The following is a 115343-nucleotide window of genomic DNA, read 5'->3' on the forward strand; positions in this document are numbered from 1 at the left end:
TGCCATGGCCTAAAGGCCATGCTACAGGTTGGTTTTTTTGTGCCTGCGATTTGAGGTTTTACCCCATTAATGAATAGTTCACATTTGTAGGCGGGTGCTTTAGCCCCGTGATTGTGTTTTATGCCATGGCCTAAAGGCCATGCTACAGGTGTTTTTTTGTGTCTGAAATTTAAGGTTTTACCCCATTAATGAATAGCTCACATTTGTAGGCGGGTGCTTTAGCCCCGTGATTGTGTTTAATGCCATGGCCTAAAGACCATGCTACAGGTTGTTTTTTTGTGCCTAACATTTGAGGTTGCCATCGCTAATGATGAATAGCCCACTTTTGTAGGCGGGTGCTTTAGCCCCGTGATTGTTTATTGGTGCCATGGCCTAAAGGCCATGCTACAGGTTGGTTATTTTGTGCCTGCGATTTGAGGTTTTACCCCATTAATGAATAGTTCACATTTGTAGGCGGGTGCTTTAGCCCCGTGATTGTGTTTAATGCCATGGCCTAAAGGCCATGCTACAGGCGGGGTTGTATCTTCGAGGCTGGGCGCTGCTGCGCAGGTATAGAAACGGTGTTATTCGCTACTATTATAATTAAGGTATGTAAACAGCGATTAACCCAATGCAAATCAAGCTATCTTGGAGCAATCGTTTAATTCAAAGTGTTGCTTGAAAAGTAAAAACAGTTCTACTTTTATTGGAACTCACTGCTAATGTTCCATTGTGTGCGGAGGTAATTTGCGATGCGATGAACAAGCCTAAACCTAAGCCTCCAGTTTGCTTATTACTTTCATTTCGCCAAAAGGGCTGAAATAGTTTGTCGATGGTCTCAGGATTTATTGGTGCGCCCCCATTACTTACACTCAGTGAGAATATACCGTTTTCAATAATTGATTTAACTTCAATTATTTGTGTCGGATCGCCATGTACGATGGCATTTATTAACAGGTTGGACAGCAATTGAGAAATTCGTTCAGGATCACATTCAACCGAACCTACCATCTTAATATCGGTTCGAATCGTTCGCTGGGGATGTAAATCAGTCAGTTCAGAAATTGTATGCGCTAGAATATCTTGCAAGTTATTAACCGTCTTTACATTCAATTCTATGCCGTTGCCCATTTTTCCATGGGTTAAATCCATCACATCACTAATTAAACGCTTCATTCTAGTTGCACTATTGTCCATTCGCGCAAGTATTTTTTGAGAGGTATCATCTTTTATTTGCTCAATTAAAAAACTAATACCCATGGTTAGTGCGGATAATGGGGTCCTTAAATCGTGACCTAAAATAGCAATATATTGCTCTCGCAGTTTGGCGGCTGTCTGCTCATCAAATAAATTAGATTCGGCGTTGCTTAGTTTTTGGTTAACTTCAATCTGCCTAGAAATCAATTCAGCGAATGACTTAATTTGATGTTCAATTTCAATTGTTTTTAACTTTGCTGGTAAGGGGTCTAAACCGCATAGTGTGCCGAAAAAATTACCATCTTGACTGTAAATAGGAAAAGAAAAGTAACTTTCAAACCCATACATAATGGGAATTTCACTTTTGCTATAAATCGCATCGTTTTGAGCGTGCTCAATGACTATTGGTTGAGTTGACTTTCTAACCTGACTACAAAAGGTCGTACTTATCTCAAGCTCGTCACCAGGGTTGATATTAAAGTTAACTAGATCATGTACCGCGCATGTAGTCCATTTTTTATCTGTTACTCGCGCAATACAGATGAAGCGCAACCCTGTGGCTTCTGAGAGCATATTCATTATATATGGGACAGCATCGATAGACTGAATGATCTGAATATCTTTTTCAATTGACGAGTTCATTAAATACTCTTTACTTTGTGCTTTTGTGCGCGATAACTTTTCGCGACTAGCATCTTTTATTTAATTTGCCACGAGTGTGTCTTCACATTTTTATATGCAAATTACTTTAGCCTAGACACGCCATAGATTGTATACAAATAAGGCTCAATGTCGAGTTACTTCAGTACTGAGAAAATCTCTGGTTTTACTTATGATTTTGGTTCGGGTTAGCACCTAGCTATAAAAAAGGGCAACGGGTTTATAGATATTGTTTTACTAGCTTTTAGTCTACGTTCTCACTCATTCAAAAACAGAGAGTTCATTAAGTGATTTTTAAATAATATCTATACCCATGATTTTTTCAAAATCATCAAAATTCACGCCAGTAATGTAGTGCTTGAGCTTTGTGGTTATAAGAAGTGCGAAATAGTGTGAAAACAAAGTAATTGTGGTGATGTGCGGTAAGCTGCCTTATAAACGCTCGGTAATGCCCTTGGCCTAGCCGAATATGCTACAGGTAATAAAGGCTGTAGACGGGGCTTTAGCCCCGCGGTGGTGGTTTTTGTGTCTATGGCCTAAAGACCATGCTACAGGGGTGATTGTAGGTGGGTGCTTTAGCCCCGCGATTTTAATTTATTGTACTGTACCTATTTGTTCATAATACTCGGCGACATCTTTCATTTGTTGTTCGGTCAACTCGCTAGCAATGACGTTCATAATGATTGAATGTCTTTTGTTGCTACTGAAGTCTTTAAGTTGTTGTAAAAGATAACCTTTATTTTGACCGGCTAAATTAGGCCAGGTATCGTTAATGGTTTGGCCGGTCATGCCATGGCATGAAATGCAATTGGCGCGGACATTTTCGCCGGCCTGATTAATTGATGAAGCCGCTGCTTTTTCGAAGGGCAAGTCTGAATAATATTCTGCAATGTTGGCCAAGTCTTGCTCCGACATACTATCTAACAGGCCAGTCATTAACATATTCTCTCGGTTACCGTCTTGAAATGCGTTTAATTGAGCTAACAGGTAACCTTGTTTCTGGCCTGCTAAACTTGGCCATTCGTTGGCACTAGCAATGCCGTTTTCACCATGACAAGCAACACAGTTGGCGGTTAAGGTTTCGATATTATCGGCGGCAGAAGTTTGTGCAGTTAATAAACAAAAACTGACTAATAAAAATATATTAAGAGACACGTTTTTTAAGGAGATTTTCATCATTATTTTTTTCTCAAAAAGTGTTTAATTTATTGTGGTTGCTGATGTGCTGTTGGTTAAAATCTGGTTCAGCACCTTAGCTCTATGTTCAACAACTTCCATTAATGGTTCTTGTCGTAATGTTTCGACTTCTTGTTCGGTGTAGGGCACAAAGTCATCTGGAACACTGTCTTTTCCCATGACGGGTATCATCCAGTTCATCAACTCAGCAAGATCTTTGCTATTTAATGCACTGTTAGCCGCACCGGGCACTTTAATTAAGTATTCACGTCCAGCAGTGCTATTTAAAAACACGCCTACTGCACCCTGTAAATTCGGTACGTCCTTGCCGCCAGTGCCATCGCCTACATGGCAGCCCTGGCATAACATTTGGTAGTTAAACAATGCTCTAGCTTCATTAATGGCTTCTTCGGCATTGCAACTAAAGCCAAATAAACAACATAACCACAGCAGACGACTAAGATGTTTTTTCATCTACATTTACTTATCAAACGCGATACCAACCACGATTGCGGTTGAACAGTGATACACAGAACTGCTAGCACCTAAACACCAGTTCACGTCGTTAGATTTGTCTGAACGATATAATGGGCGGTCACCTTCGTCTCGTTGACATAAGCAGGTATTGCACTGAGTTTTGCCACAGCAATCGTTGTAAGAAATAACGTAATTACGGCCATCCACTGGGTTAGTACAAGTACCAATCCAGGTAATAGGTGACATTTCAGTACCCGGAGGGCAAGAATTAGTTGAGCCACCACAACATTCACACAAAAATCCGTCTACTGCACAGTAGCGCCAATAGTCACAACTTCCTGGATCACCGACTTCTTGCGGTAGTCCTTTGGGTTCGGCTGCTCTGGCAACGGGAAGCAATGGAATCGCACTTGCGCCTACTAAAGTAGCGCCAAGCTTTTTAAGCAATCCTCGTCTTCCGTTGGTTTGTGCTAACTCACGAGCCTTTTTTTCAAACATTCGGTCTAAAAATTTCATTTTATTTAACCTCCACGAACTGTTCTTCGGCTTGTTGGCCTTGCATGAAATCTTGGATTGACGCTATTTTTCGCTCTTTAGCTTCAAATAAGCTATCTAAATGCTCTCTGGAATTGATGATCCCCATAGATGCAACATTGCCTAATTCATCGATAACCACCGCATAGGGTAGTTTAGCTACACCGTATGATTTCCCTAACAACTCAGACACTATGTAGGGGTAATTAGAAAGTCCATATTGCTTCACAAAACCGGCGTGATCTTGTGTTTTTCCGTCACTCGCTAGGATTAAATCAATCCAGGCACTTTCAGATTTAGCGGCAGATTTCAGTGCGGGTAATAAGCTCTTACATACAGGACAATCGGGTGAAACGAAGAAGACTAATTGAGATTTGTTAGTCTTCGATTTTCCGCCCACATCTACCAAGGTAGAGGCTAATGTCTGAAGACTTAAATTAGGTGCAGGTTCTCCCACTTTTAAAGTCTGATTCATGGCTAAAGCACCAGCAGGAGCAACTCGCTCAAACAGCACACCTACTTGGCGAGTTAATGCGAATATTACAATCGATTGTAGAATAACAATTATCCACAACACGCTATTTGAAACAGTAATAAAGTCCATTAGTTGGTCCTCAGTATGGAGATTTTTTGTGCGTTAGCGACTAAATTCTCAATGCAAGAATAAGTTAAAATCAGAAATGCCCCTGTCATGAGTACGGCGAACCACAGGGAAGATGCAAAACCGGCAGAGGGCATTGTGCAGGTTAATACCAACGGCACTAATAGCGCATTTCTTATTATCAAAGACCAACTGACTTTTATGTGAGAATTCGGGCCACTGCATCCACAACTGATATCTCGTTTACCTTGAATTAGCTGAATAGTCATGCCAATAAGGTAAGCACTTAACAGTAAGGCAGCAACAATTGAGGCACTAGTGCGGCTCCCATCAAAGATTAGAGCCACTGCAATAACTAATTCTAACGAGCCCAGAGTGTAACGTAATGCAGATGCTAACTTTGTTTGAGTAACACCATAATCGGCAAAGGTCTGTTGGTAATATTCGCCATTATCGGTTTGTAATTTATGTATGGCGGCACGTATAAACAGCCACATAAAGAACAATGCAATAGCATCGGATAAAAAGTTTAACAGGTTCATTAGTAAGCCTTATGAATGACAAGTGGGGTGATGTTGCCAAAGTCACTTATGGTTTTAATAAGCTTACCAGTTCTTGGGTTAATAATGTCTAGATTCATTTCACCGTTAGAGACCACCAACATAGGTTCTTTACCGCGAGTCGCAGCGACGGATACCGCCCAGTTTGGTGCGTCGATTGTGGCAATGCGAGATTGGGTTTTAACGTCAAATACCCATATTTGCTCGCCGCCGTGAGTTTGCGATCCATCAAAACCGTTTGGATTCATTACCACATACATTAAACCTTGTTCATCAGTGTCGACTAGCGCCAATCCGCCAGGTCTCCATCCAGCTGCTTTTTCTTGCTCAGTAACAAGGCTCCATTTTCCTTGGTAAGTTGCTATCTCAGAAGATAAATCGATAGCATGTACATCCCCTTCAAAACTTGGGAAATAGGCAATGTTATCTATATGAGCAGGACGTTCAAAAATCGGTGTTTTATCAGTATCAAAAAATGGTGCTACGCGCTGTTGCGAAGCTTTGATGCCATTTTCATCTAGCACTGTGGTCAGCAAACTGCCATTACTACACAGTGATGTCACACTATATTTACCTGTGGGGAAGGGTAGAACACAACCAGGTGTGCCAACTGTATCAACCACTTCATGGGTGTCTAGATTAACCACTGTGAAAGATGCTGCAGGGCTAAAATTAGCGATATAGAGAAATTTCTCGTCAGCTGACAATGTGACAGCATCTCGTCTTGGCAGAGACTGCAGTCGAGTATGTTCTAAAGTGATTTCTTTGATAGGTGCTAAGGTCACTTTATCGTAGATGGCCAACACATCTATTTTGGGGCCTCGACTACCGCGACTGTGGAATGATTCAACAATATAGAATTCAGGTCGTGTTTTTGCCGCAGCAAAATTACCGAGCAAATTCTTATCCGCAGTACCTTTTATTCGTTTGGATTGTTTCGGCTCGTTTATGTCTAAAATGATGACTTTTCCGCCGAACATACTGGTAAAGCTTGCTTCGTCCACGAACATCCAGCTTTCGGGATATTGAGCGGGTAAAACTTCTACATTACCGGTTTTTTCAATTGGTAAGGGAGGTAAGCTGGGATCTATCTGTGTGCTAATTGCAGCATTTTCTTGGTGTGTATTTGATCCTTGAGCTGGCGCTTCTTGTGTTATTTCTGGACTTGTTGAACAGCCAGCCACAAGTACTGAAATTATGACGCTAGTGAGTAGTTTTGTAGGGGGCTTGATTTTCATAAACATATCGTTTTAATCCTAACCGCAGCAATGTTTGACTATTTACAATTTAACGGATGACCTCATTTTGCGTGAACGCTAATAAGGAACATCCGTTACTATGGTTTGTTACATCTACTTTTGGTGCCGTTTTAGTAGTAGTTGTATTGAATGTTAACACCTACCCATCTTGGTCTTGCGTAGAATTCTTGGATGAAACCGGCGCTTTGGGTGAAGTCAAAACTATACACTCTATATTCTTCGTCTGTGATATTTTTCACAAAAGCAGACACTTTCCAGTTATCATTTAGTTGATAGCCAACACGTGCATTGAATACGGTGTAAGAGTCCTCATTTGATATTTCACTATTGGTGATGTCGAAGAATTGTTCACCTTGATGATTGAAATCCAATTGCGCAGAAATCTCGTCTGTTGCTTGGTACCTAACGATACCATTCACAGTATATTTCGGTGCAAGTACCATTTCGCGATCTTCTACCGTTCCAACGCCGCGCACAACCACACTTTCAATTTCGGTATCGAGTAAACTAGCTCCTAGTTTAATATCCCAGTTGTCGCCTGGCACCCAAGTAACTTCAACATCAAGGCCCTGCAAAGTTGCATCAGAATTATTGATAAATTGACTTAATCCAGCAAATGTTAGAGCTTGATAATTCTTATAATCATAATAGAAAACACTGCTGTTTATTCTCACATCACCACTGGCTAAGGTGGTTTTTATGCCAGCTTCGTAGCTTGTCAGTTCTTCTGAGTCAAACGCTACGTCTTCTTCTGTTACGCCGTCGGTGAAGTCAAGAAATCCACCGTTGAAACCGCCACTTTTAAAACCATTGGCAATATTGAAGAATACCAAAGTATCTTTGCTTACTTTGTAATCAAGTCCAATTTGCCCTGAAATGTTATCATCATCAATGGTTGTCAGGCCTGCTGCAGCTGGGTTTTGATCAGTAAAGTTAAAATAGTAGTCGGTTCCAGGATAGCTTGTGTCACCAACTAAACCGCACACATCACCGGCCGGTATAAGACATGAGTTCACCACGGCATCAGGGTTTGACGTTGCCAGGTTTTGATAGTCCATGCTGCGTTCTTCAGACGTGTAACGTAGGCCAAGGGTCAAGGTTAGTTTATCGGTTAGCGGTTTCTCTATTTGACCGAATAAACCGTAGGACTCTGTGTCTTGATCATAGTCGATATCGTAGCTCACGAACGGCACTAAATCTGGACCAAATGTGCCTTCCGGCGCGCCAGTAATGGCATCGATAAGTGGCCCTGGATAGTTAATATCTAAATCAAGCGCACCTTTAACTTCATTTTCAAAATAGTAAGCACCTACAATCCAGTCAAATGATTCGGCTGAGCCACTTAATCTTAACTCTTGACTGAACTGTTCATTTTTAGATCCAAATTGCGGAAGTAGCCCACTATATGGGCCAACATCAGTATCTTCTTGATGGAGTTTTTCTACGTTCTCAACAGCTGTGATTGACGTAAATGTATAGTTAGCGTTTTCCCAATTTAGTTTTAAAGATAGGCCATCTGAATCTATATCCAACAGTCCTTGTCGATTGTATTCACCGGCGAAATTATCTCCATCTGTGTCAGCGTAACCATAAAAGTCGGAGGTAGCATTTCCTGCACCATCATCAGAAGCTAAATGCTGGTATTGAGGAGCATTGGTTTTTGATTTACCACCATGAACATTAAGTAGTGCTGTAAAGTCATCGGTAATATCAAAGTTGACCTGCAAGCGATAAGCGCGGCTGTCAGCTTCATTTGCATCTTCGCCTATTCTATTTTCAACGTATCCATCGTGATTATTTGAAGCTATTGCTAAACGGGCTTGAATGGAATCGGTTAAACTACCGCCTACTGCAGCTTCAGTTTTAATTTGATTGTATTCCGCCAAGGTTAAATCAAAAAGTACTTCAGTATCTTCAGTTGGCGGCGCAGAAATAAAGTGTACTAATCCGCCTGTGGCGTTTCTGCCATATAAGGTCCCTTGTGGTCCTCTTAATACTTCTACTCGTTCTAAGTCGAATAGTTGAAAGGTCAAACCTGGCATCGCTGATTGATATACATCATCACGATATACAGCAATTGGGCCTTCGTTGTTGTCATTAAAATCGTTAAGACCAACTCCGCGTAAGGATATAGAAGGGTTATTACCTTCACCCACAGGTGTACCTATATTCAAGCCAGGTGTTTGCGCAGCGATATCAACGCTGTCGGTCATATTAAGTTCTCGAAGAGCATTACCAGAAAAAGCGGTAACAGAAACACTGACATCTTGTAAATCTTGGGATTTTTTCTTTGCCGTAATTTGAATCGTTTCAAAAACGCTTTCGTCTTGCGCATAAGAAAATGAGGAGGTACCCATGCTTAACGTTGTGGCTATTGCGAGTGCTAGTTTATGCTGTCTCATGTTTCAATACCTTCCTAATTATTAATGTTTTTATATATGAACGGTAAGAACTCATCGCTGGGTGAGTTTCAATAAATTAATGTGTGTGTTTTCATTATTGGATAAAATACGTTATTTATTACTTGAATACTCACGTATAAGTTTAATATTTATACACAATAGCTATGGCGTTGTCAAAATAAAAGCTGATATAGAATGGAGCATAAAATTAACAATTCAGAAAAAATTCGATTAAGAATTGCAAAAAATAATGCATTAACAATCCATGGCCTAAAGGCCATGCTACAGGGTTGGGATTGTAGGCGGGTGCTTTAGCCCCGCGATGATGGTTTTTTGTGTCTATGGCCTAAAGACCATGCTACAGGGGGGATTGTAGGTGGGGGCTTTAGCCCCGCGATGGTGGTTTTTTTGTGTCTATGGCCTAAAGACCATGCTTCAGGGGTGATTGTAGGTGGGTGCTTTAGCCCCGCGATGGTGGTTTTTTGTGTCTATGGCCTAAAGACCATGCTACAGGGGTGATTGTAGGCGGGTGCTTTAGCCCCGCGCAGTTGCGCGACCTTCCATGGGCCTAAAGACCATGTTACGGGAAGAATGGCTCTTGTAGGTGGGTGCTTTAGCCCCGCGCAGTTGCGCGACCTTCCATGGGCCTAAAGACCATGTTACGGGAAGAATGGCTCTTGTAGGCGGGTGTTTTAACCCCGCGCAGTTGCGCGACCTTCCATGGGCCTAAAGGCAATGCTACGGGAAGAATGGCTCTTGTAGGTGGGGGTTTTAACCCCGCGCGGCGACCTTCCATGGCCTAAAGGCCATGCTACGGGAAGAATGGCTCTTGTAGGCGGGTGTTTTAACCCCGCGCAGTTGCGCGACCTTCCATGGCCTAAAGACCATGCTACAGGTGAGGGTTTTTATTTAGTATAAGCACCTCGGCGGTTAACCATGAATTTATGAGTGGAAAATAGACTGTTTTGTAAAGACAATCTTTACACTTCTGGTAAAGAATCAGCCGTCAAATCATGTTAAAATTTGCGCTAGAAATATCCATACATTAAGAAACTAAATTAACTTAAATTCTCAGGACATAACATGCATAAAAAGCAAGTTGTGTTTTTTTACATGTTTGAACGTAAAAAATGGGCTTGAATTAAAGGAATATTAAATGAAAACTTTATTAGCTTTACTCATCACGACACTGACTATTTCTACTAACGTATCAGCCAACGATACTGTGGATAAATTAAAGGGGTTATTAGGTAACACTGCGACTATCAATAACGAGTCTACCCTGTCTGAGTCGTCAGAGCAGACTCAATCACTTGATGTTTCAAGTTTAGTTAGTTTAGTCTCTGATAACCTAGGAGTATCTGAAACACAGTCGGAAGGTGGCTTAGCTTCAATTTTTGATTATGCTAAAAACAACCTTTCAGGAACTGATTACACTCAACTTGCGCAATCTATTCCTGGTTTGGATTCGTTGTTAGAAAACGTTCCCACATTAACTTCGGATTCATCTTCTAACAGTTCATCAGTTTCTGGTTTACTTAACAAAGCTTCTGAATACAGTTCATCTTTGAGTGCAATTAATGAATTAAAACAGCAATTTGAAGCGCTTGGTTTAGATACTGATATGATTGCCAACTTTATTGCGCAAATTAATAGCTACTTTAGTGAAGAAGAAGATACGCTATCTTTGTTGCAGTCTGGTTTAGGCAACATAATGACCGCACTCTAATCATTTTATTTGTGGGTAACGTCTAGCGGGCAACACTTTCGCGTAAGGTCCTAGTGGATATTGTTGTAATCCAAGATGTTACACGCTGTTTATAAGTTTAGGTTTTTACTACTCTCAGGCTATTTGTAACGCGCAATTTGTTTACAGTGCTCACGCAACTTTAAAATGCTAAGGCTATCTAAAAGGCTTTGGCAATATTATGAAATCATTATTATGTCCCTTAGAAATTTACCATCAGCATTTCGTAAACAGCCCAAGTGGTTGCGAATAACCACTTATTTGCTTTGCGCATATCTCACTTATGCTCTTATTTTGGGTGTGCTAACGCCATGGATTCTGCAATCCCAATTGTCGCAATTATTAAGTGACAAATTGCATCGTGTTGTCAGTATTGAAAAAGTGAGAATAAACCCTTTTTTACTGCGTATTCGCGTTTCCAATTTGGTTATTGAAGAAAATAAAAGTCACCAACCTTTTGTTAACGTTTCGCTATTTGAAGTGGATGCTAGCTTTTGGCAAACCTTGCTACATTTCACACCGACTTTGGAACACTTATCTATCATCGAGCCTTATGGGCATATAGCTAGACTCGCCGAAGGTGAACAGGCTCAATTTAACTTTTCTGACATTATTGATAGTCTAAATGAAGCCAATGCTGAAAAAGAACCCGTCGAAAAAGAACAGACTGAAATTCCTCCTCTTCGTGTGAATAGAGTGAATCTTGAAGGCGGACAGATTCGATTTTCTGATGATGTATCCAATACCAATATTATTTTTCCGAATCTGGCTTTTGAGGTAACCGATTTCGACACTCGCGCAGCGACATTTAAACTAACTGAACAACAAAATACCGCAACCGAAGACAATCATTATAACGTTAAGATTGAAACCTCTGAAGGCGGCTCCATTGGGTTCGCTGGTCAAGTTCAATTGGCACCTTTTGAGATCAAAGGCAATATAGCACTGTCGGCGATAGCCCTTGCACCTTTGTGGCCTTTATCAAATGACGTCATTGAAGCAAGGCTGACAAATGGATTATTAGATTTCTACGGGGATTATCATTTATCAGAAGGACAAGAAAGTCTTCGCTTTCAGGCTAATAATACGCAGCTTACTTTATCTGAACTGACAATATCCGATTTAACTCAGCCAAGAATTACAGTGGCCGAAATCAACATACACGACCTTAGTTTGGACACAGACACAGAACAAATTGATGTGGCTGAAGTTATTATTAGTAAACCCTGGATTGACGGAAACCTTGATGAGCAAGGCTTGGATTTACAAGCTATGTTTATGCCATCATCAATCGCAACGACAAAACAAACCTCTTCTTTAGCTGAGCAGCAAGTCAATACTCAAACGAGTCAAATTGACGAATCCAACTGGCGAGTCATTTTGCAATCTTTCGCGCTAAATAATGGGGATATTCAGATCAATGAAAGTCATGTTTCTAAGGGCATGCATTGGCGAGTTTTTGATTTAAATGCCACCACTGGTGTTGTTGATACAAGTTTTCAGCTACCTATCGAGTATAGCCTAGATTTAGGAGTCGGTGGCGAGGTTAGGGGGTATCCTGAACAAGCTTCTGGTTACCTTAGTAGCGATGGGAAAGTCAACGTATCTTCTGAGCAAGTTTCTGGTTCTTTTGAGATTAACCAGTTTGCGTTAAGCCAACTTCAATCCTATTTGCTTCCCTATGTAAACGCGATCTTGCAAGATGGCGCCGTGGGGATCTCAGGGACATTTGAGGCGGGAACTGCGAGTCCAATCACCTTCACAGGCGATGCCAATATCGCCAACCTGACGGTGATTGACGGACTACAACAACAACCCTTACTTAAATGGCAGGATATGAATATCCAAGGTATTCAATATCAGTCACTGGAAAATCAACTTTCAGTACAAGCTGTCATGTTCGATAAACCCTACACCAAGTTCATTATTCACAAAGGCAAACAAACGAATATTGGCGACCTTCTGGTGCAAAATGCTTCAACCGAGGCTGATTCCGCGCTGGTTGCAGATGATGCTTCACCACCAGAGTCAGCGGCGCAAGCAGGGACTGAAGATACTCAATCTGCCTCTAATAACATCGCCATTAGGATTGACGATATTAGTATCAATGATGGCAGTGCTTATTTCGAAGATAATTCTTTAAGAGCCCCTTTTGCTTCAGGTATCGAGGCATTGAACGGAAACATAAAGTCACTTTCCTCCACGCCAGATACCACTGCAAATGTTAACTTAATGGGTAAAATTGATGGTTACGCACCAGTGATTTTAAAAGGGGAAGTTAACCCTCTTATTGAACAGATTTATCTGGATTTAAATTTCTCTGTTGACGGTGCAGAACTGACCTCAGTTAATCCCTATTCAGGTACTTATATGGGGCACTTTATTGATAAAGGATTACTGTCACTAAATGTGGAATATAAGCTCGAAAATAACCAGCTAGTGGGTGACAACAAGATCGTTATCGACCAACTCACCTTGGGGCGCAAAACTAATTCGGAGCAGGCGGTTAATCTGCCCCTATCCTTAGCCATTGCATTATTACAGGACTCTAACGGCGTGATTGATCTGGGAATGGAAGTATCTGGAGACTTAAATAACCCGAGCTTCGGTTTTGGTTCAATCATATTCAAAGCCCTTGGCAATATCATCACTAAAGCGGTGACAGCCCCTTTTTCCTTATTGGCAAATTTAGTCGGTAGTGAAGATGAGCTGAATAAAGTGACCTTTGCCGATGGCTCTGCTGAGCTCAACGAAGCGGCTTCACAAACCCTTCAAACCTTAGCCGCAGCCTTGGCAAAACGTCCGGGGCTGAAAGTCGATATTGAAGGCTCGGTGAACGAAGTGACGGATGCTTATGAGTTGGCTGAGCAAAAGTTACAAGCCAACCTTCTGGAAATTTCCAAAAAAACATCTCTTCCTGAAGGTTTTAGTCCATCTACAGTGCCACTTTCAGGTCCAATTGCAGATGCCTTAAGAACCCTGTTCACTACAGCTACAAATAAAGAGATTGAAGAACAAAGAAAGCTGATAAAGGCGAGATTGCAAGAAGGAGATAGCGAGAAAATCGTTCCAGAGGAGCAATTAGAGCAAGCGTTAATGATTACGATGTACAATCAAGTTCGAAGCACTATCAACGTTCCTCGCCATGAATTAGCTAAACTTGCTGAAGATAGGGCCAAATCGGTAAAAATGTTTTTAAGTGAAAACGGAAGTATTGATCCCAACCGACTGTTTTTACTCAACAGTCGCCAACATTTAGCCAGTGCTGAAAGTGGTGTAACACTTACGCTGAAAGCCAACTAAGCAGTTAATCTCTTGAAATTTATCAAACTTGCTCCTTATCTGCATGGGCAAGCTTGATAGTATCCAGTGTAAAAACAGTATTATTCGCCTAGCGCCTTTAATCGCCAACAAACCCAGTGAGCACAAACTTCTGCACCCGTCTGCCTGTGCTTACTTCTGAGGTATATAAATTACCATCGCTGTCTACAACTACGCTGTGAAGCCAGGTAAATTGGCCAGGATAGCGTCCGGGACGTCCAAAGCTGCCTAACACTTCATAGGTGTCGTGCCACAAAATCCATATGCGTCCATTCATCATATCGGCGACGTACATGTACTTGTTGTCAGGTGAAAAGTCGATATCTGACGCGGTTCCTAAGCCACCAGTATCGCCAGCGATAATAACATCTTGAATGAACTGAACTTTTCCTTCTTCATCAGCTTCGAATACTTGAATACGATTATTTCGTCGGTCACAAACATAAATTTTGCCGTCAGTTGACTGTGTTACACAATGCACAATGTCGCCAAAACTTTTTGCTTTAGTGCTGGTGTTTTCACTGTTGCTGGTGGCTTGTGAAACGTCGAATGCCCCTTGTCTTGTTCCGCCTCCAGGTTCGCCACCATAAGCTCCCCATAATTGATCAAAACTGTTGTCATTCGTGTCAAAAGCAGTAATTCGTTTGTTGATATAACCGTCGGCAATAAATACTTGATCATTGATGCTGTTATGGAAAATATCAGCTGGATTCCCCAAGGCATCTTGGCTCAAATTTCCATCGGTTTTACCACGTTGGCCATACTGACGAATAAATTCCCCTTGCGCGGTAAAATTCAATACAACGTGGTCATCTTTGCCATTTCCACCAAGCCAAACTGTATTATCTTCATCAACGTAAAGGCCGTGAACGGTAGCGGGCCATTGATTAGTTCCGGCTAAACTCGGCGCTAGTTCTGGACCCCCCCAAGCCTGAAGTAATTCTCCATCTGGTGAAAATTGCATAACATGTGGGGCAGCTTCACAACATAAGCCTGTGTTGTTGGTTAAACCTAAATCTAAGCCACTAAGTGAGTTAGGGCGATGTAAAATCCACACGTTATTCTGTTTATCTACGGCTAGACCTGGTACTTGTCCCATTAACCAAGTTGCTGGCATCTTGGGCCAGCTCGCATCGACACTGAATTGCGGAACTTTATGATTTGGGCTAGTTGCTGGGTAGCGTTCAACCGACACCAAACTATTTTCAGTCGTTTTAGTAAGCTTGGATGGTTCAGCTTCAGATACGCCACAAAAAAGAGAAAAAAGGCTTAACCCAAGTGCTTTTAATCCCAGTTTGTTAGATGGTAAATATGATTGAATCATCTCTGCGCCTATTAATTCTATGGTTGATTTAAATGCAAGCAAACTACAGCATATTACTTAGTGACTGCTTAAATAACGGTCAGCTTGCTACCTGACATCATCCTAGGTAAAAACTTATGCTAATAAAATTACTTTACGTCGAAATGCAGATAATAGAAGACCTAATTCTAATCGATACTGGTCAATGGCTGAATTAGATCATCGAGCCTTTTTAAGCTAGGCTCTTTTTGCGGTTCTGAAATCGCCATATTGTAGGAACAGATGCAAATATTCTTAGTTAGCCTTTGACCGAATCTACATTCTCAGGCAATAAAAAAGCGCCCTGAACGGGCGCTGTTTACAGGTAATTAGGAGCTAACCGAGTAACGCATTGAAGAATATACGCGGTAGTTTTAGCCAGCTTGGAGTGTGTTGGAAACGAGTAAGTAGCATAGCGGTTTTATGTTGTTTCTTGTTGCTTACAAACCAAGGTGGTTTGGGCAACAGGGTCATGTCTCCTGATAGCAGATTGCGTGGGAAGGGACGCCAAGGTGCCTGCACAACAACTCGCTCAGAACTATCAAACATATAAGTATTGTGGGCAAAGCCAATTCCACTTTGTACATCTTCTAATGTGTGACCCGGGAATGCACCCCAAGGGCAAGCGGGTGTTAGAAAACCAAGACCACTCCATGTATTAATCGCGATGGTACCGTAGTGCAAATCAGCTAGAATTTGTTCAAAACGTTTTTTACCAATCTGCTTGATCGTTTTTGGATGAATAACAATGTTGGCGCCTAAAGTACCGTAAAGTTTTTGGTTGGCAAACTTAACTGCGGCTATTAAGTAGGCTTCTGGATCTGTATCTGCAAGTTCATGGGTAGATAATGCCGGTGCAAACACTTCAGTCATCCGATACTTATCATCAATAGCGTCTTCATCGACACTCACCAAACAGGCTGGCGCCGAGCCGCGATCGAACTTCAACACGTTACTTGAGTGTTTTTCAAATTCGGCAAGTCGTTCTGCTGCGCCGGGATAATATGGCTTACGTGGGTCGAGATTAGCAACCGTGTTCTTTATACTATTAAGTAATGTTTGTTTTTTGTCCCAGTGTTTGGGCAATATAAGCATTTGGCAAGCAACACAATTAAATCCTGAGTTATGTAATTTTTGGGTGGCAATATTTTCAGCTTGAAATTGTATGTCTGCTGCGCTCCAAGGACCCGGCACTACTATGGTTGGGCAAACTGCACCTAACTCAGAAGTGATAGGTTTGTTGAGTTTAGGGGTTCCTGCTGCTTTATTGCGAATTCCTTCTTCGCCAAACCCCCAAACGATAATATCATGGGATGCTCCTGAACCTGTGATATGAATCTCTTCTACTTGTGGGTGTTCACACAAATATCCCCCTACATCAGCGCCACCTTTAACAATGCGTAAAACGTTTAAATCAATCAGTGGTTTTAGTGCTTTGTTTAAGAATTCCGTCAAATATTCATTCACTGGATTCATCTTTAGAATGACAACTTGATGTTCATTAAACAGCTTATGGAATACATCCAGTGGTGCGATAGAGGCAATATTCCCTGCGCCTAACACTAATGCGACTTTGCCTTCACGTAAACGCTCTGGGGAGTCGTAAGATGTTGCCGTATGACTTGCCAAATTGTCGGCAGTGATACCTTCTTTCATCCAAACTTCGGCCGTCACACCAGATAAAATCAAGTGATCCCAAATGGAGTGGGGAAGTACTTGAACAGCAGTTTGTCTGCTTTGCGTTTTGCGTTTTTTGAGAGAATTGAGAAAGCTCTTTCCTTGCATTTCAGACAGCGTTTGCAACAAACCATTACATGCTGACATAACAGTGTAAGGGCCTGATATCCATTCTTCACCAACCAGTGCTGAGTCTTCAGGGATTCCCTTCATTCGACCTGCTGTTTCGGCCCAATCTTTAGCTATGGGTAACAGGCAATCTTTGATTGCTTGTAATACGGCAATTCGTTTTTCAATGCTCGTTTGTGCCCAGTCGTCTTTTGCAGCAGTTAACTCGTCTAGTGCCAAGTCTAATGCAGAGTTCACTGGAAGCTCGTTCAGTACAGAGGTATTAAGCATCGTTTTTTCCTTGTTTAATAAGGTGTTCGCCAAACTGTTTGCGCAATTCAACTTTTTGGACTTTTCCTGTGGCGCCAATAGGTAAGGTATCTACAAAAATGATTGCATCGGGAATTTGCCATGACTGGATTTTGTCTTTATAAAAAGCGAGAACCTCATCTTCAGTCGCTGTTGAATTGGCTGCTTTTACGGCAATAACAATGGGACGTTCATCCCATTTATCGTGCTTGGCTGCGATAGCCGCTGCGTTCGTGATATCAGGGTGGGCGATAGCAATATTTTCTAACTCAACGGTAGAAATCCATTTTCCTCCAGATTTAATGATATCCTTAGAACGATCGCGGATAACCATATAGCCATCTTCATCTATGGTCGAAACGTCACCGGTATCAAACCAGCCATCTTCGGTAAGTGCATCAGTATCTTTGCCGTAGTAGCGTTTCGCTATCCAGTGACCACGCACCTGCAAATCGCCTTGGGTTTTACCATCATGGGGAAGTATTTCGCCATTTTCGTCTAGTAAGCGCAATTCAACACCGTAAAGTGGTCTGCCTTGGCCGGTACGAAGGGCGGTTTTTTCTGCATCCGATAATGTTGAGTGTCGTTGTAAAAACTGGTTAAGGGTGGCAACGGGGGAGGTTTCCGTCATTCCCCAAGCATGCAGTAGCTCAACGCCATAGTCGGCAAAGATTGGGATCATCGAAGGTGGTAGTGGCGCGCCACCCACTACGGTTCGCGTTAAACTTGGTAATTTAGAGTCTGAAGCTTGCAAAGCTTCAACTAAATTCATCCAGATTGTTGGTACACCTAGCGCGATGGTTGTTTCGGTATCATCAATCAGTTTTAAAATACTTTGACCATCAAGGTTTGGACCTGGCAGCACCAATTTACAACCGTTCGCTGCGGCAATATAAGGAACCCCCCAGGCATTTACATGGAACATTGGCACTACAGGAAGAACGGTATCTTGTGCTGAAAGAGCAATACCATCAGGCTGGTTACCCACTAAGGTATGTAATAGAGTTGATCTATGGGAATACAGCACACCTTTTGGATTACCCGTGGTGCCTGAGGTGTAACATAAGCTAGAAGCCGCTCTTTCATCCACTTCTGGCCAAACTGCATCTGCATCGCCGGTAGCGATGAGTTCATCATAAAATAATAAGCCTTCAATCGCGTGAGTGGCAACTTCGTCTCTGGGGCCCAAGACAACAAAATGTTGAACGTTTTTAAGTGTTGGCAGTATTTTCGCCACTAAAGGCAAAAACGTTGGCTCGAAAAATAACACTTTGTCTTCGGCATCGTTGGCTACAAAACTAAGTTGCTCGGGCGCTAAACGAGGGTTGATTGTATGGCAAACCATACCACCACCAGATACGCCAAAATAACATTCAAGATGGCGACGATTGTTCCAAGCAATTGTCGCGCAGCGATCACCTAAAGCAACGCCAAGCTTGTCTAATGCTGACGCTAATCTACGAGCATTTTTACCGACGTTGCCCCAATTAGTGGTAGTTCGTTCGCCAGTTGTTTCTACGGAAATAATCTCAGTGGCACTGTGATAACGCTCTGCGTGTGCAATGAGACTGCTAATCGTGAGCGGCATCTCCATCATTTGTCCTAACATCGGGACTCTCCTATATATTTGTCTTTTGCACAATATTTGATGTGTCAAATCACGTTGTACGCATTTGAAAAGTTATATTTTGTGGCAAAGACCACGTTAATTTAAAAATTTAATGGATAGCAAAGCCCTTTCAAAAGGGCATTGCTGCGGTCTTCCTGAACTTATGCTGTGCGGATAAGATCCGCACATTTTTCACCAATCATAATGCTGGGGGCATTGGTATTAGCATTGATTATGGTTGGCATAATTGACGCATCAGCGACACGTAATCCGCGAATGCCATGAACACGTAATTTGTGATCCACAACCGCCATATCATCATTCCCCATTTTGCAGGTTCCAACTGGGTGATATATGGTTTGAATATATTTCTTGATATAGGCTTTAAGTTCTTCATCTGTTTGAACATCAGCACCGGGTAAGAATTCGTTACCACGGTATTCGTCCAAGGCTGATTCTGCTATGATTTTTCGCGCAATCCTGATGCCCTTAATCAGCACATCGTAATCACTTTCGTGTTCAAAAATATTAGGATCAACTAGAGGTTTGGTTAAGGGATCTGCCGAGGCTAATTTCACAGTGCCTTTTCCTTTGCTTTGCACTAAAGAAGGTAGAATTGTGAATGCATCAGTTCCATCTGTTGGATTGCCCGCGCCGTCTAAAATAAAGTAGCCTGGAACATAGTGGAATTGTAATTCAGGAGTTTTCGATTTAGGGTCTAGCTTCAAAAAACCACCGGCTTCACCAATGTTTGATGTTAATAAGCCTTTACCTTCTGCAAAAAGTGCGGCTTGTTCTTTATTCCCTGCTTGCGACAAGCTGATTGGCTTAGGGCAATTATAAACGACTGGTAGCATATAGTGATCTTGCAGATTCTCGCCTACTCCAGGAAGATCATGAACCACTTTAATACCGTGTTCTTGAAGGTGTTCTTTAGGACCGATTCCCGACATCATCAATAGATGGGGGGAGTTATAAGAACCGCCAGACAAGATAATCTCTTTGCGCGCTTTAACAATATGTTCTTTGCCATCAACTAGGAACTTAACCGCTGTTGCTCGTCCATCGGTTACAATAATTTTTTGGACCATGGCTTCAGCTTGGGCGGTTAAGCGGCCAGAATTAATTGCAGGGTGAAGATAACTGACAGCAGCTGAGGCTCGGTGACCATTTTTCTGTGTCACCTGAAACATCCCAATACCTTCTTGGTCACCATCATTGAAGTCGTTATTTATGGTGTAACCAGCTTGTTTAGATGCTTCGACCATGGCAAGAGTAATCGGATTAGGAGCGTTTAGATCGGTTACGCTTAATGGACCGTCACCGCCGTGCGCCGCAGATGCACCGCGAGAATTAGTTTCAGCCTTTTTGAAAAATGGCAGTACATCAGCGTAGCTCCACCCAGGGTTAGTTTCTCCCCAGTTGTCATATGTTGAAGAATGTCCCCGTTGATAAATCATTGCATTTATTGACGAGCAACCACCAAACACCTTGCCTCTGGGCATATAGAGTTTTCCACCGTTTAGTGATGATTGAGGTTGCGACTGATAATTCCAATCTAACGGGGTTTTGAATAAGAGTGGGAAGGTCGCTGGAATGTGGATAAAGTCATTCGTATCGGCTGGACCTGCCTCTAGAACTAACACTTTGTTAGCTGGATCTTCTGATAGGCGAGCTGCCACTGCACAACCTGCAGAGCCTGCGCCCAAAACAATATAATCATACTCTTCAGATGATGTGTTTTTGGCATGAGCTGCACCCAAAAAAAGCGGGGCTTGGGCAACAATGCCAAAAGCTGCTGCCATGCGTAAAAATTCTCGTCGAGAGACTTTCCCTGTTTTAAAATCATCAACAAGAGATGCCTCATCTGAAGCGTTAATATTTAACATTTTTTTAGACTTAAGATCTTTATCTGACATAAGTAGTTATCCTAATTATATTTTTTGTTTGCTTTAGAAAGGCAGGATGTATGCCAAAAGTAAAATGATTGTTAATTTATTGATATTAAAAGGTTTGTTTGTGGAGTTAGGATAATTTGGAAGAGAGAAAATCAACTTGAGACAAATTGAAATTAAAAGTGTATCAAGATGACACACTTTTAAGATAATTAGCTGGCAGCTTTCTATACAAGGTCGCTCTAGATACGCCTAACCATTTGGCGGCTTCGCTAATATTACCATTGCATTCATGTAGCGCCGTAGAGATTAATTTTTGCATTTCAATATCTACTTTACCTAAGGATTTATTGTTTTCACCAATCGTCAGTGGGTCAGTCTTTGGCGTAACAAGAGCATGATACTCATCAGGGAGTTCTTGCAATATTATGCTGTCATCTCCTTCATCAATGGTGTCTGCATAAAGCAGTGCATTTCGGAGCTCTCGAATATTACCAGGCCAATCGTAGCATTCTAGTAGCTGTTTCACTTCGTCTGACAATGACGTTTTATTTTGGCAAGTTTTTTGTAATATCACCTCAGCAATGCCAACTTTGTCTTCGCGCATACGCAAGGGCAGTAAATTTATCGCATAACCTTTTATTCGATAATAAAGGTCTTTTCTGAAACCTCCCGATTCGACTAATTTCGCCAGATCAACATTGGTGGCGCATATTAGTTGAAAGCTGACTTCTTTTTCGATATTTGAACCTAATGGATTGACCTTTCTGGTTTCCAATACCCTTAGTAAACGACTTTGCATAGCAACAGGCATATCGCCAATTTCATCTAAGAATAGCGTCCCGTTATGAGCTTCAGCTATACGACCTTTGTAGCCTTTCTTATCAGCACCGGTAAAAGCGCCTCCTTGATAACCAAATAACTCACTCTCAATTAATGTTTCAGGAATCGACGCACAATTGATGGATACAAATTTACCTGAACATTGGCTTGCATCATGTAAATGTTGAGCCGTCACTTCTTTACCTACACCTGATTCACCTAACAAAATGACGGGGAGGCGTTCAATTACTTTTGTTCCACGCTCTATGCTTTTGCTGATCGATTGGTCACCAAAATATGTCTTACTATGTTGCGACTTTGTCTGAGTACTTGGTGGATGTATATAGGCTTTACGTGACGTTTTGGGTGTGGAGAGAGGTTGAATAACTCGGGCAGTGAGAAGTACTCCCGAGATTGCTCTGAGATTAAACGACTTTTTTTGAGATACTCCAATATCTAATACATCTGAAAAAGGAGTATCAAAAATGGAATGAAATGTCTGACCGTTCAATAGCCGATTACTAAATAGAAAGCGCTGAGCTGCTTCATTGCAGCCAACAATAGTGCTATCTGGTGCTACTGCAATGATCAAATTGGTAAGCTCACCAAATTGACCCGACAATACGGTTAGCTCAATCACCAAAGTCTCAGGCATTGAACATAAAAGTTGTCTTTGGATATTTTTAGCACAGGTCTTTAGCATGTAAAAGACCTGCGAATCGTTTAGCGGGTTTTCATTGGTTAAATTGATTGATCCTATGGCGACGCCCTTGGGATTAAGGATTGGCAGCGCTGCGCAATTTAAACCTGCAAGTGACTCTTTATAATGTTCACCGCCAAACACGCGGGTAAACTGTTTGCTTTGAATGGAACAAGACATTGCTGTTGTACCCACACTATGCTCGTTGAGGGCAACGCCGCTTTTAAAGGCGGAAAATAAATTGTCATTGATAATTCTTTTAGAACGCATAACTTGTAGGGTATTACAGTTTGCGTCTGTTAATAATATCGACCAGCCAGCATCGGAAACTGACTCATGTAAATGTTGAAGGTGGCTTTGGGAGCTTTCGATAAGCAGCTTAGAATTGTACTTGAGCTCATCAAAACGGTGTTTTCTGTAGTGTTCGTATTCGAGTTCACCCTTCATATCAAGAGCGTTATTTTTACATCGTAACCAGGATTCTCTAATGGAGCATGGCAAATATTCGCCAATATTTAGTTCTCCCTCATAAAAGCGTTGTTTCAATACTGCTAATTCAGAATTCATAATTTAACATACTTAGTTTATCTAAATTAATTGCGCTACAAAGCTGTAGATGGCGAACGCTTCCAAACTACAGCTTTATAAATGATCCTTGAAATCTAAATGGCGCTCCTTGTCAGCATACTTAAAAAATGCTTATCCCATTAATTACTCAACTTGTTACAAGTAAAACCCTATACACGACTAAGTGTCTATATACGCACTGAGTGGGCAGGCAAATTTTGAGTATATGATTAAAAAAAGGTTCATTCAATACAATTAAAACTAAATGTTAATTTTGTAAAATTTATTAACTTTTGACTCGTGAGTCACTTAAATCAGAAGACTTTAAGTAATCGCAAATTTACGAATGAGTCTTCGTAAAAGCCATTTTCCACAGAAATACTGCGTCCATATTGCACTTGTGCTTGCCAGTCTGGAGCAAGGAAATGCTGAACTGAAATTTGGAAACGGCTACTATTTAGCTCGTCGTTTTGTTTGACGCCAGCAACTTCGGTTTCAGCACCGAAATCATGATAGTAACTAAATGCTAATTTAGTCGCGTCCGACATGTGATAACTTAAGTGAGTTTGCACACCGTATTGGGCGTCTTGTTGTTTGGTTATCCCGCTGCTACCAAAGTCGTCATTGTCTCCGAAGAAAGTATACTCAGCTATAATCTCGAAGGAAAACTTATTATAAATTGGTGAAACATACGCGGCTTGGGTAATTAGTTTATAGCGATTTTCACCAACATTAATTGCGCCTTGCTCTTCGTGGTAACTGCCTAAGGGAAAAGAGACCCAACCGGTTACCCCAAATGCAGCTTGGGATTTAGTATCGTTAAAAAGCCAAATTGTTGCCCCCATTAATGGATCGCCAATGCCCGACGCGGATAATTCAGTTTCGCCAGCATTGAGTTTAATATCGGCGAAAGGAAGTACCACTTGCGGGTCAATTACGAAACCGCCAACTTCCATATAATGAACGAATCTGGCTAGCCCAACATTGGTTGAAAGTGTGGGGCCATCGGCGATCTCATTCCCGTCTACATAGAATGTGTCGAGACTCGTATCCTGATAGTACAGAACACCTAAATTGTAGCCATCTGGGAGTGGACGGTAATCACCAGGATCGGTATTCACTTGCGCGGCAAATAAGTTTGATGCAGATAACGATAAGGCCATAGTGGTGGCTAAATATGATTTTTTAATCTGGAATGTCATTACTTTACTTCCTTAGTATTTGTTTTTCTCATCCCTCACTCAGCAATTAACATTCCATTAACAATAAGTGTATTAAAAACAATGTATTAACATCATTTGTAGTAATCCAAACTTATAAAGCGTCTTAAAAGAAAACGCATTGGTTTGTTATGATTCTCAAATTGATACAAATTAAAACAGCAAAGCAGACTAATCTTCCTGCTTAATAATAAATGTTCATATTTGAAATATTCAGCAATATGTTAAGCACAAACATTTGCCTCTTTTTATTGCCTGCTCATAACTAAATTAAGCGGCTAAATAATGATATAATCGAGAACCACTATGGCCCTTAGTATCAACAGAGTTTTTGTACTCTAGTGACTGCATTGACCGCACTAAGCGATGGGATTCGCGTTCCAGTAAAGAACAGCTATAGCAAAGCAGCTTACTGCTCATCTTTTAATTTTGTCGGAATAATATTTATGAAGCTCGTTACCCAATTGTTTTTCAGCTTAACCTTAATCGTCGGAATCAGTGCTTGTTCCGATTCAACTGAGCCTAAATCAGTTCAAGATAGCGCTAATGAAACTGCCTCACAAAAGCCCTCTAATTCGATTGATAGCCAACGTCTTTCTGACATTGTCAAAGTACTAGCGTCAGAGGAGTTTGAAGGTCGCGCTCCTGGTGGACCGGGTGAGGCAAAAACTGTTGCCTATTTAATTGAGCAATTTCAATCTCTGGGTTTGGAACCCGGCGGCATTGATGGTGGCTGGACGCAGTCGGTACCGCTGGTGCATACACAGTTAGACTCCAGCGCTTCACTGAATATAAAAGTAGCAAACACTGATCAAACATGGCAGCAGGGAAGTGATGTGGCTATTAGCACTGCTCGTGCGGTCGACAAAGCAAGTATTAAAGATGCCCCTTTGGTATTTGTGGGATATGGGGTGAATGCACCTGAACGTAACTGGGATGATTTTGCTGATATTGACCTAACCGGCAAAGTGGCGGTCTTTTTAGTCAATGATCCCGACTTTTCAGCTGCACCAAATGAAGCCGTTGCTGGCCGGTTTGGCAATAAACGCATGACATATTATGGTCGTTGGACATACAAATATGAAGAAGCTGCGAGACGAGGTGCATTAGCTGCGTTAGTTATTCATGAAGACAAGGCTGCGGGTTACGGTTGGAATGTGGCATCGTCTTCCGCCGGTGAACAGTTTACCTTGGCTGAAACCAATGGCCCTTTGCCTCCTTTGCTGCAAGGTTGGCTGCATTACGACGCTGCAACAGCATTGTTTAACGCTGTTGGCTTAGATTTAGACGAACAGCGCAAACTAGCTCGTTCAGATGACTTTCGTGCTTTTGAACTGCCAAAAGCGAGATTATCAGCTGACTTTACGGTCTCAATGGATAATATTGATTCACAAAACGTGTTGGCGCGATTGCCAGGAACCACTCAACAAGATGAAACCTTAATGGTATCTGCTCATTGGGATGCTTATGGTCAAGGAGAGCCGGATGAATTGGGCCGCACTGTTCGTCCAGGAGCTAATGATGATGCACTTGGCACCGCTGGTATAATTGAATTGGCTCGCGTGCTTAAAGCTGGACCGCCTATGGCGCGAAGTGTGGTGTTTGCAGTTTGGACTGCTGAGGAGAGTGGATTATTAGGTTCTGCCGCTTATGCCTCGAACCCCATTTATCCTCTATATTCTACCGTCGCCAACTTTACCTTAGACATTTTACAAACAGCGGGTCCGGCTAGAGATGTTATTTTGGTTGGTGAAGGTCAAAGTGATCTTGAAGATGATCTTGCTCGCGCAGCGGCATTGCAGTCTCGCGTGGTTACGCCGGAAAATTTGCCTGAAAATGGTTTGTTTTTCCGTGCAGACCACTTCTCATTGGCCCGTCAAGGCGTACCTGTTTTGTTGATAATGGGCATAGCCGGTGGAGCTGATTTGATAGATGGAGGACGTGCTGCGGGCGATCAATGGATTGCCGACTATACCGGAAATTGTTATCACCAAACCTGTGATGCTTGGAGTGACGATTGGGATTTACGCGGTGCGGTTGAAGACATCGAATTATTCCACTCGATTATACGAGATCTAGGCGATTCGAATCGCTGGCCACAGTGGAAAGAAAGCTCTGAGTTTCGCAAAATTCGAATGGAAACTGAGAATATGAGAATGAGATCTCAGTAGCTTGCAATTTACAAAAAAAGCCAACTAACTAGTTGGCTTTTTAAGGCAAATATAACGGTTCGGTTTTAAGCAACCACTAATTGCCAAACTCCTTTTATGCCAATTGCCGACGTGAAGATTGAAAACAGTAAAATCGCGGCAAGAATGACATTGGCTATCCAACTGTTAGCATGCTCTTTCATTAAATCCTTGCGATTACCCAAATAGAAAATACAAGCTACGGTAACTGGCAAGATAACGGCATTAAACGCTTGGGAAATAATCATCACAAACACCGGGCGTGCATCAAAAATCGGTACAACTAAGCCAAGCAGTGAAATAACAAATACCATGATACGGAATTTAGCTAGGGTCATATCGCGTTCTGCGCCGGTGTAGTCACACAACAGCCAAGGTAGCATTAATATATTAGGAAATTGTGAGGACACGCCAGCTGCTATCAATCCAAACGCAAATATTGAGGTCGCTAAGGTTCCCGCTAGTGGTTCTAAAATACCTATCATTTGAGATGCTTTGGATAAACCAATACCTTCAACGAATAAGGTGCCCGCGGCTGCAGCCATAATGGATGCACTAATGATGAACATCAGAAATACCGAGAAAATAGCGTCATTACGTTGTTTGTTATAATCAGCCAAGGTCCAGCCCGCTTCCTTTACCAAGGTGGTGCGGATAATAAATAAACCGGAAAAAACAGTGGTGCCAATCATTGAGGCGATGACTAAAAATGGCCCCTTGTCGGTAGCTGATGTCACTTCTGGAATACTGGGTATTAAGCCTTTTAGAATCTCCATTGGAGGCGGCATCATGATAAAGAAGTTTATTAAAAAACACGCCGACATTATGGCGACAATAACCGCGAGGCTACGCTCGAAAAACTCGGTTTTACCATTCCAAAATATGAAATAAACCAAGCTTAGAAAAAATCCGGCAAAGTAAATAGGCGCAATACCTCCATCGATAGCAGATTTTGACCATTCATAACAGATATCAGCCACTATACCCATTACACCCATTACACTGCCACATACACCAAAGGTTAGTGCTACTAAGAAGAAAATGCCGACACCTGGGTGGATGTGCTTCCTAAATGCTTGAAGAGCCGTTTCGCCAGTGATGAGCGTATAACGACCATACAAGTTAATCATGAAAAAAGTACATAAACAGGAGGCTATGATGGTCCACAATAAAGACATGCCATATTCAGCGCCTGCCTTTGCCATTGCGGTAACACTGCCGGTGCCAATGTTGAATCCCAGTAAGAAAATACCGGGTAGAAAAAGAGCCAGTCCTTGGGCAAACTTTTGTTTAAAAGACTTTTTGTTCGGATGATCCATTTGTGGTACCTCTGTCATTATGATGACTCCGGTTGTTGCGCAATGGGCGCTGCTTTATTACCCCGCAACTCTCGCTAGGATTTATGCTTCCCAGATATTCGAGTAACCCGGTATAGTAAAGTCGATTTTAGCTATGATCTCGCTGCCTAATCGCAACTTATTTACTTACTTTCGCAACATAGCTAATTCAACTTTTTTATTTTATTGTTATTTTTTGTCACTTCCTGGATAGCATTCCAGTACAGTCATTCCCGATTCAGATTCGTATTGGAAATCTTCAACGTTTGCTGGACAAAAGAAGCGATCCCACTGATTTAATTGGGTAACTTCATTTCCTGCTCGCAAAACACCACTTCCTTGGGTTACTACCCCTATGAAAAAAGCATCTTGTTTACGCAGGAAATTGCCTTGAACGGCAGCACGTCTGACGGTAAAGCAAGGGGTTTTATCAGGACCGATTAGCTCTTCGAGGGTGTTACCCGCGTTGTCGTCAATCAGTACTTCTGGGATGCAACGAAATTCATCATCTATCTGTTCAGGCGGAACAGGGGAGAAGTTGAACGCATCTAATGCGGTCTCTATGCCGCGGTCCATAAAGCGTGCTTTTTCAGGAATCACATAACCACATCTTTCGAATTCAAATCTGACTGCTAAATCAGATGGTTCCATGATCTCCAACATCAAAATGCCTTCTCCTAACGCATGGGGACGTCCGCCTGGCAGCAAAAATACGTCACCTGGTTTTACAGGTATGCGATCGAAACACTTTTCAATGGAAGCAATATCTTGTTCTTCTATCCATTTTTTGAGCTGTTCACGACTGGGTGATCTTTGAAAGCCGGCGTAAATGTAGGGATCAGTTACATCTTCGCGGATCTCCAAAATAACATATGCTTCGGTTTTCCCACGAGGATAACCTAGTCTTTGTTGTGCGAATTCCCGGGTAGGATGCGCTTGGAAATGCAACCGTGTGGCACTGTCCAGGTATTTTACTAGCGGAATGTCATCTAACGAGCGAGCAGAGTTATTAACAGAACCTAAAAAGTGTTGTTGATCTTGATTCAACAAGTCACGAAACGTCACTGATTTGCCATCTTCAAGCTTGACGGTTGCTAATCCTTCAGAGATCTCTTCGCGGCCAATGTTACGGGCTTCTACCGTTGAACCAATCCAATCTTCTGGAAAACTGGAATCTTGTGGATTCTCTTTGCCTTCGATTAGATCGAGCAATTTTCCACCTTGATAGGTTCGCCAAACACGGTTTGCCGAAAACTTAATGATATTATTCATGATGATTGCTCTTCGAACTGGGCAGAGAGGGCTCTTATTACCCCTCTAACTTCGGCAAGACCTTTCAAACGACCAATACCGGAATAGCCTGGGTTGACGGTTTTACCGATGTCATCCATCATCTGATGACCATGATCGGGACGAATAAATATGTCTTGATCTAGCGAGTTGGCTTGTCGACGTCGGTTTTCTTCATTCAACAATTCTTTCACCACATGAATCATGTCTATGTCACTATCGAGATGGCTAGCTTCGTAAAAAGTGCGCTGTTCATTGGGGTCACGGGTGACACCGCGAAGATGAGAGAAATGAATACGCGGTCCAAATTGCTTAGCCATAGCCGGTAAGTTGTTGTCTGGACGACTGCTATATGTGCCTACGCAAAGGGTAATACCGTTTGACGGGCTAGGTAGTGCATTAAACAGAATATCCAAGTCGTCTGCGGTACAAATAATACGCGGTAGTCCAAGCATGTCTCGAGGTGGATCATCAGGATGAATGGCCAGTTTAACGCCCATAGCTTCTGCGCGAGGAAGAACTTGTGCTAGAAATGCAAACAAACTTTCACGTAAAGTATCACTTGTTACATCTTTGTAATTGCTTAGCATGGCGCGAAAATCGTCCAGTCCATAAGCGTCAGTCATTTTACCAGGTAGACCAGCAATTATATTGTTGGTCAGTTGTTCTTTATCGGCCTCAGACATAGCTTCAAAGACCTGTTTTGCTTCTTCTATTTCAGCTGCACTGTATTCTGCTTCAGCGTTATCACGTTTCAAAATAAAAAGATCGAAGGCGGCAAACTTTTTCTGATCAAAACGCAGCGCATATGCACCGTTGGGAAGTTTGAATTTGAGATCGGTACGCGTCCAATCAATCACCGGCATGAAGTTGTAGCAAATTGTTTTTATTCCGCATTTGGCTAGGTTTTCCATCGATTCGATCCAATTATCGATGTACTTTTGATGGCCAGGTCGTCTCAGTTTTATATCTTCATGGACAGGAATACTTTCTACTACACTCCATCTAAGGGGCATAAGATCATCTTCACAGTTTTCTATTAGAGCCTGATATTGACGAATCGCTTCAATTGACCAAACGTCACCGGTAGGAATAGTATGCAGCGCACTGACAACATCAGTTGCACCTGTTTGTCTTATATCATTTATGGTTACGGGGTCGTTGGGACCGAACCATCTCCAAGATTCACGCATTTTAAGTTTCTCTAATTAAAATAAAAAAGTAAGCTTTTCACCTTCACTTCATCAGCAACGCCATAATGTGTTTACAATCCGTCTTTGCTCATTTGAAGTAAGTGTCTACTATCAACAGATTATTAGAGTAACCTTCCGGTGGCAGCTTTACACATTGAAATTAGTACCCGCTCCCATTGAGGGATATGCGTGATTGTGAAAATGACAAATTAAAGTATCCAATAATACCAAATTGGTCAACCAATATATTCTGTCTATCGTGCCACTCACCCCCTGTTTCGTTTCTTTTTCACACTATTTAGTTACATGAAAATCTATAGCATCTATACATAATCTTTACTCAACGCTATATCATGGGTTGTCTTTAACATGTTGATATATATTGTTATTTTAAGGTTTTTATTGGTTTTTACATGCTTTGGTTATTAGAATGTAAGCATTGGTTAGACCAATACTTTAAATTTTTGTTAAAAAATATATTACCAAAAGGTTGACCTTTACAGGATAAATTGTAAGTATTACGTAAATTATTTGTAAGTCTTGAGCCTTTATCTTGTGAAGTAATAAGTTTGTGTAAATTTTTATCTAAACTATATTCCATAAAGATGATGTTCAATTACTGAAAAATAAGCTTAAAACACACATAAAACTCACAGGAACAATATATGCAACACAGATTATCGAAAATTACTTTAGCGATGCTTTCAGCAACCGCGCTAAATATGTCCGCATCTGCTTTTGCACAAGATGCGCAGCCAAGTGCAGATGACGATTACGAGGTTATTCAAGTAACAGGTATTCGTAGCTCACTAACCAACGCCCTTGCCGAAAAGCGGGAATCGAATAACTTGGTTGAAGTCATTGAAGCGGTTGATATTGGTAAGCTACCAGATCAAAACCTTGCGGAAGTACTAGAGAACGTTACTGGTATTCAGATTACAAGAACAGCTGGTGTTGGTACCGGTGTTCAAATCCGTGGTACTAACTCTAACCGAACGGAAATCAACGGTGTATCTACTGTGGGTTCTGGCGCTGGACGCAGCGGTATTAGTTTTGAAGATGTTTCAGCAGGAATTATATCTGGCGTTGAGGTGACGAAGTCTCCTGAAGCTAAAACAATTGAAGGATCTGTGGGTGGAACTGTAAACCTGAAAACAATACGTCCACTTCAGCTTAATGACACCCTAATCTCCGTTCGTGTACAAGGTGAAAATAGTAGCTTATCTACAGACAGTACTTTTACTCCTAGACTATCAGGTACTTTTGGCGACAATTGGGATACTGATAACGGCGAATTCGGTGTAGTAGTAAGTCTTAACTATGCTGAGCAAGATGTTACTGCTTTCCGTCCTCGTGCTGATAGAGATAACTCTGTAGCTGCAGATAGTGGCGCGGCAAGTGCACAAGATTTTGATTACTTACCAATTCAATTCTTCGTACAAGATTATGACAACTACGAATATGAATCTACTAACATTGCCGCTACTTTTGAATGGGCGCCAAGAGAAGAGTTGAAGTTGTTTTTTGATGCCGTTATTAACGATCAAGAACGCAGACAAGAAAGTTCAAGAATTCAAGCATCAGGTATTAGTGGACTTAAAGACATTGCCGCTCCTAGTGAATTCGAAACGGTTAACTTTGGTTCTTTAGGTGGCCAAGATCTTGGTAGCATCCAAGCAGCTGTACGTGGTGTCATTCCAATTGATGGAGATGGTTCTGACGGTAACTTACGTTTCTCAGGTGATACAAATTCTCGTATAACCAAAAGTGAAATTTACAGACTTGGTGGTGAGTGGACCGGTGATAACTTTAAAGTGAGTGCTGAGCTGTCTTCTTCAAGCTCTGATACTACTACTCCTAGCTTCAATACTACATTGAACTTTATCAACCCTAACTCTCCATTGAATGCTGAAGCTCTTCTAGCCAATCACTTTGCCAATGAAGCAAACGGTAATGAAGACCTATACGATTCAAACGAAAATGGTACGCCATTTATTTACGATTTAACCGGCAACGCACTAACCTTTGGTGTTGCTACAGGTGAAGTAACTGGCCCTAGCTCTGAACAACTACTTGACCCAGCTAACGTGGTATTGCGTGATGTGGCGATTGGCCAAGATGTCGCGGAAAACAGTGAAGATGCTTTCCGTACTGATTTCACTTATTACCTAGACGGTGTTGTGACTTCGGTTGATGTTGGTTTCCGTTACAGTAAAGTAAACAGTCTTCGTGACGAGATTACGACCAGCGTAGGTTTAAGAGAATTCGCAGATAGCCCTACTGGTGATTTGTTCGCAGAACTACTGGTACCTGGGCCGACTAACTTTAATGATGCTGATGGTAGAGAATTATACGTACGTGATTTTCTTCTTATTGACGCAGAAAGAGTTGCTTCAGATCCAGATGGCGTGTTAGCTATTTTAAATGATGCCATTGTTGCTAATAATGCTATTACTGGTTCAACTCGTGGACCTATTAGTTCACCAACTTCAAGCTCAGCTGCTTTCTTTGATATTGAAGAGAAAACGACTGCTTTGTATGCGCAAGGTAACTTCTCTTATGAAATGCTCCGCGGTAACTTTGGTGTGCGTTATTTAAAAACTGACGTGACTTCAAGAGGTAACTCTGTAACTAACGATGTGGTTACTGCTGTTACAACTGAAAGTGATTACGACTTCGTATTACCACGTATTAACGTAGTAGCCGATGTACACGATGATGTTGTTGTTCGTGCAGGTTGGGGAAAAGATATTAGACGTCCTGATTTTGATGACCTTTCAACGTCGTATACATTCTCTACTAGTCCAAACCCAGCAGTACAACTAGGTAACCCTGGTTTGGCTCCTGAAGAAGTGACTTCATTCGATTTGTCTGCTGAATGGTATTTTGCTGAAGCAAGTATGGTTAGTCTTGGTATTTTCCACAAGAAACGTTCTGAATTGCACGTAACTCAACAAGATGACCCATATGAAGATCCTGTAACTGGTTTCCGTGATATCACAGATCCTTGTGAAGGCGGCGGTATCTTTAACCCAATTGCAGACATCAACGTATTTGGTCCAATTGGTACCGGCGTATGTGTTCCTACATCGCAAAAAATTAATGACACTGGTGAAACGACTCAGAAAGGGATTGAATTTGCTGTTCAATATGACCTTGCTGGTTTCGAAGATGACCTAGGTTGGGCTTCTGGTTTCGGTGTGATTTTCAACTATACCATTCAAGAGTTCTCAGGTGGTGAGGCAGAAGATTCAGCAACTAGCCGTGCTAACGCTGTGTTTGCATTAACAACGGGTATTGACGATATCAGTGTTTCTGCAGTTCAGGGCTTACTTGACTTGTCTGAAAACTCTTACAACTTTACGTTGTACTATGAAAAGTATGGTTTGTCGGCTCGTATGCGTTACACATGGCGTGAAGCGTACCGTTCAACTGACTTCGGTAGTACTTCTAGCTTACCTTGGGGATTCCCAGTGGTACAAGAAGACAGAGGACAACTTAACGCTAGCGTAAGTTATGATATCAATGAGCAATTCAACGTTGGTATTGAAGCTGTTAACCTCACAGAGTCTGAAGTTGAGCAAAGTTGTATCAACGAAGGTGGTTTGCTTTGTTACCAAGGTTTAACTGACCGTAGAATCACCATTGGTGGTAGCTACCGCTTCTAAGAGTTGTAAATATACCTAACTAAGATTGCCATTATTGATGGCAATCATTTTCCAAACAGATATTAGGGTTAGGTATTTATATTACTAAATTGAAAGCAAGCCCTATGGCTTGCTTTTTTATTTGCTGCAAATAACACCTTCTATTCTGTATCACTTTGCATTTCTCAATACTTTCTGTTTCGGAATCCTGTCCGTTTAGCAACACCAACTTATGTTAAACCTTGAAAACCTGCGGGGTCAGAGCCATAGATTTAGAACTGCGGGGGCAGAGCCAATGATTTGAACCTGCGGGGTCAGAGCCATTGATTTAAACTTGCGGGATCAAAACCATTGATTTTATTTCAACGGCTCTGACCCCTTTGATTTCTATCTTTTGGACTATTTGGCAGATTTTACCGATGCTATCCAGTTTTCAATATTCGTCTCTAATACCGATAGTGGAATTGAACCGCTACCTAACAAAGTATCGTGGAAATCTTTTATGTTGAATTTATCACCTAACTCATTTTGGGCTCGTTCGCGCAGCTCCAACATTTTTAATTGTCCAATTTTGTAAGCAAGGGCTTGACCAGGCCAAGATATATAGCGATCGATTTCGTTAATAATATCTTCCTCACTTTTAGCCGCATTTGCTTTAAAGTAGTCAATAGCTTGCTGTCGAGTCCAACCTTTGTAATGTATGCCCGTATCTACTACTAAACGCACTGAGCGCCACATATCATAGGTTAATTGACCAAAGCGGGAGTATGGGTCTTTGTACAAGCCCAAATCGTATCCCAAGCGTTCACTGTACAATCCCCAACCTTCTACAAACACGGTAAAGCTTAAGAAACGACGGAAGTAGGGCATATCATCCAATTCCATTTGTAACGCCAATTGCAAATGGTGTCCTGGTACCGCTTCGTGAACACTCAGCACTTCCATTTCATATTTAGGACGGGTTTCTGGTTGATATAAGTTCACATAATAATAACCCGCACGGGAACCATCTGCGGCGGGCGGATTGTAATATGCCGTAGTCGAATCAGGGGCAACCGCATCAGGGATAGCTTTTAAGCCATAGGGTATGCGAGGAAGTTTGCCAAATAATTTGACGATCTCTGGGTCGATACGTTTGCTGATTGCGAGATATGCATCAAATAACTCTTCGGGCGTTTCATAATAAAATTGTGGATCTGTACGTAAAAAGTTAACAAATTCCTCAAACGTGCCGTCAAAGCCGGTTTCTTCCATGACTTTATCCATTTCTGCACGATTGCGTGCTACTTCATCCAAACCAATCTGATGGATTTCATCTGGTGTCAGGTCAGTAGTGGTAAAATAGCGAACCTTCTGCTGATACGATGCTTTACCATCAGGCGTATCCCACAAACCATGGGTAGAGCGTGTTGCAGGGAGATATTGGTTAATAAAAAATTCATTAAATTCAGCATAGGCTGGAATGATATGGTCAGCAATAATCGCTTTCGCTTTTAGCTGTAAGCGCGCCTGTTCAGCAGATGATATATGGTCACTGATATTGATAAAGGGCCGATAAAAAAGACTTTCCTCTGGTGTGTCGACAAGCTGTTTTTGAATTTGCGCAGGGATGCGTAGCATAGTATCGCGGGCAGGCATCATGCCTTGCGACATACCGGTTTCCATCAAGGTTTGATTTTGCTCAAGTAACCTGGGGATTTTTTCCAGTCTTGTTAACCAATTTTCATAGTCTTTGACCGAACTTAGCGACACGAAGTTGGCCATATCGTCCAAGGTTTGCACCCCTTGGTTTTGGTCTATCGGCATAAGATAGGACTTATATTTGTGCTCTTCTATGGACATTTCTAGCTGCCATTTAAACAACTGATAGTTAGTCTGCTGACTGTCCGTTAATTGTTCGGCATCAATACTAGAAAGCTTTGCAAGGACGTCACGATTATGAGCGTCAATTGCATTGATTGCCGACAAACTCATGTCTTGCCAACGACTATTTTGCTGATCATTACCTAATCCAAGGTAACTAGCATAAGCAGGGTAAGTATCTAGAAAGTACTGCCACTCCTCATCGAGTATTTGTTGCAGCTGTTGTTGTGCATCATTAGGCGTTGTTACTGATATGGGTTTTTTAGTTTGTTGTGGAGCGGCACAAGCAGTGAGCAGCATTGCCGCAAATAGCATTTTTATAAACAGTTTTATAGGCATCTTGATTTCCCTTTCGAGTATGTTTTTTAACCATACTCTTTTATAAAGGGTTCGTACAATTTTAGCAAATCTTTGCTTAGTTTGGTAAGCGCAGCAAACACTGTTATTTGCGCGCTATGCAAACCATGTGAAGTTCACTTATTTCAGTATATTTCTGATTTGTTGCGCAACTTCAGGATAGTCAGATGACTCAATAAATCCTAACGAAAATGATTGAGGAGTGCTCAGATATTTGTCTTTTTCATGACGTCCAAAGCCTAATACCGTCATATATGGTCTGCTTACATAGTCATCCGGATATGCATCATCTTGATGATGTAATAAATAGATCATTCTCGATGTTTTTACATCCCCAAAAGCAAACCATTCAGGTGCGGGAAGATCACCAATAAAAGCTTCATTTATGGGGTGTTGTTGGTCATCGACAGAGGCATACCAGAAATCAGTTTCGTCCATCTCTCCACCGGGTACGCCTTCATATTGCACCCAATATTTATAGCCTTCACTGACTTGTGACATAGTGAAATCGCAGCGATCTGGATAGAAGTCCCATTGTCCCTGCCATTTCCCATTACCTGAAGTGAAGGTAATTCTGATGTGTTCATCCGTTTCAATATCAATGCTTGAAGTCGACAGCTCGGTTCCCGCGTTTAACGCATGGAAATAATTTCCGTCTTGTTTGTGTATTGCATTTGGAAAACCACGATACTCGCCTTTCCAACCTGAACCTTTCTCATCGTGGAACCCAATCCAATCCACGCCATCTTTGTCTAACATACTTGATAGTCCACCACCTTGTTTTTCAAGATAAAAAGTGGCGTTATCGATACTAATTATATAAGCGCTAACACCACCGGCAGACTCATCCACACCATGGCTTAGCGTGACTGATTTTTGTTCATGTTTTTCTTCAATAGATGGTTTGCAAGCGGCGAGTAGCAGAAGACCACTGGCAATAAAAACAAATTTTAATTTTGAAAACATCCGATTTACTCGTGTAATAATTCGTTAAAATAGAAGCAATAGCACCGCCTATGCGGTGCTTAGTGCTTTTTTCGATGTGGCGCTTCTTTTCAATAAGAAACCGACAGCGAGTATGGCAAGTGCACAGCATACAAATACCAGGCGTCCCCACATTGGATTCGGAATCAACATCATCGCCAATACCCCAGCTCCCATATACATCACCATTGAACCCAATTTGTGACGTTGTTGACGATCGAATTCATCTTGCTCAAAATCGGCAATGAAAGGGGTCTCTAGATCTTCAAAAAACAGCTCTCTTTCATTGATATGTTGATCTTTTTGTTCTGAATAAAACAAACTGGATATACAGAAGAAACTGGCGGTAATAAGTAAGTGTCCGCCAATAGTGATCATCAAGTTGATATCAATCGATTCACGGCGAGTAAATTCTTGTTCCATTCCTATCAAATCGGCCAAAACTTGCGGCGTGAAGATATTTGCTGCAAACCAAGAAACAAACAAGCCCACTATTACAGTTGCCCAAGGCGCCCATTGCGGTGTCTTTTTAATGAACAAACCAAAAATCAGTGGAATAAGCAAAGGAACTTGAATCATAGTCGACACGTTCATCATCAAGTCAAACAGACTGAGCTCTTTCAATGACTTGAAGAATAGCGCCACTGCGATAACCAAAATCCCACTTATAAAACTGACAATTTGACTGATGGTAAGCAGGTGTTTATCACTGACATCTTTGTTTCTTTTAGTCAAAAGAGGTTGGTAAATACTGCGGACGAAAATGCCTGAATTCTTATTTAGGGCTGAATCCATTGAGGACATAGTGGCTGCAAACAAACCGGCTAACAATAAGCCGACGGTTCCCACCGGCATAGCGTTGCGGGTAAATACCAAATACACCGCATCAGCAGCTTTGTTGCCTAGCTCCGGGTAAGCTGCCGCCGCGTCAGGGTATAAGGTGGCTGAGGCCCAAGGTGGTATAAACCAAATAATACTTCCTACACCCATTAGTACCATGGCTAACAACGCGGCTTTACTTGCATTTGCTGAGTCTTTTGCGTTTAAGAAGCGAAATGAATCATGCATGTTCATGATAGTGATCATTTGTTTAGCTAGGAAAAATACAAATGTGGCCACTAAAATTAAGCCATAATTCATATCTGGTCCCATCACAAAGTCCACTGGGAAGTTATCTATCATCGCCGTCGGTCCACCCACTTTGACAAGTGCGATAATGGCGCAGGCTATGGAAATGACGGCAACCACTAAGGTTTGTACAAAGTCAGAGGCGACTACGCCCCAAGCACCAGACAATACCGAAACAAATAATACAGTTAGGCCGGTGGCGATGATGGTGGTGCTCACATCAGCGTCAAAAACAACACTGGTGAACACTCCTAGGGCATTAAGCCATACTCCGGCGTTGATAAAACTGAAAATAATCAGCGCCCATGAGAAAAACTGTTCATTTTGATGACCAAAACGACGCTTAATTCCTTCGGTAGGAGTATCTACGCGCATTTGACGAAAGCGCGCTGCAAAAAACGCCCAGCCGCAAAAATAGGCAAAGGTATTGGCAAAAAATACTAAACTAATCGAGAAACCATCAGTAAAGGCTTTGCCTGCTCCGCCGGTGAATGTCCAAGCGGAGAACTGCGCCATAAACGCAGTTGAACCAACCATCCACCAAAGCATGCGTCCGCCACCACGGAAGTAATCGCTGGTTGAGTTTGCAGCCATTTTTTTGAACGCAAAACCAATCCCGATAACTAACATAAAATATCCGGCAATAACTATATATTCATATAACATGAGTAGGCCTTTTATTGCAGATGACTAACGTCAACCCAATTGTCGTTTTTACGGATTATGTCGATCAGTTGCTGATATTGGCTGCCTTCTTTAAACGTTTGATAAGGAGCAACGTTTTCGCCTTTAATATCGTTTAGTAGTTCTCTGATAAGGTAGCGCCAATTCTTTTCGGTATCGCCTTCTGCTTCAGGAACGTTATTAGCAATGTCCTCTGGTAATGCAAGCTCTTGCCATCCTTTGGTTTTGTCATGCACATACAATGGCCCACTAGCATAGTGTCCTTTAATGTAGATCGCGCCTTCACTACCATAAATCACCACATGGTCTTCATGGAAGCGAGGGTGTAATCCACCGTGTTTAAATAACACTGAAACTGGATTTTTAGCCATTTCACTTTCAATTTGAGCTAAAACCGTATAGGTCCATTCGACGTTCGATTCGCCCCATTTAAGAGCAGGATCATTTAGATCACTAGGAATGAAATCGCGACGTTTTTTAAAGTTATGCACACCTTCAACGATTGGCGCTTTGCCTAGATCGTCCCGCACCTCTCCCATAATCGATAGGATTTTTTCACCAACGATGGAAGTGACAATAGACAATTTGTGAGTAAAGTTATTATTTAGTCGGCCACCGCCATGTTCTTTTCTGTGTGACCAGCCAAACGGAATATCGCGTTCTAAATTGAAGTGAGAAATACACTCAACTTCTAATGGTTCACCGATAGCGCCGGCTTCAACTAAACGCTTGGCGTGAATCACATCAGGCATGTAGCGAAAGCTTGCGGCAAATGCAGTTTTGACATTTTTTGCAACCGCCAACTCATAAAGTTGTTTTGAGGTTTCACCACTTTCAGTTAACGGCTTATCACAGAAAACGTGACAACCACTTTCAATCGCCGCGGTAATTGCTTCAACATGAGCACCACCTGGTGTTGCAATTGAAACGACATCTGGCTGACAATCTTGCAATGCTTTTTGCCAATCTGTGCCGGCATAGGGGATATTCATGTCTTTAGCTACTTGCTCTACAACACTTTGAGTTCTGCCTACGATGCCGATGACTTCGGCACCCATATCTCGAAATGCTTCAGCATGTCCTTGGCCCGCAAATCCGGTGCCGAATATTAATACACTTATCTTTTTGCTCATGTTGTTTCTCCAACTTAACAAAGCTTAAATTCAAAAAAGTAGAACTGGATTACCAATTCCAAACGGTTCCATCTTCTAGTCGACTGACAGGCAGATAAGAACGTTTATAGGGATATTTACTTGCTTCTGTTTCATCAAACTCAATCCCTAGACCAGGGGCGTCACTGACGTATGCCATGCCTTGCTCTACTTTAATTTGATGTTTGAAAATTTGTTTGGACTGCTCGTTACCAAAACCAACAAATTCTTGAATGCCAAAGTTAGGAGCCCATATATTTAAATGCATATGCGCAGCAAAACAAATTGGTGACAAATCAGGAGCGCCATGTGGAGCAGTTTTAACGTTATATATACTGGCAAAATCTGCCATACGTCTTAATGCTGTAATTCCGCCAGCGTGAGTTGCGGCCGCTCTAAGGTAATCAATCAGTTGGTTTTGAATCAAATCCTTACAATCCCAAATAGTATTGTAAGTTTCACCAATCGCGAGTGGGGTAGTGGTGTGCTGTCGAATTACTTTATAACTGTCTTGATTCTCAGCAATAGAAGCGTCTTCTAAGAACATTAGGTTATAGGGTTCAAGTAATTTACCCAGTTTTGCTGATTCTATTGGGGTTAAGCGGCTATGCACGTCGTGTAATAGTTGGATGTCATTGCCAAATCGTTCTCTGGCCTTCTGAAACAACTCAACGATCATGTTAAAATATTTTTGCGTCGACCAGGTCTCTTCTGGCGGTAACGGACGATTACCTTGTAATTCGAAGTAATCTTTTTTGTCTCCAAGTACGCCGTAAGTGACATTCAAACCGGGCACAGCAGACTGCAATCGAATTGCTTTAAAACCTTGATTGATAAGGTCTTCCGTTTTATTCAAAGTGTCTTCGATGTCTTCACCACTAGCATGGGCATAAAGCGTTACTGCTTGTCTGCTCTTACCGCCTAGTAACTGATAAACCGGCAAGCCTGCAGCCTTCCCTTTGATGTCCCATAAGGCCATATCAATAGCGGCTATAGCGGCCATATTAACTGCGCCTTTACGCCAGTAAACGCCTTTATACAAATATTGCCATATGTCTTCGATATCATGGGCATTGCGACCGATAAGGCAAGGGGCTACATGTTCTTCCAAATAGCTGACAACCGCCATTTCGCGACCGTTGAGTGTAGCATCACCTACACCGTATATGCCTGCATCAGTAGTGATCTTCACCGTGACAAAATTTCTGCCAGGGTTACAAACAAATACTTTGATTTCTTTAATTTTCAACTGATATTCTCTCTTTGCAGATAAAGTTACTAAACCGGTTTAGTTGAATAATTTAGCATAGTATTGCAGTATGTCAACTTTCCCATAATAAAATTAACAATAGCGATACATAGATGGCAAAAGTGAAATTAATTGATGTAGCTCGTTTTGCAGGAGTATCAAAAAGCACAGCTTCACAATACCTAAATGGGCGATTTGACTACATGTCGAAAGAAACCCAAGAACGAATTCGCGCAGCAATTGCTGAATTGGATTATGTTCCCAATCCCATCGCGAGAAACCTTAAGGCGACCAAGACTAAAACAATTGGAGTGGTGGTCAGAGATATAACGGGCTTTTATACCAGTCGGGTTATCCGAGGGGTAGATGATTACTGTAAAGCGAACGGCTACAACGCACTAATTTATAACACTGATTTTGACCCTGAGATTGAAGCAAAGTCTATTGAGGCGCTCTATCAACTGCGTGTTGATGGAATTATTATTGCGTCATCAGGTAACAATAATCAGCTCGTTACGGATTACATTGGTAAAGGTATGCCGATAGTGCACTTTCAAATTGAAAATGATGGAAGTGAACAAAACATCGTTTTATCTGACTACAAAAAAGCGGCGTTTGATGCCACTGAATACTTAATACAGCTTGGCCACAAGAAAATTTGTTTTGTCACCCAAGACTTTAAAAATGTTATCTCCAGAACGGAACGCTATCAAGGATATGCAGACGCACTTACTAAGCATGGTATTCCAGTAGAAGATAGTTTAGTGCAATTCTGGCAACGTGAATCAGGTTTTCAAGTAGAGCCAACGGAAATCATTAAATCTGCGGCTCCAACTGCATTTTTCACGCAACATTTACCTATCACTATCGAATTGTTAAGAGACTTAAATCAAGCCAATATATCTGTCCCGGACGATGTTTCATTGCTTGGTTTTGATGAAATCCCAATGGCCGAATTCTTTAAAGTACCAATTACAGTGGTTAAGCAAGAACCCTACACCATAGGTATGGAAGCAACTCAATTACTGCTTAATAACATTGCTAACGAGAGTAATCTTTCCCACAAAATTCTAATTCCGTGTTCTTTAGAGTTAAGAGAGTCTTGTAAAGCAATCTGATTTCGCGGATTGCTTTCTACGTTTATGCGTATAAAGATGAATAAATGGTTATTTTTGATAAACCGATTTACCTGTTGGTTTACTGCTGCAAATTAGATCTCAACATCGCTAATCCAGCCAAAATTGAGTTAACCAATTGGCAACCCCTAGATTCGCTTAATTTCGCCATGGAAAGAGAGTTTATAAATGTGCTCTGCAGTGGTTTTTTTGATTGTTTAGTCATAACACTTAGCCCTCAGAAAAAGGCTACACATATGCCGAATTTACAGTACAGTATATTTCTGGATTTTATACTGAAGAACTTTGTGGGCTTTTTCTTATATGGCTAATGATAAAACGAACAACTCCGATAGCGCTGCATATTTTAATGGCCAATACATACCTTTGAGCCAAGTCAGCATTTCTCCTTTAGATCGCGGCTTTCTATTTGGAGATGGGATTTATGAGGTGGTGCCTGTCTATAACGGTAAATCTTTAGGCGGTGAACAACACTGGCAACGTTTGCTTGAAGGACTAGAGGCCGTAGACATTCCACTGGGCTATAGTGTGCAGGAGTTAAAGGATATTGCGCAACCGTTGTTACCGAGTAATCAGCCCTCGCAAATGCTTTATGTGCAAATAACCCGTGGCGTTGAAGCGGTTCGCAAGCATCGATTCCCAGTAGAAGCAAAACCGACAGTACTGATGTTTAGTACCCCATTTACACCCCCTTTCGACAAAACATATCAAGGCTGTGATGCCTATTTTCAAGAGGATTTGCGCTGGCAGCGCTGCTCTATAAAGTCCATTAGCTTGATGGGGAACGTGATGTCCTATCTACAACTGGCGCAAAATGGTGTGCCCAATAGTGAGGCATTGCTAGTTAGAGATACGCATGTAGTTGAGGCTCCGAGCAGCAATTTATTTATTGCTAAAGACGATATTATTTTTACACCGCCGGTGGATAACATATTGGCCGGTGTGACCCGCAAACTGATTATTGAAATTGCTGAAAAACAAGGTATCGAAGTACGCCAAGTTTCTCCCACAGTCACAGAGGTCAAACAAGCCGATGAGGTTTGGGTGAGTAATTCTTATGAAGAGTTAAAGCCGATTACTTATATTGAAGGTGAGAAGGTGGGAAAAGGCAAACCTGGACCCATCTGGCAGCGTTTATTTTCCAGTTATCAACGACTGAAACAGTAAACTACTTTTGTCTGAATTAATCGCAAAAAGATCAACTTAGTTCGCTACAGCTAAATAAGAGATAACTATGCCAACAAGCTTTTTCCAACGGATTTTATTGCCCGGTTTTATTCTACAGTCAGTTTTGATTGGAGGGGGCTATGCGACAGGCCGAGAATTAGTCCAGTTTTTTCTTAGTTCGGGTCCGTTAGGCGGATTTTTAGGGATTTTAGTGGCAACTGCTGCTTTTAGCTTAATTAGTATGCTGAGTTTTGAATTTGCTCGATTAACCCAAAGTTATACATACAGAGGTTTTTTCAAAAAGCTATTGGGTAAAGGTTGGATTGTCTATGAGTTGGCATATTTTGCCCTAGGCATTTTAGTCTTGGCGGTGATTGGTTCTGCTGCGGGGGAAGTGGTTTCTGAACATTTGAATATATCCAGTACCCTTGGCACTGTGTTGTTAATGGTCTCGATTTGCGTATTAGTCGCCTGGGGAACTAAGCTGATTGAAAAGGTATTAGCCGGATGGTCGTTTCTTTTATACCTAGTGTACGGAATATTTGTTTATTTGTACTTGCGTGAATATGGTGGAAATTTAAATGAACAACTATTTTATGGGGAAATTAAAGATGGTTGGTTTATCAGTTCAATCCAATACGTTGGTTACAATATTGCAGCCTTACCACTAATTTTGTTTTGTGTTCGCCATATGGCTGATCGCAAAGATTCATTTCTGGCAGGCGCCTTGGCTGGCCCTTTAGCAATGTTGCCAGCATTATTTTTCTTTGTCGCTATGGTGGCAAATTCTGCACAAATAACAGAAGCAAAGGTGCCATCTGACTTGATGATGCAGCAATTGAACATGCCTTGGCTAAAAGCCATTTTTTACGTAGTGTTATTCGGAACCTTTATCGAAACAGGCACTGCGTTTATCCACGGCATGAATGAACGAATCGCTGAAGTGTATGAGGAAAAACAACGCATAATGCCCAAACTTTTGCGTCCTGCAATTGCTGCTATTGTTTTAGTGTTATCAATTTATTTAGCTTCCTCAGTTGGGCTGGTTAGTTTAATTGGTCGTGGCTACGGCACTCTTACTTGGGTTTTTGTGGTGGTATTTGTGCTGCCGATTCTCAGTATCGGCAGCTACAAAATTTTTCGCCTCTCAGCATAGGCAGATTGATAAATACGTTTAACCTGTTCATATCAATATATGATGGTGTTGCTTTATTCTGCTAACCAAGGTTCGTTTTGCACTCTGAGCATAGCTTCAACTCGGTTTTCCACATTCAGTTTACTTAAAATCGAAGACACGTGATTTTCTATTGTGCGATTTGATCGACAAAGCGTATTCGCTATCTCAAGGTTACTTGCGCCTGTGACTAACAGCTTCAAAACTTGTTGTTCTTTATTGGTGAGTCCAATTGGGTGTTTTCGTGTTTTAGAATAAGGACCGCGGCGAAGTTTTGGAAGAATATCGGCAAACCCTTCTGATGCGGCAATATTTCTCACTTTTTGTTGTAGGGCTTTGGCCTGCATCTTTTCGAATAGTTGCCATGCGTTCACGAATGAAGATTGCCGACGCTGCCCCTGAATTGACAGTAGACAAATCGCAGCGTTGAAAGGCATTCCAAGGGTCTGCCATGCAGAATAAGCCGCTTCGTCGTTACCTGCTAATTGAAGTTGATAAGGTTTTGATATGCTATCTTGCCGAACATTTGGTATTTCATATTGTAAAAGTTTAGACCAAAAAAATAATTCGCCTGACTGCCATTGGTTCAATACACCAGGCGGCAATTCATTTAACCAATCTATATGTTTTTTAGCTTCTTCTATACAAGTTGTGTTGTCCGCGTTTAACCATTGGTATTCAATAAGTCCTAACCTAGCTGGAATGATGTATTGGTTTTCATTGGTTGATTGGGCGTCTTTTAAGGCTTGATTAAGCAACTCATGGCTATTCGCAACTCCCAGACGTAAGTTGACTCGTGCGAGAACAATTAACGCCGGCAGTTTCATTAATAGGGTTTGGTTTTGAATCGATTGCACGCCGGCAGCAATGGTTTGTGCATCTATTAATCTTCCTTGTTCCTGACGCAGTTGGGCTTGTAAACCTACTAAATAATAAGTCCACGAATCTAGATCATGAGCGATATCGTATTGAATGCCTTTTTGAGTCATAGTTTCAGCTAAATCAAGTTTCTTAAATCGAATACAATAGTCTGAAAAGTTTGTGTAAACCCTTGCCACATCCTCGTGGAAACCATGTTGTTCTGAAATAGCTAGACTTTGTCTTAGTTTATCTTCGCCCGTGGCATCGCCATGCATCAATAAAGCCGTCCCAATATTATTTAGCGCATGTGCTTTCACCGTAGGATTTGAAAACTGCTCTGCCAGTTCAAGGGCTTTATTTCCCCAGTGTATGGCGTCGTCCGTTCGGTCGTTGAGCATATCCAATTGTGAGCGTAAAGAGTAGGCCATGGCCAGTTCGCTAGAGGCTGGTATCGACTCAAATGTTTTAATCGCCTGGTTAGCGTATTGCTCGGCTTTTTCTGCATGGCCTTGATACCAATAAAGACGTGACAGCGAACGTAAGTTTTCACCTACTTTATCTTGTCTGTCTAGGGCTCTCCATAGGCTAATGGCGTGGCGTCGTGCGTCGATTACAGTTTGTTGCATGTGGGTTGTTAAGCTTACTTCATATGCCCAGTTTTCATGCAGGCTTGCAGCAAGTTCAGGTTCAGCATATTCAACAAAACTTAGGGCTTTGCTGTAAAACGATGCGGCTTCCTTATGGGCTCCTAGTTCAGCTGCTTTAGTCGCTGCATTAGGTGCGTATTTAAGCACTCTTTCGGCATCTAAAGCCCCCTCAGCATGATGCACCAACCAAGCTAAATTAGTGCCTAAAGACAGTGTTTCTAAACACTCAATTATACGCTTATGAGTTAGTTTGATTTGCGGCGGTGATTGATTTTCCAATATGGCTAACCGAACTAGTTCATGCTTAAACCGAAATATACTTTGCTGATCACATACCAATAATTTTCTTGCAACACAGGCCATTGCGAACGATTCACCGTTTTCATCAAATAATTTGCCAATCAAAACGGCTGGAATACTATATGGAATAAGACTCAAAACCTGCAAAAGTTCTCGTTCATTACGGCCTAATAATTGTACTCTGCTGCTCACCGCCTCTCTAATTGACGCGGGAATTGTGTGATTGTTATAACCGTTATTAGCTAACAATTCTGCAATAAAAAATGGGTTTCCACCGGTGATCTTGTGTAAGGCATCTGGATCATAGCCACTGTCTTTACTTAATTTTGCCACCGCGTCTTGGCTTAATTGTTCGAGATGAACGCGCACTGTATGTGCAGAAGGCACTAATGAAAGTACTGAACTCAAAGGATGATTTTGCGTCACTTCATCGACTCGATAACTTAGACACAGTAAACAGGGCAAAAATGAGATACGTCTTACGATATATTTGATTAGGTCTAAGCTGGCATGGTCGGCCCAATGAACATCTTCTATTACCAAAATAGTTGGTTTTCCCAATTGGCTAATTGCCTGAAAAAAGCTGGAATAAATTAAGTTAGGTACGGCACCATTTTCCAATTGCGTGAGCAAGGTAGGCGATAGCAACTGGGCAAAATCGTATATTGGAGCATATGGGCGAGGCGTAAATAAGGGATCGCAACCTGACCAATAAATGTCTACTGTGCTATCTGCATGGGAACGGACGTGCTCCAACAAGGTGGTTTTACCGATACCGGCTTCACCACTTAGCAGCAATATTTTTCCCGATTGAGCTATTTGAGAGATACTGTTTGATATCTTATCAATAGCGGCTTCTCGCTCTAAAAACATTCTAATTACCTGCTCCGCTGAGCCTCAACTATATATTCTAATTTAAGTTAAATTTCGCCAAATTGCAGGATTTTGCAAAATTTAGGTGGTTGGTTCACAAAAAACAGGTGTCAGTACTCAGTTTTAGCCACGTGCAAGTATTTATACTTTGATAACTAGGATAGTGGCTTAATTTGGCTTTTAAATGCGTAAAAAGGAGCGACCATGAAAACGCTTAATTCAATTTTTATAGGTATTATGGCAACAACCTGGTTAGGAACAGGCATGGCTGTCCCCATAAATGCTAATAGTGGTCTGTCATTTTACCATGACTTCATTATTGCAGGCGGAGGTCAGTTGCCTATTGGATTAGAGATTAATAGCGATGGCCCGATTTATTCTTACTCAGTGAATACCGAGCTACAAGCGGCAGATAGTGTTGAATTTGATGACTTTGATGTGGTGATTGCAGGTGACGCTCCTGACAACCCTTCGAGTTTCACAAGCGTTGGCAGTAGCACACGTAATGCTGGTACCGAAGGTGCTTTCGGCATGAATAATACACAGCTATATCAAATCGTTGAATATGAGTTAGTTCCTGATGGTAATGGTGATGTTTCTGAATATGGAATATGGGGGAATGGGCAGGCCCAGGCAACCATTAGCTCAGAACTTTTTGATACTCAAGCTAACACTGAAGCGTCTTTTCAGAGAACCTATACTCTTTCCAATCAAAATACCACAGCATTGACATTTTCAATTGAAGGCGAATTTGAAATGGGGATGTTTGCAATAGCGGACGGAGAAAGTAGTGTCGCAGAAGCCTTCGCAATGCTAGATATGTTTTTCACCTCTAGTAATGCGTTAGATATCGTTTTTGCCGACACTAGTCCGTATATAAATAATCAAACTGAAAGCGGCGATAATGCGATTATGTCATTAATACGGGAAACGGACATAACAAATACCGGCCATATGAGTTTTACTGGCAGCGCAAGTGCAACGGGCACTGATATTGGAGGCAGCCAGCAGGCATTCGGTGATGGCACATTTTCCTATGCATTGGGTATTACTTTGCAACCCGGAGAAGAAATCAGTATGTCCCACCTTGTTACTTATTCAAATTTAGCGTTAATCGAGCAGCAAATTACACAGGTAAACGAGCCTTCCACACTTTTACTTATATTTTTGACCTCTGCTTATATCCTGTTTGTCCGAAAAAATCCTACATGAAGTCATAATATTTTAATATTTTAATAGTTTTAGCCGGGGTTATTCTGGCTTATTAACTTGAAGTGTTTTTAGTTGCGCTAGGGCAATCATTTTGGCACAAGAAATCTCACTATTTGAGTTTTTAATTAGCGCCATTTAAAGTAGTTTAAACAATAGTTAATTCGAGCGTACCATGCAGAATTAGGATTATGACCGGTGTTTTTAGGTGATTTCAACTGGTTGTACTTGTATCAAAATTACTAAAGTTATATTGTTCGCATCTAGTCGTTAACAACTATTAAGGAACTCGAACTTGAAACTCACGCCGCCCTAGGCTGTCCTCCCTCTATCATCTCGTTGATTCTTGTTGTGCAAATGTCCCACATTGCTCGCGGACTTATTTGTTTTGAAAACTGTTACTTTCCTTACGTTACAAGGGAAGGTCAAATTTTAGGTTATTTACATGCTCGAAAACATGAAAAGAGAGTGGTTCTCTAATATTCGTGGTGATGTGCTTGCTGGTATTGTTGTGGCATTAGCCTTGATACCGGAAGCGATTGCTTTTTCAATTATTGCCGGAGTGGATCCTAAAGTGGGTCTCTACGCTTCGTTTTGTATCGCCGTCATTATTGCATTTGTGGGTGGCCGACCAGGAATGATTTCCGCTGCTACCGGAGCAATGGCACTGCTCATGGTAACCTTGGTAAAGGAGCATGGGTTGGAATACTTGCTGGCCGCCACTTTATTTACCGGTGTGCTGCAAATTATTTTTGGTTTCCTCAAACTTGGCAGTCTAATGCGCTTTGTTTCCCGCTCGGTGGTAACCGGTTTTGTTAATGCATTAGCTATTCTAATTTTCATGGCGCAATTACCTGAATTGACCAATGTAACTTGGCATGTTTATGCTATGACAGCGGCCGGTTTAGGCATTATCTATCTATTACCTTATGTTCCTACTATTGGTAAAGTTGTTCCGTCACCGTTGGTGTGTATCGTCACCCTTACTATTGTTTCGATAGCGTTAGGTTTAGACATTCGAACTGTGGGTGATATGGGCGAACTACCCGATACGTTACCGATATTTCTGTGGCCGGAAGTTCCGCTTAATTTAACTACCCTTGAAATTATTTTACCTTACTCCCTTGGGTTGGCCGTGGTTGGCTTACTTGAGTCTTTGATGACGGCAACAATAGTTGATGATCTAACCGATACAACCAGTGACAAGAATAAAGAATGCAAAGGGCAGGGCATGGCGAATATTGGTGCTGGTTTATTTGGTGGTATGGCTGGTTGCGCCATGATAGGCCAGTCAATTATCAATGTGAAATCAGGTGGCCGCGGCAGGTTGTCTACCTTTATTGCGGGTCTGTTTTTAATCATTATGGTGGTATTTCTTGACGACTGGGTTGGCCAAATTCCAATGGCTGCGCTGGTGGCAGTTATGATCATGGTATCAATAGGAACCTTTTCTTGGTCATCTATCACTGATTTACGAAAACATCCCATGTCTTCAAATATCGTTATGGTGAGCACTGTTATTGTTGTTGTTGCTACCCACAACTTAGCTATTGGGGTATTTATTGGTGTGCTGTTAGCAACCTTGTTCTTCTCCAATAAAATCGGCCGTTTTATGGCTGTCAAGTCCCACTATAACGAAGTTGAAAAAGTGCGAACTTACGAGATAATCGGTCAGGTGTTTTTTGCATCAGCAGAACAATTTGTCAACGAATTTGATTTTAAAGAAGCTGTCGAAACCGTTGTGATTGATCTTAGCCATGCACATTTTTGGGATATCACTGCGGTGTCATCCTTGGATAAAGTGGTAATTAAATTCCGGCGCGAAGGAGCGACTGTTAATCTTGTGGGAATGAATGAAGCAACGGAAACAGTGGTTGATAAATTTGGGGTTCACAATGATCCTAAAGAAGTCGAAAAGCTGTTTGGCGGACATTAAGGAGATAATGATGACGAAAATAGTGACTTGTGTAGATGGTTCTGCAATCACCCCAGCCGTGACAGCGGCTGCTGTCTGGGCATCAAAGAAACTCAACAAACCCATTCTGTTTTTACATGCTTTGGAAAAAGAACAGCAGCATGGCGCTGATGATTATACTGGTGCCATTGGCCTAGGTGCGCGTTCAGCTTTGCTTGAAGAAATGACAAAGTTAGATGAACAACGTGCCAAAGTAGCTCTGCAGTTAGGCCGTGAGTTGCTTGACGATGTAGTTCAACATGCACAAACTTCTGGTGTTGCTGAGGTTGAATCATTACAAAGACATGGTGAAGTTGTAGATTCGATAAACGACATCGAAGACAAAACCAGACTCATTGTTATTGGCCGCAATGGCAAAGGACATGATAATAGCTTTAACGCACTAGGATCGAATATTGAGACCCTACTGCGCAAAGCAGTGCATCCTGTTTTGTTAATTCCAGATACTTTCAACCCACCAACTTCGTTTATGATTGCTTATGATGGCAGAGAAACTGCTGACAAAGCATTGCAACGGGTAATTGATGGTGGGTTATTACACGGGCTTCATTGTCATTTGGTTTCGGTAAAAAATAACGAAAAAAATCTACAGGATAAATTCGAATCTGCTCAGCAACGATTGCAACAAAAAGGCTTTCAAGTGACTGCCTCTTACCTTGAGGGAGATATTTTTGAGTCGCTTATGGAGTACAAAAAATCCCATAATATTGAACTCATTGTTATGGGCGCATTTGGGCACTCTAAGCTTCGGCAGTTTTTTGTTGGCAGTAATACGATGAAAATGCTTGAACGAGCTGATGTACCTATGATCGTGCTGCGTTAATACCTTTATATTGATTGCAAATACAGCCCAACCTTTACGTGCTATTGCTTAAAGTATTGGGCAGTGTTGCACAAGTGGCTTGCAAATGGGCAGGCAGCTTAGCTAGTAAACTTAAAACTAGTCACTATATCTGGGGTGTCTATATTCTTATTTTAATTAACCGCATCATGACTTTTATCTAAAATATTAATGGTCACAAAGCAATTTTCGTTCAAAGATTGATTATCGTATTGAGCATCCACACATTCACCGCCATCACTAGCGGTTTGTCTGCTACCAGAGTATGCAAACACGGCAGTACCATCATCTTGCAATTCAATTAAGCTTTCTAAAAAGTAATCTGAGACAACGGCGATCGCAGTTGGCCGTTGCTCAGTTTGCAAAAAAGCTTCGGTCTCGAAAACGACAAAATAAGGATGTCCTTCTTCGGCGAAACTCATTACTGAGTACTTTCCTTGTGTCGAAAATCCCCAAAACCAACTTATAGCAACATCTCCTTTAATAACCTCAATAAGCACAGGCAGATGGCCCTTTTCTCGTTTGTACAAAATCAAGTCATTCACTGGGAAATGCTCTGCTTGGGTGGAAAGGGAGCATATTTCAAGGTTTTTTTGCGGAACGATTTGGCACTCCAATGACATTAAATCTGCAGCGGCGATTCCGTTGGTGGGAATAAACAAGGATAATAAAATTAGACCGTAAAGTGTCTTCATGGATATCTTTTACTATTAGCGTTCATTTATCAATGCTCATTAATGACCTATTTAATTCCAACAAATAACACTATCTTAGATTACGATTCTCGGCATTCGTCGTACCTATTTCTTTAAATTACAGGTTAACTTTACAATATTCTAGGTTTGCTTAGGCCAAATCATATTTTCTAATCTTTATTTGCCCCTTTTAACTTGATATTAAATTTTCCAACGTATGATATTGAAAAAAATGAATGTAAATATTGATCTGTCATTTCATTTTTTGCACTCATATTTTTCTGTTTGATTGCATTCATTATTTTCACATTAGACTAAAGGCTAATAAAACCGCGGGGGGTAACTATTGGCATGAGGGTTGCTATATCTGATGGATAAATAGGAAACCTGTATTTTATGTTTAACGACATTCCATGTACGGTCAAAAATACTAGAGACAAATAACATGAAACTAAACAATAGAAATAAAATTGCAGTTCTCATAAGTGGGTTGTTGAGCTTTTCTACTCTAAATGCAAGCGCGGCAAGCAGCGGCCTTTTGGGGCTTAATCTTGAAAAAGTCACAGCAATTACAGATGTCTCAGAATTGACAACATCTTTGGGATTGCCAGAGCTTCCAGTGGTTAATAGCATCTTAGCAATGGATAATGAAATTTTAATCCAAGGCGGTGATATTGCGGTACTCAACGATTTAGTTAATTTAGTTGGTGGATTGGTTACCCACGAATTGCCGTTGGTCGGAGGAATTGGTGTACGAGTTTCTGATTTGCAATTGGAGCTGCTTAAAAGTCTACCTGCTCTGATTACAATTACTGAAAATCAACCTCTTTTTACTGCTGGTGCCCTTGATAATTGCCTAGTGTATGGAAGTCATGTTGTTGACCTAGAAAAAAATAAGGTGAGCTGGAACTTATATAATGCCCGTGACATGAATACTAATGTCGACGAAATGAGTTTCACTTGGCCTACAAGTTTGGGCAACATCAAATCGGTTAAATTCAATGGTACAACTGTGTTTTGGAGCTTGTTTGGCCGTCAAAACGGAGAGTTAACCCTAGATTCTTCTTGGTTAAGTCGTTACGCAAAAATGAACGCCTTTGATGATGCAAAAGTTGAATTAACTTTCTCCCGTAATGGTACAGAAAATTATCAACAAAACGACTTTTCAATGGACGTTTCGTTTACCCAAAATTGTAGTCGTGACCTAGTGAAAGGATACGACACTCAAGCCAATGAAGGCGATAGCAACAGCTACTATGTAAACACCATTGGTGCTGATGAGTTACATGACAATGGTATTACCGGTAAAGACATTACCGTTGCGGTTATCGATAGTGGTGTATGGGCGAGTCACAAAGCGCTAAAAAATGACACCTACGATAATCCTAGAATTACAGCTGCTTTTGATGCAATTGAAAATCAGGAATTACAACCAGAAGATATGACGGATGAAAATAGTCATGGAACACATATTTCTGGGATCATTGCCAACAGCGACCATGCAGTCGTTGATGGACAGATGCGCAGTTATTATCAAGGGGTTGCTCCAGACGCAAACCTAGTGGTGATTAAAGCGTTCTATGAAGATGGCCATAGTACTTATTTAGATGCACTTAGAGCGATTCAATATATTGCTGATAATCACGAAGAACTTAATATTCGAGTTGTGAATTTATCCTTTGGTGCGCCGCCACGTTCGAATTACTGGGCGGATCCAATCAATCAAGCGATCATGAAATTATGGGAAGAAGACATTGTAGTGGTAACCTCTGCTGGTAACACTGGACCGGCGGCAATGACTATCGGTGTGCCTGCCAATGTTCCTTATGTTATTAGTGTTGGCGCAATAACTGACAACTACACGCAAGATAATCCTCATGATGATGAGTTACTTTCATTCTCATCTCAAGGTCCAACGCACGAAGCTTTTGTTAAGCCCGATTTGGTTGCGCCAGGTGGACATATATTTAGCTTAGCTAATGAAGATATGTATGTGCCTAATAAATTTCCGCAATATATGGTTGGAAATGATCGCTTTATTATGTCTGGTACGTCACAAGCGTCCGGTGTGGTAAGTGGGATAGTGGCGTTAATGCTGCAAAACGATCCGAGTTTAAGTGCTAACGATGTGAAGTGCCGCTTAATGAGCAGTACTACCATGGCGCAGTTATCAAATGGGCAACTTGCTTACAGCCCCTTCCAACAAGGTTCAGGTAGTGTAAATGCTGTTAAAGCGGTTGAATCGACTGCTATGGGATGCGCTAACAATGGCCTGGACATAGCTGCTGATCTAAGTGGTGAACAACACTATATGGGCGCTGCTCGTAAAGATGAAAATGGCAACTATTACATCGAAGGTTTTGAATTTGAGGTTTGGGAAGAAGCTTTCATTTGGGAAGAAGCCTTCATTTGGGAAGAAGCTTTCATCTGGGAAGAGGCTTTCATTTGGGAAGAAGCTTTCATCTGGGAAGAGGCTTTCATTTGGGAAGAAGCGTTCATCTGGGAAGAAGCTTTCATTTGGGAAGAGGCTTTCATTTGGGAAGAAGCATACGTGAACCAAGAAAACTTTTTGTTGCAAGAATAATCCTATTTACTTAATACCTTCAGCCCCTCAGAGTTTATCTTTGCAGGGGCTGAGTTGTTTTTTATCCATGTAATATTTTGTTTATTCATTTCATTTTTAATCAGTATGCTTAAAGTGGCTTTATATAACCTTGCGTTAGGCTTGAATACTAGGTTAAACGCGCGCTTTTTAGGCTATTTACAGCAATTCATTGGCATACGTATTTCATTAGGTTAATCTAATTTAAAAACGATGAGCAGTGAAGAAGTATGTTGAAAAGAGGAATATTGGGTTATTTGTTTTTTCTGTTATTAAGTAGCAGTGCAGTTGCCGCAGATGCTCCTAATTTCAATTTCTCCTCAGACGATTTAACTAAGCAGCTAGCTCAAAAAAGTGTACGACAGATATACCACGATAGTACTGGCTATATGTGGATAGTTACCCAAGTAGGCGTCAGTCGTTACGATGGGTATCAATTGTTACGTTTCGTTCATGATCCTCGAAATGATACATCTCTTAGTTCGGATAACGCCTTTGCAATTATTGAAGATCACCAAAAGCGTTTGTGGATAGCCACTGACGGTGGTGGGCTTAACTTGTTCAACGCTGCCAAACAAACGTTTACAGCTTGGACAGAAGCCGATAATTCTGCTTCTGCACCCACATCAAATAGACTTCAAACGTTATTCTTAGACTCCCAAAATTTTATTTGGATTGGTTATCGAAATGGTAATTTTAGCCGTTTTAATCCTGATGACATGATTTTTGAGCATTTTAATACCCGAGAGCTTCTACCTGAGCTTGAAAAAGATGCCTCTATTACATCCATTGTTGAAGATGAAGAGTACATTTGGCTTGCCACCAATGGAAATGGTTTAATTAAATTCCACAAGCAAAAGCAAACCGTAGAGCGATTATTTTCGGGGCCAAATTCAACATTTTTTAGTAACTCGTTAAAGCAACTATTTGTTGATGCCCAACAAAGGTTGTGGATAGCCAGCCAAGACGCTGGTGTGATAGTTGCCGATCCTAAAAAATTAAAGTTCTCTAATTGGCAACATCATGAAAATCTAAAACATAGTTTACCTTCCAATCTTGCTTATGCGATTTTTCAGGACCACCGTCAACGTATCTGGATTGGCACCGATGCTGGCGTTGCGCTTTGGGATGGCAAAGATGGTTTTGACACTTTTACAACCGAAGATGGGGTGACCGATAATATCATCTTGTCAATTCAGCAAGATTCTACTGGGTTAATTTGGCTGGGTACCTTTAACGGTATTACCAAAACCATTGAAGTACCCTTTGAGCATATAGCGAAAGGATTAGCGAATAACGTTGTTTTAGGATTTGCTGAAACCCATGCAAGTGATGGTGTATCGTCAATTTGGATAGCCAGTTATAGTGGGTTGACACAGCTAGATGCGAACGGAGAAGTAATTCAAATCATCAATAAAGAAACTCAACCAGCGTTACGGGACGCAAGAGTTACAGCGGTTCTTGGTGAAAATAATATATTGTGGTTCGGGACTCGGGGGTCGGGGTTGGGAAGACTCAATGTCGATAACAATCAAATAGAGTTCTTTTCCCATGATCCCGCAAATCCTGATAGCCTAAGTTTCAATGGTGTCACCAGCGTTTTAGCCGATAATGCGGGCAATATTTGGGTAGGAACCTTTGGTGGTGGCTTAAATTATTTGCCTGCGGGAAGCGATCAATTTGTGCATTATCGGCATGATGAAAATGACCCAGAAAGCATAAATAGTGATCGGGTTTTGGCTATTTATCAATTGCTTGATGGCACTATCGCTGTTGGCACTGTGTCCGGTATCAATTTACTTGATTTGGCTGACAGTAAATTTCAACGTATTGAGCATATTCCTGAGGATATTAATAGTTTGTCCGCTGCGACGGCATGGACCTTTTATCAAGATTCAAAAGCACAATTGTGGGTTGGCACTCAGGGGGGCGGGTTAAATAAATGGCTGCCTGAAGATATGCAAGCAAACAACAATAACTTTACACACTATGACAGTTTTAGTGGTCTTCCAAGCAGTCATATTTATGCAGTTTTAGATGATAACAATGGCAACCTTTGGTTAAGTAGTACTGCAGGGTTAACTCGGTTAAATGTCGAATCAGGTAAAACAAGACATTTTGATAGTTCTCAAGGATTAAAAGAAAGCGAATTTAACTATGGTGCGGGCTTTAAAGATAGTAACGGGTTTATGTATTTTGGTGGTATCACTGGCTTTATTCGTTTTCATCCCGACCAGATAAAAGACAGTTCAGTGGTACCTCCTGTGGTGGTGGTTAGAATCAAAAAATTGAATGAACAAGTTTGGTTTGATGTGCCTTATCAGCAGTTACAGCAGCTAGAATTAGACTACAAAGATTATTTTATTTCATTTGAATTTGCAGCCCTTGACTACAATGCGCCGGGGCTCAACGAGTATCGATATAAATTAGACGGACTTGATTCCGATTGGATTGAACTAGAAAATCGACGCATTGCAACATTCACCAATTTACCGGCTGGAAACTACACACTTAAAGTGCAGGCGAGTAATAACCAAGGATTGTGGAATACAGAAGGTATTGTATTGCCGATAAATGTGCTCCCTCCACCTTGGAAAACAATGTGGGCTTACAGCTTGTATGCGCTCATTGTGATTCTAATTGTGCTAAATACTATGTGGCGCTACCGACTTAAACGTTTGGCCGAGATCCAGCAACTGATTGACCTAGAAGAGAAGGTTGAAGAACGTACCAAAGAGTTACGACATGCCAATGCGCAACTTGAAACCAGTATGCAAGAAACAGAAAAAGCCAGAAAGTTAGCAGAACAAGCCAGTAAAGAGAAAAGTGATTTCTTAGCTATCATGAGTCACGAAATTCGCACTCCAATGAATGGTGTACTGGGCATGACAGAAGTATTGTTAAGCTCTGATCTTAAACCTAAACAACAGCATTTTGCCCAATTGGTGTATCGTTCGGGGCGGTTGCTTCTCGATTTACTCAACAATATTTTAGATTTTTCCAAGCTTGAAGCCGGTAAAGCGACTCTGGAGTCAGTGCCAGTTGATCTTGAGGCTTTGGTTGAAGAGGTGTGTGATTTGTTTAGTGAGTCGGCCTATAACAAAGGCTTGTACGTAAACGCTATTCTATCTCCAGATCCTCTCCCTGAAGTTTACGCCGACCCAGCTAGATTACGACAAATCATTGCAAACTTAACCAGTAACGCGATTAAGTTTACAGAGCAAGGCGAAGTGAATGTCAGTATTAGGCGTGTTCCTTGTTATACCTCCCATGCAGATTCTTCGGAAGCGCCCAATAATTACAGTGGTTTTGAAATAAGCATTCAAGATACTGGTATAGGTATGGCACCTGATCGACAACAGAAAGTCTTTGAAATGTTTACCCAAGCAGATGCCTCTACCACCCGAAAATACGGCGGGACAGGATTAGGCCTAGCGATTTGTCGTCAGCTTACCACGTTAATGGGCGGTAACATTGATGTGCAATCTACACTAGGGCAAGGCAGTACATTCAGCCTCGAAGTTGATTTGCCATTAACCCACAACCAGGTTATCGAGTATACGCCAGAGACTCGTTTTCCCACTGTACATTTGGTGAATCTTAACGGTGGTTTAGGACTGGCAGTTACTAATATGTTGAGCAAATTAGGTGTTAAAACCTTACATGTGCAACGAGTTAACGGACAATTAGCCTCTGCAAAGGATGGTTTATGGATCAGCCTTAGTGAATATGAGGGGGCAATACAAGAAGCGCAAATCCCATTGCAAAAATGGATATGCTTGTTGCCCTCCTCACAGTGGCAAGAAAACGATAAACGCAATATTTTGCCGCTACCTATTCATTTGAGTGAACTACAGGCAAGTTTACATAAAGCCATAGGTCTTAAAAGTGCAGATCGTCAGCACAGCAATAACGACTACCCTAATCATCAGAAGTTTAATGCGAATATCTTGGTAGCAGAAGATAGTTTAACCAATCAAGAGGTAGCGAAAAGCATGTTAGGCATGCTTGGTTGTGAAACATGGTTGGCAGATAATGGCGCAGAAGCGGTTGAACAAATAAATCTACGTCAACCTGATTTAGTGTTGATGGATTGCCAAATGCCTATTATGGATGGCTACAAGGCCACCATGGAGATCAGGAAAAACTGGCCGGAGATTCCAATTATTGCACTAACTGCTGGTATGGGAGATGATTTACGCCAACAATGTTTAGGGGCAGGCATGAATGATGTTATGACTAAGCCCTTTTCATTGCGAGAACTTGAACATACTTTGACGCGCTTTTTAGGCTCTGTAAAACAACCTCAGGTCAATGATTCACCAGACAGTGAGCACGATAGTCTAAATGCCCCTCATAGTGGGAATAGCGTAGCCAGCGATGAAGAGCCAGAATCGGAGTTAATCGATATGGCAACGGTGGATACGTTATTGAAAATTAGTCGAGATACCGGAAATCCAGTATTTGTAAAAGTGTTGGATGCATTTACCCAAGAAGCTGAAAAATTAATCACACAGCTGTTTACACAAGTGAATAGTCCAGACATGGATTTGCATGAGGTTGCAGAAATTGCACATGCCTTAAAATCGATGTCAGGAAACTCTGGCGCTAAGGCATTGTATCAAATATGTCAAACCTTAGAGAGCATGTCAAAACAGCAACAATCGGAAGGAATCGATACTTTAGCACACAGTATACAAGCTACTTTTTTACAAAGTTGCGAGCAGTTGGAGACATTCAGAAATGTCAGTTGAATCAAAAATTAAAATTCTAGTGAGTGACGATGATCTCACCGCGCGAATTTTAATGAAAGAAACACTTAGCAGTGAAACCATTGAAGTGCTTGAAGCCGAAAATGGGAAACGCGCTTTGGAGCAGTTTGAGAAGCACTCTCCTTCACTGATTTTGCTAGATGTTTCTATGCCAGAAATGAATGGATTTGAAGTATGCGAAAGGATCCGCAGTTTAAAAAGCGGCGAGCATGTTCCTATCATTATGGTAACAGGTTCAGATGATTTGGAGTCTATTCACCGCTCATATGCGGTAGGGGCAACTGACTTTATTGCCAAACCCATTAGATGGCCAATTTTGGGTGAAAGAGTTAAGTACATCCTCCGTGCGAGTCAAGCCTTTGCAGATTTAGTTACGCAGCAAAAAGAACTCCATCAACTGGCTTTCTATGACACTTTGACTGGCTTGCCTAATCGCCAATACTTAATGCAAGATTTGCAACGTTTTCTTGCTTTAGCTCAGCGTAAACAACATCAAGCCGCAATGTTATTTATCGATCTTGATCGGTTCAAGCGGATAAACGACACCATGGGGCACAGTAATGGCGACAAATTACTGCGCAAAGTGGCTCATCGCCTTCAGACTAATTTACGGGATAGTGACGTTTTTGCCCGCGTTGGGCAGAGTCTCTCTTTAAATCAACCACAACTTTCCAGTTTTGGTGGGGATGAATTTACTATTTTTTTAAATGGGCTAAACGATGCGAATGAGGCCACCTTAGTTGCTGAAAGAGTTATTCGTAGCTTCAGTAAGCCGTTTCAACTAGAACAGTTTGAAGTGGTAATTACACCCAGTATTGGTATTTCGATGTTCCCTAATGATGGAGAAGACGCCGAGACCTTACTTAAAAATGCAGACACAGCGATGTACTCTGCCAAACAGGCAGGCCGCTGTTGTTATAAGTTTTACCGTGACTCAATGAATGCTAAAGCTGCCGCTCGATTACAACTCGAGCAAGATCTACGTCAAGCACTCAACGCCGGTGAAATCATACCTTTTTACCAACCACAAGTTTGTGCGCAAACGGGACACATACTGGGAGTTGAAGCGCTCGTAAGGTGGTTGCCAGCAAATGGAGGAATGATTCCGCCAGATGAATTTATCGCTATTGCCGAAGAGACCGGTTTAATTAATGTTTTGGGACAGCTTGTATTAGAGCAAAGTTGCCAGCAAGCCAAAATCTGGATGAACAACAATACGCCTGTCAGAGTGGCGGTGAATGTCTCAGGTCATCAATTTAGACAACATAATTTTACCGAAATCGTAGCTGAGGCCCTGCGTAACAGTGGATTACCAGCAGAGTTACTCGAATTGGAGTTAACTGAATCGGTGATTATGAGTGATGCCGAAGAAAATATTGCACGCTTGATTGAATTAAAAACCTTAGGGGTAACGTTAGCCGTCGATGATTTTGGAACGGGTTACTCGTCGTTGAGTTACTTGAAAAAATTCCCTATTGATATATTAAAAATTGATCGCTCATTTATGTGTGATTTGGACTCTGCACCTGATGATGTGGCGATTGTGGAAGCTATTTTAGCCCTTGCTCAAAGCTTGAATCTCGGTGTGATCGCCGAAGGTATCGAAGATGCTGGGCAAATAGAAATATTAAAGGATAGTAAACATTTATTGTTGCAAGGCTATTTATTCTCACGGCCATTGGCAGCTGAATATATAGCTCCTTTGTTAACTCAGAACTTTACTCACCTTATGCAAAAATAAGAATAATAACAATGAAACCTTGCAAGTCTGATGAAGCTGTTGAAGAAAATAAAGAGCAAATAACACTATTTATTGATGGTGATTTAGCCGCAGATTCAGCATATTCCGCGGCGATTTCTGCGCTCCAACACACCTTTGCTGCAAAGTACGATTTCGTTATTACAGCACTGGCTGAGCAGAGTTTGCCAACGACAATGTTATTGCTTTGTCAAAATGAAGAGCACGGGACTTCTTTGAGCAACAGATTTAACTTGCATAGCTTGCAGGTATTTTGGTTGCCACAAGACCCCTCATATCAACCGTTAAAACCATTAATAAACGGGCACTGGTATTTAGACTGGAAACAACCACCTACAGTCTTGCCAGTACTGTCGTTAATACAACAGCAGCATCGATTGCTGGCGGATTTCTCCACCACCAAGCAAAAACTATCGATGTTAACTGAGTGTTTAGGGGAAATGTCTTTGACCCTAAATTCACATGGCCAAATAATTGAAATGAATGCGCCTTTACTAAAGGTTATGGGGGAGTCTGGGAAGTCAGTAATCGGTCAAACATTGCTTTCGTGTCTGAACATTCCCTCTTCAATCGCTAAACGTCGAATGACACAAACTTTGGCTGATTTAAGTCGTACTCACTCAATGACTAGGTTGCCACCATTTCCTGTTCAATTGAAAGATGCAGTGGTTATGCTCGATGGCTTTGTTGGCCCTTTTAATCATGATGACACTTTATTGATTTTACGGCAGATCGCTAGTTGGCAGAATCAGGAGTGGTTAGAACAGTCGGCCGCAAAAAATACACCGGTAACGCTTTTGCTGGTGAATCCCGACGATTTTGCGGCATTTAATCAACAATATGGCCGCGATATAGGCGATCAAGTTTTAGCTGAAATTATACAATGTATGTCGGATTTATTGCGTTCCGCTGATTTTGCTAGCCGCTTTAGCGGAGCTGTATTCGCTGCTCATCTACCAGAAACGAATGAACAACAAGGTCAGGTTTTAGCATCTCGCATGCGTGAAATGCTGCGTAAAAAACGCTTTTCAGCTAAAAAAGTTAATTTGGATTTTAGTTTTGGCTTAGCCACTATTGAGTCAGAAGAACAGCTTAACGAACATTCTCCGTTAGAGCTTTTTCGACGAGCAAATGCCGCGCTACAAGCCGCGCGAAGCATCGGAGGCGGCACATTAGTTTGCTGGCAACCGAAATTCGACGCTAACATATTGGCTAATTTAGATCGCATGAGTGGTAAGTTTTCTGATGCCGCCGATGACGACTTCAAACTCATTACGCTGCAATGGGATATTATTCGTATTATCGGCAGTACACACGATTTGCAAAGCTTTTCTGAGCAAGTCTGTCAGCTCATCAGCAGCGGAATGTCATCGATGTATGCCGGATTATATTTAACCAAAGGCGATGGTTTAATTAATTTATCTTGCGCAAGTGAGCCTAAAGTAGAGGTGAAAAGTGTCCATCAATGGGTTACCACTAATATCCAGGTCGATAATCTAGATAATTTGACCGCTGTACCTTTACTTGAGCTGAACGCCACTACGCTTCAAGCTTCTGTACCTTTAGTGACTCGCGGTAAATGCCTAGGGGTTATTGTCTTGCGTTGGCATAGCAACCAGCAACCTGTGGCTAAAAAATACACTGAATTACTACAACAAGTCTCGGCGAACTTAGGTACTGCCATTGATCGAATTATATTGTTGGATCAAAGTCATAAACAGGGCAACAGCCCAGCGAAAAGTGAACCTGATAATCATCAAACCCACGAGTTGTTATTTGAATCTGCTGCGATGCGCACCTTGATGCAGCAGGTACAATTAGTAGCCCCAACAGATGCATCTGTGTTGCTTATCGGTGAATCAGGAACTGGTAAAGAAGTGATAGCCAGACAAATCCATAATCACGGATTACAGCCCAATAAACCCTTTATCACCGTCGATTGCAGTACCATAGTTAAACATCTGATTGAGAGTGAGCTTTTTGGGCATAGAAAAGGAGCCTTCACTGGAGCCACCAGTGATCAACCAGGAATGATTGCGCAAGCTGACGGTGGTACCTTGTTTCTAGATGAGGTAGGGGAGTTACCACTGGACATACAATCAAAATTATTGCGCTTCGTACAAGAGAAAACCTTTGTTGCCGTGGGCGATCAAAGGGTAAGGAAAGTGGATGTTAGACTGGTATTGGCAACCAATCGCAATTTATCAGATGAGGTGGCCGCAGGTCGTTTTCGTGCTGATCTTTACTACCGAATTAACGTTTTCACGTTAAATTTGCCTCCTTTGAATCAGCGTGGCGAGGACACCTTGCTGTTAGCGCGACATTTTTTGAAGAAGTTTAGTCAGCAATACAATAAACCAATTCTCGATATTTCGTCATCAGCAGTCGAGACATTACGTCGTTACAGTTGGCCTGGCAACGTAAGAGAACTTCGAAACTGTATTATGCGGGCTGTTATAACTTGCCCCAGTGACTATTTAGAATCTGAGCACTTGAGTCTACAAGCGCCATCTTTAGAGCTGCAGCCCTCAGCTTCTCATGCCACGCCGAGTTTACAGACTGTAGAGCTTACCCAAGATGACGACGAAGAGCTGTTGCCCGCTTTAACCGTGTTGCTAAACAAAGTTGTCTGTCTGGCCATTCAACAACCAACATCTTTTCCGGTCACTGTTTGGTTAGAAAAACTATGGATTGAATTGTGTCTACAAAAATGGGGAAGCCTTTATCAAGTCGCACTCAAAGTTGAGCAGTCAGAATCGACTTTACGAAGACGCTCTGCAAAATTAAAAGATACTGCAATTGATCACCCTCTATTAGAAGAGTTAACTGTTGAATGCAGCTCGTTGCTGCAACGCTTCCTGGATGGAGAAGCAATCCCCAATCTGTGGTCTACCTTAGAATCTACAATGTATGCAATTGTCGTTAGGCAACAGATAACCCAACAAGCAAAAGCCAAGTTATTGGATGTAACTCAACCCACTTTGCGTAAAATAATGCAACAATACCAAGGTTAATTTGGGTTAGTCTTTTAAGTACTTTTGAATCATAGAGAGCAGCGATACTTTATCAATTGGTTTGGACAGAAAATCGGTCATGCCTGCCGCTTTGCACTTTTCTCTATCTTCAACGTAAGCATTAGCTGTGAGTGCAATAATTGGCTTATTAAAGTTTAACTTTGTTTTTAATTTAACCGTCGCAGTTAAGCCATCCATAACAGGCATTTGTAAGTCCATTAAAATCAAATCAAATTGTTCAAATATACAGGCGTTAATAGCTTTTTCACCGTCGCTTACAATTGACACATCGTAACCAGCAGCTTCAAGCATTGTTTTGACCACTTCAGCGTTAATTTCATTGTCTTCGGCAACCAAAATTTTAAAACTACTTTGTGATGGTTCAGCTTTAGAATCCTGCAGTAAATGAGTTTTTTGTAATTGACGTAAATCACCCTCTAATTCTTGTCTGATAATAGGCTTAGCATGGGTGCGCCATATTACTTTTCGCACGTCTTCCGAACATTCTAAATCTTCGATAAGTGCTGAGACCAAAATGATGTAGGGGAGTTGCGTCCCCTTTTGTCTTAACAGTTCTTCAATTAAATCAACACCGCTCAAACCAGGCATCGATAGGTCGAGGATTAAGATGTCAAATTGTGAGGTGTCGGTGGTTAAAAATTGTTCCGCAGAATTGAAGGTAGAGGTGTTCATACCTTGTGATTTGGCAACATGCTCAATATATTCTCTGCTCGTAATTAAATCATCGACAATGGCACACTTTAAATGCACTTGTGAGTGAATGTTTTCGACTTTCTCACTGTCTATTTCAATCGGTATTGATAGCGTAAAGCAACTGCCCTTAGCTAATTCACTTTGCACCGTGAGTTCACCTTGCATCAAATCAGCTAACTGCTTAGTGATAGCTAACCCCAACCCTGAACCTCCAAACAATCTAGTGGTGGATTGTTCTGCCTGCTCAAACTTATTAAAAATAGAAGACAGTTTTTGGGCTTCGATTCCAATCCCAGTATCTTTAACACTAATAGACAGCCAATACTTTTTGTTTTTAACGTTCACGCCAACAGAAAGGGTTATGCTGCCAACGTCGGTGAACTTAATGGCATTATTCAATAAGTTGTGCATGATTTGCGATAACCGTGTAGGGTCGCTTATGACACGAGTGGGCAAACTGGTTGTTTTGTGAAAATTGAAGTTTAAGTTTTTTATTCGACAATTTGCTGACTGCACGGATGCAACGTCATCGAATAGCTGAACTAAATCAAATGGTGTCCGTTCAATGCGTAACTTACCCGCTTCAATCTTTGACAGGTCAAGTACATCATTTATCAGCACCAACAATTGTTTGCCAGCGCTTTTAGCCTTTTTTAAGTAGTCATTACTTTTACTTGGATTATCGATGGCCAACTCTATCATGCCAAACAAACCGTTCATTGGGGTTCTCAATTCATGGCTCATATTGGCTAAGAATTCAGATTTCGCTTTATTGGCCTGTTTTGCCTGACGTGCTGACTCTTCGGCTTTGTGCAACGTTAAACGCAGCGACGCCAAACTACTTGTAATTTTGGCTTCCATAGGTCGAAAAATTAGAAGAGCTTCAAGCACTAATAATAGCAAGGTAAATAACCACAAAAACAATTCAATGTTTGCCACTCGCTCAACTCGTTCGCGCGCAGCCAACTCAAATTCCTGCACAACTTGATTAAGGGCAAAAAGAAATTTGTCGGTTTCAGTTGTATTAAAGTGTGAAGGGATAGCTCCACATGTGTCAGCAAGGCTACTAAAATTGAGTGCCGCTTCAGCGTAGTTTTGGCTTTTTAAATTTAACCCAAACTCACCAAAATACAGCTCTTGTACTTTAGCGGGCAAGTTTGGTAACTCACTTAGATAAACGCGATTACGCTCAAATGTTTCAACTGTGGATTGTAGCGCCTGACTTTGCTGCGATTTGTCAGCTGGACAGGTTGATAGTCGAGTGACAAACAGCGCAATGCGTTGCGACAGCATGCGTTGTTGGCCTGCAATATTGACGATATAAGCATCATTCAATTGTGCTTTAATTATATACCGCAACATTAATGCAGAAACAGAGACTGTGGCCGCCACTAGGAAAAGTGCCACTATATAACGTGCTCTAATTGTTAAGTGTTTACTAAATAGAGTGGTTAACACATGATTTGCTTCTTTGAGATCGCTTATCAACTAGATTAGAGAGACGTGTGATAAATGCAACCCTTCGCGAAAAATTTTCGCCAAATTTAATATGAGAAAATGAACCCTAATTTTTGAGTAACCGCGCCTTTGTTGTTTTATTACAAAGTCGACTAGGCCTTAATTACTGTAGCTATTTCTGCTTGAGAGTAAGTTTTACAATTTTCTTTTCACTGAGGCCGCTATTAGTCATCCTAATCTGTGTTTCCAGTCCTTGATTAAACACATTGTATGGCCTAATTTTTTAATCATCAGCAGCTATTCGAAAACAGCGTAGGTAACGGATTTACTAGTCTGCCAATAATATGATCCGATATTCACCTGGATAGCGTACATCCTAATGCTATTAACTTTACAAGCATAAAAAAGTCGTAGCACTGTTTGGCAAGTATATTGCTATTTCAGATTAGTTCGCGCAATGGGAGTTGGCCAAAGCGTTGTCGACACACCTGTAGTTCTACAATTGGATGAGAACACCTTATGTTGGATTCAAATATGCTAAATCCGTTAAATAGATACATCAAATTGGTATGCTTAATCAGTGTTCTGGTTGTCAGTGGATGCAGTTCTAGTCGTGTTGAGCAAGTCGATGCACAACCTCCAAGTAACCAGCAGATTACTATCAATACCTCCCAAGGGGAGCAGGTATTAACGCCTACAGTGGTCACTTATGATCCTGTTACGTTTGCGGACCCTTTGGAGTCAATCAATCGGCCTATTTTTGCTTTTAATGATGTTGTGTATCGTTATTTTCTAATCCCAGTTGGCAAAGGCTACGATGCTGTAGTGCCAGATCCTGTGCAAACCGGCATTGGTAATTTTTTCAGTAATTTACGGGAACCTCTCAATCTTTTAAATAATTTGGCCCAAGGTGAAGGTAAAAAATCGGGAACCAATTTGGGAAGATTTTTAATTAACTCTACTGTGGGATTGCTGGGTTTGTTTGACCCAGCCGATGCTTGGTTTGATATGCCGGAAGAAACCGCAACTATAGGTGATACTTTGGCGTCGTATGATGTTGGTTATGGCAATTATTTGGTGTTACCTATCCTCGGTCAGTCAGATTTCAGGAACGCCTTTTCTACTCTTAGTGAAAGTATTTTGAGTCCCGTTCATGTGATTTCTGACTCGCCTGAATCAAGCTATTTACAAGGACTAGATGGTTTCAACGACTTTGTCCCTACAGCTCCCTCTTATGAAGAATTAAGAGCGCAATCTGATGATCCTTATACTTTTTTCAGAAATATGTATCTTCAGAGCGTAGAAAGGGATGAGCAATTTGAAGGTGCGCCTCAACAATTTTCCCCTTCACCTGCGAACAGTGAAAAAAATCGTAATAAAACCACTAATCTAGATTCACAGCAGAGGGCGGACAGTAGTGAAAAGTAATTTAGCGCAACTGTTGATCCGTCACAGCAAATGGATTCTGCTCGCATTTGTTATCTTGGGAATTATTGCGGCCTATTTTGCACAGCGATTTAGAATTGATGCTTCAGCAGATACATTATTGGTAAAGGACAATCAGCTTTATATTGAAACTCAGGTAATGAATCAAAAATTCTCGCCGGATGAATTTATACTTGTGGCTTATGAACCGAAAAATCACGCTGTTTTTTCAGATAAAACCTTCGAGCAACTTCAGCAACTTGGCGATGCTTTCTCGGCATTTCCCAGAGTTAAATCGGTAACCCACATACTCAATGTTCCGCTGCTCAGCAATGCCACATCGTTAAGTGCCGATTTAGATCCAGATGCATACACTTGGGAATCACAGCGTTATTCAGCACAACAAATGCAACAAGTTTTTCAGGACCATCCGTTGTTTACTGATTTACTCGTCAATAAAAAGCAAAGCGCGACTGCTATCCAAATCGTATTCAAAAAAAATCGCCAATTAGTCGAGATTCAAAATCAGATCACAGATATTCAAAAAAATGCCCTTGAAAGGGAGTTAAGTAAGGATGAGCAAGAAAAAATAGACCAACTAAAAGCGCAAGCTGATCCGATCGACCAAGAACTGAAAGCGCAACGCAAACAAGAAATAGACAAAATTTATGAAATTACCGAACAATATCAACAAGACGCGAGTTTCTATTTAGGCGGGGCTTACGTGTTAGGCCAACAAATGATTGATATTATTAAGCGCGATCTTGTGCTATTTGGCAGTGCTATTGGTGGAGCTATTGTGGTGATGCTATTTATTTTATTTCGCCGCGTACGCTGGGTAGTATTACCGGTCGTATCTTGTAGTTTGAGTGTTCTATTAACGGTGGGAATCTTTGGTTTATTAGATCTGCGGACCACTGTTATTTCCTCAAATTTCATCGCTTTGCAGCTTATTCTGACTTTAGCTGTAATGATTCACTTGATTGTAGAGTATCGACAACTGGCTGTGAAAAATAGTCAAGACAGTCAATCCGAGTTATTAGAACAAACCTTAAAAAACAAGTTTAAGCCTTGTCTTTATGCTGGGTTAACCACCTCTGTTGGATTTGGATCTTTGCTATTTAGCGGGATTCAACCTGTGGTTAGTTTCGGTTGGATGATGATAGTCGCTATGATTATCTCTATTCTGGTGAGCTTGTTGCTGTTTCCTGCATTTCTATCGGTTTTATCCCATAAAGACGAAAGCGGTGAAAATCGAGTTACTCAAAAAATTATCAACGGCTTCACTGCGCTTAGCTTAAATTATGCAAAAACCATTGGCGTCTTGAGCCTAGTGCTGGTGGGGATATCCGTCATTGGGATTATGCGTTTGGATGTGGAAAATAGTTTTTTAAACTATTTTAAAGAGTCAACAAAAGTGCGCCAGGAGTTAACGTTTATAGACCAAGAGTTCGGGGGCTCTACGCCAATGGATGTGGTGTATACGATTCCCAATGAACAACAAGACAAACAACTAGTGTTAACTGCGGAGTCTGTCCAAACATTACAAAAAATCCAAGCCGTGTTGCAAAGTTATGATGCCATGGGCAATGTGACTTCGGTATTCAATTTTACCGAATTGGCGATGCGAATAAATGATCAAAAGCCGTTAACCGAGTACGAATTAACAGCCATTTATACTTTGGTGGATAAGTCGCTTAAAGATAAATTGTTAGGTGCGTATTTCGACCCTAAAACCAATCAACTTAGAATCAGTACTCGGATTAAAGACAGCACAGCTGATTTTAATCGTGCTGAATTTTTAGAAAATCTCAAAGCCGATATGCAAACAATTGGTGTCGATAAGCAAGACTATGTTTTAACCAACCTGTTTGTGCTGTATCAAGACATACTACAGCGTTTGTTTAAATCCCAAATTATGACGTTAGGATTAGTCTTTATCGCGTTATTCTTTGTTTTATTTGCGATATTTCGGTCGGTGCGCATTGCGCTGGTTGCCGTCATTCCCAACATTCTTACCACTATGACTATTTTAGGTGTGATGGGCTTGTTGGCAATTCCATTAGATTTAATGACGATCACCATATCGGCCATCGCTATGGGGATTGCGGTAGATGATACCATCCATTTTATTCATCGATATCTTGAAACCCAAAAAAGTTCAAAACCCGCTGAAGCGATTAAAAAAACCTTCAACAGCGTGGGTTACGCACTATTATTCACGACGACCATCATCACAATTGGCTTTGCATTGTTAAGCTTCTCTGATTTTGTACCTAGTATCTTGTTTGGGTTATTAACTGGCTTGGCGATGCTAATGGCGCTGTTGACTGATTCAACGTTGTTACCGGTGTTATTAAAGCGTTTTGTGAAAAACTAGTTTTGGATAACAAATTGTGTAACCCAAAGATCCCCTCTGCATCAGTAAGACTGAGCAGAGGGAGTTTAGTTTAATCAAGAAGTTTTATTCAAACAGCTGAGCCGACGAAACCGTTGGGGTCAAGACGAAGCTGTGTTTTTCGGCTTTTTGTTTGTTTTTAGCCGTGATTTCCAAATTTTGCTCGGAAGGGGAGGTGCCAAATATATTGGCGTGGAAAGTGAGTTTTTCAGCGTCACTTTTAAGGGTAAATTTACCCATCACTGTTATTTGAGATAAGGGTTGCACCTGAGATAAAGATTGCTCTTCAGCATGATGATCAATAACCGGTGAAAGTATTATCGACTCTACCGCTATATTGCCGTGCTGGTCACTCATGCTTATTTGCTTTTTAACTTGCTGCGTGATTGTGGTTCGCTGATTATTAAATTCGATCATCGATACCACACCATCCTTATTCTCATCGATGTTTTCGATGCCAGAAACAGGTAGCGATAACACCATATACACATCATTTTCAATAAAGTTTAAAGTTCCGTGCTGAGCAACCATTAAGTGGGCGTTTACCGGTTGAAGTATGCCGTAGCAAAATAGCAAAGCCGCCATCGTTAAAACTGCAAAATTATTCATGATGAGAGACGCTGTCTTTCGGTTTGACGCTAACATATTACAATGACCCTTTTATGCAACGTTGAAAAAATGGATAAGTATCAGTAGCAAAATAGTGGTAAATGCCTTCAGGAAATTCTGGCGTAACACCAATGCGACCATTACATTCGTCTAAGTCACCAGAGCCCTCAACATATTCCCAGTCTTGTAAGAAAGTGCCAAGTGGGTAAGTGTCAGTGGAAGGTCGACTATCACTAACTGACTCTACCAATTGATAGCTTCCCGTCATGGACGTTAGTTCTGAGCTGGCATCCAAGGCATCACTGTAGCCGTATCGGGCATAAATAGGGAAACCATCAGCGGCCCAACCAATGAGGGTCATCGCGTTGCTATTGCCATTTTGCAGTGTGATAAAGCCTTCTGGCATTCCGTGATAGTGATATGTACCATCAGGTTGCACGTGAGCATTATTGTCATCGGTACCAAAATCAAACACATTTTGACTTAGGGCTTCGATACTCCAATTTCCACTATTGTCGATTAGACTGCAGTCGTCACCTGAATCGTTACAACTTCCAGCAGTATCAGCGTCTATTTTTACGCCATTAAGCACATAGCCAACGGCACCTCGAGGCCCGCCTAATTGAGTCACATTGGTCGACTCTGTTGGTGCTAACGTATAGCTGACGGACACAGATTGTTCTGAAATCGTATTGGGATTACCAGCATTTGGGAAGGTACCTACAACGTGATCGGGTATACCATTGGCGGTTAAGTTACGATTGGTGCCATCGCAAGACCAATCAGCATAGCTCGTAGCAGAAACTGATTCTGAGTCGTTGTATTCGTTATAATAATAAGTACACAGCACACCATCGGTTGAGTCACTTGAATATGCAGTCCCATTGTCGTTACTCGTAGTGTCTTGATCGGAAGACGTTTGCTCTGAATCTGTCTCCGTTGTCGCGGTGCTTTCTCCATTGCATGCTGTTAACCAGCAAGACAGTGCTGCTACCGTCAGTAAATTTATAGAACAGGTTTTAAACCTATGTAACATTCTCATCAGTTAGATCCCTATAAGTTAACCATTGTTGTTAATCATGCATTGTCATAAATCTTGTACTGAGAGCTTAAAAGAGCAATGTGCAGAAGCGGTGCACAAACAGCGAAATTAATGTGGAAGTCGCGAAAACATCAATTTCAAGTAATGAAATGGGATATCTGCTAGCAAGATGACGCACACAATTTTCGCCATTTTGTGTTTCTTTCTTTTGTTCTTTTGATATTCGAGGGATTAGATTCTGGCTGCGAATTAAATTATTAACATTCAATTTGTCAAAAATAATTAACATTTTAATGCTTAGTGAAAAGCTATTCTAATATCGATTTTAATGTATCTTAAATTATCGTATCTAATTGAATACTATAAATAATAATTTGAATTTCAGGTGTGTTATGAGATGCCTGAAAAGTACTTCAACTTTAACAAAATAGTAAATTCGCAACTTTTTTTAGGTTATTTAATTAACAATATATTGACCTTTACAGATAATTTGTGGGAATATGCTCACAACATGAGCATATGCGCATAATGGGGTTTTCTTTAGAAAACCTGAAATGATCAGTAAAAGCGAATCAATAGCATGGTAATGCCGTACTAAAACTATTATTTTGATTCATTTATTTTTATTGGGACCGACTAGCCCACAACTACAATATAACGACAGGTAATAAATATGACACCTGATAAATATGAAATTAATCTGAATACTGTTGGTGAAGAGCAACTACCTATTCCTAAACATAAGTTAAAGGGATGGACACATTTTTTAGGCTTATATGCTGGTGAGCATGTTGCCGCTACTGAATTTGTCATTGGAGCCACATTTGTAGCCCTCGGCGCTACTATGTCAGATATTTTACTTGGTTTGTTGATCGGTAACGTTCTCGCGGTGTTGAGTTGGACATTGATAACTACGCCAATCGCCATTGAAACTCGCTTGAGTTTGTACACTTATTTGCAAAAAATAGCCGGCAATTCGATGACGACCCTATATAACTGGGTCAATGTCATCATTTTTACGGTTATCTCAGCAGCAATGATTACGGTTTCTGCGACAGCCGTGAGATTCGCCTTGAATATCCCGGCGCAACTCAATTGGTATCCCACTAATTTATGGTTTGTGTGTGTAGTACTAGCGGTTGGAACCATCGTTGTTTTAGTCGCCATGTATGGTTTTACAGCGGTCTCTAATTTCTCGCGTATTTGTGCTCCTTGGTTATTTGTCATGTTTGTGTGTGGCCCGTTAGTTCTATTACCTGCACTGTCTCAACATGTACTAGGTGATACCAGCTTGAGCGGTTGGGCTGATTTTATGGAAATTGGTAGCTTATCGGTGTGGACAGGTGTGAACGCGAATGGCGAACCTGGTATTGGACTGTTGGAAGTGATTGGTTTTTCTTGGGCGGCCAACACTATTACCCACGTGGGTTTGATTGATATGGCACTTTTACGTTATGCGAAAAGACGTGCATATGGTTTGTGTACCTCAGCAGGCATGTTATTTGGACACTATATTGCTTGGATTTCTGCAGGAATAATGGGGGCAGGCACCGCTATCATTGTGAAAAAATCCATTATTGAATTAGATCCTGGTGACGTTGCTTTTCAAGCGTTAGGCCTATCGGGCTTAGTGATCGTCATTGTGGCAGGTTGGACTACTGCAAATGCCAACCTGTACCGCTCAGGTCTTGCTGCGCAAGCTATTTTTAAAAACCAATCTAGAAACAAAACGACCTTGATTGTAGGAATTGTTGCCGTCATCATCGCCTGTTTCCCCTTTGTATTTAACAAAATGCTACCGCTATTAACCTACGCCGGACTGTTAGTTGTGCCCGTTGGCGCAATCGTATTCACGGAACACTTTGTCTTTCCACGTATAGGTTTCACGCGTTACTGGGTTACCTTCAAAAACCTTACTCACAGTGTGCCCGCCGTCGCGTCATGGGGTCTTGGGCTGACATTTGGGTTTGGGTTAAATGCGCTTGATGTGTTGTCTTTTTATTACTTATTTATCCCAACTTGGTTTTTCACAACTGTGTGTTACATAGTGTTGGCAAAATACCACGGCGCATCGGAAGAATATCCACACGAGAAACAGCAAATGGAAGTGTTTGAACAACGTGTAGAAGAATTCCAAGAGCAACAGGCTAGTCTGGAGCCAGACGTGCGCATCGATACTTCATTGTTTTCGAAAGTTCTTCAGGTAGTGTCCATTGGTAGCCTAATAATCACGACTATATTTGCAATTAAAACCATGTTTTTCAGTTCGGGTATACCCGCATATGAAGCCAATCGCGATCTGTTTCAAACTGTTGGTTTCGTCTGCACTATTACTTATTTCATTACTGCATATTGGAATATGCAGCGTAAAAAACAATTAACTACGCAAGCGTAGAAGGGGAAGGTTAATGAATACTCAATCCAATGTTCGTCTAAATGAAGATAACCTTCACCATCTACCTAGCGGTATTTCGGTGCCCAATTACGACCGTAAAAAAGTCAAAGCTGGAATTGTGCATGTAGGTGTTGGTGGTTTTCACCGTTCTCATGAAGCTTATTATACCGACGCTTACATGAATCAAACGGGCGACCTTAATTGGGGTATTTGCGGGGTCGGATTAAGAGATGCTGATCGCAAAATGAAATCAATTCTTGAACAGCAAAATTACCTTTACACGCTAATTGTAAAACATCCTAATGGCACGATAGAAAATCAGGTGATTGGTTGCATGACCGATTTCTTGATGGGATGTGATGAGCCTAATTCGGTCATCCAGAAAATGGCGGATGTCGATACCAAAATAGTTTCGCTAACGATTACTGAAGGTGGTTACAATTTTAATCCAGCGACCAATGAGTTTGATTTTGACAATCCTGATGTCATTCATGATTTAGCGAATCCATTTGCTCCTCGTTTAGTTTTTGGTTTTTTGACAGCTGCACTGAAACTGCGTATGGAAAGGGGGCTACCTCCTTTTACGGTGCAATCTTGTGACAATATTCAGCACAATGGTGATGTTGCCCGTAAAATGTTGCTGGCGTACAGCCGAAAAGTTGATTTTGAGCTGGCCAAATGGATTGAACAAGAAGTTCCGTTTCCCAATGCCATGGTCGATCGCATTACTCCGGTAACAACCCCAGCTGATATTAATTATTTGGCATCGAAAATGGGGGTATCAGATGAATGGCCAGTCACTTGCGAACCTTTCCATCAATGGATAATTGAAGATAAGTTCAGCGTAGGTAGACCGCAGTGGCAGAAAGTTGGAGCGCAATTTGTTGCCGATGTGACACCTTACGAAAACATGAAAATAAGACTGTTAAATGCAGGCCATTCAGTGCTTGGTATTTTGGGGTCAATCCATGGTTTTGAGACGATTGATGAGAGTATTCAAGATCCTGTTTTCCGTCAGTTTTTGCAATTATTTATGGACAATGAAGTCACGCCTATTTTGCCTCCGGTAAGTGGAATTGACTTAGATGAGTATAAACAAACGTTACTAATTCGCTTTGCAAACCCGAATATTAAAGATCATTTAACGCGAATTTGTTCTGAAAGTGCTTCGAAATTGGCGACTTTCTTAATTCCAACTATCAACGATAATTTGCGTCAAGAAGGCGATATCCAGTGCGCTGCACTGGTATTAGCTGCATGGTGTTATTACAGCGACAAACAGACTGATCGTCACGGCAAAGAGATCACTATCATAGATGTGATGTCTCAGCAGTTGCATGTTGCAGCCGCTAAATATGCAGTGAATCCCGCTTCGTTTTTGGAAATGACTTCAATTTTTGGAGATTTAAACAAAAACCAAGGTTTCATGGACGTCTATAAAAAACACTTAAAGGCGATCTATACCGATCCAAATGTGAAAAAACACATGCAGTCAATTATTAATAGCACAGCGTTAGCGGTATCTTAGGGATACTAGAGTTAATATTTGTGCTTTTGCATAACGTCGGCTAGCTTTAGTCGACTTGGCTTATTTTTAGAATTTTGGAGTTACTATGGCTATTCCTAAAGTTGCCGTATTTGGTGAGGCGTTGTTTGACATGATTCAGCAACAAGATGGAAGTTATCAACCTTTCATCGGTGGTTCACCGTTCAACGTGGCTAGAAGCTTCGTTAAACAAGCAATTGACTGTACTTATTTATCACCCATATCGACGGATTATTTAGGTGAAAAAATCCATAGTTCAGTCATTAGTGAAGGAATTCATGTTCCTGCAAATAATCGTTCAAGCAAAAATACGTCTCTTGCTTTGGTGTATAAAGCTGAAGATGGAAAACCGAACTACCGTTTGTATCGAAAGTCAGTTGCAGATTTAGATATTACCTCAGAAAAACTATTATCAATGCTGCCGGATGATCTTGACCTTTTTCACACCGGCTCTCTAGCAATCGTGCCTGAAATGCTCGAAGTGTTGATTCCAGTTATTACCACTTTGAAGTCACGTGGCGTGAAAATTAGTATCGATGTTAACGTCCGGAAAGGCGTTGAAGAAAATCATCATCAATACGTAGCGTCGATATGGCGATTCGTAGAGTTCGCCGATATTGTCAAGGTGAGCGATGAAGATCTGCAGCTAAAAGGCCTTTACGGTAAACCAGAATTTCATGCTAAATCTATGCTCGATAGAATGGAAAATGGCATGGTAGTTTTAACTTTGGGAGAGGGCGGATCGCACCTAATAACCGATCAATACAATTTATTTCAAGCAGTCCATAAGCCGGCTGTGTTTGGTGATACGGTAGGGGCTGGTGACACGTTTTTCTCTGCCATGCTTGCGCGCCTGTTAAAAAATGATGCGCTTTGCACCTCTGCCCCTGAAGAAACTTTGATGGATGGTCTAAGGTTTGGTGCTGTGGCTGCCGGTCTAAATGTTGAAAGCATAGGTTGTAATCCTCCTACTTTTGAACAAGTAGAAACCCTCATAAGCTCGCTAAACAAATAAATTCTGCAAATTACTCCCCACCAGTGGTAGCCACACAAGATGATTGTGCTGGCTGCCAATATCAACGCCCTTGCAGCATAGTAAATCTTAGATCTTCATTAACGTTTTAATATGTGCAATAGCACCTGTTCTAAGTGCCGATAAACTATACCCACCTTCTAAAAATGAAACTATTTTTCCGTCGCAACAGGTATCTGCGATGTCCATGATTTGCTGAGTTAACCAAGAATAATCCGAGTCTAACAAATCCCAATCTGCAAGTGGGTCGGTATGATGACCATCAAAACCAGCGGAGATAAGAATTAGTTCAGGTGCAAATTTTTGTAGTTCAGGCAACACCCGTTCAGCGTAACATTGTCGAAATGTTTGAGAATCGGTGCCGGCTGGTAATGGGTAATGTAAGCAATTTTCAGCGGCTTTTTCAGGTATGGTGTAAGGATAAAACGGATACTGGTATGAAGATAAAAATAGTATTGCAGGGTCATTTTTCAGAATGTCTTCAGTGCCATTTCCATGATGTACATCAAAGTCTAAAATTGCAATGCGTGTAAGATTATATTGCTCTTTGGCGTAGGTCGCCGCAACCGCAATATTGTTGAAAAGACAAAATCCCATGGCTTGATCTTTTTCGGCATGATGACCTGGTGGTCTTACGGCACAAAAAGCATTTTTAAATTTTTGATTGAATAAACCATCAATAGCAACTATACCTGCACCAGCAGAAAATAAAGCAGCCTCGAAAGATGCATGATTCATTTTCGTTTCATCATCTACCGGAAAGTACTGGCCTTTTGGCGGTGAAAATTGTTCAATCTGTTCAACATGGCGCGGAGTGTGAGTTTGCTTTAACAGATCTTTAGATACTTTTTGTGAAGGGATATTGAGTATGAAGTCAGCCAATCCAAATTGAATTAAGCCATCTTGGATTGCATGCAAACGAGCTGGGCTTTCAGGATGTTCATCTCCCATTTCATGGAGTAAACAATTAGGATGTGTAATAAAAGCCGTAGAAGACATAAAATAACCCTATAAGTTGTATGGGATAATGATAGCAAAACAAAAGCGCTAACATCTAAGAGATTTTAAATGAAACATTATTTACATTCATTTTTTTCCCCAAGTTCAATCGCCTTGTTCGGCGCAAGTGAGCGCGAATCATCGATCGGAAAGACGGTGTCTCTCAATTTAACCTCAGGTGAGTTCAAAGGACCTATTTATTTTATTAATCCTCGTCATGCCGAAGTCCTCGGTCGACGATGCTTCAACAGCATTTCAGAAATCTACAAACCCGTTGAATTGGCTATTATTGCCGCGCCCGCTTCGATTACCAATCAATTGATGGAAGAGTGTGGAAAATCAGGTGTGAAAGCCGCGATCATCTTATCTGCTGGGTTTGGAGAAGCCAATGAAGAAGGCAAAAAGCTTGAAGATGCAGTACAACAAACGGCTAAGCGATACAAAATTCGTCTTATTGGACCTAATTGTCTTGGGGTGGCTCGTCCGGTAACGGGTCTTAATGCAACGTTTCACAGTGGCGAAATTAATCAAGGTAGTTTGGCACTGGTGTCCCAATCTGGTGCATTGTGTACATCGATTCTTGACTGGGCTAAATCTCGTAAGTTGGGGTTTTCTGCGGTGGTATCTATTGGTTGTGCTGCTGACGTGCAATTTGGGGAATTACTCGATTACCTAACCTACGATTCACGGACTAAAAGCATTCTTTTGTATATTGAAGGCATCAATCATGCCCGCTCATTTATAAGTGAGCTAAAACGTGCGTCTCGGGTGAAGCCGGTTTTGGTGTTGAAAGTAGGGCGACATAATAAAGGTACCATGGCTGCGCAAATGCATACTGGAGTAACCTCTGGAGAGGACGACGTATTTAACGCAGTGTTACGCCAAGCAGGCGCGGTGAGAGGCTATCGGGTTTTTGATCTCTTTGTTGGCGCGACAGTGTTGTCTACCAACAAACGTTTAGAAGGTGAAAACTTAGCAATTATCACCAACGGCGGAGGTCCAGGGGCTATTGCTGCTGACCGCGCAACTGATTTAAATTTAAATTTAATTTCGTTAAGTGAAGATACAGAAAAACAATTGAACCAAGTGCTGCCAGCCAATTGGTCTAAAGACAATCCTATCGATATTATTGGTGATGCAACGCCGGAGCGTTATCAGCAAGTTCTTTCCTTATGTTTAAAGGATAAAACTATGCATGGCATAGTGATTATTTTGTCTCCGCAATCAATGACGCAACCATTGCAAGTGGCCAAAGAAATTGTAGATGCCTCCAAAAAATCATCAAAAGTTATTATTTGCTGTTTTATGGGCGGGGAAATGGTGGCTGAAGGAAGAACCTATTTAGAAGATAATCAAGTTCCAACCTTCACCACACCAGAAGCTGCCATTGAAGCATTTTCCTATTTGCGCAATTTTACTCGTAACCAACGTCTTTTATTGCAAGCACCCGATCCTTTGCAAAAGGAAGAAAAGGTCAATACTGAAGCGGCTAAGTCAGTCATTGAGCATGCGTTGAGTGAAGGGCGCACGGTCTTGACTGATTTAGAGTCAATGGCAGTCCTTGATTCGTACAATATTTCTACAACGCATGCTAGTTTGGCCCATGATATAAACGAAGCAATCCAGATTGCTAAAACCATCGGTTATCCCGTTGTGATGAAGGTTTACAGTAAAACCATTTCCCATAAGTCTGATGTGGGTGGCGTGAGATTGGGTATTTCAAACGACGAGGCGGTTAAAAATGCTTATCACGATATTATAGATTCGGTTTCCAAATACTTCCCCGAAGCGGAAATAAGTGGTGTAACAGTTGAAGCCATGTACATTAAAAAACGCAGCAGGGAAGTGTTGGTTGGCATATCTAATGATACTGTTTTTGGTCCAATAATTACTTTTGCTGCTGGTGGCATCGCAACAGAAATTATGGGCGACCGAGAGGTGGCAATCCCACCACTGAATAAAACCCTAGCCCGTGAGTTAATGAACAATACACGTATTGCCAAAATGTTAGGGGCATTTAGGCAACTTCCGGGATGTAATATGGGGGCCATTGAGCATGTCTTGTTACGTTTATCTGAAATGGCCTGTGAGTTGCCTTGGATTAAAGAATTGCAAATTAATCCGTTGGTGGTTGATGAATACGATGCTATTGCTTTAGATGCTAAAATTTTCATTGAAGCGCATTCGCAAACCGGACGTTATGACCATATGGCAATTCATCCGTACCCAATGGAACTGGCAAAAACAGAAGAGCTTAGCTCTGGTGTGTTATTGGAAATCCGCCCAATTAGACCCGAAGATGCTAATTTAGAACGTCAATTTGTGAGTACTTTGTCACCCACTGCAAAGTATTTTCGTTTTATGCAAAGCATTAAAGAGCTGCCGCAAAGTATGTTGGTGCGCTTTACACAGATCGATTACGACTTAGAAATGGCATTACTGGCAGTAATAAGCAGCGGCAAAATGGAACGTGAAATAGGCGTTGCTCGCTACATCACCAATATTGATAAAGTAAGTTGTGAATTTGCTGTCGTGGTGGCCGATGATTGGCATCGTAAAGGCATCGCTGTGCGCTTAATGAATGCACTTATAGAAAGTGCCAAGGCAAAGGGGTTAGAGCGAATGGAGGGCATGGTTTTGGCTGAAAACACAGGAATGTTAGGTTTTTGCGAAAGTTTAGGATTTGAAATCAAGCGTGATCCAGAAGATCGCAGTATTTTCAATGTGGTTAAATATCTACAGCAGTAAACTCACAATGCGCGAGTTTATTGTTTTATCTGCAATAAGCTGAAAACAAATTAAAAGGTGACAATTATTTTGTAACAGTCCATAGTGGATATTGTGTAAAAGCAATGTAATCAATAAGTTATTTATTTTTTAACAAAAACTCGTTGCATAATTTATTGTTTTAAATATTAACCAACCTATGACACGGAGAGTTTCAACTATGTTTGTTCAGCTCAGAAAAATTTTATTGATTGTGGTAACTGTAACCGTCACACCACTGTCTATTGCCTTTGATTTTAGTGAATGTAGCGAAGATCACTGTGTGAAAACCTTCAAGGAATTTAAAAAGTATTCAAAAAAAGGTCACCCTAGCGCAATGGAGACATTAGGTAATTTTTATGTCACCGGATACGGTACGGATAAGGATAATTCGCGAGCGCTTCGGATGTACAAGAAGGCAGCTAAATGGAATCAGGCTACCGCACAGTATAAAGCGGGATTGATGTATATCTCAGGTGCTACGGACGACGACCCTAGCAAGGGAATAAGTTACCTGAAAAAGGCCGCTAAAAATAAAGTGTATGACGCAGCTTATGTCCTCGGTGTCGTTTATCTAGAAGGTGAGATAGAGGAAAAAGATTACGATGAAGCAAGAGAATGGCTAGAATTAGCATCTGAACATAATATGTCTAAAGCGAGTTATTTATTGGGCAAGATGTATGACAGCCAACTATTTGGTGCAGATCAACAAGATAAATCTATTGCTCTTTACAATAAGGCCGCTTATAAAATAGAAGCCGCTAGAGAACGTCTCATCGAATTAAATCAACCGCTTCCTCCAGGTAACGACAATAGCATAGAGCGTATTGTTGTTAACCCTCAAGACTTACAGGAATTCTTTATCGATCAACTGCAAATTCTGCGTAACACTCCAGCACCCAAAGTCGGGACCGGAAGCCGTATATCTGGACAAACTTGTGAAAAAATGATGTCTTGCGGCACCCTTGGTGGAGAAGATGCACAACGAATGCATACTGAAGTCCAAAGAGCCGTAGGAATGATTATATCCAGCAAATTCAGAATTGAATAAAATAGTATAAATTAAGAATTTCATTTGAGTTACTAGTCAAATCGAGGCTATGACTGTAAAAAAGCAATCTTTGTTGATAATGTCATCTCACTTTTGTGGATTTGATGACATTATCGCTCCCACCTGCTTTTACTCCGCTAAACTTAATTAAACACCCAAATATATGAAGTGACTAACTCGACAAAAAGGCCCAAAGCATCTTAAAAACTTTGCTGAAAATAGTTATAAGCATTAATAAACTCCAACAAGTTTCAATCCGCATAATTTCTGTTGCTAGCATTATTCCGATTTTGTAAGAATAGTTTTAGGTGTTGTTGGTTTTTGAATCAATAATTAACCTCATATTTTACTGAAATGTGCTATAAATAAGTTGAGGTAACGATTGGAACTTTCGAAATACGAACAGATTCCAAGTGGCTCCAGTTATGGATGTAGATTACAGAGCACAATAAAAAATGGTTTTAGAAAATAGTAGGGTTAAAAAAGCATTAGCCTTCCTCACAGTAATAATCTTTCTATTTTCAGTTGTTATGATTTGGAGTTTCTTTAAGCTCGACAAAAGTAGCCACTTCCATCAACTGAACATTCGTCATTTTAAACACACACTTGAATTGAATGGGTTAATTTCAGTTCCAAAACGCTTAGCGTCTGCAGGTAGCACGGCTGATATGACTGAGATTCGCTCTGTGATTGTGCGTATTCGTCAACAACCTTTTGAATGCCTTGAAATGGTTGGAGCTTCCGAACAATTTTTTATGGGCCTAATTGGCACCGATGAAGTCATTGCATTGTGTGAGAAGGATTTGGAGGTTGCCAACCAAACCCTGCAGGTAATAAGCCAATATGAAAACGGTGAGATTACGTCACAAAACGTGCAAGATCAGTTAGTTTTCGCCCTCAATGAATTTCGTAATAATTCAATTCTATTCGAACAGCCTGTTGAAAAAACGGTTGATTTCATCTCCCAAATTACCATTTTACTAATTGTGTTCACATCGATGATAGTGTTGTTTTTTACACATATAATTTCAAAGGCCGTAACTGCTGTTCTGAATAAAAGAGAAGAGGCAATGAAGGCCCTTGCAAAAAGCGAAGAACGCATAAAACAGCTAGCCTATAACGACTCTTTAACTGGTTTGCCCAATAGAAACTTATTAGAACACACGATTAACGCCGCCGTTGCTAAAGCACATAGAAATAAAGCTCAATTCGCTGTGATGTTTATCGATTTGGATCGTTTTAAAGATATTAATGATACCCTTGGGCACTCAGTGGGCGACAAATTGCTAGTTGAAATGGCCGAACGCATAGCGCATACCGTTCGCGAATGTGATTCAGTGTTGCGTTTTGGTGGTGATGAATTTGTTGCCGTAACGGATTGCTTCGAATTAGTTGAGACAATTGATAATATAGCCCACAGAATCATAGAAGCCGTTCGCCAACCAATCAAATTAGCCAACATGGAATCTTTTATTACCGCCAGTATTGGGATTGCCTGTTACCCTCAAAATGGTGAAGATACCAACTCACTTTTAAAGCATGCTGATGCCGCCATGTATCAGGCGAAAAATGCAGGAAAGAACCAATTTCAATCTTACGATATGCAATCTGGAAGTAAATTAAATCGCAGATTAACCTTGGCGGCGCAACTTCATCAAGCTATTAACAATGAGGAACTAAGCCTTGTTTATCAACCTATAGTGGCTCTTGCTGATAATCGTACTGTAGGAAGTGAGACGCTGTTGCGTTGGACTAATGCAGAAAATGGAGCTGTTGGACCAGACGAATTTATTCCAATTGCTGAAAATGCGGGGCTAATTATTGATATCGGAAGTTGGGTGATGGAACAGGCTTGTCAGCAATGTAAAATTTGGCAAGACGCAGGCGCTACTGAGCATGCCATGGCAATTAACGTTTCGACTCTTCAATTGAAAGATAAACGTTTTAGTCAGCGCCTGTCTGATACGTTAAGTCGGCTAAATTTAGCTGCCGATTCTATCCATATTGAAATCACTGAAAACAGTGCAATCACAGAAGATAAAGTTAGTGTTCAGACGTTATATGAATTATCTGAATTAGGAGCCAAATTGTTACTGGACGACTTTGGCACAGGTTACTCATGTTTAAGTTATTTAAAAAACTTGCCGTTTGATGTATTAAAAATAGATAAAAGTTTTATGCCTGCAAATAACACTATTGCATCAACAATCATCGCTATGGGTCACGAATTGAATATGGAAATTATTGCTGAAGGTATAGAAACATATCAATGCTATCAATTTTTGCGTAACTTGAAATGCCAGTATGGTCAGGGGTACTTTTTCCAAAAGCCAGTTCCGGTAAATCAGTTCGATATTTTTAAAAATTTCACCGCTCAAGCAGTGTGACACACAATATTCCGGATTTTCTACTTTAAAATGACCTTTGACTAGAGTTGGCTAATCAGCATAGGTGTATTGATTGTGTCTGTTTCCTCAACGTTATTTTGGACATAAAAAAGCCCACTAGTAAGTGAGCAAGGGTGCGTTGGGAATTACACCAAAAATATAACGTACTGCGGATTTTCACATTTTGTGGTTTGTCCGCAGTGAAGTTTGAGATTTTTTTGTACTAAGACGCCTGTTCAATAGTAATTAAGCCTTGTTTGTCCATAATCGAAGCGATTTCTGTGACACTTTCTGGATCATCAATAGTAGAAGGGATGTTATAAGATTCCCCTGCAGATATCTGGCGTAATAATTTACGCAGAATTTTACCTGAACGTGTTTTAGGTAAGCGTTGTACAACAATAGCACGGCTGAAACAGGCTATAGGCCCTATCTCATGTCTAACATTTGCAATCAACTCTGCTTGCAGCTTAGCTTCATCGATATCGACACCGTCTTTGAGAAGCACCATACCGATAGGCACTTGACCTTTTAAACTATCGTGAACACCAATCACACTGCACTCGGCAACTGCCGGGTGGGCGGCTAAAATTTCCTCCATTTCTCCGGTAGAAAGTCGGTGACCAGCAACATTGATGACATCATCTGTTCGACCCATGATGAAAACGTACCCATCTTCATCTTTGTATCCACCATCACCAGAGCAATAATATCCTGGATTTTGCGTAAGGTAACCGGCGACGAAGCGATCCTGATTGCCCCATATCGTTGGTAAACAACCTGGTGGCATTGGCAATTTAATAGCGATTGAACCTTGTTTGCAAGGAGGCATTTGATTGCCCTCATCATCTAAAATCTGCACGTCGAAACCTGGTACTGGTAAGGTTGCAGAGCCGGGTTTTGCTGGCTTGCTTTCAATTCCCAGCATGTTTGCACAAATCGCCCAGCCCGTTTCTGTTTGCCACCAATGGTCAATAACTGGCTTACCGGTTTTTTCGCAAGTCCATTGATAAGTCGGGGGATCGAGTCTTTCTCCGGCCATAAAAATAGTTTGAAGATTTTGCAACGGAAAATCGGCTAATAATGTTGCTTCTGGATCTTCTTTACGAATAGCTCGAAACGCCGTTGGTGCGGCAAATAAGGTTTTCACATTATATTCTTGTGCGACGCGCCAAAAAGCGCTGGCATCTGGTGTTCTGATTGGTTTGCCTTCGTAGACAATAGTCGTGCAACCTTTTAAAAGCGGTCCATAGACAATATACGAATGACCTACTACCCAACCTACATCAGATGCAGCCCAAAAAACCTCGCCTTGCTTCATGTTATAAACCGCATCCATTGAGTAATGCAAAGCCACAGCATGTCCGCCATTATCTCGAACTACGCCTTTGGGTTTGCCGGTGGTACCGGAAGTGTACAGAATATACAATGGATCTGTGCCTTTCACCGGCACACATGAGGCTGGTGTCGCTGCTGAGGTGGCAGTGTGCCAATCTAGGTCACGACCCGCTATCAGTTCTGCTTTTGACTGTTCTCGTTGTAGCACGATACAGTGCTCAACTTTATGTTTCGCTTGTCGAATAGCTTCGTCAACATAAGGTTTATATTCGATAATTTTTGATACTTCGATTCCGCACGAAGCCGTTACCAACACTTTAGGCTCAGCATCGTCAATCCGCATTGCTAACTCGTGAGGGGCAAAACCACCAAACACGACTGAATGAATTGCTCCTAAGCGAGCCACTGCTAACATTGCAATAACGGCCTCAGCAACCATTGGCATATATATAACCACACGATCGCCTTTTCCTACGCCTTGTTCGGCTAAAACCCCAGCAAATAGCGCAACTTCGTCTCTAAGTTGACGATAGGTGTAACTGCTTTTTGAATTTGTGACGGGGGAATCGTAGAAGATCGCAATTTGCTCGCCTAGCCCTTGCTCTGCGTGGTAATCCACTGCCATATAACAGGTATTCATTACGCCATCTTCAAACCAGCGATGAACCCCGTTGTTATCCTTGCTCAATATGTTTTTGGGCTGGTTGTACCAAGGTAACTTCGATGCTTTTTCCATCCAGAATTTTTCTGGTTGAGTAATAGATAGGTCGTATTCACTTTTATAAGACATTTTGTTTCTCGCATTTGTAAGTTAACTCGTATCTTCTTTTCTACTTCTCTTGAAATTTGATTTGTAAGTCATCTTGAAAGTTTTCAGTTGTTAGATCATACAAGGGCAGGGAATTAAAGTAGATAAGACCTTGGGCGTATATAAGTCGTAATTTTACTGCGACGTTTTGATTATTAGGCTAACCGAGGGGGATTCGAGCTGAAAGTACGCCCGCCCTTAGATTGTTGACTTTAAGCTTTTGCTGTGGCGCGTTCCTATGATTAGACTCAAGTCATTTTCGCGACTGAAAAATAAATAGCTAAGATGATTTTATGCTGGCGCTTATAGGTTTTGTAGTCACAAGTAGTCGTGTAACGTCTAATTTTTTGAAGTTTGTGTTGAAAGTTTACGGTTTATATTACGGGTTGTGCTTTGGTGAGCAAGGGACACACAATAACCCAGTCTTTTATACAATATTTTCCATAGGAATTAGGTATAATGCATTGCTTATGTCCTATCCTATTCCAGCAAAAATCACCGAACAGACCTATGAGGTCAAAAAGAGCAAGTTTATCGCCTGTGCTAGTTTCGCAAACAGTCGAGAGCAGGCTATGGAGCAACTTGCGTTAATAAAATTGCAATATCCCGATGCCCGCCATCATTGCTGGGCATACTTATTAGGTAACCCTGATTCACCTGCTAGTGTTGCTATGTCTGATGACGGGGAACCCAGTGGAACGGCTGGAAAGCCGATTTTAAATGTACTCCAGCATAAAGGTATCGGCGATATTATGCTGGTTGTTACTCGTTACTTTGGTGGCATAAAACTAGGTGCTGGCGGGTTGGTAAGGGCTTACTCTAATTCTGCCCAACAAGTAATCGAAGCATTGCCCATTCAAGAGCAAATAGTGTTATTGCCTTTGCATCTGCTAAGCGACTTTAAACATGAACAATTTATACGGCACCTTACAAACCAGCATCATGGTGTAATCGATGAATGTGAATATGCGGAAATGGTGCGAATTCAGGTTTCCCTTCCTGATGCTCAAATACCTGCTTTTATTGCAAGTTGCCACAACGTAGGAATTCAAGTTATTCAATCATAAGAAAAAGTTATCCCAATGTATTTATAAATGTGTTTCAAATAGAAAACCAAAATCGAATTATTTAGTGAATATTTTAACTGCTTAATATGTATAAATAGCCTGTCCAATATAATTCCTCGTCGCCCTATATCCCTTGCTATCACTGCCCTTAGATGTAATTTGTCGTAATAATTGTGTTGTTCATCTCATGAATTTATTAAGAGTAACTTATCAATTTGATATTCTATATAAACAATATGAATAACTATTTCACAACATATACGGGCATAGTATCTACATTAAATCATTTAAATTAGGAGAGGGTATATGCCTGTTATTGCTTTTCCAGCTGAGTGTAAGCCTGGTGAGAAGCGTTGCTCAGTAATGCCAATCAACGTAAAAGCTTATACGCTATTAGGTGCTGATGTCTGTGTCCAGTCGGGTATAGGTGAGGCGATTCACATTCAGGATAGTGATTATCAAGACGCTGGTGCAGAAGTTATCACTGACCGAGATGAATTGTTAAAAAAAGCAGATATTGTACTTAGCCTACATAAACTTACAGCAGATGAGATTAGTTTGTTAAAACCAGAAGCGCTCATTGTTAGCTATTTGGACCCTTTCAATGAACAGAGTTTTGTAGATAAGTTATGTTCAGCCAATATTACTAGCATCAGTATGGAAATGATCCCCAGAATCAGTCGCTGCCAAAAAATGGATGCGTTGAGCTCTCAGGCGAGTTTAGCTGGGTATGTCATGATAATGCAGGCAGTTAATACACTCGACACAGTATTACCTATGATGATGACTCCGGCTGGTACTTTGAAGCCAGCCAAAGTGTTTGTGATTGGTGCTGGAGTGGCGGGTTTGCAAGCAATCGCCACTGCGAAGCGTCTAGGCGCTAGTGTGACCGCATTTGATACTCGCTCAGTTGTAGCTGAACAGGTTCAATCGTTGGGCGCTAAATTCCTTGATATAGATCTGGGGCAAACTGGCGAAACCGGTCAAGGGTACGCGCAAGCATTAACCCCTGAACAGATGCAAATTCAACAACGTGAACAAGCTAAATGCATAGCCGATTCAGATATCGTTATCACTACTGCACAATTGTTCGGTCGTAAACCTCCACAATTAATCGATGACGCTACTATAGCAATGATGAAACCCGGTAGCGTCATTGTTGACATGGCTGCGGAAACCGGTGGCAATGTCGCAGGATCAGTGGCTGGAGAAGTAGTTGTTAGACATGGGGTAAGTTTGGTTGGAACTGGCAATTGGGCTAATGGAGTGGCTAAGCATGCCACGCAAATGTATGCCAGCAACTTATATAATTTAATCAGTGAGTTTTGGTCAAAAGAAAACAACCGATTTGAATTGGATGTTGAAGATGAAGTCCAGTCTGGTTGCATCATTACCCACCATGGGAATGTTGTAAATAAGATGATTCAATCGTTCTACGAACAAGCTAGCAACCAGCAGGAGAAAGCATAGTGGAAGCCATATATTTATTATTTATTTTATTGTTGTCGATTTTTGTTGGTTTCGAATTAATTCAAAAAGTTCCGGCTACTTTGCATACACCTTTGATGTCTGGTGCTAATGCTATTTCAGGGATTACTTTAGTCGGCGCACTGGCCTTGGCTGGAGATGACAGTTTAGGTCAGTACGCTGAATTTTTAGGGGCGTTCGCGGTTTTTCTAGCCACGATTAACGTGGTCGGTGGTTATTTAGTTACCGATCGCATGCTTGCCATGTTCAAGAAAAAAAATTGATCCCAACTGAAGATTAAGAGGACTTTAAAATGATAGAAACTACTTCGACTTCAGCGTTGGTAATTAATCTTACTTATGTACTGGCAGCCGCGTTATTTATTTTTGGATTAAAACTTTTAGGTCATCCATCATCTGCACGAAAAGGTAACTTACTCTCAGCGGTAGGGATGCTTTTAGCCATTGTTGTCACCTTGTTTGACAAGAATATAGTCAGTTTTGAATGGATCGCTATTGCGATTGTTGCCGGCAGTATTGTTGGCTTCTTTGCCGCAAGATTAGTCGCGATGACGTCGATGCCAGAACTGGTTTCATTGTTAAATGGCATCGGAGGACTTGCGAGTGTGTTTGTGGCGTGGTCAACAGTGGAATCAAATGGCCAACTTTCTGGCTTCGTGATGTTGGTTACTTTTCTTGCGTTATTAATTGGTGCAGTAACCTTTTCCGGAAGTTTGGTGGCTTGGGCAAAACTAAGTGAGCGGATCACAGGCAGAGCGGTAACCTTTAAAGGACAGGTGATTTTCAATTTACTGTTAGTCACAGCCATTTTATTTAGCGGGTATTTATTTATTGCGCAGCCAGAGTTTTCACCTGGTTTTACCTTGGTGTTGTATAGTGTGATGGGCTTAGCTCTGCTGTTCGGTATTATGCTAGTTCTGCCTATTGGTGGAGCAGATATGCCGGTGGTTATCTCGCTGTTAAACAGTTATTCGGGTTTAGCGGCCTGTGCTGCAGGATTCGCACTGCAGAATAATATTCTCATTGTAGCCGGATCCTTAGTTGGGGCCAGTGGCATAATTCTGACCAGTATTATGTGTAAAGCGATGAACCGTTCATTATCAAACGTCCTATTCAGTGGTTTTATGCCGGTTGTAGAGTCAACTATGGTAATTGAAGGCGAAGTAAAACCTTTATCTGCAGATGACGCTTATTACGTTTTAGAAGCAGCGCAGTCAGTGGTTGTTATTCCTGGTTACGGTATGGCTGTGGCTCAGGCTCAACATGCGATGAAAGAATTACAGGTGTTACTGGAAGAAAATGGAGCGGAAGTGGCTTATGCCATTCACCCTGTTGCCGGCCGTATGCCTGGACACATGAACGTACTTTTGGCTGAAGCTGACGTTTCTTATGAGCAATTATTCGAAATGGATGAAATCAACAAACGTATCGAAAATTTTGATGTGGCAATGGTAATAGGCGCAAATGATGTGGTTAACCCCGCGGCTCGCGAAATGAAGGGCAGCCCTATTTATGGTATGCCTGTTATTAACGCTGATTTGGCTAAAAACGTCTTTGTACTGAAACGAGGTATGGCATCTGGTTTTGCTGGAGTTGATAACCCGTTGTTCTTTAAACCAAATTGCCGCATGGTATTTGGTGATGCTAAAGAAACCTTAGGTGCCATCATAAGGCAGTTCGCTGATTAATTTCAGCCTCGATTTGATGTAATACCACTGTGCACTTTTCATCTGGAAAGTGCACATTATTCCTCCCTTCAGCTATTTTAGTATTCCATTTTAGTGTTATTTAACAGCTATTGATTAGATGCACTTTGACATGATGGACTGCTCTACTTTACAAATACCCTTACCCTAGGATTCAGCTGACACTAAAGCTGTGCAAACATATGAAAATGTAAACCTAAGCTCTTTGCAGTCTGCAATTTTATGTACTTAGATTTTATACACATTAGGTAGGGCTGTGACTAGGAACCGGCACAGCCAAACACAATCAAAATTCGACAATGTGATGCCTGATGCCTACTCCAGCTTAAAAACTGACTCGCGACCAGAGCAATCTGCGCTGGTTACTCATCTTGTTTATTGAAATAAACGCAGTCTTTAAAAAATTATATGCCCAGCTAAAGCAATAATAGGCAAAGTAACAATAGTGCGCAGGATGAAAATAACGAATAGTTCGCCAAAATTAACTGGGATTTTACTGCCTATTAGCAGGGCACCCACTTCACTCATATAAATCAGCTGACAAACCGACAATGTCGCAATAACAAATCGGGTGAGATCAGATTCAATTGAACTGGCTAAAATTGATGGAATAAACATGTCGGCAAATCCCACCACTATTGTTTTAGACGCTTCAGTGGCTTCTGGTATCTGTAAAAGTTCGAGAAAGGGAATGAATGGCATGCCTAAGTAACTAAAAATAGACGAGTGCTCTGCTAGTATCAGAGCAATAGTGCCTATGGCCATTACCACTGGGATAACGCCGAATATCATATCGACAACATTTTTGATGCCTTCTATAAATACATATTTAAAACCGCCCGCTTGAGATGCTCGAGTAAGCGCTTGTTCAATACCCCATGAAAAAACATGGTGTTCTTTAGGCACAGTTTCATCATCCGCATGTCTTGGTGATTGATCAATGTAATGGTCTTTTTTCCAAGATAACGGGGGTAATTTGGGGACAATAATGGCGGCAACGATACCTGCAAAACTAATGGTAAGGTAAAAAGGAATAAATAAATGTTCTAATTTTACCTGAGTAATCACCACTAGACTAAATGTGATAGAAACCGCCGAAAAAGTAGTGCCGATGACTGCGGCTTCGCGCTCGGTATAAAACCGTGACTCATATTGCTTTGTGGTCATTAAAATCCCCACACTGCCATCACCTAACCAAGAGGCCATACAGTCAATAGCGCTTCGCCCTGGTAGGTTAAATATCGGGCGCATAATTTTGGTCATCAACGTGCCGCAAAATTCGAGTAGCCCGAAATTAAGCAATAATGGCAGTAACATACCGGCGAATAAGAATACTGAAAACAACACAGGAATTAAATCATTGAGTACCAAGCCACCTGTATCACTAGAGGTAATGATGGTGGGCCCTACTTGAAGGTAGGTTAACAGAATAAATACAGCGCCGAGCACTCGCATGAGTAACCAAAAAGGTGTGACCGTCAGCAGGGTATTAAAAAATGCACTTTGTTGCACGGCTCTAGGTTTACACAAGGAAACAACACTTGATGCTATGGCCATGAAAATCACGATAATCGTCATCACAAGTTGAATGTTCTTGCCCATTTCGGCTTGTAATGCTTTGGAGGCGACTGCAATGGGAATAGTAATGGCACCATCAATACTAATGGGTGTCATAAACAGTAGTAATCCAATGAGGGAAGGGAGGATAAAAGTCAGTAGTGTCTTTAGACTGTGTTGTTTATTCAATTTTATTACACCGGAATATTTAAGGTGGAAATCACCCTTTTTTCAAAGGCGATTAAACCTGCTTTATTGTGACAATTATGTCTCAGCAATGTTGTTTGGGAGGCAAGGTTAACCGCTTATTTGGGCTATGTAAAATGTTAACTTATGCATTCGCAGACGCATGTGGATAATGCATAAAAATAGTCTGATTAGTAAAAACCTAGTGCTTAGCAATGGTAGCTATAGCTGAATAACGTAGATTAAAGGTTCCTGTTCATTTAACAATCTGAATCGGCTAAGTCGCTTTGGTTTATTCAAACCCAGTAGCGGCTACAGAAGCGTTGTCCTGAATATAGCTATTATCCCTCGCTACTTTCGATTTGAACGGTCACCGGGGATTCAGCATTGCTTTGCACAATAGCAGGGGAGGCACTTGCTTTGCGTGCCAAATTATGTGAAAACATGAAGGGTAAATATGGAAAATATGAGGCAAGATACATATTCATTTTAGGGAAATGAATTTTTATTTGCCCTGTACTTACTAGAGGAGAACCCGATGACGGATTGGCTTGAGTCACCCCTATTGACATTATCAGACGTGGAAAGATTTGAGACTGAAATGCCGCTTCTAGATCGTCTTGCCGGAGACAGTGTGTACGATGTCTTCGTCCAAGCAGCTGAGCGCCATGCTAATCGAACCGCATTGACGATGCTGATGACCGGAGATGACGACGAACAGCCTCGCCGAGTCAGTTACGCCGAGTTACTGGAACTTGTTCATCAGACGGCTAACCTTTTCACGAGTCTTGGTGGCGAGCGGCCCGGAGTCGCGTTCATGTTGCCGACGCTTATCGAGACCCACGCCGTTCTGTGGGGCGCGGAAACTGCAGGTTACGCGGTTCCGATCAATTTCCTACTTCAACCGGAGCACATCCGCGGTCTGATTGAAGCCTCTGGGGCGAAAATTCTGGTCACGTTCGGGCCACATCCGCAGCTCGATATCTGGGAAAAGTCACTCGAGTTGAAACAACAGATGCCTGATCTGATCGTTGTGCGCGTCGCTCCGCCAAGCACTCCGGCTGTTGATGGCGTGATTGATTTCTACGCCGCGATTGCGGCTCAACCGACCGATAGATTGACTTTCGAAAAACCTGGCAGCGGTACTGACGTTGCTGCGTACTTCCATACTGGAGGCACAACAGGCGTGCCAAAACTTGCTGCCCACACCCACGTGGGCCAGCTCACAGCCGCATATGGCTGTGCCGCATTAATGAACCTCGAGTCTGCTGACGTTGTGACCGGCACGCTTCCAATGTTTCATGTCGCGGGCACGATCCTAATCGGTATCAGCACATTCATCGCTGGAACAGAGGTAGTTATCATGTCGCCATCTGGACTGCGCAATCCTGCGATGGTCAATAATTTTTGGCGGATCTGTGAACGTTATGGTGTCACGGTCGCTGGTGGCGTGCCGACGTCAATCGGTGCGATCATCCAAGTTCCTGTCGATGGGGCAGACATCAGCTCAATACGAAGCGGACTCACCGGAGCCTCATCGCTTCCTGTTTCTGTGCGCGAAAAGTTTGAGTCGATCACCGGCATACAACTCAAGGAGATCCTAGGCATGACCGAGGCATCAGGTCTCATCTCTTGCAATCCGTTCAAGGGCCAAGGCGGTGCCGGTTCGGTGGGATTGCGTCTGCCGTACACTAAAGTAACCGTTCGCCGCCTCGAAGACGATGGTTCACTTGGTGCGGAATGCGAAGTCGGTGAAATCGGCGTGCTGACCATTGCTGGGCCAACGGTCTCACCGGGCTACCGGAACGCCGAACAAAACGAAGGGACCATAGTCGACGGTGTACTCAACAGTGGTGACCTCGCCTACACTGACGCTCAAAGCAGGATTTACATTGCGGGACGGTCGAAGGATCTGATTATTCGCAGTGGACACAACATCGATCCGCTGATGATCGAAAATACCCTTCAGCGCCACCCAGCGGTGGCGGTCGCGGCGGCAGTGGGGATGCCAGACGTATACGCCGGCGAACTGCCGACCTGTTACGTGCAACTTCTCCCGAACATGACTGCCACCGAAGACGAACTCAGAGCGTTTGCCCAAACCGAGATCAGCGAACGGCCCGCATGGCCCAAACATATTCATATTGTTGACTCAATCCCAGTCACGGCGGTTGGAAAGATCTTTAAACCAACGCTTCGTCGCGACGCGGTCAAGCGCGCCGTCGAATCTATCCTCACCCAGAATAAACTCACTGGTGACGTCAATGTTACCGTCGGTGGTCCACGAGGAATGCGAGTCGAGGTTAAACTGTTTGGCGCTCAGCAAAGCGACGCTACACGACTTCAGGATCTGTTGGATGCCTATTTGTTTGAAGCGACGGTTACCAGCTAGGCATTGGCAGTGAATGTAAGTCGCAGAAAAGACCGGCAACTGTTACACAGGGGGCGTAGATAGCGGTGATTAGAATGTAGAATAAAAGCAGCCTTTAAAAGGCTGCTTGATTTGCAAAAAATTTCCAATTAGTTACCCATCAAAATGTCCCACTTTTGTATATAAATCTTTGATTGATTGCTCATTGGTTATATCTACAATATGGTCAACATTTCCTGAGCGACCTGCGGCTGTTACAGGATTTTGGTTTGTAACACTCCAGTCCGGCCATTTAGGCTTGTGAACCTAAATGCTCCTTGTATCGATACACGGGGGGTATTGCTTCTAAATTTGACTCAGATATCACAACGTTTTATGGTCAAACAAAACATATGTTGACCTTCAATGTTGAGTAAAATTAACACCCTAAACAGCGGAAAGCGCGAGCGCATTTGGGCCAAGCCCCGCGAGTACTTTCCCGATGCTTTTGCTTGATATATGGTAAAGTTAACTAACCCTTGTATATTTATATTCGCATGAAACTACTGCTGCACACAAACCGCTTAAACTAAGGCAAATTAAACCAGAAATAAAACTAGTAAAGCTTAGCGACCAAACAACTTCACGATACCCTAGAGTAGACATTGAAACTATTGGGCTATTGGGGTCTCCTGCAATAGTTTGGGGACCTGCAAATATACTTAAAATGAGAAGCCCTAAGGTTGCAACAATTGCTAGGTAACCAATTGCCCCTATAAGCCGCGACGCCAATAACAGTGTAAATAGGTTCTCGGTTTTAATATTTGAATATGGGTATAATTTCATTTAAATCCTTTTGGATTCCACTATAGCTCTCGACTTTATCGGCGTTATAACACTATTAATAAGCCGCAAATGCGCGTGTTTAAACTCGGGCCTTGTATGTGTATAAATTTTACCTATTTTAATCATAGAGTATAACTTTTTTCAATATATAGGCTTTTTCAGATACCTACTTTTTTCTCTTTAAAAATTCGGCAATTATCCGTGGGCTTGCATATGTCTGGTATTGGACGCTAAGATTTTAAACAATCACAGCAAGCGATGGTGCAGTGACATTGATTTAGTGAAGTTTGAATGTTTGAATGTTTGCTTGGGGCAAGATCCCGATCGTCGCTGGTTAATACAAGTCTCGTCGATATCGTCCGTTTGCTAACAATGCTGATGTATTTTCCTGCCCTAGATACTCGGTTAACACTTGATGAACGCCGTCACCCATTCCGGCTTTATTACCACAGACGTATATGTCTGCTCCTTTATGTACCATGGTTTTCAGTTTTTCTGAATTGATATGAATAATATCTTGCACGTAGGCTGGCTCTTGAGGGGCTCTTGAGTACGCAAAATGTAAATCAGTAATCAAACCACTTTGTTGCCAACTCTCCAATTCACCCTTGAGCATATTGTCGTTTTGTGGGTCGCGTTCGCCATAAATCAGCCATACCGGCCCAGTTTTTCTTTCAATCGCTCGTTGTGCGAGTTGCGCACGTAAGCCCGCTAATCCGCTGCCTGCGCCGATCAAGATTAATGGACGTATTGCACTTTTAATGTGACAGCGACTATTCGCGCGAATAGTTCCTTTGGAAATATCGCCAATTTTACTGAATTGAGTAAGCCAACCGGAGCCGATTCCAGGTTTACCATCAGGGGAGGTCTGTAGTCTGACAATTAATTTAAGTACGTTTTCATGGTGTGCAGAAGCGACTGAGTATTCTCTATTTGGCAGAGGGACTAATGAGCTTAACCAAATCGCTGGGGGAGTATGCTTAGAAGTAAAACGCTTTGGCAATACAACAGTGCTTAAGTGTTGTTTTAGCGGTTGACTCAGGCCATTTTTAGTTACCAGCATACGACCATCTAGCTGATGTTTGTTTAACCAATTCTCAATATTTTTTGCATCATTGCGTGGCTGAATAGAAATCACATCACCAGCTTGCCAACTAGGAAGTTCAGATTTCACGCTAAAAGTCAGTAAATACAAAGGCGGATTATCACTTTTAGGATTGAGACATTGGCGATCGATGAGTTGCCAATCGCAGAAATGATCCGCTGCCTGTTCAGTTTCAGTTAGCGGCATATTTTGACTATCAAGTTCAATCACTTCAGCTTTAGATTTAGCGCCCAAATTGGCTAAACCGCTATGCAAATTGTGACCAAATGCACAAAAGTGTTCATATGTGCTATCGCCTAGAGCTGTGACTGAATATTGCAAATGTGACAAATCAATAGCTGACTTTTTGGATAGTATATCTTGATAAAAACGCTGACCATTATCTGGTGGCTCGCCGTTTCCGTAGGTGCTGACCACAAAATGGGCCTGTTTAGTGGCCTGCAAGGTTTGTTTGTTAACTTGGTCAAGAGGCAGTAAATTGACTGCCTCTTGCGTGCCGAGTTGTTGGGCTTTTTTAGTTGCTAATGCTGCAGCCGAACCACTTTGACTGGCATAGGCAATTAACGTTGAAGCGGCTAAATTAATTTTAGGTTGCGTGCGCTTGTGGCGCACATACAACCCGATACACCAAAATAACCACGCTAAGGTTAAAAAAAACGCCAGACTAATTCGCACTGTTTCGTTCAAAAGATATCTTCCGAGTTTGGTTACATTGGTAACACTTCAAGTGTTGCTGCGTAACTTCCTGTGCGCTTAGTTGCTGGCGCTGAAACCTGATCATCTTCATATTCAGCTTCTAAAAAGTAACGTCCAGCAGTTGGCCAAGTTACTACAAATTGACCTTTATCGTTGGTGGTTAGTTTAATTTCGTTTTGTTGATTACGGTAACGAACTCCATCAGGAATGATTTCAATAGTGGCACCTTTTGCGGGTTTGCCATCAATTAAAAGTGTAAATGTAGCGGCCTCACCGGCATATAAATCATTTGGGTGAGTCAGCGGGACCATTTCTAATCCTTGATTGGTAGGGGCAAAAACGTCGTCGCTTGGTGCACCTAAGGTTACAAAGGTTTCAACCCGACGATAACTGCGGCTAACTCGTAATTTTTTTGCGTCCTTAGGAACAGCTGTGGCGAATTCAGAATCCTGAGCTGTTTGTCCACGTCTTGGCCACATTTTACGTTTACCATCTTCGTCTTCCCACATAGCACGTAAACCGCCGCTGCTGGTGGCTAGCTTGTATGTGCCTTCTTGATTCAATTGAATATCAAAGGTACTGCGATATTGACCTTTTGCCGCATTTAGAAGTTCTACGGCGTTACCTTGAGGTCCATATGCCTTCACGCCGGCTAGATTCATGGCTACGTGATCAGGAAAAAATAATGTATTGGAAATTGCTGCGTCAAAGGTCACATAAGGCGCATCGCCTGACAATACTGTCGAACTAGGCAACATCCATGCTCTATGCGCTTGGGCTTGCATCGCGACTGAAGCAGTTAGCATGCCCGCAGCTAAAAGTTTTAATAAATGTGTGGTTTTCATGTAATTTACTCCAGTAAATGGTTAATCGTTAGTCTGTAAATTCAAGCTAATATTACCCAGCTCTGATTTACCGCTTTTATAAATAGGTAAAGTAGAAGTATCTAGCGGTAACGTCAGTGGTATCTCTATCAACTCTCTGCCACCGACTTCTCGTGCCGCTTCAATGCGTAATTTATAATCCCCAGGCTCTAGCCCTTTCAATTCATCTTTATCTAGGTCGATACTAATTTGATAACTTCCTGGGCCTCTTGTGGCCGACGTTAGGCCATCGTAGGGTAAATTCAAGCTGCGCCCCCCTCTGCGCCACCATTGGCGCATGTCTTTCAACCATTCCTGACCTTCATTGTCTGCCATCTTAACGTCATACCATACTGCGATTTGGGTAGATTTTCGGGCCTTGTTTTCCAACCAAACGGCGACGTAAGGACTATGATATTCAGCTACATTTAACTGCGGGATATCGATCTCAAGTGCTAACTTCTGACTATTCGCATAACTAGAAAACATGCTTAAAGTAGCGCTTATAATTAATAACTTTTTGGGTATGAACATATAGTTACTCTTTTAGTGAATAAACAGCAGCATAAGCACTAGCGGGATTAACACTCCTAAAGCCGCTAATGGCGCTGTTGACTGCCTATGGGAAGATTGACGCCACAACAAAATTAAGCCAGTGCCACTAAAAATAATGCAACCACCGGCAAAGATATCGATAAACCAACGCCAAACCGTGCCGCTGTCGCGGCCTTTATGTAAATCATTGAAGTATGCTAACCATCCTCTGTCCGTATCTTCGTAAACAAATTCCCCAGTTTCGGCATCGAGGGCCAACCAAGCGTCGCCCCCAGGACGGGGCAATGGCAAATAAAATTCTGTGCCATCCCATTCGCTGCTGTAGTGACTTGGCAGAACAATTTGATGATTCGAATAGAGCCAGTCTTCGATTTCAACAGATAGCTTTTGCGGTTGTTCACTTGCACTTAACCACTGCTGCATAATGACATCTGGCACCTGTTCTTCTACGCTATTAAATGTAGGTTGGGCTGGTATGTCAGCTGCATGGTTAAGGGTAATGCCAGTTACTGCGAAAAGTAGCATACCCGCCATACATACAGAGGCGCTAATCCAATGCCACTGCCTAACTGTACCCAATGAAAATCCCATTGCCCTACCTTATGTCTAATATTGTTATGCTAATTTACTTATAAACTTAATGGCACCGTCTGAAACATCAATGCCATTTAACAATGCTGGCAACCTCGATTTTTGTTGATTTGCGAGGGCTAAAATTTATCGCCGAAATACTACATAAAATTAACCGTAATGTAAATATGAATGCGAACCATTCTCAATAGAGGGTGTGAAGAGGGGGGAAATTGCGTGTTACTGGATAATTTAATTAGGTTTTTTGCGGCTTTAAACAAAAAAGACCTTTTAACTAAAAGGTCTCTTAAACTATAAATGCTATTTAAGTTGGATTGTGTAAATTGGCTTTATTGAGATTGAGAAGGAAGTTCAGATTGAAATTTGACAATTTGATCTAACAACCCAATCAGCAACTGAGCTCCGGTTCCTGATGCAATTCCATCAAATACATTTTCGACATTTTTACCTTGCTGACCACCTGCTAAATCACTCACTGAGCGTATTACAATCCAATCTACGTCATTTACAAAACACACTTGCCCAACTGCAGCTGATTCCATTTCTGCCACTTGCGCATCATAGACCCGTTGTAGCCAATTTCGATATTCGGCATTATCTAAAAACACTGAGCCGGTAACTCCATTACCACCTACCTTTATATTGATAGGGTGTCCAGAAGGCATTTTTATATCGTCCATTGAAGACAGGGCTTTGTGGGTTAAATCTAATAGTTCTGGGGTGACGGTGAAATAGGGCATCTGTCGCGGTTCTGACCAGCCTTGTTTAATCACTGACATTTCTTCAGGATGAATAAAACCAATATTTTCATATGCAGGCGCATTAGGATCATTCTGTTCACGTTCCTCGTAGCGTTTTAGCGCATGTTCATAATAATCTGGCAGTATATAACCCCCTTTATTATCTGCTTGTGGATTAGCGTAAACGGATTCATCATGAAAGTACCAACGTTCAGGAATGGCGATGTCACCGGGTTGAAAAGCCGGGTTCACGCCACCTGCTATTCCCATCATTACAACTCTATCAATTGGAAAGTAGTCTAATGCCATTTGCATCGTCATTGCTGCGTTAGGCACGCTAATGCCGGTGGTAAAGATCACAATAGGCTCACCTTTAAAGTGTCCTAACTGATATTTAACGCCTTTTATGGTCAATGTTTGCTCAATCTGGGCATCAGGTATTTTCGAAAAAGCCGCGTCGATAGCTTGGATCTCTGGTGAATATGCTGCGACTATTGCGGTCCATTTTTCGCCATCTGGAAACTCTCTAGGACCATATTTTTCTGCGCTTTGCGGTGAAGCAAAACAATTAACAGTGAAGATAACAATAAACAAGGTAGAAATTTTGAACATTTTTGGGATCCTGTGAAGGTTTGAACACGTCTAATCGCTAGCAGGTTGCTCGATTTGAATTTGAAACAGTGTCTGACGAGATTAATAGATCAATCAAGTGAAGTCTTTGAAGGATATGGAGCAACAACAGGACATCATTAAAAACGTCAGAAACAAAGTAAGTGCAGCTCAAAAAGCAAAAAGTACACCAAATTTAGAGTTTAAAATTTATGTTGAAAATATTTCCCAAATTGAGTGAGTTATGAGCATTAAAATAGTATCTCTGCTAAAATCGTATTGGTTCAAGTGAATTGGTAAATTATGAAATTACTATTGATTTTAATTTTTATATCGGTTGCATTCCCTGTGAAATCGAAAGATTACACTGTCAATATTTTGGATTTATTTAAAGACGATATTGAAGCGACGCATCTTACTCAATATTACACCGATATTTATCAGGCAGTGGATATCACGCCTTCGTTTACATTTTATCCGTCAAAACGAGGATTGAAGATGGTCAACGAAGGAATTTTAGATGCTGAAGGGTTTCGGCTTGATGTGGTAGGGGAGCACTTTAGTCAATTAATTAAAATCGATGAGTCTATCGGACATTTGCAGATTGGATTTTTTTGTTTAAATAAAAATGATTGTATAGTTGATGAATCTTCTATCGTCGGCGTTTTATCTAGTTTCCGCGGTGCAGTAGACTTTTGTGCTGAAAATAGCATTGAGTGCCATTTTATTGAAAACATTAATTCAATAGCAAAAAAATTGGATACCGGACTGTTGGATGCAATTTTTGCCACCGATATAGAAGCGCAAAAAATACTATGTGCATCTAGCTATGATTCGTTTCAATTTTTACCCAGCCAAGTATCTAAACTGCCACTTTATCATTATGTCAATAAGCGACATTTAAGCTTGAAACAAGGGTTGGAAAAATCCATACGTGAGGCAAAAAACAATGGCAAGCTTGCCATTCAATTTTCCAATCATACACTTACTAATCTAAGTTGCGAAAAGACTGTAACCTTCATCACTCCCTAATCTTTAGAGTATATTGGAATTGGGATTTGCTGTCTTTTTTTCGATACACGGCCAATATCTGAAACACTGCCAAATGTCAGTAAACTATGATTCTGAAAAGCTAAAAGGGAAATAGGGTGCACCAAAATGGGGCGATGGAGCTGGCAGTGTGCAATAAATATTGTTCGTCTTAGCCGATTCTCATATTAAAAAGTAAAAAATAGCCTGATATTTGTCAACAGATTGTTAGTTGTCTATTTAAAGTGGTTTTGCTTATTATCAATCAATGTCTTCCCGCATTTATATATCGCAGTGGCTTAATAATTGCTTTGTTAACAGTAATGTTGATTTTAAGCGCTTAAACAAATTCACAGTTCTAATTTATAGGTGATAAGGCCCGTCGACTTTTTATTCATTGGTTAAAAAGTGTTGATTAGTTATAAGCAATTTAGATTACAAAGCGATTAGCTTATTTTTCGTTCTGTTACCCAATTTAGGATATACATGTTAGAAACTTTTACCATCATATTAACCGTTTTAATATTCGCTTTGGTTTTCGTTAGAGCTTATACGAGAATTACGGACCGTATTAGGTTGATCCGCGCTCTGGATGTGATTACCCAACTCCGCAGTTTAATCGGCAACTTGCAGCGTCACCGAGGACTCAGTGTCGGCTATTTAAATGGTAATCTGCGAGTCGAGCCATTAATTATTGAGTTGCGCCAAAAAATTGATCTAGGGATAGTAAATTTAGACAAAGATGACGTATTTAACAAACAGTCTCGCTGGCTGAGTTTTATTGACCATTGGCCACGTCTTGAAAAAAATGGTTTTTCGTTAACTATCGCAGAGAGTTTTACGCAACATACTAGTTTGATAGAAAACCTCTTAAGGTTAATGGAAGTTGCTGCTGATGATTGGAAAAAGACGCACAAGTTACCCAGAGAAATTTTAGACCTGCAATGTATTTGGAAAGAGTTACCTATGGCTGTCGAGTTTATCGGTCAGGCAAGATCAATAGGAATCGCCGTTGCCTCCTCAGGTGAGATAACCAATATGGACAAAAACAAGCTGAAATATCTTGAACAGAAAATTCAAGAATACTCGATGACTTCTTTTAGCCTATTGGCCGGCCTTTCAAATGAGGAGAGCAAACGTTTAATCGTTGAAGCCAGAAACGCGTGTAAAATATTGACTGAGACTATTAAACAGGAACTCATCCAACCTACAGATATTAATATTGATGGCGACAGCTATTTCACTATGGCCAGCAATACAATGGAATCAATGAACAGCCTTCTAGATAACGAAATTAAGCGAATTAAAGCTTACACCTAAAATAGTCATGGTAGTAAAAGCCCCATTTCCCTCGTTGATTTTCCCCACTGACTTGCTAAAGTCAGTGGGGTTGCAGTTTATAAAGTTAATTCATGGAGAAGCAATGGTGTTTGGATTTCGCAATAAATTAGGTTTCGGACTGTTGATCTGCGCCAGCATTTTGAGCCATTCTGTTTATGCTGATACGTTGCGTTGTGGCTCAAAGTTAATTAAAACCGGTGACACTACCTTGGATGTAATTTTAACCTGTGGCGAACCTAGTTTTAAAGAAGACTTAACTACCCAGCAGAAAAAACACCGTGGCGTTAAACTAGAGCGCTATCTTTACAAGCAACCAAAAGGTCAATTTCATAAGATTTTGGAATTTCGAGACGGAGTGCTTATTAAAATAGAGAATGGCCCAAGAAGTTAAGTTGCTCGTCTTATTCCCCTTCAAAACCTCGTTCTGCTGTATATAAGTCGCTAAATAAACGCGTTTCAGCTGTTGCTAAACAACCTTTTTACTCTTGTTTTCGGTCTCATAAATTTGCTTATGGCTATTATTGTTACCTTTTAACTAGGCGTGCCGAGACGAACCTTAGTTTATGTTGTAGAGTTGTAGTTCAAGAGTTGTTAATTGACCGCATTTAGGGTTCATTGCTACTATGCAAAACAACAGATTAAAATGATTGTTTTTGATAAAAGTAATCGCTAAAAGATCAACTAAACTTCACATACTTTGCCCTTTAGACGTTTATTCCTGTCTCGGTTAAGCTAACGATTTTAGTTTAAATATTAAACGCGTGTTAGGCTGAGAATTCCTTCCATGAAAACAAAAGTAATCTTTAACAATGGCAAAATGCTGTAAGGACAAGGCTCCGCTTGAATGAATAACAATATTAAAAATGTTTTTGAAGCAGTACCAAATAATTTGTTAGTCATCGGAGAATATAATTTCTGGTTGGTTGCCCTGTCGGTATTTATTGCAATGTTTGCTTCTTTCATGGCATTTCAAGTGGGGTACCAAGCCGCTAATTCGTTATCGCCTAAACGGCGACAATTAGCATTGATGGTTAGTAGCATCGCCTTGGGAGGTGGTGTTTGGTCGATGCATTTTATTGGTATGTTGGCATTTGATTTATGTACTGATGTCAATTATGGCATGTCGTTAACACTGATTTCATTGATACCTGCGATCGCTGCGTCTTGGGTCGCTCAAAACCTTCTTATGCAAGAGAACATAAGTCGAGCGCAATTGATATTAGGCGGGATTTTGGTAGGGTCAGGCATAGGCTCTATGCATTATATTGGAATGGCGGCTATGGAAATGGCGCCATTACTTCGTTATGACTTACCAATGTTTATGCTATCTATTTTAGTCGCAGTTGGCTTAGCTTTTGTCGCACTTTATTTTCGTTTTGGCTTAGATAAGTTTACCCAAATTAAGTTAAGTGAATTTTCTAAGATGTGCATAGCCAGTGTGGTAATGGGGATCGCTATATCCGCTATGCATTATACCGGCATGGCCGCAGCCCGTTTTGTGCTACCTGAAGGAATGGAGTTATCACAGCAATCTGAACACATTTCACTTTTCCTCGCACTTACTATCGCGTTTATTACAGTTGTTATTATCGCGCTGGTAATTGCGCTGAATTTCGTTTTCAAATATAAAGATATTTCAGCTCGTTCGTTACAGAATGAAAAGCGCCTAGTAGCAACTATGGATACCGCCGTAGATGGAATCATCACTATCGATGAATGGGGCAAAGTAATCAGTGTAAATCGTTCAGTCGAGAGCTTATTGGGTTGGTCGGCAGAGGATTTAATTGGTAAAAACGTCAACAAAGTTGTTCCCGCTCCACATCATGACCAACATGATAGCTACATCAGTAATTATTTGCGCACCAGAGAAGCTAAAATTATTGGTGCAAGCAGAGACGTTGAGGCTCTTACTAAGCAAGGGCAAACTATTCCCGTCAGATTATATATAGGTCACGTTGAAATTGAAAACCAACACCTATTTGTTGCGTTTTTACGTGATTTACGTGGAAGACTAAAACTACAATCTGAGATACGCGAAAACGAAACGCGTTTTCGTTCGCTGTTGAGTAACCTACCAGGCATAGCTTATCGTTGTTTAAATCAAGCAGAATGGCCATTTTTATTTATCAGTGATGAAGTGGAGAATATCCTCGGCTACCCTGCAAAAGACTTTATTTTACCCAAAGGGCAACGTCGTTTTGCGGATTTTATTCACCCTGATGATAACGAACATATTATGGAAACCGATTTTGATAACCCTGATGGGTTTGTGATTGATTATCGAGTTATTGATAGGTTTGGTGAGACGAAATGGATGCTGGGCTATGGTCGCGCGATTAGCAGCGAAGATGGCAGTGAAAATTATCTTGATGGGTTTATTATGGATATCACCCAACGCAAATCTATCGAGCAAGAGTTGGTGCAGGCTAAGAACAAAGCCGAACAAGCAGCCTCTGCTCGTGCTGCTTTCCTAGCGAATATGAGTCATGAAATTCGCACTCCCATGAATGCTGTTGTTGGCTTTAGCGATATTCTGCTTGATAGTGAACTATCTTCAACCCAGAAAAAGCATGTCACTACGATTAATCAATCCGCTAAATCTTTGATGCATATTCTGAATGATATTTTGGATAGCGCTAAGTTAGATAAAGGCAAGTTTCAATTAGAATATCGCGATTTTTCTATCGTCGAAGAAATTGATGCCGTGGTATCAACTTTATGGCTACAAGCCCAGCGAAAAGGGGTCTCTATCGATCTTGAAATCGCCACTGATATCACCGGTAACTATAATGGTGTGCCTGATCGAATTCGCCAAATTCTAACCAATATAGTCGGCAATGCGGTCAAGTTTACCCACAAGGGTAGCGTCACTATTATGTTGTCAAAACATACTGATGAGATGGTCAAATTTGAAATAAAAGATACCGGTATTGGTATGTCAGAAAAACAATTGCAAAACGTTTTTGAAGCCTTTGAGCAAGCTGACGAATCAATGAGTCGACGCTTTGGTGGCACAGGTCTTGGCACGACTATCAGTAAACAGTTGGTTGAGCTGATGGGGGGAAGTATTTCCGCTACGAGTCAATTGAATATTGGCTCCGTATTTACCTTCACGCTGCCACTTAAGAAAGTCGACGGTAAAAGCCAAAAAGCCGCAAAACTATTGCCAACCAAACTGCCCAAGTTACGCATTTTAGTGGTTGATGATCTGCAACAGAACATTGATTTACTAACGATTTTGTTAACTCGTGCTGAGCATACTGTTATTACCGCTCGCGACGGGGAACAAGCCCTGATTCGGATGCGAAATGACAAACCTGACGTGGTACTGATGGATATTCAAATGCCAGTGATGGACGGGCTAAGCGCGGCACAAAAACGCAGGGAGCAAGAACAGCTAGAAAAATTACGGCATATTCCCATTGTTGCGCTAACGGCCAGTGTGCTAGAAAAAGATCGTCTGTCTGCTTTAGAAGCGGGAATGGAGGGGTTTGCTAACAAACCTGTTAACTTTGAACTGCTTACTTTTGAAATTGCTAAAGTATTGAAGTTACATCGAGATGTCGATGACACTATTTCTGTCGAACAACAGTTGGACCACTTATTATCAATAGATATTGATAAAGGCACGAAATTATGGGGCTCTAAAACCACGTTATTTCAACAAGTCAGTGAGTTTATTCGCGACTGTGAAGCCAAATTAGAACAATTAACGTTTTTTATTGAAATCGCAGAATGGTCTGAACTTGAACAAAGCGTTCATGCATTGAAAGGAGTTGCAGGCAACTTATCATTAGCTAAATTTGCGGGGATTGCGTCTGAGCTGGAAAATAATATCGAAAAAGCCGACGCTACAAACTTGCTTAAAATGGTTCAATCTATGATGGATGAGCTGCATAAAATTGCAAAAATTATCGGTATGCGAAATCAACAGATGAACCAAGGTTTGGTTGAAGAAGATGAATTCTTGAGTAATGACGCTTTGTTACTAGTATTAGATCAATTAGTTGAGATTGTCAGAAAAAATGAGTTTGATGAATTACTAATTGATAAATTGTCGTCACAGAATAAGCATCCATTGTTTGCAAAAATGGTTGAAATTGTCGAAGTCTTAAATGATTTCGAATTCGAAAAAGCAATTAATTTAATTGAACAAATGCAAAGTGAATTGCGCGTCAGTTAGAGATGGGAATAGACTATGTATACAGCAGTTAATCGACAAAAACTTCTGGTGGTAGATGATGAACCCGCTAACCTGAGGATACTGAATCAAATCTTAAGAGAGTCTTATTCTCTAACCTTTGCGAAAAGCGGATTTGAAGCACTTGATCTGGTCGAAAAAGTTAAACCCGATTTAATCTTGTTAGACGTTATGATGCCAGGAATGACTGGATATGAAGTATGCACCGCGCTTAAATCCAACGATTTAACCAAACATCTTCCAGTCATTTTTATTACTGCGTTAGTGGATGCTACAGACGAAGCTAAAGGGTTTGAAGTGGGCGCGGTAGATTACATATCCAAGCCTATTTCCCCAGCTGTAGTAAAAGCCCGTGTCGCTACTCATTTATCTTTAGTCGATGCAGAGGAGTTGCGTCGCACACGTTTGCAAGTTATCCAACGCTTGGGTCGAGCATCAGAATATAAAGACAACGAAACCGGAATGCACGTAGTTCGCATGAGTCATTATTCTAGATTATTAGCTCTGGCTTATGGATTTTCTGAGAGTGCGGCAGATGACTTATTTCACGCTGCGCCTATGCATGATATCGGAAAAATAGGTATCCCAGATAGAATAATGCTCAAACCGGCACGGCTTACTGTTGAAGAATTCGAGATAATGAAAAAGCACCCAGAAATTGGCGCTGAGATTTTAGGTGAATCGGATTCAGAACTCATCGATTTAGCAAAAGTCGTCTCTTTGACTCATCACGAAAAATGGGATGGTAGCGGCTACCCTAAAGGGTTGTCTGGAGAAGATATACCTATTCATGGTCGTATTGTCGCATTAGCCGATGTTTTCGATGCGCTCACTAGCAAACGTCCATACAAAGAAGCTTGGACAATTGAAAAGACCATGGAGTTTTTGCAAGAACAAAAGGGTAAACATTTTGATCCCAAAATCGTTGAGCTATTTCAGCAAAATTTAGACAAAATGTTGGACGTGAAAAACCGTTTTCAAGAAGACTAGTTTTAAACAACCAAATAGCCATTAGAACCTGCTGCGCAAAGGTTAATCTAGGTTGTCTTAAAGACGCGATAAGCTATTAATCAATGATGTTCCCTAGCGTGCTGAATAATTTCACTGGCAATGCTGGGAATCAGCTGCACTGGTAGGTCATGTCCCATTCCAGGGTAAATTTTCAGTTTACTATTTGGGATTGATTCAGCTGTCGCCCTTCCGCCCGCCACATGCACTAATTTATCACTGTCACCGTGGATTACTAAACTTGGCGTGGTTATTTTGGAAAGTGCTGGCTCTCTATTTTCAGCGGCTAAAATAGCCAAAAATTGTCTCGCCGCCCCTCTGGAAGGTATGCCTCGTTGTAGCATGCTCTGGACGTAATTTTGTAGATATGGACTAGCGGCCGGATAGTCGGGACTTTCTATGGCGCGCCACTTTGATACATGGTGGTTTAGCACATCTTCGAACTGGCGTGACTTGGGTTTACTGATTAAAAGCGGCCTAATTGATCTATGCACAGTTGGTAACTCTGGGTTTCCAGTGGTGGACATAATCGAGGTTAATGTTTTAATTTGCTGAGGATGATGAATCGCTAACAATTGCGCGATCATCCCCCCCATTGACGCGCCAACTACATGCACCTTGGGAAGGTAAAGTTCATCGATTAATGCACTAACATCTTTTGCCATATCATGCAGCTGGTATGGGACCTTGAGAGACCGCCCCATTTTGTATTTAAACAACGTCCAAACTAAATTAGGCAAACCTAAGTGATTTAAGTTTTCAGAGCGACCAATATCACGATTATCTAACAATAATACTTGGAAGTTAGCGGCTACCAAAAGATTGATTAGTTCTATTGGCCAGCCGGTTAACGGAGTGCTTAAACCATGAATGAGTAAGATGGTAGGATTTGATGGTATTCCATGTAGCTGATAGGCAATATTTACACCGTTAACCTTGACTAACTTCTCTTGCATTGATTACTCCCAATATATTGTAATTCTTTAATAAAAGAATTTTTACCCACAAGAATTTTATGGGGAAAAATTAAACCCAACTGTCGGTAGTAATACTTACCATGATGATTTTTAACGTTTTATTCTAGCAATTAGCATACTGTTTGAATTGTTTTGTTTGGCTTTTATGTTAGTTTATTTTTAATAATAAAAATAAACAGCATCACTAAAGCGTATTTACTCGGGGCTGGGTTGATTAAACAGTGTTATAAAATCTAATTGAGCAAAATTATTCGAGCTTTAGCTGAAAATACATGTCGCCTCATTGAGGCCGCAAAACACTGTCATATTCGCACTACACCGTCATATTGACGGTTCAAATTGAGAAGTTGTAATGTTTAACCGTGACCTAAAACAAAAAATAGTTACCTTAGAAAACTCCTTGAGCGAACAGGTTTCATTAGTCAATTCAATCCAAAATCATGTTGCTTATATTGAATTTACTCCCGATGGAACGGTTTTGATGGCCAACTCGTTATTTCTTTCCGTAGTTCAATTTAACAATGATGAAATTGTAGGACGACATCATCGTATGTTCTGCGACAATGAGTATGTTAATTCTAGAGGATATTATGAGTTTTGGCAGAAGCTGCAATCAGGCGAAAGTTTTTCAGGGACGTTTCCAAGGCTAAATAAACATGGCCAACAATTATGGTTAGATGCAACGTATTTTCCGATTGTTCATGCCGGTAAAGTGACTAAAATAGTTAAAATTGCGACGGATGTGACCCAACAATATACCGCGTTACAGACTCAACTTGCGATAAGTAAAGCCCTAGATTTGTCAATGGCGGTCATAGAGTTTACTCCTCAAGGGAATATTTTGTATGCCAATCAAAACTTTTTACAAACCATGGACTGCACGCTAGAAGATATACAAGGAGAACATCACAGAATCTTTTGTTCAGATAAGTTTTATCAAGACAACCCGACTTTTTGGGATGATTTAGAAAGTGGCAAGCTAACCTCTGGAATGTTTGTCAGGAAATCGTTTAGTGGTCAAGAAATATGGTTAGAAGCCACTTATAACCCGATAAAGTCAGAGACCGGGGAAGTTATTAAAGTCATTAAGTTTGCTGCAGATATTTCCGACCGGGTGAAACAAAACTTAGCTGTGTCTGAAGCAGCAGAAGTGGCTTACTCTACTGCAGTTGAAACTGCTCAAATTGCTATGCAAGGTTCAGAAACGTTAAAAAATGCCGTTCTTAATTCCAGCGCAATAGAGCAAGAAGTTATAGAGTCTGTAAAGTTAATTGAAAGCTTGGGCAATCAGTCAAATTTGATTGGTAGTATTGTCTCGACAATAAGCTCTATCGCCGATCAAACTAACTTGTTAGCACTGAATGCCGCAATTGAAGCAGCAAGGGCTGGGGATACAGGGCGAGGTTTTGCGGTTGTCGCGGATGAAGTTCGTCAACTGGCTGCTCGCACAAGTAATTCTACCAATGAAATTGGCGATGTGGTGCGTTTGAATCAAGAATTGACGGATGAGGTTACTCGTCATATCAATTCCGTTTCTGATACCGCAAAAAAAGGCACAGACTTATTACAAGCAGTTGAAACGGCCATTCATGAAATTAAAGAGGGCGCTGAAAATGTATCTCGTTCTGTCGCAGGGTTATCTGACAATACTCAATAGTTTTACTCAGAAAATTGTAAAACTGGAATGTCATGTATTGCCTCTAAAATCGCAAAATGAGACATAACTCTAGCTTGCTGTTTTTAGTGGGGTGGGGGTTCCATAGGTCAAACCATAACCGATGGGGAATTTTATTTGGTAGCTGACATTGTTTGCGTCTGTGGCATCCAGAGAATTTTCAGGCCAGCTGAAACTCAGTTGCCCTGAGAAGGAGGCATCACCAAATATAACATCTGCGATACCTGCGCCTTCTGATCCCGGCAGCCAAGCTGCTACAAAGGCCGCAGATTGGTCCAACTCAGGATTAATTAGCAATGGCCTACCGGAAACCAACAAAGTCACTACGGGTATTCCTTTGTTAACTAACAAATCAATAGTTTTCATCGCCAGAGGGTCAATCATGCTTAACGCTAAAGAATTACCTGATGCCGACTGGATTTGTAGTTTTCCATTTATTTGTTTACCTGACTCGAACATCACATTGTCACTATAACGAATGTCGCCTAGTCCTTCTGCATAAGGCCGCTCGCCTACAATCACTATTGCGACATCAAAATCTTGCTGTTTGACTGCGGCTATTTTTGACTCGGGTATCAATTCAGCGTTAGCGTTGAGTGCTTTGATCCCCTGCCAGATTGAGGTTGCAGCTGGAAATTCTTGATTACCATCAATGCCTTGCCAAGAAAGTGTAAAACCACCGCATTGATGACCTATATTGTCTGCATTGGTTCCTGTTACCAACACCCTTGCTTGTTTGCTAATTGGTAAGATGGCGTGTTGATTCTTTAGTAACACCAATGATTTTTGAACCGCTTCACGGGCAATATCACGATGCAGTTTTGAACCAAAATTAGCATCTTTTGCCAATGCACGCTTTGATGGTTGAGGTTTATCAAATAACCCGGCAGCCATTTTGACTGATAAAATTCTTCGTACAGCGTCATTTATACGTTCAATAGAAACTGTTCCTAATTCCACATGGGCGCTTAAATGTTCAATAAACTCTTTCCAATTATCAGGCACCATGAACATGTCTATCCCTGCATTGACCCCTTGCGCTACCGCCAAATAAAAGTCTGCAGCAAGATCATCGATTCCCTGCATATCGGAAATTAGAAATCCTGGAAATTGCATTTTTTGTTTTAAAACACTGGTGAGTAGATGGCCATGGCCGTGACACTTGTCACCATTCCAACTGCTAAAAGAGACCATAATAGACAGTGCGCCAGCTTCAATTGCTTGGTAGTAGGGGCGGATGTGAATTCGTTCTAAATCTTGCCAATCGAGTAATGTATCGCCCTGATCGATTCCATGCTTAGTGCCGCCATCACCGATCCAGTGTTTAGCGCAAGCTAGCACTCCATAATGGGTTAAGTCGGTTTGTAGGCCTGTGATCATTGCGCTGGCAAATTGACAGACTAAATTAGTATCCTCGGAAAAACTTTCATAGGTTCGCCCCCAATGATAGTCCTGAGCAACGGCTAAATTAGGTGAAAAAACCCAATCGACACCCACTGCGCAAACTTCTTTGGCAGTTACCCTTGCGATGTTTTCAATAAGCTCAAAGTCTGCACTTGCCCCTAAGCCAATATTGTGTGGGAAAATGACCGCATCTTTAACGTTGTTGTTACCGTGTATCCCATCGACACCATAAATAATCGGGATAGCTAAGTGGTTTTCATCGGCTTTCATTGACGCCAGCCAATAGGCGTCGGTCATATCCAACCAGTCTTGTAATTCGTTGTTACTTGGAGCTGAACCTGCTGCACTTAAAACTGAACCAATATGATATTGATATATCTCCTCTGCAGAGCAAGTAGAGCGCTCTGTTTGAGTCATTTGACCGATCTTTTGCGGCAATGTCATCGACGATAGAAGTGTCTCCACATGGTCAATTATTTGCTGATTAAATCCGCTATTTAGTTTAACCATTGGTTAATACAAACTCCGTTATTAGGCTCGCTTTGGCGCTACCTGAAATCCATAATTTAAATTTACCAGCTTCAATATTCAATTGCATGTGACGATCATAGAATGCCAACTCAGATTGTTCCAGTGTAAAAACAACATCGACTTTTTGACCAGAGGGAATAAAAACACGTTTAAACTGTTTGAGCTCTTTTACTGGGCGGGTGACACTGCCAACTAAATCTCGAATATACACTTGTACAATTTCTTCTGCAGCATAGCGTCCGGCATTTTTGATGGTCACTTTGGCCTTGATTTGTTCGCCAGATGAGAAGGACTTTTTGTTCAAAGTTAAATTCGTATATTCAAAATAGCCATAGGATAACCCGAAACCAAACTCAAAAAGAGGTGAGAAATGGGTATCCAAATGCGTTGCTGCCATACCCAATGAGGTTTGTGGGGAGCGCTCAGGAACATCATTCATGTGAATGCATTGTTCTTCGGTAGCCGGTTTACCGCTATGCTTTTGGTTGTAATAAATTGGAATTTGCCCCACTTTTCGGGGAAATGAGACTGTTAATTTTCCCGATGGCGATGACTTTCCTAATAGTAAATCGGAAATAGCAGGTCCTCCCATAGTGCCTGGGTGCCAGGCATAAAGAATACTATCGACCTTATCCAAAATGGGTTCTATGGTGAGTGGTCTTCCTGCCATAATTACCAGTACTATAGGTTTACCAGTAGCGGCGATTTTCTCGATTAACCACTGCTGTTGTCCCGGTAAATCAAGCTCAGCGCGGCAATGGGCTTCGCCAGATAAAATGGATTCCTCCCCCAAACATAAAACCACAACATCTGACTTTTTGGCTATCTCGATGGCGTCGAAAGCTAAATCAGTATTGTGAGTTCGGGTATTTTGTAATCCTTTGGCGTAATTTAGCGTTACCTGTTCACCCAAGGCATCGTTAAGGGCCTGTCTAAGGGTAATACTATGTTCTTCTTCACCATCAAAAATCCAAGTGCCTAGTTGCTCGTAACCGTCATCTGCCAAAGGTCCAATTAAGCCAATACTGGTTAATTTTTTACAGTTTAGCGGTAACCTTTGGTTATTGTTTTGCAGTAGTACGCAGCTTTTTAGCGCTAATTGTTTGGCTATTTCTAAGTCGTTATTGTCGTAATACAAGGGGCCTTGTTGATGGGCTCTGCGCTTTTCGTGTGCCTCATAGTCAAGATCGAATAGGCCTAACTTTTCTTTTAAATGAAGTATTCTGAGTACCCGCTGATCAATTTCTTGTTCACTCACCTTGTTGTTTTCAAGCAAGCTCGAAAGATTTTCACGATAGGTAGTGCTGACCATTTCCATGTCAATACCCGCGTCAAATGCTGTGAAGGCGGACTCTTCAGCGTTTTCGGTCAAACCATGAATTTGTAATTGTGCTATGGATTCCCAATCACTCACTACAAAGCCTTGATAATGCCACTCTTTACGTAATATTGAGTCCATTAGCCATTTATTACCACTGGCAGGTAAACCGTCTAAATCACTGAAAGACGACATAAAGGTGGCAACACCTGCATCGGCGGCGGCTTTAAAGGGCGGGAAATAAATATTACGTAGCTCATTTTGTGGAATATTGGTGGTGCAATAATCTCGACCACTTTCCGAAGCTCCGTAGCCTACAAAGTGTTTCGCACAGGCGGCAATGGCTGTTGAACTCTGCAAGTTATCGCCCTGAAAACCTTCCACCATGGCCACTCCCATTATCGAAGATAACACAGGATCTTCACCAAAACTTTCAGCTATACGTCCCCAGCGAGGATCGCGACTAATATCTATCATCGGAGCGAACGTCCAATTAATCCCCACATTTGAGGCTTCTTTGCCGGCAATTTGTGCGGCTTTTTTTACTAATTCTGGATCCCAACTTGCTGCTTGGCCCAGCGGAATTGGGAATATTGTTTTGAAGCCATGGATCACGTCTCTGCCGACTAACAGCGGAATCCCTAATCGACTTTCTGTTGTGGCAATACGTTGCAGTTTCGACAGTGTCTTCGCACAGACTTCATTAATGACTGAGCCCACAAGCCCGTCTCTGACATCTTGTTCAAGTTGTACACTGTCGTTGCCCATTACTTGGCTAAGCTGTCCAATCTTCTCATCTATATGCATTTTTGAGAGAAGGTGAGTGATTCTGTCAGAGTAACTAACAGCTACACAGGTCGATGATGAAGGTTGGTCAGTTGAAAGCATAGATTTGCCTGATTCCATAAAGAAAAACTCTTCGCTAAGACGACAACGTCTTGTGAAGAGCATTTGTTAACGTTTTTATCATTAACCTTAACTCCCTTATACAACAATTCAAATTAAACAAGCCAAAGTGGACTAGCCGAGAGTTAAGGCGGTCGGTTGCTACTCTTCCTTCTGAATAGCCCTTTACACAAAGTTCCTTGCTTAATCACTTTGCCCGTTTGACCGCTTCGACGTGTGTATTGCCACAACTTAACGTTTTTCGTTTGTCTGGCGCTCGATAAAATGTAATTTTATTGTTAACTAGTTTTATGCTGCCCGTTAATTCGAGCGCTCAACCTTAACCTGATACACACCGGAATCATTTCAATGACCAAGAGTAATGTCG

73 protein-coding genes and 1 pseudogene (1 of these 74 running past the window's edge) are annotated in these 115343 nt (G+C 41.4%); 35 read left to right on the forward strand and 39 right to left on the reverse strand.

The genetic code is table 11. From position 1 onward, the window contains the following. Window positions 1-645: 645 nt before the first annotated feature. The 8 genes from KO530_RS16440 to KO530_RS16475 form a co-directional block, all read right to left on the reverse strand. Window positions 646-1818 (reverse strand): GAF domain-containing sensor histidine kinase, encoded by a 1173-nt coding sequence (locus KO530_RS16440; protein ID WP_216049548.1) that lies wholly within the window; start codon window positions 1816-1818, stop codon window positions 646-648. 612 nt (window positions 1819-2430) lie between these two features. Next, the gene (locus KO530_RS16445; RefSeq protein ID WP_216049549.1) at window positions 2431-3015 is read right to left on the reverse strand and encodes a c-type cytochrome; all 585 of its coding nucleotides are present in this window, start codon (window positions 3013-3015) and stop codon (window positions 2431-2433) included. A 21-nt stretch (window positions 3016-3036) separates the two neighbouring features. Then, window positions 3037-3486, reverse strand: a complete 450-nt coding sequence (locus KO530_RS16450; protein ID WP_252729333.1) for a cytochrome c — start codon at window positions 3484-3486, stop codon at window positions 3037-3039. A 6-nt stretch (window positions 3487-3492) separates the two neighbouring features. Then, the gene (locus KO530_RS16455; RefSeq protein ID WP_216049550.1) at window positions 3493-4005 is read right to left on the reverse strand and encodes a methylamine dehydrogenase light chain; all 513 of its coding nucleotides are present in this window, start codon (window positions 4003-4005) and stop codon (window positions 3493-3495) included. A gap of 1 nt (window position 4006) precedes the next feature. Continuing rightward, on the reverse strand, window positions 4007-4627 hold the full coding sequence (locus KO530_RS16460) for a redoxin family protein (protein WP_216049551.1): 621 nt from the start codon (window positions 4625-4627) through the stop codon (window positions 4007-4009). Beyond that, window positions 4627-5166: a MauE/DoxX family redox-associated membrane protein gene (locus KO530_RS16465; RefSeq protein WP_216049552.1), complete on the reverse strand. Its 540-nt coding sequence runs from the start codon at window positions 5164-5166 to the stop codon at window positions 4627-4629. The genes KO530_RS16460 and KO530_RS16465 overlap by 1 nt, the downstream gene beginning before the upstream one ends. Beyond that, window positions 5166-6428 (reverse strand): amine dehydrogenase large subunit, encoded by a 1263-nt coding sequence (locus KO530_RS16470; RefSeq protein WP_216049553.1) that lies wholly within the window; start codon window positions 6426-6428, stop codon window positions 5166-5168. Before KO530_RS16470 ends, KO530_RS16465 begins: the two co-directional genes overlap by 1 nt. Window positions 6429-6553: 125 nt before the next feature. Beyond that, a complete protein-coding gene (locus tag KO530_RS16475; RefSeq protein ID WP_216049554.1) occupies window positions 6554-8845 on the reverse strand; it encodes a TonB-dependent receptor in 2292 nt (763 codons plus the stop codon). Between the two features lie 1156 nt (window positions 8846-10001). Here KO530_RS16475 and KO530_RS16480 point away from each other — a divergent pair. Together KO530_RS16480 and KO530_RS16485 are read left to right on the forward strand one after the other, a co-directional pair. Continuing rightward, window positions 10002-10574, forward strand: coding sequence for a DUF2780 domain-containing protein (locus KO530_RS16480; protein ID WP_216049555.1), 573 nt, complete (start codon window positions 10002-10004; stop codon window positions 10572-10574). A gap of 213 nt (window positions 10575-10787) precedes the next feature. After that, on the forward strand, window positions 10788-13895 hold the full coding sequence (locus tag KO530_RS16485; RefSeq protein WP_216049556.1) for a DUF748 domain-containing protein: 3108 nt from the start codon (window positions 10788-10790) through the stop codon (window positions 13893-13895). 97 nt (window positions 13896-13992) lie between these two features. Here KO530_RS16485 and KO530_RS16490 read toward each other — a convergent pair whose 3' ends face one another. From KO530_RS16490 to KO530_RS16515, 6 genes are all read right to left on the reverse strand, one after another. Then, window positions 13993-15237, reverse strand: coding sequence for a beta-propeller fold lactonase family protein (locus tag KO530_RS16490; protein WP_216049557.1), 1245 nt, complete (start codon window positions 15235-15237; stop codon window positions 13993-13995). A gap of 354 nt (window positions 15238-15591) precedes the next feature. Then, window positions 15592-17331 carry an aldehyde dehydrogenase family protein gene (locus KO530_RS16495; protein ID WP_216049558.1) on the reverse strand — a complete coding sequence of 580 codons (1740 nt, stop codon included), beginning with the start codon at window positions 17329-17331 and terminating at the stop codon, window positions 15592-15594. After that, window positions 17324-18958: a long-chain fatty acid--CoA ligase gene (locus KO530_RS16500; RefSeq protein ID WP_216049559.1), complete on the reverse strand. Its 1635-nt coding sequence runs from the start codon at window positions 18956-18958 to the stop codon at window positions 17324-17326. Before KO530_RS16500 ends, KO530_RS16495 begins: the two co-directional genes overlap by 8 nt. A gap of 161 nt (window positions 18959-19119) precedes the next feature. Beyond that, complete coding sequence (locus tag KO530_RS16505) at window positions 19120-20877, reverse strand: GMC family oxidoreductase (protein WP_216049560.1); 1758 nt, start codon at window positions 20875-20877, stop codon at window positions 19120-19122. 163 nt (window positions 20878-21040) lie between these two features. Continuing rightward, a complete protein-coding gene (locus tag KO530_RS16510; protein WP_216049561.1) occupies window positions 21041-22942 on the reverse strand; it encodes a sigma-54-dependent Fis family transcriptional regulator in 1902 nt (633 codons plus the stop codon). A gap of 314 nt (window positions 22943-23256) precedes the next feature. Further along, entirely contained in the window at window positions 23257-24144 is an 888-nt protein-coding gene (locus KO530_RS16515; protein WP_216049562.1) for a transporter, read from the reverse strand. Window positions 24145-24608: 464 nt separating this feature from the next. Between KO530_RS16515 and KO530_RS16520 the strand changes: the two genes are divergently transcribed. Then, the gene (locus tag KO530_RS16520; RefSeq protein ID WP_216049563.1) at window positions 24609-26333 is read left to right on the forward strand and encodes a M28 family peptidase; all 1725 of its coding nucleotides are present in this window, start codon (window positions 24609-24611) and stop codon (window positions 26331-26333) included. Between the two features lie 65 nt (window positions 26334-26398). Here the strand turns inward: KO530_RS16520 and KO530_RS16525 are convergent, their stop codons facing one another. From KO530_RS16525 to uxuA, 3 genes are all read right to left on the reverse strand, one after another. Beyond that, window positions 26399-27688 (reverse strand): Nramp family divalent metal transporter, encoded by a 1290-nt coding sequence (locus KO530_RS16525; RefSeq protein WP_252729334.1) that lies wholly within the window; start codon window positions 27686-27688, stop codon window positions 26399-26401. A 189-nt stretch (window positions 27689-27877) separates the two neighbouring features. Beyond that, window positions 27878-28960 (reverse strand): class I mannose-6-phosphate isomerase, encoded by a 1083-nt coding sequence (locus KO530_RS16530; protein WP_216049564.1) that lies wholly within the window; start codon window positions 28958-28960, stop codon window positions 27878-27880. Beyond that, window positions 28957-30171, reverse strand: coding sequence for a mannonate dehydratase (gene uxuA / locus KO530_RS16535; protein ID WP_216049565.1), 1215 nt, complete (start codon window positions 30169-30171; stop codon window positions 28957-28959). Before uxuA ends, KO530_RS16530 begins: the two co-directional genes overlap by 4 nt. Window positions 30172-30836: 665 nt before the next feature. On the opposite strand from uxuA, the gene KO530_RS16540 reads away from it, so the two are divergent. Beyond that, window positions 30837-33839, forward strand: coding sequence for a TonB-dependent receptor (locus KO530_RS16540; RefSeq protein WP_216049566.1), 3003 nt, complete (start codon window positions 30837-30839; stop codon window positions 33837-33839). A 378-nt stretch (window positions 33840-34217) separates the two neighbouring features. Here the strand turns inward: KO530_RS16540 and KO530_RS16545 are convergent, their stop codons facing one another. From KO530_RS16545 to manD, 5 genes are all read right to left on the reverse strand, one after another. Next, window positions 34218-36020, reverse strand: coding sequence for a DUF885 domain-containing protein (locus KO530_RS16545; RefSeq protein ID WP_216049567.1), 1803 nt, complete (start codon window positions 36018-36020; stop codon window positions 34218-34220). A gap of 138 nt (window positions 36021-36158) precedes the next feature. Next, window positions 36159-37004: a hypothetical protein gene (locus tag KO530_RS16550; RefSeq protein ID WP_216049568.1), complete on the reverse strand. Its 846-nt coding sequence runs from the start codon at window positions 37002-37004 to the stop codon at window positions 36159-36161. A 48-nt stretch (window positions 37005-37052) separates the two neighbouring features. Next, window positions 37053-38816: a sodium:solute symporter family transporter gene (locus KO530_RS16555; protein ID WP_216049569.1), complete on the reverse strand. Its 1764-nt coding sequence runs from the start codon at window positions 38814-38816 to the stop codon at window positions 37053-37055. Between the two features lie 11 nt (window positions 38817-38827). Next, on the reverse strand, window positions 38828-39967 hold the full coding sequence (locus tag KO530_RS16560; protein ID WP_216049570.1) for a Gfo/Idh/MocA family protein: 1140 nt from the start codon (window positions 39965-39967) through the stop codon (window positions 38828-38830). Window positions 39968-40016: 49 nt separating this feature from the next. After that, entirely contained in the window at window positions 40017-41234 is a 1218-nt protein-coding gene (manD, locus tag KO530_RS16565) for a D-mannonate dehydratase ManD (protein ID WP_216049571.1), read from the reverse strand. 113 nt (window positions 41235-41347) lie between these two features. On the opposite strand from manD, the gene KO530_RS16570 reads away from it, so the two are divergent. The 3 genes from KO530_RS16570 (at window position 41348) to KO530_RS16580 (ending at window position 44693) form a co-directional block, all read left to right on the forward strand. Next, a complete protein-coding gene (locus KO530_RS16570; RefSeq protein ID WP_216049572.1) occupies window positions 41348-42352 on the forward strand; it encodes a LacI family DNA-binding transcriptional regulator in 1005 nt (334 codons plus the stop codon). A 321-nt stretch (window positions 42353-42673) separates the two neighbouring features. Then, on the forward strand, window positions 42674-43537 hold the full coding sequence (locus tag KO530_RS16575) for an aminotransferase class IV (RefSeq protein ID WP_216049573.1): 864 nt from the start codon (window positions 42674-42676) through the stop codon (window positions 43535-43537). 67 nt (window positions 43538-43604) lie between these two features. Beyond that, window positions 43605-44693 carry a YkvI family membrane protein gene (locus KO530_RS16580; RefSeq protein WP_216049574.1) on the forward strand — a complete coding sequence of 363 codons (1089 nt, stop codon included), beginning with the start codon at window positions 43605-43607 and terminating at the stop codon, window positions 44691-44693. Window positions 44694-44746: 53 nt separating this feature from the next. On the opposite strand, the gene KO530_RS16585 is transcribed toward KO530_RS16580, so the two are convergent. Then, a complete protein-coding gene (locus KO530_RS16585) occupies window positions 44747-47392 on the reverse strand; it encodes an AAA family ATPase (protein WP_216049575.1) in 2646 nt (881 codons plus the stop codon). A gap of 204 nt (window positions 47393-47596) precedes the next feature. Between KO530_RS16585 and KO530_RS16590 the strand changes: the two genes are divergently transcribed. The 3 genes from KO530_RS16590 (at window position 47597) to KO530_RS16600 (ending at window position 51399) form a co-directional block, all read left to right on the forward strand. Next, complete coding sequence (locus tag KO530_RS16590) at window positions 47597-48604, forward strand: hypothetical protein (RefSeq protein WP_216049576.1); 1008 nt, start codon at window positions 47597-47599, stop codon at window positions 48602-48604. Between the two features lie 442 nt (window positions 48605-49046). After that, on the forward strand, window positions 49047-50537 hold the full coding sequence (locus tag KO530_RS16595; protein WP_216049577.1) for a SulP family inorganic anion transporter: 1491 nt from the start codon (window positions 49047-49049) through the stop codon (window positions 50535-50537). Between the two features lie 10 nt (window positions 50538-50547). Further along, window positions 50548-51399: a universal stress protein gene (locus KO530_RS16600; protein WP_216049578.1), complete on the forward strand. Its 852-nt coding sequence runs from the start codon at window positions 50548-50550 to the stop codon at window positions 51397-51399. 152 nt (window positions 51400-51551) lie between these two features. On the opposite strand, the gene KO530_RS16605 is transcribed toward KO530_RS16600, so the two are convergent. Continuing rightward, window positions 51552-52112: a hypothetical protein gene (locus KO530_RS16605; protein ID WP_216049579.1), complete on the reverse strand. Its 561-nt coding sequence runs from the start codon at window positions 52110-52112 to the stop codon at window positions 51552-51554. A 445-nt stretch (window positions 52113-52557) separates the two neighbouring features. Between KO530_RS16605 and KO530_RS16610 the strand changes: the two genes are divergently transcribed. The 4 genes from KO530_RS16610 (at window position 52558) to KO530_RS16625 (ending at window position 64259) form a co-directional block, all read left to right on the forward strand. Beyond that, the gene (locus tag KO530_RS16610; protein WP_216049580.1) at window positions 52558-54696 is read left to right on the forward strand and encodes a S8 family peptidase; all 2139 of its coding nucleotides are present in this window, start codon (window positions 52558-52560) and stop codon (window positions 54694-54696) included. A 275-nt stretch (window positions 54697-54971) separates the two neighbouring features. Continuing rightward, a complete protein-coding gene (locus KO530_RS16615) occupies window positions 54972-59468 on the forward strand; it encodes a hybrid sensor histidine kinase/response regulator (RefSeq protein ID WP_252729335.1) in 4497 nt (1498 codons plus the stop codon). Next, the gene (locus KO530_RS16620) at window positions 59458-61227 is read left to right on the forward strand and encodes a two-component system response regulator (RefSeq protein ID WP_216049582.1); all 1770 of its coding nucleotides are present in this window, start codon (window positions 59458-59460) and stop codon (window positions 61225-61227) included. Before KO530_RS16615 ends, KO530_RS16620 begins: the two co-directional genes overlap by 11 nt. 11 nt (window positions 61228-61238) lie before the next feature. After that, the gene (locus KO530_RS16625; protein WP_216049583.1) at window positions 61239-64259 is read left to right on the forward strand and encodes a sigma 54-interacting transcriptional regulator; all 3021 of its coding nucleotides are present in this window, start codon (window positions 61239-61241) and stop codon (window positions 64257-64259) included. 6 nt (window positions 64260-64265) lie between these two features. Here the strand turns inward: KO530_RS16625 and KO530_RS16630 are convergent, their stop codons facing one another. Beyond that, entirely contained in the window at window positions 64266-66335 is a 2070-nt protein-coding gene (locus KO530_RS16630) for a response regulator (protein ID WP_216049665.1), read from the reverse strand. Window positions 66336-66965: 630 nt separating this feature from the next. Between KO530_RS16630 and KO530_RS16635 the strand changes: the two genes are divergently transcribed. Together KO530_RS16635 and KO530_RS16640 are read left to right on the forward strand one after the other, a co-directional pair. Next, complete coding sequence (locus KO530_RS16635) at window positions 66966-67859, forward strand: MlaA family lipoprotein (RefSeq protein WP_252729336.1); 894 nt, start codon at window positions 66966-66968, stop codon at window positions 67857-67859. Beyond that, complete coding sequence (locus KO530_RS16640; RefSeq protein ID WP_216049585.1) at window positions 67849-70236, forward strand: efflux RND transporter permease subunit; 2388 nt, start codon at window positions 67849-67851, stop codon at window positions 70234-70236. The genes KO530_RS16635 and KO530_RS16640 overlap by 11 nt, the downstream gene beginning before the upstream one ends. An 84-nt stretch (window positions 70237-70320) precedes the next feature. Here the strand turns inward: KO530_RS16640 and KO530_RS16645 are convergent, their stop codons facing one another. Both KO530_RS16645 and KO530_RS16650 read right to left on the reverse strand, forming a co-directional pair. Further along, window positions 70321-70863, reverse strand: coding sequence for a hypothetical protein (locus KO530_RS16645; protein WP_216049586.1), 543 nt, complete (start codon window positions 70861-70863; stop codon window positions 70321-70323). Between the two features lie 37 nt (window positions 70864-70900). After that, window positions 70901-71905, reverse strand: coding sequence for a YHYH protein (locus KO530_RS16650; protein WP_252729337.1), 1005 nt, complete (start codon window positions 71903-71905; stop codon window positions 70901-70903). Window positions 71906-72578: 673 nt separating this feature from the next. Between KO530_RS16650 and KO530_RS16655 the strand changes: the two genes are divergently transcribed. The 3 genes from KO530_RS16655 to KO530_RS16665 all read left to right on the forward strand — a co-directional run bounded on the left by KO530_RS16655 (window position 72579) and on the right by KO530_RS16665 (window position 76861). Further along, window positions 72579-74300 (forward strand): purine-cytosine permease family protein, encoded by a 1722-nt coding sequence (locus KO530_RS16655; RefSeq protein ID WP_216049587.1) that lies wholly within the window; start codon window positions 72579-72581, stop codon window positions 74298-74300. A 13-nt stretch (window positions 74301-74313) separates the two neighbouring features. Beyond that, window positions 74314-75828: a mannitol dehydrogenase family protein gene (locus KO530_RS16660; protein ID WP_216049588.1), complete on the forward strand. Its 1515-nt coding sequence runs from the start codon at window positions 74314-74316 to the stop codon at window positions 75826-75828. An 85-nt stretch (window positions 75829-75913) separates the two neighbouring features. Next, window positions 75914-76861, forward strand: a complete 948-nt coding sequence (locus tag KO530_RS16665; protein ID WP_252729338.1) for a PfkB family carbohydrate kinase — start codon at window positions 75914-75916, stop codon at window positions 76859-76861. Between the two features lie 87 nt (window positions 76862-76948). Here the strand turns inward: KO530_RS16665 and KO530_RS16670 are convergent, their stop codons facing one another. After that, the gene (locus tag KO530_RS16670) at window positions 76949-77878 is read right to left on the reverse strand and encodes a histone deacetylase family protein (RefSeq protein ID WP_216049589.1); all 930 of its coding nucleotides are present in this window, start codon (window positions 77876-77878) and stop codon (window positions 76949-76951) included. A gap of 69 nt (window positions 77879-77947) precedes the next feature. Between KO530_RS16670 and KO530_RS16675 the strand changes: the two genes are divergently transcribed. From KO530_RS16675 to KO530_RS16685, 3 genes are all read left to right on the forward strand, one after another. Beyond that, window positions 77948-80626: a bifunctional acetate--CoA ligase family protein/GNAT family N-acetyltransferase gene (locus tag KO530_RS16675; protein WP_216049590.1), complete on the forward strand. Its 2679-nt coding sequence runs from the start codon at window positions 77948-77950 to the stop codon at window positions 80624-80626. A gap of 199 nt (window positions 80627-80825) precedes the next feature. Beyond that, window positions 80826-81695 (forward strand): tetratricopeptide repeat protein, encoded by an 870-nt coding sequence (locus tag KO530_RS16680; protein WP_216049591.1) that lies wholly within the window; start codon window positions 80826-80828, stop codon window positions 81693-81695. A 455-nt stretch (window positions 81696-82150) separates the two neighbouring features. Next, a complete protein-coding gene (locus tag KO530_RS16685; RefSeq protein WP_216049592.1) occupies window positions 82151-84082 on the forward strand; it encodes a putative bifunctional diguanylate cyclase/phosphodiesterase in 1932 nt (643 codons plus the stop codon). Window positions 84083-84305: 223 nt separating this feature from the next. On the opposite strand, the gene KO530_RS16690 is transcribed toward KO530_RS16685, so the two are convergent. Beyond that, complete coding sequence (locus tag KO530_RS16690; RefSeq protein ID WP_216049593.1) at window positions 84306-86210, reverse strand: propionyl-CoA synthetase; 1905 nt, start codon at window positions 86208-86210, stop codon at window positions 84306-84308. A 488-nt stretch (window positions 86211-86698) separates the two neighbouring features. Between KO530_RS16690 and KO530_RS16695 the strand changes: the two genes are divergently transcribed. The 4 genes from KO530_RS16695 to KO530_RS16710 all read left to right on the forward strand — a co-directional run bounded on the left by KO530_RS16695 (window position 86699) and on the right by KO530_RS16710 (window position 90470). After that, window positions 86699-87295 (forward strand): YigZ family protein, encoded by a 597-nt coding sequence (locus KO530_RS16695; protein WP_216049594.1) that lies wholly within the window; start codon window positions 86699-86701, stop codon window positions 87293-87295. Window positions 87296-87601: 306 nt separating this feature from the next. Then, window positions 87602-88765: an NAD(P) transhydrogenase subunit alpha gene (locus KO530_RS16700; RefSeq protein ID WP_216049595.1), complete on the forward strand. Its 1164-nt coding sequence runs from the start codon at window positions 87602-87604 to the stop codon at window positions 88763-88765. Further along, on the forward strand, window positions 88765-89046 hold the full coding sequence (locus tag KO530_RS16705; protein ID WP_216049596.1) for an NAD(P) transhydrogenase subunit alpha: 282 nt from the start codon (window positions 88765-88767) through the stop codon (window positions 89044-89046). The genes KO530_RS16700 and KO530_RS16705 overlap by 1 nt, the downstream gene beginning before the upstream one ends. Window positions 89047-89075: 29 nt before the next feature. Next, window positions 89076-90470, forward strand: a complete 1395-nt coding sequence (locus KO530_RS16710; protein ID WP_216049597.1) for an NAD(P)(+) transhydrogenase (Re/Si-specific) subunit beta — start codon at window positions 89076-89078, stop codon at window positions 90468-90470. A 414-nt stretch (window positions 90471-90884) separates the two neighbouring features. On the opposite strand, the gene KO530_RS16715 is transcribed toward KO530_RS16710, so the two are convergent. Further along, on the reverse strand, window positions 90885-92162 hold the full coding sequence (locus KO530_RS16715; protein ID WP_216049598.1) for a YjiH family protein: 1278 nt from the start codon (window positions 92160-92162) through the stop codon (window positions 90885-90887). A 607-nt stretch (window positions 92163-92769) separates the two neighbouring features. Between KO530_RS16715 and KO530_RS16720 the strand changes: the two genes are divergently transcribed. Beyond that, the gene (locus KO530_RS16720; protein ID WP_216049599.1) at window positions 92770-94623 is read left to right on the forward strand and encodes an acyl-CoA synthetase; all 1854 of its coding nucleotides are present in this window, start codon (window positions 92770-92772) and stop codon (window positions 94621-94623) included. 138 nt (window positions 94624-94761) lie between these two features. Here the strand turns inward: KO530_RS16720 and KO530_RS22020 are convergent. The 6 genes and pseudogenes from KO530_RS22020 to KO530_RS16745 form a co-directional block, all read right to left on the reverse strand. Next, window positions 94762-94872 (reverse strand): annotated as a pseudogene (locus KO530_RS22020) (short chain dehydrogenase); the annotation flags it as partial. A gap of 889 nt (window positions 94873-95761) precedes the next feature. Beyond that, window positions 95762-97219 (reverse strand): flavodoxin domain-containing protein, encoded by a 1458-nt coding sequence (locus tag KO530_RS16725; protein WP_216049600.1) that lies wholly within the window; start codon window positions 97217-97219, stop codon window positions 95762-95764. Between the two features lie 20 nt (window positions 97220-97239). Beyond that, window positions 97240-98073: a DUF4198 domain-containing protein gene (locus KO530_RS16730; RefSeq protein WP_216049601.1), complete on the reverse strand. Its 834-nt coding sequence runs from the start codon at window positions 98071-98073 to the stop codon at window positions 97240-97242. A 21-nt stretch (window positions 98074-98094) separates the two neighbouring features. Then, window positions 98095-98625: a DUF2271 domain-containing protein gene (locus KO530_RS16735; protein ID WP_216049602.1), complete on the reverse strand. Its 531-nt coding sequence runs from the start codon at window positions 98623-98625 to the stop codon at window positions 98095-98097. A gap of 12 nt (window positions 98626-98637) precedes the next feature. Continuing rightward, window positions 98638-99237 (reverse strand): PepSY-associated TM helix domain-containing protein, encoded by a 600-nt coding sequence (locus KO530_RS16740; RefSeq protein ID WP_216049603.1) that lies wholly within the window; start codon window positions 99235-99237, stop codon window positions 98638-98640. Between the two features lie 329 nt (window positions 99238-99566). After that, window positions 99567-100589: a phosphorylase family protein gene (locus tag KO530_RS16745; protein ID WP_216049604.1), complete on the reverse strand. Its 1023-nt coding sequence runs from the start codon at window positions 100587-100589 to the stop codon at window positions 99567-99569. A 97-nt stretch (window positions 100590-100686) separates the two neighbouring features. Between KO530_RS16745 and KO530_RS16750 the strand changes: the two genes are divergently transcribed. The 6 genes from KO530_RS16750 to KO530_RS16775 all read left to right on the forward strand — a co-directional run bounded on the left by KO530_RS16750 (window position 100687) and on the right by KO530_RS16775 (window position 108147). After that, a complete protein-coding gene (locus KO530_RS16750; protein ID WP_216049605.1) occupies window positions 100687-100827 on the forward strand; it encodes a hypothetical protein in 141 nt (46 codons plus the stop codon). A gap of 62 nt (window positions 100828-100889) precedes the next feature. Next, on the forward strand, window positions 100890-101618 hold the full coding sequence (locus tag KO530_RS16755; RefSeq protein WP_216049606.1) for a hypothetical protein: 729 nt from the start codon (window positions 100890-100892) through the stop codon (window positions 101616-101618). Window positions 101619-102101: 483 nt separating this feature from the next. Beyond that, window positions 102102-102935 carry a nitrate- and nitrite sensing domain-containing protein gene (locus KO530_RS16760; protein WP_216049607.1) on the forward strand — a complete coding sequence of 278 codons (834 nt, stop codon included), beginning with the start codon at window positions 102102-102104 and terminating at the stop codon, window positions 102933-102935. 7 nt (window positions 102936-102942) lie between these two features. Beyond that, entirely contained in the window at window positions 102943-103347 is a 405-nt protein-coding gene (locus KO530_RS16765; protein WP_216049608.1) for a DUF2845 domain-containing protein, read from the forward strand. A gap of 453 nt (window positions 103348-103800) precedes the next feature. After that, on the forward strand, window positions 103801-107139 hold the full coding sequence (locus KO530_RS16770; RefSeq protein WP_216049609.1) for an MHYT domain-containing protein: 3339 nt from the start codon (window positions 103801-103803) through the stop codon (window positions 107137-107139). 15 nt (window positions 107140-107154) lie between these two features. Beyond that, entirely contained in the window at window positions 107155-108147 is a 993-nt protein-coding gene (locus KO530_RS16775; RefSeq protein ID WP_216049610.1) for a response regulator, read from the forward strand. An 80-nt stretch (window positions 108148-108227) separates the two neighbouring features. Here the strand turns inward: KO530_RS16775 and KO530_RS16780 are convergent, their stop codons facing one another. Beyond that, a complete protein-coding gene (locus KO530_RS16780) occupies window positions 108228-109121 on the reverse strand; it encodes an alpha/beta fold hydrolase (protein ID WP_216049611.1) in 894 nt (297 codons plus the stop codon). 373 nt (window positions 109122-109494) lie between these two features. On the opposite strand from KO530_RS16780, the gene KO530_RS16785 reads away from it, so the two are divergent. After that, window positions 109495-110799, forward strand: coding sequence for a methyl-accepting chemotaxis protein (locus KO530_RS16785; RefSeq protein WP_216049612.1), 1305 nt, complete (start codon window positions 109495-109497; stop codon window positions 110797-110799). 69 nt (window positions 110800-110868) lie between these two features. Here the strand turns inward: KO530_RS16785 and KO530_RS16790 are convergent, their stop codons facing one another. Together KO530_RS16790 and KO530_RS16795 are read right to left on the reverse strand one after the other, a co-directional pair. Then, window positions 110869-112731 carry a glycoside hydrolase family 3 protein gene (locus tag KO530_RS16790; RefSeq protein WP_216049613.1) on the reverse strand — a complete coding sequence of 621 codons (1863 nt, stop codon included), beginning with the start codon at window positions 112729-112731 and terminating at the stop codon, window positions 110869-110871. Next, window positions 112724-114976, reverse strand: coding sequence for a glycoside hydrolase family 3 N-terminal domain-containing protein (locus tag KO530_RS16795; RefSeq protein ID WP_252729339.1), 2253 nt, complete (start codon window positions 114974-114976; stop codon window positions 112724-112726). The genes KO530_RS16790 and KO530_RS16795 overlap by 8 nt, the downstream gene beginning before the upstream one ends. 348 nt (window positions 114977-115324) lie before the next feature. On the opposite strand from KO530_RS16795, the gene KO530_RS16800 reads away from it, so the two are divergent. Then, window positions 115325-115343: the 5' portion of an MFS transporter gene (locus KO530_RS16800; protein ID WP_216049614.1), read on the forward strand. The gene runs 1442 nt beyond the window's last position; the window shows 19 of its 1461 coding nt (coding positions 1-19); it begins with the start codon at window positions 115325-115327; the stop codon falls past the right edge of the window.

It is taken from the genome of Aliiglaciecola lipolytica (assembly GCF_018860635.1).
In the GTDB taxonomy this organism is placed as follows: Bacteria; Pseudomonadota; Gammaproteobacteria; order Enterobacterales; family Alteromonadaceae; genus Aliiglaciecola; species Aliiglaciecola lipolytica_A.

What these genes read in the sequence shown, in the direction of transcription:
- KO530_RS16440 (WP_216049548.1), bottom strand. Translation starts at nt 1,818, where the DNA reads ATGAACTCGTCAATTGAAAAAGATATTCAGATCATTCAGTCTATCGAT.
- KO530_RS16445 (WP_216049549.1), bottom strand. Translation starts at nt 3,015, where the DNA reads ATGATGAAAATCTCCTTAAAAAACGTGTCTCTTAATATATTTTTATTA.
- KO530_RS16450 (WP_252729333.1), bottom strand. Translation starts at nt 3,486, where the DNA reads ATGAAAAAACATCTTAGTCGTCTGCTGTGGTTATGTTGTTTATTTGGC.
- KO530_RS16455 (WP_216049550.1), bottom strand. Translation starts at nt 4,005, where the DNA reads ATGAAATTTTTAGACCGAATGTTTGAAAAAAAGGCTCGTGAGTTAGCA.
- KO530_RS16460 (WP_216049551.1), bottom strand. Translation starts at nt 4,627, where the DNA reads ATGGACTTTATTACTGTTTCAAATAGCGTGTTGTGGATAATTGTTATT.
- KO530_RS16465 (WP_216049552.1), bottom strand. Translation starts at nt 5,166, where the DNA reads ATGAACCTGTTAAACTTTTTATCCGATGCTATTGCATTGTTCTTTATG.
- KO530_RS16470 (WP_216049553.1), bottom strand. Translation starts at nt 6,428, where the DNA reads ATGTTTATGAAAATCAAGCCCCCTACAAAACTACTCACTAGCGTCATA.
- KO530_RS16475 (WP_216049554.1), bottom strand. Translation starts at nt 8,845, where the DNA reads ATGAGACAGCATAAACTAGCACTCGCAATAGCCACAACGTTAAGCATG.
- KO530_RS16480 (WP_216049555.1), top strand. Translation starts at nt 10,002, where the DNA reads ATGAAAACTTTATTAGCTTTACTCATCACGACACTGACTATTTCTACT.
- KO530_RS16485 (WP_216049556.1), top strand. Translation starts at nt 10,788, where the DNA reads ATGTCCCTTAGAAATTTACCATCAGCATTTCGTAAACAGCCCAAGTGG.
- KO530_RS16490 (WP_216049557.1), bottom strand. Translation starts at nt 15,237, where the DNA reads ATGATTCAATCATATTTACCATCTAACAAACTGGGATTAAAAGCACTT.
- KO530_RS16495 (WP_216049558.1), bottom strand. Translation starts at nt 17,331, where the DNA reads ATGCTTAATACCTCTGTACTGAACGAGCTTCCAGTGAACTCTGCATTA.
- KO530_RS16500 (WP_216049559.1), bottom strand. Translation starts at nt 18,958, where the DNA reads ATGTTAGGACAAATGATGGAGATGCCGCTCACGATTAGCAGTCTCATT.
- KO530_RS16505 (WP_216049560.1), bottom strand. Translation starts at nt 20,877, where the DNA reads ATGTCAGATAAAGATCTTAAGTCTAAAAAAATGTTAAATATTAACGCT.
- KO530_RS16510 (WP_216049561.1), bottom strand. Translation starts at nt 22,942, where the DNA reads ATGAATTCTGAATTAGCAGTATTGAAACAACGCTTTTATGAGGGAGAA.
- KO530_RS16515 (WP_216049562.1), bottom strand. Translation starts at nt 24,144, where the DNA reads ATGACATTCCAGATTAAAAAATCATATTTAGCCACCACTATGGCCTTA.
- KO530_RS16520 (WP_216049563.1), top strand. Translation starts at nt 24,609, where the DNA reads ATGAAGCTCGTTACCCAATTGTTTTTCAGCTTAACCTTAATCGTCGGA.
- KO530_RS16525 (WP_252729334.1), bottom strand. Translation starts at nt 27,688, where the DNA reads ATGACAGAGGTACCACAAATGGATCATCCGAACAAAAAGTCTTTTAAA.
- KO530_RS16530 (WP_216049564.1), bottom strand. Translation starts at nt 28,960, where the DNA reads ATGAATAATATCATTAAGTTTTCGGCAAACCGTGTTTGGCGAACCTAT.
- uxuA (WP_216049565.1), bottom strand. Translation starts at nt 30,171, where the DNA reads ATGCGTGAATCTTGGAGATGGTTCGGTCCCAACGACCCCGTAACCATA.
- KO530_RS16540 (WP_216049566.1), top strand. Translation starts at nt 30,837, where the DNA reads ATGCAACACAGATTATCGAAAATTACTTTAGCGATGCTTTCAGCAACC.
- KO530_RS16545 (WP_216049567.1), bottom strand. Translation starts at nt 36,020, where the DNA reads ATGCCTATAAAACTGTTTATAAAAATGCTATTTGCGGCAATGCTGCTC.
- KO530_RS16550 (WP_216049568.1), bottom strand. Translation starts at nt 37,004, where the DNA reads ATGTTTTCAAAATTAAAATTTGTTTTTATTGCCAGTGGTCTTCTGCTA.
- KO530_RS16555 (WP_216049569.1), bottom strand. Translation starts at nt 38,816, where the DNA reads ATGTTATATGAATATATAGTTATTGCCGGATATTTTATGTTAGTTATC.
- KO530_RS16560 (WP_216049570.1), bottom strand. Translation starts at nt 39,967, where the DNA reads ATGAGCAAAAAGATAAGTGTATTAATATTCGGCACCGGATTTGCGGGC.
- KO530_RS16570 (WP_216049572.1), top strand. Translation starts at nt 41,348, where the DNA reads ATGGCAAAAGTGAAATTAATTGATGTAGCTCGTTTTGCAGGAGTATCA.
- KO530_RS16575 (WP_216049573.1), top strand. Translation starts at nt 42,674, where the DNA reads ATGGCTAATGATAAAACGAACAACTCCGATAGCGCTGCATATTTTAAT.
- KO530_RS16580 (WP_216049574.1), top strand. Translation starts at nt 43,605, where the DNA reads ATGCCAACAAGCTTTTTCCAACGGATTTTATTGCCCGGTTTTATTCTA.
- KO530_RS16585 (WP_216049575.1), bottom strand. Translation starts at nt 47,392, where the DNA reads ATGTTTTTAGAGCGAGAAGCCGCTATTGATAAGATATCAAACAGTATC.
- KO530_RS16590 (WP_216049576.1), top strand. Translation starts at nt 47,597, where the DNA reads ATGAAAACGCTTAATTCAATTTTTATAGGTATTATGGCAACAACCTGG.
- KO530_RS16595 (WP_216049577.1), top strand. Translation starts at nt 49,047, where the DNA reads ATGCTCGAAAACATGAAAAGAGAGTGGTTCTCTAATATTCGTGGTGAT.
- KO530_RS16600 (WP_216049578.1), top strand. Translation starts at nt 50,548, where the DNA reads ATGACGAAAATAGTGACTTGTGTAGATGGTTCTGCAATCACCCCAGCC.
- KO530_RS16605 (WP_216049579.1), bottom strand. Translation starts at nt 52,112, where the DNA reads ATGAAGACACTTTACGGTCTAATTTTATTATCCTTGTTTATTCCCACC.
- KO530_RS16610 (WP_216049580.1), top strand. Translation starts at nt 52,558, where the DNA reads ATGAAACTAAACAATAGAAATAAAATTGCAGTTCTCATAAGTGGGTTG.
- KO530_RS16620 (WP_216049582.1), top strand. Translation starts at nt 59,458, where the DNA reads ATGTCAGTTGAATCAAAAATTAAAATTCTAGTGAGTGACGATGATCTC.
- KO530_RS16625 (WP_216049583.1), top strand. Translation starts at nt 61,239, where the DNA reads ATGAAACCTTGCAAGTCTGATGAAGCTGTTGAAGAAAATAAAGAGCAA.
- KO530_RS16630 (WP_216049665.1), bottom strand. Translation starts at nt 66,335, where the DNA reads ATGTTGCGGTATATAATTAAAGCACAATTGAATGATGCTTATATCGTC.
- KO530_RS16635 (WP_252729336.1), top strand. Translation starts at nt 66,966, where the DNA reads ATGCTAAATCCGTTAAATAGATACATCAAATTGGTATGCTTAATCAGT.
- KO530_RS16645 (WP_216049586.1), bottom strand. Translation starts at nt 70,863, where the DNA reads ATGAATAATTTTGCAGTTTTAACGATGGCGGCTTTGCTATTTTGCTAC.
- KO530_RS16650 (WP_252729337.1), bottom strand. Translation starts at nt 71,905, where the DNA reads ATGAGAATGTTACATAGGTTTAAAACCTGTTCTATAAATTTACTGACG.
- KO530_RS16655 (WP_216049587.1), top strand. Translation starts at nt 72,579, where the DNA reads ATGACACCTGATAAATATGAAATTAATCTGAATACTGTTGGTGAAGAG.
- KO530_RS16660 (WP_216049588.1), top strand. Translation starts at nt 74,314, where the DNA reads ATGAATACTCAATCCAATGTTCGTCTAAATGAAGATAACCTTCACCAT.
- KO530_RS16665 (WP_252729338.1), top strand. Translation starts at nt 75,914, where the DNA reads ATGGCTATTCCTAAAGTTGCCGTATTTGGTGAGGCGTTGTTTGACATG.
- KO530_RS16670 (WP_216049589.1), bottom strand. Translation starts at nt 77,878, where the DNA reads ATGTCTTCTACGGCTTTTATTACACATCCTAATTGTTTACTCCATGAA.
- KO530_RS16675 (WP_216049590.1), top strand. Translation starts at nt 77,948, where the DNA reads ATGAAACATTATTTACATTCATTTTTTTCCCCAAGTTCAATCGCCTTG.
- KO530_RS16680 (WP_216049591.1), top strand. Translation starts at nt 80,826, where the DNA reads ATGTTTGTTCAGCTCAGAAAAATTTTATTGATTGTGGTAACTGTAACC.
- KO530_RS16685 (WP_216049592.1), top strand. Translation starts at nt 82,151, where the DNA reads ATGGTTTTAGAAAATAGTAGGGTTAAAAAAGCATTAGCCTTCCTCACA.
- KO530_RS16690 (WP_216049593.1), bottom strand. Translation starts at nt 86,210, where the DNA reads ATGTCTTATAAAAGTGAATACGACCTATCTATTACTCAACCAGAAAAA.
- KO530_RS16695 (WP_216049594.1), top strand. Translation starts at nt 86,699, where the DNA reads ATGTCCTATCCTATTCCAGCAAAAATCACCGAACAGACCTATGAGGTC.
- KO530_RS16700 (WP_216049595.1), top strand. Translation starts at nt 87,602, where the DNA reads ATGCCTGTTATTGCTTTTCCAGCTGAGTGTAAGCCTGGTGAGAAGCGT.
- KO530_RS16710 (WP_216049597.1), top strand. Translation starts at nt 89,076, where the DNA reads ATGATAGAAACTACTTCGACTTCAGCGTTGGTAATTAATCTTACTTAT.
- KO530_RS16715 (WP_216049598.1), bottom strand. Translation starts at nt 92,162, where the DNA reads ATGACACCCATTAGTATTGATGGTGCCATTACTATTCCCATTGCAGTC.
- KO530_RS16720 (WP_216049599.1), top strand. Translation starts at nt 92,770, where the DNA reads ATGACGGATTGGCTTGAGTCACCCCTATTGACATTATCAGACGTGGAA.
- KO530_RS16730 (WP_216049601.1), bottom strand. Translation starts at nt 98,073, where the DNA reads ATGAAAACCACACATTTATTAAAACTTTTAGCTGCGGGCATGCTAACT.
- KO530_RS16735 (WP_216049602.1), bottom strand. Translation starts at nt 98,625, where the DNA reads ATGTTCATACCCAAAAAGTTATTAATTATAAGCGCTACTTTAAGCATG.
- KO530_RS16740 (WP_216049603.1), bottom strand. Translation starts at nt 99,237, where the DNA reads ATGGGATTTTCATTGGGTACAGTTAGGCAGTGGCATTGGATTAGCGCC.
- KO530_RS16745 (WP_216049604.1), bottom strand. Translation starts at nt 100,589, where the DNA reads ATGTTCAAAATTTCTACCTTGTTTATTGTTATCTTCACTGTTAATTGT.
- KO530_RS16755 (WP_216049606.1), top strand. Translation starts at nt 100,890, where the DNA reads ATGAAATTACTATTGATTTTAATTTTTATATCGGTTGCATTCCCTGTG.
- KO530_RS16760 (WP_216049607.1), top strand. Translation starts at nt 102,102, where the DNA reads ATGTTAGAAACTTTTACCATCATATTAACCGTTTTAATATTCGCTTTG.
- KO530_RS16765 (WP_216049608.1), top strand. Translation starts at nt 102,943, where the DNA reads ATGGTAGTAAAAGCCCCATTTCCCTCGTTGATTTTCCCCACTGACTTG.
- KO530_RS16770 (WP_216049609.1), top strand. Translation starts at nt 103,801, where the DNA reads ATGAATAACAATATTAAAAATGTTTTTGAAGCAGTACCAAATAATTTG.
- KO530_RS16775 (WP_216049610.1), top strand. Translation starts at nt 107,155, where the DNA reads ATGTATACAGCAGTTAATCGACAAAAACTTCTGGTGGTAGATGATGAA.
- KO530_RS16780 (WP_216049611.1), bottom strand. Translation starts at nt 109,121, where the DNA reads ATGCAAGAGAAGTTAGTCAAGGTTAACGGTGTAAATATTGCCTATCAG.
- KO530_RS16785 (WP_216049612.1), top strand. Translation starts at nt 109,495, where the DNA reads ATGTTTAACCGTGACCTAAAACAAAAAATAGTTACCTTAGAAAACTCC.
- KO530_RS16790 (WP_216049613.1), bottom strand. Translation starts at nt 112,731, where the DNA reads ATGGTTAAACTAAATAGCGGATTTAATCAGCAAATAATTGACCATGTG.
- KO530_RS16795 (WP_252729339.1), bottom strand. Translation starts at nt 114,976, where the DNA reads ATGGAATCAGGCAAATCTATGCTTTCAACTGACCAACCTTCATCATCG.